The 115343-nt window shown below is 69.4% G+C and carries 106 protein-coding genes (2 of these 106 running past the window's edge); 73 read left to right on the top strand and 33 right to left on the bottom strand.

The genetic code is table 11. From position 1 onward, the window contains the following. The 6 genes from ACYVOK_RS13180 to ACYVOK_RS13205 all read left to right on the top strand — a co-directional run. Positions 1–128, top strand: the end of a protein-coding gene (locus ACYVOK_RS13180) for a shikimate kinase (RefSeq protein WP_460662645.1). It extends 373 nt beyond the left edge of the window; 128 of the gene's 501 nt are visible here — the last part of the coding sequence; its start codon lies beyond the left edge, outside the window; it ends in the stop codon at positions 126–128. Beyond that, positions 125–1240 carry a 3-dehydroquinate synthase gene (aroB, locus tag ACYVOK_RS13185; protein WP_460662646.1) on the top strand — a complete coding sequence of 372 codons (1116 nt, stop codon included), beginning with the start codon at positions 125–127 and terminating at the stop codon, positions 1238–1240. The genes ACYVOK_RS13180 and aroB overlap by 4 nt, the downstream gene beginning before the upstream one ends. A gap of 161 nt (positions 1241–1401) precedes the next feature. Next, entirely contained in the window at positions 1402–2487 is a 1086-nt protein-coding gene (locus ACYVOK_RS13190) for a Gfo/Idh/MocA family protein (protein WP_460662647.1), read from the top strand. 41 nt (positions 2488–2528) lie between these two features. Next, positions 2529–2675 carry a hypothetical protein gene (locus tag ACYVOK_RS13195; RefSeq protein WP_460662648.1) on the top strand — a complete coding sequence of 49 codons (147 nt, stop codon included), beginning with the start codon at positions 2529–2531 and terminating at the stop codon, positions 2673–2675. 18 nt (positions 2676–2693) lie between these two features. Then, a complete protein-coding gene (gene aroQ, locus ACYVOK_RS13200; RefSeq protein ID WP_460663070.1) occupies positions 2694–3134 on the top strand; it encodes a type II 3-dehydroquinate dehydratase in 441 nt (146 codons plus the stop codon). A 208-nt stretch (positions 3135–3342) separates the two neighbouring features. Further along, entirely contained in the window at positions 3343–4011 is a 669-nt protein-coding gene (locus ACYVOK_RS13205; protein ID WP_460662649.1) for a helix-turn-helix transcriptional regulator, read from the top strand. 21 nt (positions 4012–4032) lie between these two features. Here ACYVOK_RS13205 and ACYVOK_RS13210 read toward each other — a convergent pair whose 3' ends face one another. Next, the gene (locus ACYVOK_RS13210; protein ID WP_460662650.1) at positions 4033–4851 is read right to left on the bottom strand and encodes an EamA family transporter; all 819 of its coding nucleotides are present in this window, start codon (positions 4849–4851) and stop codon (positions 4033–4035) included. Positions 4852–5008: 157 nt separating this feature from the next. Here ACYVOK_RS13210 and ACYVOK_RS13215 point away from each other — a divergent pair, with 157 nt between their 5' ends. Further along, the gene (locus tag ACYVOK_RS13215) at positions 5009–5506 is read left to right on the top strand and encodes a MarR family winged helix-turn-helix transcriptional regulator (protein ID WP_460662651.1); all 498 of its coding nucleotides are present in this window, start codon (positions 5009–5011) and stop codon (positions 5504–5506) included. A 44-nt stretch (positions 5507–5550) separates the two neighbouring features. On the opposite strand, the gene ACYVOK_RS13220 is transcribed toward ACYVOK_RS13215, so the two are convergent. Further along, entirely contained in the window at positions 5551–6171 is a 621-nt protein-coding gene (locus tag ACYVOK_RS13220; protein WP_460662652.1) for a hypothetical protein, read from the bottom strand. Between the two features lie 155 nt (positions 6172–6326). On the opposite strand from ACYVOK_RS13220, the gene efp reads away from it, so the two are divergent. Together efp and nusB are read left to right on the top strand one after the other, a co-directional pair. Beyond that, positions 6327–6890, top strand: a complete 564-nt coding sequence (gene efp, locus ACYVOK_RS13225; protein WP_460662653.1) for an elongation factor P — start codon at positions 6327–6329, stop codon at positions 6888–6890. Positions 6891–6923: 33 nt separating this feature from the next. Further along, positions 6924–7334: a transcription antitermination factor NusB gene (gene nusB / locus ACYVOK_RS13230; RefSeq protein WP_460662654.1), complete on the top strand. Its 411-nt coding sequence runs from the start codon at positions 6924–6926 to the stop codon at positions 7332–7334. 307 nt (positions 7335–7641) lie between these two features. On the opposite strand, the gene bldD is transcribed toward nusB, so the two are convergent. Beyond that, positions 7642–8157 carry a transcriptional regulator BldD gene (gene bldD / locus ACYVOK_RS13235; RefSeq protein WP_130388461.1) on the bottom strand — a complete coding sequence of 172 codons (516 nt, stop codon included), beginning with the start codon at positions 8155–8157 and terminating at the stop codon, positions 7642–7644. Between the two features lie 203 nt (positions 8158–8360). On the opposite strand from bldD, the gene pyrR reads away from it, so the two are divergent. The 9 genes from pyrR to ACYVOK_RS13280 all read left to right on the top strand — a co-directional run bounded on the left by pyrR (position 8361) and on the right by ACYVOK_RS13280 (position 19107). Beyond that, on the top strand, positions 8361–8993 hold the full coding sequence (gene pyrR, locus ACYVOK_RS13240; RefSeq protein WP_460662655.1) for a bifunctional pyr operon transcriptional regulator/uracil phosphoribosyltransferase PyrR: 633 nt from the start codon (positions 8361–8363) through the stop codon (positions 8991–8993). After that, a complete protein-coding gene (locus tag ACYVOK_RS13245) occupies positions 8993–9928 on the top strand; it encodes an aspartate carbamoyltransferase catalytic subunit (RefSeq protein ID WP_460662656.1) in 936 nt (311 codons plus the stop codon). Before pyrR ends, ACYVOK_RS13245 begins: the two co-directional genes overlap by 1 nt. Next, a complete protein-coding gene (locus ACYVOK_RS13250) occupies positions 9925–11223 on the top strand; it encodes a dihydroorotase (RefSeq protein WP_460662657.1) in 1299 nt (432 codons plus the stop codon). The genes ACYVOK_RS13245 and ACYVOK_RS13250 overlap by 4 nt, the downstream gene beginning before the upstream one ends. Next, entirely contained in the window at positions 11220–11717 is a 498-nt protein-coding gene (locus tag ACYVOK_RS13255; protein ID WP_460662658.1) for a PH-like domain-containing protein, read from the top strand. Before ACYVOK_RS13250 ends, ACYVOK_RS13255 begins: the two co-directional genes overlap by 4 nt. After that, a complete protein-coding gene (gene carA, locus ACYVOK_RS13260; protein WP_460662659.1) occupies positions 11714–12847 on the top strand; it encodes a glutamine-hydrolyzing carbamoyl-phosphate synthase small subunit in 1134 nt (377 codons plus the stop codon). The genes ACYVOK_RS13255 and carA overlap by 4 nt, the downstream gene beginning before the upstream one ends. Continuing rightward, positions 12847–16152 carry a carbamoyl-phosphate synthase large subunit gene (gene carB / locus ACYVOK_RS13265; RefSeq protein WP_460662660.1) on the top strand — a complete coding sequence of 1102 codons (3306 nt, stop codon included), beginning with the start codon at positions 12847–12849 and terminating at the stop codon, positions 16150–16152. Before carA ends, carB begins: the two co-directional genes overlap by 1 nt. Next, positions 16152–17174, top strand: a complete 1023-nt coding sequence (locus ACYVOK_RS13270; RefSeq protein ID WP_460662661.1) for a quinone-dependent dihydroorotate dehydrogenase — start codon at positions 16152–16154, stop codon at positions 17172–17174. The genes carB and ACYVOK_RS13270 overlap by 1 nt, the downstream gene beginning before the upstream one ends. Beyond that, positions 17171–18028, top strand: coding sequence for an orotidine-5'-phosphate decarboxylase (gene pyrF, locus ACYVOK_RS13275; RefSeq protein WP_460662662.1), 858 nt, complete (start codon positions 17171–17173; stop codon positions 18026–18028). The genes ACYVOK_RS13270 and pyrF overlap by 4 nt, the downstream gene beginning before the upstream one ends. 110 nt (positions 18029–18138) lie before the next feature. After that, on the top strand, positions 18139–19107 hold the full coding sequence (locus ACYVOK_RS13280; RefSeq protein ID WP_460662663.1) for a DUF4037 domain-containing protein: 969 nt from the start codon (positions 18139–18141) through the stop codon (positions 19105–19107). On the opposite strand, the gene ACYVOK_RS13285 is transcribed toward ACYVOK_RS13280, so the two are convergent. After that, a complete protein-coding gene (locus tag ACYVOK_RS13285) occupies positions 19040–19939 on the bottom strand; it encodes a LysR family transcriptional regulator (protein ID WP_460662664.1) in 900 nt (299 codons plus the stop codon). The two genes, ACYVOK_RS13280 and ACYVOK_RS13285, sit on opposite strands and share 68 nt — an antisense overlap. Positions 19940–20007: 68 nt before the next feature. Here ACYVOK_RS13285 and ACYVOK_RS13290 point away from each other — a divergent pair, with 68 nt between their 5' ends. The 9 genes from ACYVOK_RS13290 (at position 20008) to ACYVOK_RS13330 (ending at position 29085) form a co-directional block, all read left to right on the top strand. Beyond that, on the top strand, positions 20008–20901 hold the full coding sequence (locus tag ACYVOK_RS13290; RefSeq protein WP_460662665.1) for an EamA family transporter: 894 nt from the start codon (positions 20008–20010) through the stop codon (positions 20899–20901). 111 nt (positions 20902–21012) lie between these two features. Then, positions 21013–21387, top strand: coding sequence for a hypothetical protein (locus ACYVOK_RS13295; RefSeq protein WP_460662666.1), 375 nt, complete (start codon positions 21013–21015; stop codon positions 21385–21387). A 137-nt stretch (positions 21388–21524) separates the two neighbouring features. Further along, positions 21525–21839 (top strand): integration host factor, actinobacterial type, encoded by a 315-nt coding sequence (gene mihF, locus ACYVOK_RS13300; RefSeq protein WP_131353645.1) that lies wholly within the window; start codon positions 21525–21527, stop codon positions 21837–21839. Positions 21840–21933: 94 nt separating this feature from the next. Further along, complete coding sequence (gene gmk / locus ACYVOK_RS13305; protein ID WP_460663071.1) at positions 21934–22545, top strand: guanylate kinase; 612 nt, start codon at positions 21934–21936, stop codon at positions 22543–22545. 2 nt (positions 22546–22547) lie between these two features. Further along, a complete protein-coding gene (gene rpoZ / locus ACYVOK_RS13310) occupies positions 22548–22850 on the top strand; it encodes a DNA-directed RNA polymerase subunit omega (RefSeq protein ID WP_460662667.1) in 303 nt (100 codons plus the stop codon). Positions 22851–23087: 237 nt separating this feature from the next. After that, entirely contained in the window at positions 23088–24305 is a 1218-nt protein-coding gene (gene coaBC, locus ACYVOK_RS13315) for a bifunctional phosphopantothenoylcysteine decarboxylase/phosphopantothenate--cysteine ligase CoaBC (RefSeq protein ID WP_460663072.1), read from the top strand. A 154-nt stretch (positions 24306–24459) separates the two neighbouring features. Further along, the gene (locus tag ACYVOK_RS13320) at positions 24460–25575 is read left to right on the top strand and encodes a winged helix DNA-binding domain-containing protein (RefSeq protein ID WP_460662668.1); all 1116 of its coding nucleotides are present in this window, start codon (positions 24460–24462) and stop codon (positions 25573–25575) included. A gap of 196 nt (positions 25576–25771) precedes the next feature. Continuing rightward, entirely contained in the window at positions 25772–26965 is a 1194-nt protein-coding gene (gene metK / locus ACYVOK_RS13325; protein ID WP_460662669.1) for a methionine adenosyltransferase, read from the top strand. 95 nt (positions 26966–27060) lie between these two features. Then, entirely contained in the window at positions 27061–29085 is a 2025-nt protein-coding gene (locus tag ACYVOK_RS13330; protein WP_460662670.1) for a primosomal protein N', read from the top strand. Here the strand turns inward: ACYVOK_RS13330 and ACYVOK_RS13335 are convergent. After that, complete coding sequence (locus ACYVOK_RS13335; protein WP_460662671.1) at positions 29082–30071, bottom strand: ArsR/SmtB family transcription factor; 990 nt, start codon at positions 30069–30071, stop codon at positions 29082–29084. The genes ACYVOK_RS13330 and ACYVOK_RS13335 overlap by 4 nt on opposite strands. A gap of 73 nt (positions 30072–30144) precedes the next feature. On the opposite strand from ACYVOK_RS13335, the gene ACYVOK_RS13340 reads away from it, so the two are divergent. Both ACYVOK_RS13340 and ACYVOK_RS13345 read left to right on the top strand, forming a co-directional pair. Then, a complete protein-coding gene (locus tag ACYVOK_RS13340) occupies positions 30145–31356 on the top strand; it encodes an MDR family MFS transporter (RefSeq protein ID WP_460662672.1) in 1212 nt (403 codons plus the stop codon). A 10-nt stretch (positions 31357–31366) separates the two neighbouring features. Next, entirely contained in the window at positions 31367–31987 is a 621-nt protein-coding gene (locus ACYVOK_RS13345; RefSeq protein WP_460662673.1) for an HAD family hydrolase, read from the top strand. A gap of 10 nt (positions 31988–31997) precedes the next feature. On the opposite strand, the gene ACYVOK_RS13350 is transcribed toward ACYVOK_RS13345, so the two are convergent. Continuing rightward, on the bottom strand, positions 31998–33158 hold the full coding sequence (locus ACYVOK_RS13350; protein ID WP_460662674.1) for a hypothetical protein: 1161 nt from the start codon (positions 33156–33158) through the stop codon (positions 31998–32000). 4 nt (positions 33159–33162) lie between these two features. Further along, positions 33163–34503, bottom strand: coding sequence for a C39 family peptidase (locus tag ACYVOK_RS13355; RefSeq protein WP_460662675.1), 1341 nt, complete (start codon positions 34501–34503; stop codon positions 33163–33165). Between the two features lie 150 nt (positions 34504–34653). Here ACYVOK_RS13355 and def point away from each other — a divergent pair, with 150 nt between their 5' ends. From def to ACYVOK_RS13375, 4 genes are read left to right on the top strand one after another with little or no spacing between them, the layout of a single operon-like run. Next, positions 34654–35214 carry a peptide deformylase gene (def, locus tag ACYVOK_RS13360; RefSeq protein ID WP_460662676.1) on the top strand — a complete coding sequence of 187 codons (561 nt, stop codon included), beginning with the start codon at positions 34654–34656 and terminating at the stop codon, positions 35212–35214. After that, complete coding sequence (fmt, locus tag ACYVOK_RS13365; protein ID WP_460662677.1) at positions 35211–36140, top strand: methionyl-tRNA formyltransferase; 930 nt, start codon at positions 35211–35213, stop codon at positions 36138–36140. The genes def and fmt overlap by 4 nt, the downstream gene beginning before the upstream one ends. Beyond that, on the top strand, positions 36137–37513 hold the full coding sequence (locus ACYVOK_RS13370; RefSeq protein WP_460662678.1) for an RsmB/NOP family class I SAM-dependent RNA methyltransferase: 1377 nt from the start codon (positions 36137–36139) through the stop codon (positions 37511–37513). The genes fmt and ACYVOK_RS13370 overlap by 4 nt, the downstream gene beginning before the upstream one ends. 48 nt (positions 37514–37561) lie before the next feature. Next, a complete protein-coding gene (locus ACYVOK_RS13375) occupies positions 37562–38551 on the top strand; it encodes a DMT family transporter (RefSeq protein WP_460662679.1) in 990 nt (329 codons plus the stop codon). Positions 38552–38562: 11 nt separating this feature from the next. Here ACYVOK_RS13375 and ACYVOK_RS13380 read toward each other — a convergent pair whose 3' ends face one another. After that, positions 38563–39513: a DMT family transporter gene (locus tag ACYVOK_RS13380; protein ID WP_460662680.1), complete on the bottom strand. Its 951-nt coding sequence runs from the start codon at positions 39511–39513 to the stop codon at positions 38563–38565. Positions 39514–39642: 129 nt separating this feature from the next. Between ACYVOK_RS13380 and ACYVOK_RS13385 the strand changes: the two genes are divergently transcribed. From ACYVOK_RS13385 to ACYVOK_RS13400, 4 genes are read left to right on the top strand one after another with little or no spacing between them, the layout of a single operon-like run. Continuing rightward, on the top strand, positions 39643–40845 hold the full coding sequence (locus ACYVOK_RS13385; protein WP_460662681.1) for a cysteine desulfurase-like protein: 1203 nt from the start codon (positions 39643–39645) through the stop codon (positions 40843–40845). A 39-nt stretch (positions 40846–40884) separates the two neighbouring features. Then, entirely contained in the window at positions 40885–42450 is a 1566-nt protein-coding gene (locus ACYVOK_RS13390) for an alpha-amylase family protein (protein WP_460662682.1), read from the top strand. Between the two features lie 13 nt (positions 42451–42463). Further along, on the top strand, positions 42464–43717 hold the full coding sequence (locus ACYVOK_RS13395; protein WP_460662683.1) for an ROK family transcriptional regulator: 1254 nt from the start codon (positions 42464–42466) through the stop codon (positions 43715–43717). An 8-nt stretch (positions 43718–43725) separates the two neighbouring features. Continuing rightward, entirely contained in the window at positions 43726–45006 is a 1281-nt protein-coding gene (locus ACYVOK_RS13400) for a glycoside hydrolase family 125 protein (RefSeq protein ID WP_460662684.1), read from the top strand. Here the strand turns inward: ACYVOK_RS13400 and ACYVOK_RS13405 are convergent. The 5 genes from ACYVOK_RS13405 to ACYVOK_RS13425 all read right to left on the bottom strand — a co-directional run bounded on the left by ACYVOK_RS13405 (position 44999) and on the right by ACYVOK_RS13425 (position 48477). Then, positions 44999–45844 (bottom strand): ABC transporter permease subunit, encoded by an 846-nt coding sequence (locus ACYVOK_RS13405; protein ID WP_460662685.1) that lies wholly within the window; start codon positions 45842–45844, stop codon positions 44999–45001. The genes ACYVOK_RS13400 and ACYVOK_RS13405 overlap by 8 nt on opposite strands. Beyond that, the gene (locus ACYVOK_RS13410) at positions 45834–46739 is read right to left on the bottom strand and encodes an ABC transporter ATP-binding protein (RefSeq protein ID WP_460662686.1); all 906 of its coding nucleotides are present in this window, start codon (positions 46737–46739) and stop codon (positions 45834–45836) included. The genes ACYVOK_RS13405 and ACYVOK_RS13410 overlap by 11 nt, the downstream gene beginning before the upstream one ends. Before the next feature lie 76 nt (positions 46740–46815). After that, positions 46816–47004, bottom strand: a complete 189-nt coding sequence (locus ACYVOK_RS13415; RefSeq protein ID WP_460662687.1) for a hypothetical protein — start codon at positions 47002–47004, stop codon at positions 46816–46818. 22 nt (positions 47005–47026) lie between these two features. Further along, a complete protein-coding gene (locus tag ACYVOK_RS13420; protein ID WP_460662688.1) occupies positions 47027–47692 on the bottom strand; it encodes a response regulator in 666 nt (221 codons plus the stop codon). Positions 47693–47778: 86 nt separating this feature from the next. Then, complete coding sequence (locus tag ACYVOK_RS13425; RefSeq protein ID WP_460662689.1) at positions 47779–48477, bottom strand: FadR/GntR family transcriptional regulator; 699 nt, start codon at positions 48475–48477, stop codon at positions 47779–47781. 113 nt (positions 48478–48590) lie between these two features. Here ACYVOK_RS13425 and ACYVOK_RS13430 point away from each other — a divergent pair, with 113 nt between their 5' ends. After that, a complete protein-coding gene (locus tag ACYVOK_RS13430; RefSeq protein ID WP_460662690.1) occupies positions 48591–49802 on the top strand; it encodes an alpha-hydroxy acid oxidase in 1212 nt (403 codons plus the stop codon). Positions 49803–49815: 13 nt separating this feature from the next. Here the strand turns inward: ACYVOK_RS13430 and ACYVOK_RS13435 are convergent, their stop codons facing one another. From ACYVOK_RS13435 to ACYVOK_RS13445, 3 genes are all read right to left on the bottom strand, one after another. Continuing rightward, positions 49816–50955 carry a sensor histidine kinase gene (locus ACYVOK_RS13435; RefSeq protein WP_460662691.1) on the bottom strand — a complete coding sequence of 380 codons (1140 nt, stop codon included), beginning with the start codon at positions 50953–50955 and terminating at the stop codon, positions 49816–49818. Positions 50956–51034: 79 nt separating this feature from the next. Next, positions 51035–51673 carry a pyridoxamine 5'-phosphate oxidase family protein gene (locus tag ACYVOK_RS13440; protein ID WP_460662692.1) on the bottom strand — a complete coding sequence of 213 codons (639 nt, stop codon included), beginning with the start codon at positions 51671–51673 and terminating at the stop codon, positions 51035–51037. After that, positions 51673–52968, bottom strand: a complete 1296-nt coding sequence (locus tag ACYVOK_RS13445; protein ID WP_460662693.1) for an MFS transporter — start codon at positions 52966–52968, stop codon at positions 51673–51675. The genes ACYVOK_RS13440 and ACYVOK_RS13445 overlap by 1 nt, the downstream gene beginning before the upstream one ends. A gap of 145 nt (positions 52969–53113) precedes the next feature. Here ACYVOK_RS13445 and ACYVOK_RS13450 point away from each other — a divergent pair, with 145 nt between their 5' ends. Further along, a complete protein-coding gene (locus ACYVOK_RS13450; protein ID WP_460662694.1) occupies positions 53114–53851 on the top strand; it encodes a hypothetical protein in 738 nt (245 codons plus the stop codon). A gap of 43 nt (positions 53852–53894) precedes the next feature. On the opposite strand, the gene ACYVOK_RS13455 is transcribed toward ACYVOK_RS13450, so the two are convergent. Beyond that, positions 53895–54539 carry an alpha-ketoglutarate-dependent dioxygenase AlkB gene (locus ACYVOK_RS13455; protein WP_460662695.1) on the bottom strand — a complete coding sequence of 215 codons (645 nt, stop codon included), beginning with the start codon at positions 54537–54539 and terminating at the stop codon, positions 53895–53897. Positions 54540–54683: 144 nt separating this feature from the next. Here ACYVOK_RS13455 and ACYVOK_RS13460 point away from each other — a divergent pair, with 144 nt between their 5' ends. Beyond that, the gene (locus ACYVOK_RS13460) at positions 54684–56282 is read left to right on the top strand and encodes an amidohydrolase (RefSeq protein ID WP_460662696.1); all 1599 of its coding nucleotides are present in this window, start codon (positions 54684–54686) and stop codon (positions 56280–56282) included. A gap of 45 nt (positions 56283–56327) precedes the next feature. Here ACYVOK_RS13460 and ACYVOK_RS13465 read toward each other — a convergent pair whose 3' ends face one another. The 3 genes from ACYVOK_RS13465 to ACYVOK_RS13475 form a co-directional block, all read right to left on the bottom strand. Further along, the gene (locus ACYVOK_RS13465; RefSeq protein WP_460662697.1) at positions 56328–59180 is read right to left on the bottom strand and encodes a S8 family serine peptidase; all 2853 of its coding nucleotides are present in this window, start codon (positions 59178–59180) and stop codon (positions 56328–56330) included. A 126-nt stretch (positions 59181–59306) separates the two neighbouring features. Continuing rightward, on the bottom strand, positions 59307–60023 hold the full coding sequence (locus ACYVOK_RS13470) for an SGNH/GDSL hydrolase family protein (protein WP_460662698.1): 717 nt from the start codon (positions 60021–60023) through the stop codon (positions 59307–59309). Positions 60024–60087: 64 nt separating this feature from the next. Next, entirely contained in the window at positions 60088–62955 is a 2868-nt protein-coding gene (locus ACYVOK_RS13475; RefSeq protein WP_460662699.1) for a S8 family serine peptidase, read from the bottom strand. Between the two features lie 502 nt (positions 62956–63457). Here ACYVOK_RS13475 and ACYVOK_RS13480 point away from each other — a divergent pair. From ACYVOK_RS13480 to ACYVOK_RS13525, 10 genes are all read left to right on the top strand, one after another. Continuing rightward, on the top strand, positions 63458–64090 hold the full coding sequence (locus ACYVOK_RS13480) for a hypothetical protein (protein ID WP_460662700.1): 633 nt from the start codon (positions 63458–63460) through the stop codon (positions 64088–64090). Positions 64091–64303: 213 nt separating this feature from the next. Beyond that, complete coding sequence (locus tag ACYVOK_RS13485; RefSeq protein ID WP_460662701.1) at positions 64304–65575, top strand: ROK family protein; 1272 nt, start codon at positions 64304–64306, stop codon at positions 65573–65575. After that, a complete protein-coding gene (locus ACYVOK_RS13490) occupies positions 65572–67074 on the top strand; it encodes a sugar ABC transporter ATP-binding protein (RefSeq protein WP_460662702.1) in 1503 nt (500 codons plus the stop codon). Before ACYVOK_RS13485 ends, ACYVOK_RS13490 begins: the two co-directional genes overlap by 4 nt. After that, the gene (locus tag ACYVOK_RS13495; protein ID WP_460662703.1) at positions 67071–68132 is read left to right on the top strand and encodes an ABC transporter permease; all 1062 of its coding nucleotides are present in this window, start codon (positions 67071–67073) and stop codon (positions 68130–68132) included. Before ACYVOK_RS13490 ends, ACYVOK_RS13495 begins: the two co-directional genes overlap by 4 nt. A 19-nt stretch (positions 68133–68151) precedes the next feature. Beyond that, positions 68152–69198: a substrate-binding domain-containing protein gene (locus ACYVOK_RS13500; protein ID WP_460662704.1), complete on the top strand. Its 1047-nt coding sequence runs from the start codon at positions 68152–68154 to the stop codon at positions 69196–69198. A gap of 10 nt (positions 69199–69208) precedes the next feature. After that, on the top strand, positions 69209–70372 hold the full coding sequence (locus tag ACYVOK_RS13505) for a Gfo/Idh/MocA family protein (protein WP_460662705.1): 1164 nt from the start codon (positions 69209–69211) through the stop codon (positions 70370–70372). Continuing rightward, positions 70369–71529, top strand: coding sequence for a xylose isomerase (gene xylA / locus ACYVOK_RS13510; protein WP_460662706.1), 1161 nt, complete (start codon positions 70369–70371; stop codon positions 71527–71529). The genes ACYVOK_RS13505 and xylA overlap by 4 nt, the downstream gene beginning before the upstream one ends. A 186-nt stretch (positions 71530–71715) precedes the next feature. Next, positions 71716–72717 carry a sugar phosphate isomerase/epimerase family protein gene (locus tag ACYVOK_RS13515; RefSeq protein ID WP_460662707.1) on the top strand — a complete coding sequence of 334 codons (1002 nt, stop codon included), beginning with the start codon at positions 71716–71718 and terminating at the stop codon, positions 72715–72717. A gap of 94 nt (positions 72718–72811) precedes the next feature. Continuing rightward, on the top strand, positions 72812–73135 hold the full coding sequence (locus ACYVOK_RS13520) for a hypothetical protein (protein WP_460662708.1): 324 nt from the start codon (positions 72812–72814) through the stop codon (positions 73133–73135). A gap of 4 nt (positions 73136–73139) precedes the next feature. Further along, the gene (locus ACYVOK_RS13525; protein ID WP_460662709.1) at positions 73140–73862 is read left to right on the top strand and encodes a YqjF family protein; all 723 of its coding nucleotides are present in this window, start codon (positions 73140–73142) and stop codon (positions 73860–73862) included. 20 nt (positions 73863–73882) lie between these two features. Here ACYVOK_RS13525 and ACYVOK_RS13530 read toward each other — a convergent pair whose 3' ends face one another. Continuing rightward, positions 73883–74764: a hypothetical protein gene (locus tag ACYVOK_RS13530; RefSeq protein ID WP_460662710.1), complete on the bottom strand. Its 882-nt coding sequence runs from the start codon at positions 74762–74764 to the stop codon at positions 73883–73885. A 96-nt stretch (positions 74765–74860) separates the two neighbouring features. On the opposite strand from ACYVOK_RS13530, the gene ACYVOK_RS13535 reads away from it, so the two are divergent. Beyond that, positions 74861–75358, top strand: coding sequence for a MarR family winged helix-turn-helix transcriptional regulator (locus ACYVOK_RS13535; RefSeq protein ID WP_460662711.1), 498 nt, complete (start codon positions 74861–74863; stop codon positions 75356–75358). Between the two features lie 351 nt (positions 75359–75709). Here ACYVOK_RS13535 and ACYVOK_RS13540 read toward each other — a convergent pair whose 3' ends face one another. Both ACYVOK_RS13540 and ACYVOK_RS13545 read right to left on the bottom strand, forming a co-directional pair. After that, positions 75710–76288, bottom strand: a complete 579-nt coding sequence (locus ACYVOK_RS13540; protein ID WP_460662712.1) for a GNAT family N-acetyltransferase — start codon at positions 76286–76288, stop codon at positions 75710–75712. Positions 76289–76297: 9 nt separating this feature from the next. Beyond that, a complete protein-coding gene (locus ACYVOK_RS13545; RefSeq protein ID WP_460662713.1) occupies positions 76298–77092 on the bottom strand; it encodes an SGNH/GDSL hydrolase family protein in 795 nt (264 codons plus the stop codon). A 168-nt stretch (positions 77093–77260) separates the two neighbouring features. On the opposite strand from ACYVOK_RS13545, the gene ACYVOK_RS13550 reads away from it, so the two are divergent. Together ACYVOK_RS13550 and ACYVOK_RS13555 are read left to right on the top strand one after the other, a co-directional pair. Further along, on the top strand, positions 77261–77722 hold the full coding sequence (locus ACYVOK_RS13550) for a DUF4383 domain-containing protein (RefSeq protein WP_460662714.1): 462 nt from the start codon (positions 77261–77263) through the stop codon (positions 77720–77722). A 46-nt stretch (positions 77723–77768) separates the two neighbouring features. Continuing rightward, positions 77769–80729: a sacsin N-terminal ATP-binding-like domain-containing protein gene (locus tag ACYVOK_RS13555; RefSeq protein WP_460662715.1), complete on the top strand. Its 2961-nt coding sequence runs from the start codon at positions 77769–77771 to the stop codon at positions 80727–80729. Here the strand turns inward: ACYVOK_RS13555 and ACYVOK_RS13560 are convergent. After that, complete coding sequence (locus ACYVOK_RS13560; RefSeq protein ID WP_460662716.1) at positions 80720–82510, bottom strand: AfsR/SARP family transcriptional regulator; 1791 nt, start codon at positions 82508–82510, stop codon at positions 80720–80722. The two genes, ACYVOK_RS13555 and ACYVOK_RS13560, sit on opposite strands and share 10 nt — an antisense overlap. A gap of 41 nt (positions 82511–82551) precedes the next feature. After that, positions 82552–83367: a class I SAM-dependent methyltransferase gene (locus ACYVOK_RS13565; RefSeq protein ID WP_460662717.1), complete on the bottom strand. Its 816-nt coding sequence runs from the start codon at positions 83365–83367 to the stop codon at positions 82552–82554. Between the two features lie 294 nt (positions 83368–83661). Here ACYVOK_RS13565 and ACYVOK_RS13570 point away from each other — a divergent pair, with 294 nt between their 5' ends. The 13 genes from ACYVOK_RS13570 to ACYVOK_RS13630 all read left to right on the top strand — a co-directional run bounded on the left by ACYVOK_RS13570 (position 83662) and on the right by ACYVOK_RS13630 (position 98858). After that, positions 83662–85500 (top strand): ABC transporter substrate-binding protein, encoded by a 1839-nt coding sequence (locus tag ACYVOK_RS13570; RefSeq protein WP_460662718.1) that lies wholly within the window; start codon positions 83662–83664, stop codon positions 85498–85500. Continuing rightward, entirely contained in the window at positions 85497–86591 is a 1095-nt protein-coding gene (locus ACYVOK_RS13575; protein ID WP_460662719.1) for an ABC transporter permease, read from the top strand. The genes ACYVOK_RS13570 and ACYVOK_RS13575 overlap by 4 nt, the downstream gene beginning before the upstream one ends. Positions 86592–86596: 5 nt before the next feature. Continuing rightward, entirely contained in the window at positions 86597–87472 is an 876-nt protein-coding gene (locus tag ACYVOK_RS13580; RefSeq protein WP_460662720.1) for an ABC transporter permease, read from the top strand. Then, positions 87465–88277, top strand: a complete 813-nt coding sequence (locus tag ACYVOK_RS13585) for an ABC transporter ATP-binding protein (protein WP_460662721.1) — start codon at positions 87465–87467, stop codon at positions 88275–88277. The genes ACYVOK_RS13580 and ACYVOK_RS13585 overlap by 8 nt, the downstream gene beginning before the upstream one ends. Next, positions 88274–89161 (top strand): ABC transporter ATP-binding protein, encoded by an 888-nt coding sequence (locus ACYVOK_RS13590; protein ID WP_460662722.1) that lies wholly within the window; start codon positions 88274–88276, stop codon positions 89159–89161. The genes ACYVOK_RS13585 and ACYVOK_RS13590 overlap by 4 nt, the downstream gene beginning before the upstream one ends. A 157-nt stretch (positions 89162–89318) precedes the next feature. Further along, positions 89319–91520 (top strand): hybrid sensor histidine kinase/response regulator, encoded by a 2202-nt coding sequence (locus ACYVOK_RS13595; RefSeq protein ID WP_460662723.1) that lies wholly within the window; start codon positions 89319–89321, stop codon positions 91518–91520. Further along, a complete protein-coding gene (locus ACYVOK_RS13600; RefSeq protein ID WP_460662724.1) occupies positions 91517–91900 on the top strand; it encodes a response regulator in 384 nt (127 codons plus the stop codon). The genes ACYVOK_RS13595 and ACYVOK_RS13600 overlap by 4 nt, the downstream gene beginning before the upstream one ends. 97 nt (positions 91901–91997) lie before the next feature. Further along, the gene (locus tag ACYVOK_RS13605) at positions 91998–93116 is read left to right on the top strand and encodes an adenylate/guanylate cyclase domain-containing protein (RefSeq protein ID WP_460662725.1); all 1119 of its coding nucleotides are present in this window, start codon (positions 91998–92000) and stop codon (positions 93114–93116) included. After that, complete coding sequence (locus ACYVOK_RS13610) at positions 93113–94705, top strand: peptide ligase PGM1-related protein (protein WP_460662726.1); 1593 nt, start codon at positions 93113–93115, stop codon at positions 94703–94705. Before ACYVOK_RS13605 ends, ACYVOK_RS13610 begins: the two co-directional genes overlap by 4 nt. 8 nt (positions 94706–94713) lie before the next feature. Next, on the top strand, positions 94714–95334 hold the full coding sequence (locus tag ACYVOK_RS13615) for a histone deacetylase (protein ID WP_460662727.1): 621 nt from the start codon (positions 94714–94716) through the stop codon (positions 95332–95334). A gap of 81 nt (positions 95335–95415) precedes the next feature. Then, the gene (locus ACYVOK_RS13620) at positions 95416–96774 is read left to right on the top strand and encodes an NAD-dependent succinate-semialdehyde dehydrogenase (protein ID WP_460662728.1); all 1359 of its coding nucleotides are present in this window, start codon (positions 95416–95418) and stop codon (positions 96772–96774) included. Positions 96775–96912: 138 nt separating this feature from the next. Continuing rightward, a complete protein-coding gene (locus ACYVOK_RS13625; RefSeq protein ID WP_460662729.1) occupies positions 96913–97866 on the top strand; it encodes a trypsin-like serine peptidase in 954 nt (317 codons plus the stop codon). 89 nt (positions 97867–97955) lie between these two features. After that, entirely contained in the window at positions 97956–98858 is a 903-nt protein-coding gene (locus tag ACYVOK_RS13630) for a hypothetical protein (protein WP_460662730.1), read from the top strand. Here the strand turns inward: ACYVOK_RS13630 and ACYVOK_RS13635 are convergent. Next, positions 98798–99460, bottom strand: a complete 663-nt coding sequence (locus ACYVOK_RS13635; protein WP_460662731.1) for an excalibur calcium-binding domain-containing protein — start codon at positions 99458–99460, stop codon at positions 98798–98800. The genes ACYVOK_RS13630 and ACYVOK_RS13635 overlap by 61 nt on opposite strands. Positions 99461–99553: 93 nt before the next feature. Beyond that, the gene (locus ACYVOK_RS13640) at positions 99554–100066 is read right to left on the bottom strand and encodes a winged helix-turn-helix transcriptional regulator (RefSeq protein ID WP_460662732.1); all 513 of its coding nucleotides are present in this window, start codon (positions 100064–100066) and stop codon (positions 99554–99556) included. A gap of 66 nt (positions 100067–100132) precedes the next feature. Here ACYVOK_RS13640 and ACYVOK_RS13645 point away from each other — a divergent pair, with 66 nt between their 5' ends. Next, positions 100133–100645: a PaaI family thioesterase gene (locus ACYVOK_RS13645; RefSeq protein WP_460662733.1), complete on the top strand. Its 513-nt coding sequence runs from the start codon at positions 100133–100135 to the stop codon at positions 100643–100645. A 76-nt stretch (positions 100646–100721) separates the two neighbouring features. Here ACYVOK_RS13645 and ACYVOK_RS13650 read toward each other — a convergent pair whose 3' ends face one another. The 3 genes from ACYVOK_RS13650 to ACYVOK_RS13660 form a co-directional block, all read right to left on the bottom strand. Next, entirely contained in the window at positions 100722–101972 is a 1251-nt protein-coding gene (locus ACYVOK_RS13650) for an aminotransferase class I/II-fold pyridoxal phosphate-dependent enzyme (RefSeq protein ID WP_460662734.1), read from the bottom strand. Between the two features lie 82 nt (positions 101973–102054). After that, complete coding sequence (locus tag ACYVOK_RS13655) at positions 102055–104451, bottom strand: penicillin-binding protein (protein WP_460662735.1); 2397 nt, start codon at positions 104449–104451, stop codon at positions 102055–102057. Positions 104452–104548: 97 nt separating this feature from the next. After that, positions 104549–104980, bottom strand: a complete 432-nt coding sequence (locus ACYVOK_RS13660; protein ID WP_460662736.1) for an Lrp/AsnC family transcriptional regulator — start codon at positions 104978–104980, stop codon at positions 104549–104551. Positions 104981–105060: 80 nt separating this feature from the next. On the opposite strand from ACYVOK_RS13660, the gene ACYVOK_RS13665 reads away from it, so the two are divergent. Further along, positions 105061–105771, top strand: coding sequence for an AzlC family ABC transporter permease (locus tag ACYVOK_RS13665; RefSeq protein ID WP_460662737.1), 711 nt, complete (start codon positions 105061–105063; stop codon positions 105769–105771). Beyond that, complete coding sequence (locus ACYVOK_RS13670; RefSeq protein ID WP_460662738.1) at positions 105764–106090, top strand: branched-chain amino acid transporter permease; 327 nt, start codon at positions 105764–105766, stop codon at positions 106088–106090. Before ACYVOK_RS13665 ends, ACYVOK_RS13670 begins: the two co-directional genes overlap by 8 nt. Before the next feature lie 11 nt (positions 106091–106101). Here ACYVOK_RS13670 and ACYVOK_RS13675 read toward each other — a convergent pair whose 3' ends face one another. Together ACYVOK_RS13675 and ACYVOK_RS13680 are read right to left on the bottom strand one after the other, a co-directional pair. Beyond that, complete coding sequence (locus ACYVOK_RS13675; protein WP_460662739.1) at positions 106102–107160, bottom strand: LacI family DNA-binding transcriptional regulator; 1059 nt, start codon at positions 107158–107160, stop codon at positions 106102–106104. A gap of 4 nt (positions 107161–107164) precedes the next feature. Further along, positions 107165–109555 carry a glycoside hydrolase family 3 N-terminal domain-containing protein gene (locus ACYVOK_RS13680; protein ID WP_460662740.1) on the bottom strand — a complete coding sequence of 797 codons (2391 nt, stop codon included), beginning with the start codon at positions 109553–109555 and terminating at the stop codon, positions 107165–107167. Between the two features lie 298 nt (positions 109556–109853). Between ACYVOK_RS13680 and ACYVOK_RS13685 the strand changes: the two genes are divergently transcribed. The 3 genes from ACYVOK_RS13685 to ACYVOK_RS13695 all read left to right on the top strand — a co-directional run bounded on the left by ACYVOK_RS13685 (position 109854) and on the right by ACYVOK_RS13695 (position 113131). Then, entirely contained in the window at positions 109854–111209 is a 1356-nt protein-coding gene (locus tag ACYVOK_RS13685) for an extracellular solute-binding protein (RefSeq protein WP_460662741.1), read from the top strand. 187 nt (positions 111210–111396) lie between these two features. Then, entirely contained in the window at positions 111397–112239 is an 843-nt protein-coding gene (locus ACYVOK_RS13690) for a carbohydrate ABC transporter permease (protein WP_460662742.1), read from the top strand. Between the two features lies 1 nt (position 112240). Next, positions 112241–113131 carry a carbohydrate ABC transporter permease gene (locus tag ACYVOK_RS13695; protein ID WP_460662743.1) on the top strand — a complete coding sequence of 297 codons (891 nt, stop codon included), beginning with the start codon at positions 112241–112243 and terminating at the stop codon, positions 113129–113131. On the opposite strand, the gene ACYVOK_RS13700 is transcribed toward ACYVOK_RS13695, so the two are convergent. Next, positions 113121–114347 carry an MFS transporter gene (locus tag ACYVOK_RS13700; RefSeq protein WP_460662744.1) on the bottom strand — a complete coding sequence of 409 codons (1227 nt, stop codon included), beginning with the start codon at positions 114345–114347 and terminating at the stop codon, positions 113121–113123. The two genes, ACYVOK_RS13695 and ACYVOK_RS13700, sit on opposite strands and share 11 nt — an antisense overlap. 59 nt (positions 114348–114406) lie before the next feature. Here ACYVOK_RS13700 and ACYVOK_RS13705 point away from each other — a divergent pair, with 59 nt between their 5' ends. Next, on the top strand, positions 114407–115343 hold the 5' portion of the coding sequence (locus ACYVOK_RS13705; protein ID WP_460662745.1) for an ArsR/SmtB family transcription factor. The gene runs 32 nt beyond the window's last position; 937 of the gene's 969 nt are visible here — the first part of the coding sequence; it begins with the start codon at positions 114407–114409; its stop codon lies beyond the right edge, outside the window.

A 115343-nucleotide genomic window follows, 5' to 3' on the forward strand; every position in this document is an offset into this window, starting at 1 on the left:
GCACCCAGCTGCGCAACCTGATGGAGGCCCGCCGTCCGTTGTACGCCGAGGTCGCCAAACTGACCGTGCAGACCGACAACCGCACCCCCGACGAGATCGCCGCCGAGATCCTGGAGCACCTCGGATGAGCGTTGGATCTGTGGGCGACGGGCCCACCCGGATCAGGGTGGCCGCGGCGGCGCCGTACGACGTTGTCATTGGCAACAACCTGCTCGGTGAACTGCCGGGACTGCTCGGCGACGGGGTGCAGCGGGTCGCCGTGATCCATCCGCGGGCGCTGCGGACCAGCGGTGACGCGATCCGCGACGACCTCACCGCCGGCGGTTACACCGCGCACGCGATCGAGATCCCGGACGCCGAGGACGCCAAGACCGCGGAGGTGCTCGCGTACTGCTGGTCGGTGCTCGGGCAGGCCGGATTCACCCGCTCCGACGCGATCGTGAGTGTCGGCGGCGGTACGACGACCGACCTGGCCGGCTTCGTCGCCGCGACCTGGCTGCGCGGGGTGAAGGTCGTTCACATCCCGACCACGCTGCTCGGCATGGTCGACGCGGCCGTCGGCGGCAAGACCGGCATCAACACGGCCGAGGGGAAGAACCTGGTCGGCGCGTTCTGGGAGCCGGCCGGGGTGCTGTGTGACCTGGCCGCGCTGGAGACGCTGCCGCGCAATGACTACGTGAGCGGTCTCGCGGAGGTCGTGAAGTGCGGTTTCATCGCCGACCCGGTGATCCTCGACCTGATCGAGAAGGACCCGGCCGGTGCGTCCAGCTCGGCGTACGACGCCACCCGGGAGCTGATCGCGCGGGCGATCCAGGTGAAGGCGGACACCGTCGGCGCCGACCTGCGGGAACGGACCACCACGGTCGGCGGAAAGATCGGCCGTGAGGCGCTGAACTACGGCCACACGCTCGGGCACGCGATCGAGCGGGTCGAGCGGTACAAGTGGCGGCACGGTGCCGCGATCAGCATCGGCATGGTGTTCGTCGCCGAACTGGCCCGTGCGGCCGGCCGGCTCGATGACGCCACGGCCGACCGGCATCGCGCCGTACTGGAATCTCTCGGGCTGCCGGTGAAGTACCGGGCGGACGCCTGGCCGCACCTGCTGGACGCGATGAAGCTGGACAAGAAGACCCGGGCCGACCGGCTGCGGTTCGTCGTCCTCGACGGCCTCGCCAAGCCGGCCATCTTCGAAGCACCGGACCCGAGCCTCCTGATCGCGGCGTACGCCGAAGTCTCCTGACCCCGCCGTACGTCGAGGTCTCCTGACCGCCGGCGTACCGCGAGGCTCCTGACCGGATCCGGTCAGCTGGCGGACGCGCACTTGTCATTCCGCGGCGGCCCGTTCAGGATGCTGTTCGGGAAAAGGCTTTCCGACGCTGCCCGCGTCCTGAGAGGGGCTGTATGTCCGACAGCAAGTACCGGATCGCGATCGTCGGCACCGGTGGTATCGCCAACGCCCACGCCGGGGCGGTGACCGCCCTGGCGGACCGGGCCGAACTGGTCGCCGCGGTCGACGTCGATCGCGACCGGGCCGAGGCGTTCGCGACCAAGTGGGAGATCCCCTCGGTGTACGCGAGCCTGACCGAGCTGCTCGCGGCCGGCGGCGTCGATCTCGTCCACCTGTGCACGCCGCCCGGTTCGCATGTGCCGCTGGCCGCCGAGTGCCTGGCGGCGGGTGTCAACGTGTTCGTGGAGAAACCCCCGACGTTGTCGCTGGACGAACTCGACTCGCTGCTGGAGGCGGAGAGCGCGTCGTCCGCCCAGGTCGTATGCGTCTTCCAGCACCGGTTCGGCTCCGGGGCGGTGCGGTTGCGGGAGCTGACCGCCGGTGGTGTCCTCGGCCGGCCGTTGGTTGCCCTGTGCAACACCACCTGGTACCGGGACGACGACTACTTCGCGGTGCCGTGGCGCGGCACCTTCGAGGTCGAGGGCGGCGGGCCGACGATGGGTCACGGGATCCACCAGTTCGACCTGCTGCTGTCGATCCTCGGCCCGTGGGGGAAGGTAACCGCCGTCGCCGCCCGGCAGGCCCGGCCGACGAAGACCGAGGACGTCTCGATGGCGTTGGTGACCTTCGAGAACGGCGCGGTCGCGTCGATCGTCAACTCGCTGGTGTCGCCCCGGGAGACGTCTCAGCTCCGCTTCGACTACGAGAACGCGACCGTCGAGCTGGAACACCTCTACGGCTACCAGAACGAGAACTGGACGATCACACCCGGACCGTCGCAGGAGGCGGTGACGGAGGCCTGGTCTGCCGATCTGCCCGACGTGCCGAGTGGTCACACCGCTCAGCTCACCGCCGTACTCGATGCGCTGACAGCCGGGGAGCCGGCACCCGTCCCGCTCGCCGAGGCCCGGAACACCTTGGAACTCGCGGCGGCCATCTACGCCTCGGCCTTCACCGACAAACCGGTCCGCCGCGGAGACCTGACCCGCGGCTCCGAGTACGCCGCCCGCATGGGCGGCCCCGGAGCCCCCTGGTCCTGACTCTGCCGTCAAGCGGCGAGTTCGGGTGGGAGGTCTTCGGAGTGCAGCACATCGAGGCGAGAGACCGCTCGGGTGAGGGCGACGTGCTGGCCCGTCGCAACTGGGTCGCGATCGACGCCGGTCGGTCCGCCGCCGAGCGTTACCCGGAGGCCGTGGCGGAGGCCGGGTTCGCCTTCGGAAGGCTCTAGGGTTGTGATGTGACGGATGTGAGCGCACGACGGGTGCTGGTGCTGAACGGGCCGAACCTCGGGCGGCTGGGGTCGCGGGAGCCGGAGAAGTACGGGACGACGACGTTCGCCGATCTGGTCGCGGAGTGCGAGAAGGTGGGCGCCGAGCTCGGGCTGCAGGTCGAGGTGCGGCAGACAGACGACGAGGCCGAACTGGTCGGCTGGCTGCACGAGGCGGCCGACGGGAAGCTGCCGGTGGTGCTGAACCCGGCGGCCTTCACCCACTACTCGTACTCGCTGCGCGACGCCTGCGCCCAGCGGACCGCGCCCCTGATCGAGATCCACCTCACCAACCCGGCGACCCGCGAGGAGTTCCGGCACACCAGCGTCGTGGCCGGCGTGGCCACCGGCACCATCGCCGGGTTCGGCGTCGACTCCTATCGCCTCGCCCTGCGCGCGATCAGCACCCTCACCGCCTGAGGCCGGGCCTGAGTCGCAACCAACCTGCCCTTTCGGGCATCAAGCCAGTGAGGGCCGTTCCGGGAGCCAGGTTCGGGCGGGCTGTTCCGGCGGCCCTTAAGGCTGGCTGAAGGTTCCGGAGCACGATCGGAAGCGACGATCTTTGGGGGTTCGTGTGACCACGGGTGCAGTCCGTTCCGTTGATCAACGCTCTGGGGGAGTGACAGGTATGACGACGCAGCAACGTATCGCCGTCTGGGTGAAGGCTCTCGACCCGCTGTCCCAGTTCGGGTTGGTGCACGCGCTGAGGCCGCGGCCGGAGGTCGCGCTGATCTCCGATGCCGACCTGGCGGCGCGGCAGGCCCAGGCGACCGACCAGCGCACCGCCCTGCCGGTGGTCGCGTTGATCGCCGTCGACTCGCTGGACCACACCGCCGTCCAGGTGCTCCGGTCCGCGACGGAACGCGGATGCCGCCGGACAGTGCTCATCGGCAGCGCGATCAACGACGACGCGCTGATGACCGCGGTCGAGCTGGGGGTGTCCGGCGTACTGCGGCGCACCGAGGCGACCGCCGATCGCATCGTCCATCTGGTGCTGGCCGCCGCAGCGGGTGACGGCAGCCTGCCTCCGGACCTTTTGGGTCGGTTGCTCGGCCGGGTGTCCCGGATGCAGCGGCACGTGCTGGCACCGCGGGGTCTGTCCCACACCGGGCTGTCCGACCGGGAGACGCAGGTCCTGCGGTTGGTGGCCGACGGCAAGGACACCCAGGAGATCGCGCGCGAGCTGTCCTACTCGGAGCGCACGGTGAAGAACGTCCTCCACGACGTGACCAGCCGGCTTCAGCTGAAGAACCGTTCGCACGCCGTCGCCTACGCCCTGCGTGAGGGCCTCATCTGATCCGTGCGACCGCGGTCGCCTTCAGCACCTTTCCACTGCGGGGACGAGCACCGGCGGCGGAGTACTGATCGTCTTCCGTCGCCGTACCTGCGCGGTGACGAGCGCGGCCAGGACGATCAGGCCGCCGATCACCTGGGCGGAGGTCAGGCGCTGGTCGAGGACGAGCCAGCCGAGGAGGGTCGCCATCACCGGGCTGAGCAGCCCGAGGAACGTGACGTCCGTGGGGGAGAGGGAGCGCAGTCCGCGGAACCACAGCGCGTAGGCCAGCGCCGAGCCGATGATCGTCAGGTAGGCGTACCCGGCCAGGTTCGCGGCCGTCAGCGTGGCAGGTGGTGCGCCCTCGACGAGGTACGCGACAGGTAGCAGGACCAGTCCACCGGCCACCAGTTGCCAGCCCGTTGTGGCGAGCAGGGGAGCGGGCGACGTCCACCGCTTGCTCAGTACGACGCCGAAGGCCATCACCACCGCCCCGCCCAACGCGGCAGCGACGCCCAACATGTCGAGCCGCGCGTCGGCCCGCAGTACCAGCAGGCTGACCCCGAACACACCGGCCACCGCGGCCAGAACAGTCCGGGTCTTCAGCCGCTCACGCAGCAGCCCGGTCGACAGTACGGCGACCAGCAGCGGCTGGATCGCGCCGACGGTCGCGGCGACGCCGCCCGGCAGCCGGTACGCGCCGACGAACAGCAGGGCGAAGAACGCCCCGATGTTGAGTGTCCCGAGGACCAGCGACCGCCACCACCAACTGCCGCGCGGCAGCGTCCGGGTGATCGCCACGAGCAACAGGCCGGCCGGAAGCGCCCGGATGACCGCGGCGAGCAGCGGACGGCCCGGCGGCAATAGTTCAGTGGTGACCAGATAGGTGGTGCCCCACAGCAGCGGCGTGATCGCCGTGACGAGGAGCAGGAGACCGATTACTTAGCACTAAGATAAAGTATCTCAGTGCTAAGTAATTAACAATCCCTCACCGCTAAGCAATCTGAACTAGGCTGGCTGCATGGCTGATCACGTCGATCTGGTGCTCGAGCAGTGGCGGGAGCAGCGTCCCGACCTGGATGCGTCGCCGATGGGCCTGGTGGGCCGGGTGGCCCGGCTCAACCAGTTGTTCGACGCCGAGTTGCGGCGCAACTTCGCGCGGTACGACCTCGACCGGGCCTCGTTCGACGTACTCGCGACGCTGCGGCGCAGCAACGCGGAGCACAGCCTGACCCCGGCCGGCCTGATGCGGTCCTCGATGGTGACGTCCGGAGCGATCAGCCAGCGACTGGATCGGCTCGAGGCGCGCGGTCTGGTCACCCGGACGCCGAGCGAGACGGACGGGCGTGGTGTCCGGGTCACCCTGACCGACGAGGGCCTGCGACTGGTCGACCGCGTTCTGCCGGCCCACATCGAAACCGAGAACCGGCTGCTGACCGGCCTCTCGCAGGCCGAACGCGAGCAGTTCGTGGACCTGCTCCGGACACTGCTCGAGTCCCTCGGCGACAAGAAGGACTGATGACCCCGCCGACCCGTCCATCTGTCGGTGCGGGTGGGTTGTCGTTAGTTGGGTGGCGTAGTGCCGGGGCGGGGTGGGTTGCGGACCGTTTGCCAGAGTTCGTCGATGTCGGAGCGGTCGTCCGGCTCAGGGGTGTCGACCCAGCCGCTGGCCCAGGTGTCCTGCTCGCGGTCCAGGTCGAAGATCGACTCGGCGAACGCGGCCGAGCCGACGTACCGGGTCTCGTCCTCGGCCGGCTCCGGTGATGCCGGCTGAGCCGCACGGGCCTGCGACCGAGTGGGACTCTGGTCGGCCGGTGCGACCAGGCCGCGGGCGTACTGCTGCGCCTCGAGGATGCCCATGTCCTGCTCGTCGCACAGCAACCGGATCGCAGCCACCTCGTTGCCGGTCTTCATCAACTCGCGCACCCGGTTGTCGGTGTCCTGCCGGGGCGTCGGGAGGTGGTGCTGCGGCGGGCGGTGGGCCTGCGGCGGCGGTCCGTACGACGGGAGCCACTGCGACGACAGCTGTCCCTGCTGATACTGCGCGGGCGGCGGGTTGATGCGCTCGATCAGCTGCTGCACCCGGGGATTCGGCCGTCTGCCGGACTTCGACGCCTGCTGTTTCGCCTTGCCGATCACGCTCAGCACGATCATGACGATGACGAAGATCGCGAACTCCAGCATCGGCCACCTCCGTCGTCACGCTCGCCCCCGGGGACTGCCAGCCTAAGGCCCGCCAGGTCCGCGGTCCTGGTCCTGTGGCCACGGAATCGGAGGAAAGGGCAGGTGGCCGCTACAATCCGGTGTTACCGCTGATCGATTTCGAAGGGCATATCCGCGTGGCAACCACGAACGACCTCAAGAACGGCATGGTGCTCGACCTGGACGGGCAGCTGTGGTCCGTCGTCTGGTTCCAGCACCACAAGCCCGGCAAGGGCGGCGCCGTCGTCCGGACCAAGCTGAAGAACGTGCTGTCCGGCAAGGTGGTCGACAAGACCTTCAACGCGGACGTCAAGGTCGAGGTCGCGACCGTGGACAAGCGTGACATGACGTACCTGTACAACGACGGGTCGGCGTACGTGTTCATGGACAAGACCACCTACGACCAGCTCCAGATCCAGCCCGACGTGGTCGGCGACGCCGCGCACTTCCTGCTGGAGAACCAGGACGCCATCGTCGCGGTGCACGACGACCTGCCGCTGTACGTCGAGCTCCCGGCCTCGGTCGAGCTCGTGGTCGAGTACACCGAGCCGGGTCTGCAGGGCGACCGGTCCACCGGCGGCACCAAGCCGGCCAAGCTGGAGACCGGCTACACCATCCAGGTCCCGCTGTTCCTGACCACGGGCGAGAAGGTCAAGGTCGACACCCGCACGGGTGACTACCTCGGTCGCGTCACCTCCTGACCGCTGCTTCTGATCCTGGAGCGACAACCGCACATGTCTGCCCGTAGCAAGGCCCGCAAGCGCGCCCTCGACGTGCTGTACGAGTCGGAGGTCAGGGGACTGCCGGTCGGCGGCACCCTGGCCGACCGGGTGGCCGACAACGACCCGCCGGTGAACGAGTTCACGGTGGCGCTGGTCGAGGGTGTCGCGAAGCACATCGACGTGATCGACGAGTTGCTGGAGACGCACTCTGTCGGCTGGACGCTGGACCGGATGCCGGCCGTGGACCGCAACATCCTGCGGATCGGAAGTTACGAGCTGCTGTTCGACGACCAGGTGCCGGACGTGGTCGCGGTCAGCGAGGCGGTCGCGCTCGCGCGGGACCTGTCCACCGACGAGTCGCCGGCGTTCGTGAACGGGCTGCTGGCGAGACTGCTGCAGCTCAAGCCCACGCTGGGCGTCTGAGCTCCGGGTCCGAGCTCCGGGGCCCTTCGTGGGCTGGACGGGGGACGAGGGGGGCGAGCCCTCTCGGGGTTCTCAGCAGGGAGAATCTGGGCACTCGAGGCCCGGCACCGTCTCGGTACGGTCCCGGGCCAAACTCGGCATCCCCGTGGTCGGCGGCGCGGAGGGAACGGCTCCGGCCTGGTGCAGCGGGTGAGGTGGAGCCCGCCGCCGCCGTACTGCGTTGTCGTGCTACTGCTCTGCCTGGATGACGAAGGCAGGCGGCCGTGGGCCAGCTGCTACGAGCCCCGACCGTCTCTCTCGCCTTCCGTCAGGCGCCGGCCGCTTCGGACGACTCCTCGACGTCGCCCTTGGCCTCCGGGTTCAGCACGCCCCAGGAGATGAAGCGCTCGGTCAGAGTCGTCGGCGACTCGTCGTAGATCACGGCCAGGGTGCGCATGTCGTCCTGCCGGATCGACAGCACCTTGCCGTTGTAGTCCCCGCGCTGAGCCTGGATCGTGGCCGCGTACCGCGTCAGCGGACCGGCCTCGCTCGCGTCGAGGTGCTGCAGGGCCTCCAGGTCGAGGATCAACCGGGGAGGAGCGGCAGCCGCGGCGGCCGCACTGGCGGAACCGGGCAGCAGTTCACGGATCGGCACGCCGTAGAAATCGGCGAGTTCCGCGAGCTTCTGGACCGTGACGGCTCGATCGCCACGCTCGTACGAGCCGACGACGACCGCCTTCCAGCGACCCTTGGACTTCTCTTCCACACCATGCAGCGACAGCCCTTGCTGCTGGCGGATGGCGCGCAACTTGCCACCCAGTGTCTTCGCGTATTCGCTAGGCACGCTGGTTCTTCCCTCCGACTAGTTCGTCATGTCCGGCCCGCCGGAACGGGCCGTTAGGTGAACCCCCCTCGGTTACACAGAGTAACAATATTCCGGGTCAGAGGCCAGCGTCAAGACGGCGTGTCACTTCCGATACCATGTCAAGCGGTCCGAACGTCCTTTAAAGACCCGTCCAGAGAGGCGGGAAAGGAGGAACGGTAGCGATGAACCCTGCCCACGCACGTACGCCGAACGCGGCGCCGCGCACGGTGTTGGACGCTTCCGACATATCCCGGGCACTGACCCGGATCGCCCACGAGATTCTCGAGCGCAACCGCGGTGCCGACCCGGTGGTGCTGCTCGGCATCCCCACCCGCGGCGTCGGCCTGGCCGCCCGCATCTCGGCCCGGATCGCGGCCGTCGAGGGGCAGAGTGTGCCGACAGGGTCACTCGACGTGACGATGTACCGCGACGACATCGGCCTCAAACCACCCCGCGGACTCGAGCACACCGACATCCCGGCCGGCGGGATCGACGGCAAGGTCGTCGTCCTGGTCGACGACGTGCTGTTCTCCGGCCGCACCATCCGGGCCGCGCTGGACGCGCTCGGCGACATCGGCCGGCCCCGGGCGGTCCAGCTGGCGGTCCTGGTCGACCGCGGCCACCGCGAACTGCCGATCCGGGCCGACTACGTGGGCAAGAACCTGCCGACCTCCCTGGTCGAGCGCGTCACCGTCCACCTGACCGAGTACGACGGCGAGGACGCGGTGCACATCGCCGACCACCCCACCCCTGCCGCCGGCGGGGGCACGGTGAGCAGCGCACAGCGGGCTGGTGTGAGCGAAGGAGGCGCGTGATGCGGCACCTGCTGAGTGCGGGGGACCTGTCCCGCGACGAGGCCAACCTGATTCTCGACACGGCCGAGGAGATGCGGTCGCTGGCGGACCGGCCGATCAAGAAGCTGCCCGCGCTGCGCGGACGGACCGTGGTGAACCTGTTCTTCGAGGACTCCACCCGGACCCGGATCTCGTTCGAGGCGGCGGCCAAGCGGCTGTCCGCGGACGTGATCAACTTCTCCGCCAAGGGCTCCAGCGTCAGCAAGGGCGAGAGCCTGAAGGACACCGCGCTCACGCTGCAGGCGATGGGCGCCGACGGCGTGGTCTGCCGGCACAGCTCGTCCGGCGCGCCGCACCTGCTCGCCACCTCGGGCTGGATGACCGGCTCGGTGGTCAACGCCGGTGACGGCACGCACGAGCACCCGACCCAGGCGCTGCTGGACGCGTTCACGATGCGCCGCCACCTCGGCTCGCTCGAAGGCCGCCGGATCACCATCGTCGGCGACGTCCTGCACTCGCGCGTCGCCCGGTCGAACGTGCTGCTGCTGTCCACGCTCGGTGCCGAGGTGACCGTGGTCGCCCCGCCGACGCTGCTGCCGGTCGACATGACCAACTGGCCGTGCGTCACGTCGTACGACTTCGACACGGTGCTGGCGAAGAGCGACGCGGTGATGATGCTGCGGGTCCAGCGCGAGCGGATGAACGACGCGTTCTTCCCGAGCGCCCGGGAGTACACCCGGCGGTACGGCCTCGACGTGCACCGGATGGCGCAGCTGCCGGACGAGGCCATCGTGCTGCACCCCGGCCCGATGAACCGCGGGATGGAGATCAGCGCCGAGGTCGCCGACTCCACCCGCTCGGTGATCGTCGAGCAGGTCACCAACGGCGTGGCCATCCGCATGGCCGTCCTGTACCTACTGCTGTCCGGAAGCAACGAAGAGGAGCCGACCGCATGACCGCGTACCTGATCACCGGAGCCAAGATCCTGGGCGGTGAGGTCGCGGATCTGCTCATCGACAACGGCGAGATCGTTGCTGTCGGCACCAACCTCGGGACACCCGACGGCGTCGAGACCATCGACGCGAAGGGCTTGATCGCGCTGCCGGGTCTGGTCGACCTGCACACGCACCTGCGGGAGCCCGGCCGCGAGGATGCCGAGACCGTCCTCACCGGCACCCGGGCCGCGGCGCTGGGCGGATTCACCGCGGTGTTCGCGATGGCCAACACCGACCCGGTCGCCGACACCGCCGGCGTCGTCGAGCAGGTCTGGCGTCTCGGCCGCGAGAGCGGGTACGCCGATGTCTACCCGATCGGCGCGGTCACGGTCGGCCGGAAGGGGACCCAGCTCGCGGAGCTGGGCGCGATGGCGGACTCGGCGGCACACGTGCGGGTGTTCTCCGACGACGGCGACTGCGTCTGGGACGCCGCGCTGATGCGCCGGGCGCTGGAGTACGTCAAGGCGTTCGGCGGGGTGATCGCCCAGCATGCGCAGGAGCCGCGGCTCACGCAGGGCGCGCAGATGAACGAGGGCGCGCTGTCCGGCGTGCTCGGGCTGACCGGCTGGCCGAGTGTCGCGGAGGAGGCGATCATCGCCCGCGACATCCTGCTGAACGCGCACGTCGGCTCCAAGCTGCACATCTGCCACCTGTCCACCAAGGGCTCGGTGGAGATCGTCCGCGCGGCCAAGAAGCGTGGTTACCAGGTGACCGCCGAGGTCACCCCCCACCACCTGCTCCTGACCGAGGACCTCGCCGCCTCCTACAACCCGGTCTACAAGGTGAACCCGCCGCTGCGGACCAAGGAGGACGTCGAGGCGGTCCGCGAGGGCCTGGCCGACGGGACCATCGACATCGTCGCCACCGACCACGCCCCGCACCCGGTCGAGGACAAGGATTGCGAGTGGAGCGCGGCCGCGTTCGGCATGACCGGCCTGGAGACCGCGCTGAGCGTGGTCCAGCACGCGATGATCGACACCAAGCTGATGACGTGGGCGGACCTGGCCGACCGGATGAGCCACCGGCCGGCCGAGATCGGCCAGGTCGGCGACGGTGGCCATGGCCGGCCGCTCGAGGCGGGTGCACCGGCCAACGTCGTCCTGGTCGACCCCGCGGTCGAGCGGACCGTCGTACCGGGGGAGTCGGCCTCGCTGTCGCGGAACACGCCGTTCGGAGGGATGACGCTGCCCGGCAAGGTGGTGGCGACCTTCCTGCGCGGTACGCCGACCGTCCTGGACGGGAAGCTCGCACGGTGAAGGCGTTCCTCGGCATTCTCGGCACGCTGCTGGTGATCGCGGCGGGCTACTACGCCATGTTCCGGGGCTGGCGGAACCGTCAGTCCCGGCAGGCGGACCTGGCGCCTCTCCCGGAGGTGCCCGAAGAGCTGTTGCCCCAACGGGGCGTGGAGGGCGTGTACGTCGCCACGACGACAGCCGGCGACTGGATGGACCGGATCGCCGTGCACGAACTGGGCGTCCGCAGTACCGCGGACCTGGCCGTCACCGACGCCGGCCTGATCTTCCACCGGCAGGGCGCGGCGGATGTGTTCATCCCCGCCGGCCACCTGACCGGCGTCCGGACCGACCGCGGGATCGCCGGCAAGGTGACCGCGGAGAAGTCCGGCCTGGTGGTGGTCAGCTGGACCCACGACGGCCGCGAACTCGACACCGGGTTCCGTCCCCGCCGGAAGGCGGACACCGCCCCCTTGACCGAATCCATCTCGACCCTGATCGGAGCCGAGCAAAGATGAGCCAGCCCGCCCATAATCCAGCACTGCTGGTCCTGGAGGACGGCCGGTCGTTCGCCGGTACGTCGTACGGGGCGACCGGCGAGACGTTCGGGGAGGCGGTGTTCACCACCGGGATGACCGGTTACCAGGAGACGCTGACCGATCCGTCGTACCACCGGCAGATCGTCACCCAGACCGCACCGCACATCGGCAACACCGGCGTCAACGACGAGGACGACGAGTCACAGCGGATCTGGGTCGCCGGGTACGTCGTCCGCGACCCGGCCCGGGTGCCGTCGAACTGGCGGGCCAAGCGCTCGCTGGACGACCAGTTGAAGTCCCAGGGCATCGTCGGGATCTCCGGGATCGACACCCGGGCGCTGACCCGGCACCTGCGCGAGCGCGGCGCGATGCGGGCCGGGATCTCCACCGAGATCCTCGACCCGGCCGCGCTGCTGGACAAGGTGCTGCAGCAGCCGCCGATGGTCGGCGCGGACCTCGCCTCGGAGGTGACCACGTTCGAGCCGTACGTCGTCCCGGCGGAAGGCGAGAAGCGGTTCACCGTGGTCGCGCTGGACCTCGGCATCAAGTCGATGACGCCGAAGCGGATGGCCGAGCGCGGTATCGAGGTACACGTGCTGCCGGCCACCGCCACGCTGGACGAGGTCCTCGCGGTGAACCCGGACGGCATCTTCATGAGCAACGGACCGGGTGACCCGGAGACCACCGAGCACCCGACCACCCTGCTCAAGCAGTTGCTGGAGCAGAACAAGCCGTACTTCGGCATCTGCTTCGGCAACCAGGTGTTCGGCCGGGCCCTCGGACTGGGCACGTTCAAGCTGAAGTACGGGCACCGCGGCATCAACCAGCCGGTGCTCGACCGGGCCACCGGCAAGGTGGAGATCACCGCGCAGAACCACGGGTTCGCGGTGGACGCCCCGATCGAGGAGACGGTTGAGACGCCGTACGGGACCGCCGAGGTCAGTCATGTCTCGCTGAACGACAACGTGGTCGAGGGACTCCGCCTCACCGGCCGGGACGGTCGCGTGCTGGCCTTCTCGGTGCAGTACCACCCCGAGGCGGCGGCCGGTCCGCACGACTCGGCATACCTCTTCGACCGGTTTGTGGAACTCATGGAAGGTCGCAGCTGATGCCCCGTCGTACAGACATCGAGTCGGTGCTGGTGATCGGCTCCGGTCCGATCGTGATCGGCCAGGCCTGCGAGTTCGACTACTCGGGCACCCAGGCCTGCCGGGTGCTCAAGGAGGAGGGCTTCCGGGTCGTCCTGGTGAACTCGAACCCGGCCACGATCATGACCGATCCGGAGTTCGCCGACGCCACCTACGTCGAGCCGATCACCCCGGAGTACGTCGAGAAAGTGATCGAGAAGGAGCGGCCGAACGCGCTGCTCGCCACCCTCGGCGGCCAGACCGCGCTGAACGCGGCGATCGCGCTGCACGAGAACGGCGTCCTGGAGAAGTACGGCGTCGAGCTGATCGGCGCGTCGGTCGACGCGATCCAGCGCGGTGAGAACCGGGAGTCGTTCAAGCGGATCGTCGAGAAGCTCGGCGCCGAGGTGGCCCGGTCGCGGATCTGCCACTCGCTCGAGGACGTCCTCGGCGCGGCGGACGAGCTCGGCTACCCGCTGGTGGTGCGGCCGTCGTTCACCATGGGCGGCGTCGGTTCCGGGATGGCGTACGACGAGGCCGACCTGCGCCGGATCGCCGGCGCCGGCCTGGTCGCGAGCCCGACCACCGAGGTGCTGATCGAGGAGTCGATCCTCGGCTGGAAGGAGTACGAGCTGGAGGTGATGCGCGACAAGGCCGACAACGTCGTCATCATCTGCTCGATCGAGAACGTCGACCCGATGGGCGTGCACACCGGCGACTCGGTCACGGTCGCCCCGGCGATGACGCTGACCGACCGCGAGTACCAGGTGATGCGCGACCTGGCCATCGGCATCATCCGCGAGGTCGGCGTCGACACCGGCGGCTGCAACATCCAGTTCGCGGTCAACCCGGCCGACGGCCGGCTGATCGTGATCGAGATGAACCCGCGGGTGTCGCGGTCGTCCGCACTGGCCTCGAAGGCGACCGGCTTCCCGATCGCGAAGATCGCCGCCAAGGTCGCGATCGGGTACACCCTCGACGAGATCCCCAACGACATCACCAGGCAGACCCCGGCCAGCTTCGAGCCGACGCTGGACTACGTGGTGGTGAAGGTGCCGCGGTTCGCGTTCGAGAAGTTCCCGGCCGCGGACGCGACACTGACCACGCACATGAAGAGCGTCGGCGAGGCGATGGCGATCGGCCGGAACTTCACCGAGGCGCTGCAGAAGGCGCTCCGGTCGCTGGAGAAGCCGGAGGCCCGGTTCTCCTGGGCCGGCTCCCCGGCGACCGAACTGGAGCCGTTGCTGGAGGCCGTCGAGACGCCGCACGACGGCCGGTTGCGGACGATCATGGACGCGATCCGGGCCGGTGCGACGCCGGAGCAGATCTTCGAGAGCACCCGGATCGACCCGTGGTTCGTGGACCAGCTGTACCTGATCCACGAGACCGCGCTGCAGGTCGCGGCCGCGCCGCGGCTGACCCCGGAGGTGTTCCGGCTGGCCAAGCGGCACGGGTTCTCCGACCTGCAGCTGGCGGAGATCCGCGACCTGACCGAGGACGTCGTCCGCGGGGTCCGGCAGGCACTCGGGATCCGGCCGGTCTACAAGACGGTCGACACGTGTGCGGCCGAGTTCGCGGCCGAGACGCCGTACCACTACTCGTCGTACGACGAGGAGACCGAGGTGGCACCGCGGGACACCCCGGCGGTGCTGATCCTGGGCTCGGGACCGAACCGGATCGGCCAGGGGATCGAGTTCGACTACTCCTGCGTGCACGCGTCGATGGCGCTGCGGGAGGCCGGCTACTGCACGGTGATGGTGAACTGCAACCCGGAGACCGTCTCGACCGACTACGACACCTCGGACCGGCTGTACTTCGAGCCGCTCACCTGTGAGGACGTGCTCGAGATCGTGTACGCCGAGATGCAGGCCGGCCCGGTCGCCGGGGTGATCGTGCAGCTGGGCGGTCAGACGCCGCTGGGGCTGGCGCAGCGGCTCGCGGACGCCGGCGTACCGATCGTCGGAACGTCGCCCGAGGCCATCCATCTGGCCGAGGAGCGCGGCGCGTTCGGGAAGGTGCTCGCGGACGCGGCGCTGCCGGCGCCGAAGCACGGTACGGCGCTGTCGGCCGACGAGGCTCAGCGGATCGCCGAGGAGATCGGCTTCCCGGTGCTGGTGCGGCCGTCGTACGTGCTGGGCGGTCGCGGGATGGAGATCGTCTACAGCTCGGCCGAGCTCGACGCGGCGCTGGAGCGGCTGGGTGGTGGAGAGGCGTTCGAGCACCCGGTGCTGATCGACCGGTTCCTCGACGACGCGGTCGAGATCGACGTGGACGGGCTGTTCGACGGCGAGGAACTGTTCCTCGGCGGCGTGATGGAGCACATCGAGGAAGCCGGGGTGCACTCGGGTGACTCGTCGTGCGCGCTGCCGCCGATCACGCTCGGGAACGCCGACATCGAGAAGATCCGCCAGTCGACCGAGGCGATCGCCCGCGGTGTCGGCGTCCGCGGCCTGCTGAACGTGCAGTACGCCCTCGCCGGTGACGTGCTGTACGTGCTGGAGGCGAACCCGCGGGCGTCCCGGACGGTGCCGTTCGTGTCCAAGGCGACCGCGACACCGCTGGCCAAGGCGGCGGCCCGGGTGATGCTCGGGGCAACGATCGCCGAACTGCGGGCCGAGGGCCTGCTGCCGGCCGAGGGCGACGGCGGCACGCTGCCGCCGTCGACGCCGATCGCGGTGAAGGAAGCCGTGATGCCGTTCAACCGGTTCCGGACCGTCGACGGCCGGTCGGTGGACACCGTGCTCGGGCCGGAGATGCGCTCGACCGGTGAGGTGATGGGTGTCGACGACACCTTCGGTACGGCGTTCGCCAAGTCGCAGGCCGGCGCGTCGCAGCCGCTGCCCGGCTCCGGCAAGGTCTTCGTGTCGGTGGCGAACCGGGACAAGCGGCACATGATCTTCCCGGTGAAGCGGCTGGCCGACCTGGGCTTCCAGATCTACGCGACCGAAGGTACGGCGGACGTGCTCCGGCGCAACGGGGTCGAGGCGGTCACGGTCCGCAAGAGCAGCCAGGGCCCCGGCCCGAACGGCGAACCGACGATCGTCCAGATGGTCCAGGACGGTGAGCTGAACCTGATCGTCAACACCCCGATCGGGATCACCCAGGGCGGGTCGCCGCGAATCGACGGGTACGAGATCCGCAGTGCGGCGGTGGCGCGCAACATCCCGTGCATCACCACGGTGCAGGGGCTGGCGGCCGCCGTCCAGGGCATCGAGGCGCAGCGGGCCGGGGACATCGGAGTCCGGTCGCTGCAGGACTGGGTGCCGAGGATCCGCGGTGTGCAGTGATGCCGGTGTATAGCCGTTTCGTCCGGCCGCTGCTGTTCCGCCTGGGCAAGGGGGACGCGGAGGTCGCGCACGAGCGGACGCTGCAGGGCTTGCGGCTGCTGAGCCGGGTGCCCGGGGTGCGCCGCTTGCCGGTGGGTCCGGAGCGGACGGTCTTCGGCGTCCGCTTCCCGGGCCCGGTCGGGCTGGCCGCGGGGATGGACAAGAACGGCATCGCGTTGCCGGCCTGGCGGGCGCTCGGGTTCGGGTTCGTCGAGGTCGGCACGGTCACCGCGCATCCCCAGCCGGGCAATCCGCGGCCGCGGTTGTTCCGGCTGGTCGAGCACGAGGCCATCATCAACCGGATGGGCTTCAACAACCTCGGCTCCGAGGCGCTGGCCGCCCGGCTGGCGTCGTACGGACCGCTCGGGTACCCGCTGGGCATCTCGATCGGGAAGTCGAAGGTGACCCCGCTGGAAGGCGCCGTCGAGGACTACGTGACCTCGCTGCGGCGGCTGTACCGGTACGGCGACTACTTCGCGGTCAACGTGAGTTCGCCGAACACGCCTGGGCTGCGGTCGCTGCAGGACGCCGGACAGTTGCGTGAACTGCTGACGGCTCTGCATGCGGAAGCGGCCGCGCTGAGCGTCGGCGGCCGGGCGGGTAAGCCGATCCTGGTGAAGATCGCGCCGGACCTGACCGAGCAGGCGATCGACGAACTGCTCGGCGTCTGCACCGACGTCGGCGTCGCCGGGATCATCGCCACCAACACCACCATCGGCCGGCCGGGTGTCGAGTCCCATCCGCTGGCGTCCGAGGCCGGTGGGCTGTCCGGGCGGCCGCTGACCGAGACGGCCGCCAAGACGGTCGCCCACATCCACGCGGAGACCGGGGGAGCTCTGCCGATCATCGGGGTCGGCGGAATCCTCGAGCCGGCCGACGCCACACGGCTCTTCGACGCCGGGGCCAGCCTGGTCCAGCTCTACACCGGACTCATCTACCGCGGGCCCGGCCTTGTCCGCCGCATCAACCGAGGAGTGACATGAGCAACGCACCTTTCGGCGCCCGGCTCCGGGCGGCGATGGACACCCGCGGGCCGCTCTGCGTCGGGATCGACCCGCACGCGCACCTGCTGGACGCGTGGGGTCTGCCGGACACGGCCGAGGGCTTGGCCTCCTTCACGTACGGCGTGGTGGACGCACTGGCCGACCGGGTCGCGGTGTTCAAGCCGCAGTCGGCGTTCTTCGAGCGGTTCGGGTCGGCCGGGATCACCGTCCTGGAGCAGGCGACGGTCCGGCTCCGGGAGGCCGGTGCGCTGGTGATCATCGACGCGAAGCGCGGTGACATCGGGTCGACCATGGCCGGCTACGCGTCGGCGTACCTGTCGGAGAAGGGGCCGCTGGCGTGTGACGCGCTGACGGTCAGCCCGTACCTCGGGTTCGGCTCGCTGCAGCCGGCCATCGACGAAGCCCGGGCGGCGGGCGCGGGCCTGTTCGTCCTGGCCCTGACATCGAACCCCGAAGGCCCGCAGTTCCAATCCGCCCGGACGGCGGCCGGCTCGACGGTCGCGGGCGCGGTACTGGACGGTCTGCGCTCCCTCAACGCCGACGAACTCGGCCCCGACGCCGCTCCCGACGCGCTGGGTTCCTTCGGGGCGGTCGTCGGTGCGACCATCGCCTCGACCGACGAAGACCTCGGCATCCGCGGCCCGCTGCTCGCTCCCGGGCTCGGCGCCCAAGGCGGCACCGCCGAGGGCCTGACCAAGGTCTTCGGCTCGGCCGTGCGCACCGTCGTCCCGTCGAGCTCACGCGAGATCCTCGGCGCCGGCCCCTCCGCGACCGCCCTCCAGGCCGCGGCCGACCGAGCGAACGACGCCTTCCGGGCGGTTCTGGGTTACTGACACGAGGCCGTATTTCCGGTAAGATATGACCTACGAAATGGCGCGATGAATGTCGCGCCATTTCGGTTTTTTGTTGAATTTCCGGGTCGGCGCGTGCCATCTTCGTCGGCATGTACATTCCGGGGTCGGAGTTGTGCCGGCGGTTCTATTTCGAGGTGGTGCGGCCTGGTCTGACGGTGCCGCACAGCGCTGCGCTGATCGGGCGGGGGTCCGAGGTGCTCGGGTTCGACGACGAGATGTCGGCCGACCACAACTGCGAAGCGCGGGTGCTGCTGTTCGTGCGAGACGATGAGGTCCTGGCGCCGGAGGTGCCGGAGCGGTTCGAGGAACGGCCCGCGCTGGTGGAGGTGCACAACATCGGTGCGTATTTCCAGGATCAGCTCGGGTGGAATCCGGATGACGAGTTGACGGTGCGGGACTGGTTGACGTTTCCGGAGTCGAATGTGCGGATGCTGACGGCGGGCGAGGTCTTTCACGACGAGGTCGGATTACAAGAAGTTCGCGATCGATTGGCCTACTACCCACGGGACGTGTGGCTGTATCTGCAGATGGCTGCATGGTGGCGGGTGCATCCGGAGATGAACCTGTCCGGCCGAGCCGGTTTCGTGGGGGACGAGCTCGGATCGGCGTTGATCGGGTCGCAGCTCGTGCACGACCTGATCCGGTTGTGCTTCCTGATGGAGCGGCAGTACGCGCCGTACTCGAAATGGTTCGGTACGGCCTTCTCCCGGCTGTCCTGTGCTGCCGAGTTGTCGCCGTTGTTCTCCAACGTGCTTGCCGCTCGGTCGTGGCAGGAGCGCGAGGAGGCCTTGATGGCGGCGTACTCGGGTGTGGCCGGGGTACACAGCGCGTCGGGGATCACGGCTCCGGTGCCGACCGAGGTGGAGCAGATGTGGGGCCGGCCGTTCAAGGTGGTCTGGGGCGACTTCCCGGGAGCACTGCTGGCCGAGATCAAGGATCCGGAGGTACGGCGGATCGCAGACCGCTGGCCAGTCGGCGGAATCGACCGGGTCAGGGACGTCCTCTGGTCCGCCCACGACCGCCGGCAGCTGCTCGCGGTCCTCGATACAGCTCGGTGAGCAGGGTGACGGCCGCCTGGGTGGCGGGGTGTGGGTCCTGGCGGTGCCAGATGAGGCGGACGTCGACCGGGGGAGCGTCGCGAACCGGGCGGTAGACGACGCCGTCGCGCCGGTACTGCGTGACGGTCGCGTGCGGCGTCAGGCCGACGCAACGCCCGGCCGCGATGGCGGCCAGCCAGTCGTCGACGTCCTGCGTGTACTCGATCTTCGGCCGCCCATCCTCGGGCCAGAGATCGACGGTCGTGCTTCCGGTACGGCGGTCGATCGCGAGAGTGCGGTCGCGAAGCTGATCGAGGGTGAGCGTGCGCCTCTTCGCCAACGGGTCGTCCGCGGCCAAAGCGCAGTACCGGCGTTCCTGGGCGACCGTGGCATGGGCGAACCGCTTGAGGTCGACCTGAGTCCGGACGATGGCCAGATCGCACAACCCTTCGGCCAGCCCGCCGGTGGTCGTGTTGGTTCGCACCAGTTGCAACTCGACGTCCGGGTGCTCGGCCGCCCACCGCTTCTGGAACTCGGTCGTGTGCCGGCCCATCGCCGACCATGCATGTCCCATCCGCAATCGCGTGTGCCCGGTCGTTGCCTCCCGCACCAGTTCGTCCACCTCGGCAAGCACCTGCCGGGCTCGTGCCAGCACCTGGACCCCCGCGGTGGTCGGTGTGACCGATCGGCTGGTCCGGTGCAGCAGCCGCACGCCGAGGATCTGTTCGAGGGCCATCAGATTCCGCGACACCGCCGCCTGCGAGATGCCCAGCTCGATCGCCGCGTCGGTGAACGTGCCGGCGTCCGCGATCGCCACCAGGCAGCGCAACTGCCGGAGCTCGAGCTGATCCATCACCAGAGCGTATAGATGCCGCCGTTGCTGCATTTTGCCTGAGTCGTCAGTCACCGCACGCTCGACCTATGACGACGTCGCTCGAGCAGCTCACGCCCCCGGCTGGCGTCCCCTCACGAAGCGGCCGGCTGACCGGCGTGGTGATGATGCTGGGCAGTGGGCTGTCCACCCAGGTCGGCGCATCGGTCGGGGCGCTGGCGTTCCCGGTGATCGGGCCCGTCGGAGTGGTGGCGGTCCGGCAGTGGGTGGCGGGCCTCGTGCTCGTTGCCGTGGGGCGGCCGAACCTCCGTGCGATGACTGCTCGGCAGTGGCGGCTCGTGCTCGGGCTCGCCGCGGTGTTCGCCGTGATGAACCTGTCGCTGTACACGGCGATCGCCCGGATCGGGCTGGGGCTCGGGGTGACCCTGGAGTTTCTGGGACCGCTGGCGGTGGCGTTGCTCGGGTCCCGGCGGTTGGTCGACCTGGTGTGCGCGCTGGCCGTCGTACCCGCGGTTCTGGTGCTCACGCGGCCGGAGGCGACGACGGACTACCTCGGCGTCGGCCTTGGTCTGCTGGCGGCTCTCTGCTGGGCCTGCTACATCCTGCTCAACCGGCGCATCGGCCTGGAACTCCCCGGCGTACAGGGCGTGGGGGCCGCGGCTGCCGTGTCGGGGCTGGCCTACGTGCCGATCGGCATCGCGGTGCTGTGGCAGCACCCGCCGACACCTGCGGCCATCCTGTACGCCGTCGCCGCCGGCGTGCTGTCGTCCGCCGTACCGTTCCTCGTCGACCTGCTCACGCTGCGGCGGGTGCCGGCGCAGTTCTTCGGCGTCTTCATGAGCGTCAATCCGGTACTGGCCGCGCTGGTCGGAATCGTGGTCCTGGACCAGCGCCTCGGGCCGCTGGACTGGTCCGCGATCGGGGTGATCGTCACCGCGAACGCTGTGGCGCTGTCGGCCGGCCGACGCGGCACATCGCACTGAGTGGGCGCGGGAGCGGAAAGTATCGGTTTCGGATGGGTTGGTGACGGGCTGTAGCGTCGGGTGACAGCACCCCCGAGGACCGACCCCTCCCGACCCCCGAGGATGACAGTTGTGAAGCGCACACTCGCCGTCGCCGCGACACTGATCGCCGGCACCGCCACCCTGACCGCCTGCACCGAGGAGCAGGCCTACTGCGTCGACCTGGCCGGGTACGCCGCCAACGCGACCAATGTGGACCCGCAGAACCCGGCCGACTACACCAAGATCCTCGACGACGCGAAGAAGTTGCAGGGTTCCGCGCCGGCCGAGGTGAAGGACGACTGGGGTGTCGTGGTCGCGTTCGCCGAGAAGGCCAAGGCGGCGGGCACGGACCGTGTCGAACTGGCTCGGCTGAGCAAGGAGACCGGCGGTGTGATGACGGCGTACAAGACCATCACCACGCACGCGAAGGACGCCTGCAAGGTCGACGTACCACAGCTGAGCTGAGGGTCGAACGATCGAATCACCCGCCCGGCGGCGGATCGGCGCGACGGAGGACGGAGACATCGCGGCTCCTGCGCCGTGACCCGCCCGAAGCCGTGTTAGGTTCCCTTGCGAAGCCACACAACGGGACAGGTGAAACGGTGCCACTTCCTTCTTTGACCCCGGAGCAGCGAGCGGCGGCTCTCGACAAGGCCGCGGCGGCGCGGCGTGAACGAGCCGAGATCAAGAACCGGATCCGGCACTCGGGAGCGTCTCCGACGGAGGTGCTCCACGAGGGGCAGACCAACGACGTGATCGGCAAGATGCGGGTCAGCGCGCTGCTGCAGTGCATCCCCGGTGTCGGCAAGGTCCGCGCCCAGCAGATCATGCAGCGCGCGGGGATCTCGGAGACGCGGCGGGTGCGCGGCCTCGGCTCCAACCAGATCGCCGCCCTCGAGCGCGAATTCGCCGAGTGAGCCCTGAGAGGGCTCCCAGACACCCTCTACCGAAACCCCGGCCGGCTCGTTGGACACTGGTGTGAACATGACCACGCACAGGACGGACGAGACGATGGCTCCGCGGCACGACCCGCTACGCACGAGCGGCGGCGGGAACGCCCGGCTGACCGTGCTGGCGGGCCCGACCGCGGTCGGCAAGGGCACCGTGGCCGCCGACATCCGGGAGCGGTTCCCCGACATCTGGATCTCGGTGTCGGCCACGACCCGCAAGCCCCGGCCGACCGAGGTGCACGGCGTGCACTACCTGTTCGTGTCGGACGACGAGTTCGACCGGATGATCGCCGCCGGCGAGTTGCTCGAGTGGGCCGTCGTCCACAAGGCCGCCCGGTACGGCACGCCGAAGCAGCCGGTGCTGGACAAGCTCGCCGAGGGCCGGCCGGCGCTGCTCGAGATCGACCTGCAGGGCGCCCGCCAGGTCCGCGAGACGATGCCGGACGCGCAGTTCGTCTTCCTCGCCCCGCCGAGCTGGGACGAACTGGTACGGCGCCTGGTCGGCCGCGGCACCGAGACGGCCGAGGAGCGGGAACGCCGGCTGGAGACCGCGACCCTGGAACTGGCCGCCGAGAAGGAGTTCGACGTGACGATCGTCAACGCCTCGGTTCGGGAGGCGGCTGATCAGTTGGTAAAGTTGATTCGATCACCCTCCATTCCTGGAAAGAGCTGAACTTGCCTGCCAACCAGCCCGTCGCCATCGGCATCACCTCCCCGCCGATCGACGACCTGCTCACCCACACCGACTCCAAGTACAAGCTGGTGCTGTACTCGGCCAAGCGGGCCCGGCAGATCAACGCCTACTACTCGCAGCTCGGCGAGGGCCTGCTCGAGTACGTCGGTCCGCTGGTCGAGACCCACGTCCAGGAGAAGCCGCTGTCGATCGCGATGCGCGAGATCAACGAGGGCGTGCTGACCTGCACCGACGTCGACCCCGAGGCCGAGGCGGAAGCCGCCGCCGCGGAGAAGTCCGCGTAAGTCACGGCACGAGACCCGGGAACGGAGTCCCAGCAGATGTCCGCAACCGGTGACGATTCACGTCCAACCCCCGGCGCCGCACCCGGCCCGGGGGCTTCGGTCGTCCCCCCACCCAGCGCGCTGCCGGCGGGCGGCTCGCCGGGTTCGACCCATGCGGAGGAGGCCGGCGGTGCGGCGGTTCCGGCGGTCGGCGGTGGGACCGGAGGTGGGTCTGCGACGGTGAAGCACCGGCCCAACGTGGTCCTCGGGGTCGGTGGCGGGATCGCGGCGTACAAGGTGTGTGATCTGCTCCGGCGGCTGACCGAGTCCGGGCACGACGTGCGGGTCGTGCCGACCGCGGCCGCGCTGGAGTTCGTCGGCGCGGCGACCTGGGCGGCGCTGTCCGGCCGGCCGGTGACGGCCGACCCGTTCGACGACGTCCAGGAAGTCCCGCACGTGCGGATCGGCAAGGCGGCCGAACTCGTCGTCGTCGCGCCCGCCACGGCCAACCTGATCGCCAAGGCCGCGCACGGCCTGGCCGACGACCTGCTCACGAACACTCTGCTGACGGCCCGCTGCCCGATCCTGTTCGCGGCCGCGATGCACACCGAGATGTGGGAGCACCCGGCCACCCAGGCCAACGTGGCCACCCTCCGATCCCGCGGCATCACCGTGCTCGACCCCGCCGTCGGCCGGCTCACCGGCGCCGACACCGGTCGCGGGCGGCTGCCCGAGCCGTCCGAGATCTTCGCGATCAGCCAGTTGATGCTCGCCGACGAGGCCGCCCGGGCCGCCGGGCAGGCGGTCGCCGACCTGACCGGCAAGCACGTCCTGATCAGCGCCGGCGGCACCCGCGAGCACCTCGACCCGGTCCGGTACCTGGGCAACTCCTCGTCCGGCAAGCAGGGTTACGCGCTCGCCCGGATCGCCGCCGCTCGTGGCGCCAAGGTGACCTTGGTGGCGGCCAACTCCGAGCTGGCCGACCCGGCCGGGGTGCAGGTCGTCCCGGTGACGAGCACGCGGGACCTGTACGACGAGATCACCGGCCGCGCGGGTGACGCGGACGCGATCGTGATGGCGGCGGCCCCGGCGGACTTCCGGCCGGCCGACGTCGCCGAGCACAAGATCAAGAAAACCTCCGACGGTTCCGTTCCGGCGGTCAACCTGGTGCAGAACCCTGACATCCTGCAGACGATCTCGCACGACCGCCGCCGTCCCGACCAGGTGATCGTGGGGTTCGCGGCCGAGACCGGGGACGCGGAGCACAGCGTGCTCGAGCTCGGCCGGGCGAAGCTGGAACGCAAGGGGTGCGACCTGCTGGTCGTGAACGACGTCTCCGGCGGCAAGGTCTTCGGCAGCGACACCAACGAGGCCGTCATCCTCGACCGCGAAGGCAACGCCCTCCCGGTCCCTTCCGGCTCCAAGGACGCCCTGGCCGGCGTCATCTGGAACCTGGTAGCCACCCGCTGGCACTGAAACCGGGTGGTGGTGGGGAGGAGCAGTGGGGGTGCAGGTCGAGGCTGACGTGCCGGTGATTCTGGCACTGGCCGCCGAGGTGGAGCACCGTTTGACCGGCTTGGCCTGAACGAGAGGACACAGCCTGTCCGCTTCTCGCACTAGCGTCGGGGCTATGGAGATCTCATGGCGGTCCGTGGTCGCCCGGCGGATGCGGCGGCACCACCTGGCCGGTGATCCGGCGGACACCGCGGTGGACGCCGTACGGGCTATGTGTGGGGCGCATGCGCAGGTGCTGTCGGCAGGCGAGACGTCTGTGGCGCTCCGGCTCAACGGGGCGACCAGGGAGACCGTGCAAAAGGCTGATGGGCTCGTGAAGACGATTGGGCCGCGCGGGACCGTGCATCTGCTGCCGCTCGACGATCTGCCGCTGTGGACGGGAGCGCTGTCGACGCTGCCGTCGGGCCCGCGCCACCCGGGGCCGATCCGGATGACCGCGGACGAGACCGCCCAGGTGATCGCCGCGATCGGCGAGGCCCTCGCTGATGACGATCTGACCGTGGACGAACTGACCGAAGCAGTGGTGTCGCGTACCGGAGCCTGGGCTCGGGAGCCGACCGTCCCCGCCTTCCAGGGCGCCTGGGCGCGGTGGCGGCAGGCGATCCCGGCGGCGGCCAACGCCGGTGTCCTCTGCTACGGACCCAGCCGCGGCCGCAAGACGACGTACTCGAATCCCCACCGCTTCAAGCCCTTCGAGCCGCTCCCCGGCGACAAGGCGTTCACCGAACTGCTCCACCGCTACCTGTACTCCTACGGCCCAGCCACCCCGCAGCAGTTCGCCCGCTGGCTCAACACCACCCCTGCGTTCGTGAAGCCGTACTTCGCCGACTTGCCTCGAGTGGAGCTGAACGGCGAACCGGTCTGGCACGCGCCAAGCGACGACGAGCTCCCGGACGACCCGGTCCGCGGGGTCAGACTGCTGCCGTACTTCGATGCCTACGGTGTCGGCAGCTACCCGCGCGAGCTGCTCTTCCCCGGTACGGCGTTCAGCAGAGCGCTGGCTCGTGGTCAGGCCGGCAACTACCCGCTGCTTCTCGTCGACGGAATCGTCGCCGGCGTCTGGCACCAGAAGAAGTCCGGCCGCCGTCTGCACGTCACCGTGGAGGCACTCGAGCCGCTCAGCCGGACCCGGCAGCGGCTGCTGGAGGCCGAGGTGGACCGCTTGGCTGCGATCCTTGGCTGTGCACCATCACTCACGCTGGGCGACGTCACGGTCGGTCCGCACGCCTGAACCAACTCGGAATGCCCAGCATGTGATCGCGAATCTCGAATAACGGACCGATCCGGAGCGTCACCGGGACGAGAGGGAAAACTGCTGGCATACTTCCCAAGATGCATCGCCATCCGCCGGTGCATGGGGGGATCGCGCGGCTGTGGCAGTGTCGGGGCACCAGTTGCGCGGCACAAGAGGAATCCGAGGGAGAACTGTGGCGAGGCGCCTTTTCACGTCCGAGTCGGTGACCGAGGGTCATCCGGACAAGATCGCTGACCAGATCAGCGACTCCATCCTCGATGCTCTGCTGGCCGAGGACCCGAAGAGCCGCGTGGCGGTCGAGACCCTGATCACCACCGGTCTGGTCGTGGTCGCGGGCGAGGTCACCACGACGGCGTACGTCGACATCCCGGGGATCGTGCGGTCGCGCATCCTCGAGATCGGCTACGACTCGTCGCTGAAGGGTTTCGACGGCGCGTCCTGTGGGGTCCAGGTCGCCATCGGCAGCCAGTCTCCGGACATCGCGCAGGGCGTCGACACGGCGTACGAGACGCGCTCGGCCGAGTCCCAGGACGCGCTGGACCTGCAGGGGGCGGGCGACCAGGGCCTGATGTTCGGTTACGCGTCGAACGAGACGCCCGAACTGATGCCGCTGCCGATCACGATCGCGCACCGGCTGTCCGCGCGGCTGTCCGAGGTCCGCAAGGACGGCACGATGGCCTACCTGCGGCCGGACGGCAAGACCCAGGTCACGGTCGAGTACGACGGTGACCGGGCGGTCCGGATCGACACCGTGGTGGTGTCCAGCCAGCACGCGGCCGACATCAGCCTGGATTCGATGCTGACCCCGGACATCAAGAAGCACGTGGTCGACCCGGTGCTCGAGCGGTTCGACATCGACTCGGCCGGCTACAAGCTGCTGGTGAACCCGACCGGGCGGTTCGAGATCGGCGGCCCGATGGGCGACGCCGGGTTGACCGGGCGGAAGATCATCATCGACACCTACGGCGGGATGGCGCGGCACGGTGGTGGCGCGTTCTCCGGCAAGGACCCGTCCAAGGTCGACCGGTCCGCGGCGTACGCGATGCGCTGGGTGGCGAAGAACATCGTGGCCGCCGGGCTGGCGGACCGGGTCGAGTGCCAGGTCGCGTACGCGATCGGCAAGGCCGCGCCGGTCGGTTTCTACGTCGACACGTTCGGCACCGAGAAGGTGCCGGTGGACGCGATCAGCGACGCTGTCCGCCAGGTGTTCGACCTGCGGCCCGCCGCGATCATCCGGGACCTGGACCTGCTCCGGCCGATCTACGCCCAGACCGCGCGCAACGGCCACTTCGGCCGCACCGGCGAGGACTTCACCTGGGAGCGCACCGACCGGGTCGAGGCGCTGAAGGCCGCGATCAGCACGTAGTGGTCCGTACGTCGTCCGGCCCGGCGGTGGCAGTCGTCCACGGCCGGGCCGACGCGTTCGCCCGGACTGTCGCCCGGTCGGACTAGAGTTTCCCGGTGACATCGAACGGGGACTCGCCTGAGCAGCTGACCCTGCTCCGGGACACCGTTCGCAAGTCCCGGACCAAGGAGCCGGCCGGGATCACCTCGACGTTGCCGGTGGCCCGGATCGCGGTCGACGTCTCGTTGCCGCACCTGGACCGGCCGTTCGACTATCTGGTTCCGGACGACGTCGCCGAGGCCGCGCAGCCCGGGGTGCGGGTGAAGGTCCGGTTCGCCGGCAAGGACCTGGACGGGTTCGTGCTCGAGCGGCTCGAGTCGTCCGACCACGACGGCAAGCTGACCCGGATCCGCAAGGTCGTCTCGCCGGAGCAGGTGCTGACACCGGAGATCGCGGACCTCTGCCGAGCCGTCGCCGATCGGTACGCCGGGGTGTTCGCGGACGTGACCCGCCTGGCCGTCCCGCCTCGGCACGCGAAGGTCGAGGGTGAGCCGCTGCGCTGCGACCAGCCCGCGCCTCCGCCGCTGTCCACGTCCCGGTCCGAATGGTCGCCGTACCCGCCCGGGTTCCTCGACGCGGTCGCGCGGTCGGAGTCACCACGCGCGATCTGGACCGCCGTCCCGGGTGCCGACTGGGCGCTGGCCTTCGCGCAGGCGGCGGCGGTGTGTGCGGCGAGCGGGCGTGGTGCGTTGCTGCTCGCCCCGGACGCTCGCGACCTGGAGCGACTGGCAGCGGCCTGTGCGGCGGTGCTGGGTGAGAACGGGTTCGTCACGCTGTCGGCGGATCTCGGTCCGACCGCTCGGTATCGGGCGTTCCTCGCCGCTGTGCGCGGGTGCGCGCGGGTCGTGATCGGGACGCGCGCGGCGGCGTTCGCGCCGGTGGCGAACCTCGGGCTGGTCGCGATCTGGGACGACGGCGACGACTCGTACGCCGAGCCGCGCGCGCCGTACCCCCATGCGCGGGAAGTTCTTCTGTTGCGGGCGTATCGGCAGCAGTCTGCCGCGCTGCTCGGTGGGTATGCGCGCTCCGTGGAGGCGGCGGCGTTGCTGGAGTCCGGTTTCGCGGCCGAGTTGATCGCGGACCGCACGGTGATCCGCGCGGCCGCGCCCGCGGTGCACATCACCGGGGAGTCGGACACCGATCTCGCGCGTGATCCGGTCGCCCGGGCGGCACGGTTGCCGCACCGGGCGTTCGAGATCGCCCGCGAGGGGTTGCGGGCCGGGCCGGTGCTGGTGCAGGTGCCCCGGGCGGGGTACCTGCCGAGCCTGGTCTGTCAGACCTGCCGTGCGACCTCGCGATGCTCGACGTGTGGCGGGACATTGCGTCGTACCGGGGGATCCGGGCCCGCGAGTTGCAGCGTGTGCGGCCGGCCGGCGGCGGATCACCGGTGCCCGGAGTGTGGGGACACGCGGATGCGCGCGGCGGTCGTCGGTGCTCGCCGTACGGCGGAGGAGTTGGGGCGCGGGTTTCCCGGTGTGGTGGTTCGTACGTCGGGTGGCGACAACGTGCTGGACGTCGTACCGGACACACCGGCGTTGATCGTCAGCACACCCGGGGCCGAGCCGGTTGCCGAAGGCGGCTACGGCGCTGCCCTGCTGCTCGACACCTGGCTGATGCTCGCCCGCCCGGATCTGCGTGCGCCGGAGGAGGCGGTACGGCGCTGGTTCAACGCGGCCGCCCTGGTCCGATCGACCGGCGCCGTCATCCTGGTCGGTGAGCCATCCGCGTTGCCGTTGCAGGCGATCGTCCGATGGAGTCCCGAAGGCTTCGCCGCCCGGGAGGTCGAGGAACGCCGGGCGGCACGGCTGGCGCCCGCCGCCAAGTTGGCCGAGCTCACCGGGCCGTCGGAGGCCGTCACCGACCTGATCGCGCGGCTCCGGCAGTTGCTACCGGCAACTGCCGGCCTGGAGGTCCTCGGCCCGGTCGACCTCGATGACGAGACGGTGCGAGCGGTCGTGCGGACGCCTCGGGCGGCCGGTTCGACGCTGGCTCGCGGGCTGAAGGAGGCTCAGGCCGCCCGCAGCACCAAGAAGAACCCGGGTTCGGTCCGAGTCCAGGTGGACCCGCCGACCTTCGGCTAGGCCGTGGAGGCCAGGGGAGTGGCGGCCGCGAGCAGGTGGTTGCCGAGCGCGGTGCGGTAGTAGAGCACGGCGCGTCCGTCGCGGCGTGAGTCGACGACGCCAGCGTTGCGCAGGATGCCGAGGTGCACACTGAGCGTCGGCGCCGACACCCCGAGTTGGTTGGCAAGATGGGTGGTCGACATCGGCAGGTCCAGGTGGCTCACGATCGCCGCGCGGGTCCGCCCGACCAGGTCCGCCAGCGGTGAGTCCGTCGTGTCCTGCCGGTCCTCCCACAACCGCCCGAGGCCTCGCGGCGGGTACGTGATGGTCGGAACGTGCGGAGCCGCGGTCACCGGCAGCGCGGCCGGCCAGGTGAACACGCAAGGCACCAGCAGCACACCTTGCCCGGCCATCGGCTCGCCGTCACACGCGAACGGGCGGTCGATCTCGATCCGGCTGCCACTGAACCGCACCGACGGATGCAGGTTGCGGAACAGCCGCTCGATCCCGCCGCTGGCCAGTTCGTCCAGCCGGAACGCGAGGTCCTCCTGCAGCAGCGAACGCATCCGCCGCCAGTCCGGCTCGATCGCCCGCCGCCAGTAGGTCTCGAGCGCCGACGTGATCAGGTCCAGCGCCTTGGCCGGACGGGCGATCAGGTCCGGTAGCAGCGGATGCGGGTTCTCCTCGTGCAGCTTGCCGATCTCGCCGACCACCAGGTGATGTGGCGTGGCGGCGATCGCGGCCAGGCCCGATTCGAGGCTGGTGGTCCGGCGTGGCGGGGCGGGCGTGATGAAGTCCGGGATGTACCCGAACGGCGGAACGAGTGCCCTCAGCAACGTCAGGTCCGGACCGTCGATGATCGGCCGGACCTTCTGCAGCCACGGCCCGTGCACGCTGCGGGCGGTGTTGTTGCTCAGTGCCCGCACGCTGGTGACGGCCTCCCACACCGGCGAAAGGGCGAACCGGATCCGGCTCACGTCCCCGGCGTTCAACCTGATCGTGATCACGCCCGTCAGCGTAGCCGATTAGTCCTCTGCCTAATCGTCGACAGTTCGCCGGGCACTGCCGAGAGTTGTCCCCATGAGTGCTACCGCCACCGTCGACACGCCGGCTCCCGCGCTGCCGCGGGCGTTCTGGGCGCTCTGGGTGTGCCAGCTGGTCAACCGGCTCGGCAGTTTCGTCCAGCCGTTCCTCGTCCTCTACCTGACCCAGGACCGCCACCTGTCCGCCGGTACGGCGGGTGCCGTGGCGGCCGCTGTCGGTGCCGGCTCGGTGGCGTCGCAGCTCGTCGGCGGCTGGCTGGCCGACCGTGTCGGGCGCCGCCTGACCATGCTGACCTGCTTCTTCGGCACCGGCGCCGCGCTCGTCCTGCTCGGCTCGGCCCGGTCGATGGTGATGATCTGGGTGGCTGCGTTCGTGGTCGGCCTGCTCAGCGACCTGTTCCGCCCCGCGGTCCAGGCGACGGTGGCCGACCTGCTGCAGCCGAGTGAGCGGGTCCGCGCGTACGGTCTGCTGTTCTGGGCGATCAACCTCGGCTTCTCAATCTCGACCGTCAGCGCGGGTGTGCTGGCCTCGATCGGCTACGGCCTGCTCTTCTGGCTGAACGCCGCGACGTCGGTGATCGCCGGTGTGGTGATCTGGGCGATGGTGCCGGAAAGCCGACCGACCCTGGACGACGGCACTCCGCGCCGGCCGCTCCTGCCGGTGGCACTCCGGGACACCGTGTTCCTGCTGATGATCCTGCTCCAGATCGGCTACGCCACCATCTACTTCCAGGGCTACTCGACGCTGCCGCTGGCGATGGCGGCCGACGACCTGCCGTCCTCGACGTACGGACTCGTCATCGCTCTCAACGGGGTCGTGATCGTGCTGCTGCAGCCGTTCCTCGGCAAGCGGCTGGCGAAGTACGACCGGCCGAAGTTGCTGGCCGTGTCGATGCTGGTCGTCGGCCTCGGGTTCGGCCTCGGCGCGGCCGTGGACGACTGGTGGGGCTACGGACTGTCGGTGGTGGTCTGGACGATCGGGGAGATCGGGTTCGCGGCCGTGATCGGTGCGGTGTTCGCCGACCTCGCCCCGGTCGACCTCCGCGGCCGCTACCTGGGGATGTCCGGGATGGCGTTCGGCATCGGCACCGTGGTCGGGCCGCTCGCCGGGACCAACTCCCTGGAGTCCTTCGGCCCGACTGTCACCTGGCTCGGCTGCGCACTGCTCGGCGTGGTGATCTTCATCGGCCAGTTCGCGCTGGCCCCGGCGCTGCACGCGCGAGCCGCCGCCAACGCGGCGACCGCATAGGGTTGCCGGTATGACGGAGCGGACGATCGACGTGGTGGTGTTCGACATCGGCGGGGTGCTGCTGGACTGGAGCCCCGACTATCTGTACGCCGAGCTGATTCCGGACGAGGAGCAGCGGACCAGGTTCCTGGCCGAGGTGACGACGCCGGACTGGAACCACCAGCAGGACGCGGGCCGGCCGTGGGCCGAGGCGATCGCGGAGCTGACCGCGCTGCACCCCGAGCATGCCGAGTGGATCGAGGCCTACGACACCGGCTGGCTGAAGATGGTCAAGGGTGTCTTCGAGGACACCGCCGCGCTCGTCACCGAGGTGCGCGAGCTGGGCGTCCCGACGTACGCGCTGACCAACTTCTCGGCCGACAAGTGGGAGATCGCGAAGCAGTCGTTCCCGATCCTGACCGGGTTCGACGGTGAGGTGGTGTCCGGTGTAGAGGCGGCGGTGAAGCCGGACGAGAAGATCTACCGGATCCTGCTCGAGCGGTACGACCTGGACCCGGCCCGCACGTTCTACACCGACGACATGCAGTACAACGTCGACGGCGCCCGCGCGGTCGGCATCGACGCCGAACTATTCACCGACGCCGCCACACTCCGCGGCCACCTGCGGGCCCGCGGTCTGCCGCTCGAGTAGTCGGCGCCCGTCAGGCGGCCGGGGCGGAGAAGGTTTCGGTGTATGACGGGGTGGTCGCGAGCTGGGCCGCCTCGACGTACACGGTGTCGTCCTGGCACGTCAATGGCGTCAACACCGTGCCGGGCTTGCCGGTGTAGATGCGCTGCGGCTTCGGCAGGCCTGGTCGCCAGCGGTTGATCTGGTACGCCTCGTTGCCGTCGTCGACGGTTCTGGTCTCCCAGAAGATCCAGTGGCCGCAGGCGATGATCGTGTCGGTGACGATCACGCCGAGCGGGCGGGCGGGGGAGTCGGCCGACTCCCGGAGGTACGCCTTGCTCTGGTACTGGTCCGGGTCGGCGGCGGCGACCTCGGACCACACCGTTGCCCCGCGCAAGGAGGCACCGCTCCACTGGATGCACTTCGTTGCCGCCGGCACCGGCCTGGCCGGACCGCCGGAGAGCGAGGCGGTCAGGATGCGTTTGCAGCGGCGCGTGGTCTCCGGTGCGGTGATCTCGCTGAACGTCACCGTGTCAGCCGACAGCACCGGGTCGGCGACGTACCCGGGGTTCGCCACGCAGGCCACGGTGCGCGACTGGAGCGTGGCCAGTTCGGCGACGATCAGGCAGGACCGGTTGCGGGCGTCGGTGGAGCTGTAGGCGAACGTGCCGTCGTACGCGCCGATCTCCGGCTCGGAGACCGGCGGTAGCTGCTTGCCAAGGTTGGTCGGCCGGCCGGTCGTCAGGTCGTACCGGTACGCCCTGATCTCGGGATTCGGCCCCTCGGACCGGATGTCCTCGATCAGGGCCCAGCGGTCGTCGATCACCACCGGTGACTGCGCGACGAAGCCGGTCTGCGGAACGTGCCGGACGACCACCTTCTTGGTCGCCCGGTCGGCGATGATCGTCGTTCCCGCCTCGTCGCTGCCGCGGGTGACGAGGTACTTCCGCTGCTGTGTGACCAGGTGCAGCCCGTCGACCGGTTGCCGCATCATCTTCGTCCACACCGGCAACGCCGTACCGGCGTCCGAGGGCGCTGACGGCGTCGGGCCGGTGGTCGGGCTCGTCGTACTGGGACTGGTCGGTGGAGCGGACGGGTTGCTCGTGCCGGAGTCCTGAGGTGCGGAGGAGCAGCCGGCGACGAGCAGCAGGACGGCTGCGGCCGCCAGCGGTGTACGGCGGCGTGGTCGGGGCATGGAGTCAGAGACCGATGTTCTTGAAGGAGTTGGCCAGGGTCGCGTTGAACAGGGCGGTCGCCGGGATGTTCTTCGGGCCGTCGGTGACGTTGCCGCGGCTGTTGAACCGGCGCTCGTTGAACACCTCGAAGATCGCGATCGTGCCCTTCGCCCGGTCGTACCCGCGGCCGACCTGGTAGTGGCCGGAGTGGTTGAACGCGAGGTACGGGAAGTACCGCTTCAGCAGCTGGGTGTGCTCGATGATCGGCGCCGGCTGCCCGTCGCCGAGGTGGTTCTGGTGCACGGTGAAGAACTTCTGCGCGTTCCAGTGGGCGACGCTCTGGACGATGTAGGTGCCGGCCGCGAGGTCCCAGTTGGTCTTCAGGTTGGTCTGCTTGACCATCGCGGTGATCGCCGTACCGGACGTCGTGGTGCCGAGGTCCTTGGCCCAGGACGCCTGGGTGTCCCGCTGGTTGTCGTCGGCCCAGTCGATCGACTGGAACGCCGCCGGCCCACACCAGTACCCCTTCTCCTGCGAGGTCTGGAACCCCTTCATGATGTACGCCGACCCCGGCAACGTCACCGGCCCCACCGGCGTAGGCGTCCCCCAAGTAGGCACACTCCGCGTCGGCGTAGGTGTAGACCTCGGGGGGGTGGTCGGGCTCATCGTGGGGTTCGGCGGGACAGCTTCACCCTGCCCTCCTGCCTGTTCCTCAACTCCCCCGTCCTCGGCAGTCCTCTGGCTCCCGCTGTCCAGCAGGCGGAGGGTGCGGGCCTTGTCGCGGCCGTCCCAGGCGGACTGCATCTCGTCCAGCTCGGCGTTGACTCGGGCGCTCTTCGGCATCGACGCACGCTCGGCGACGAAGGCCTGGGGTGTGAGAGCTCCCGTCGGGATGTCCTGCTCGACGCCGACCTCACCGTCGGACCGCTCGCTCGGCGGCGCGAGCAGCTCCTGCAGCTGAGCCCCGGACGGAACCTGATCCACGAAGCCCAACCCGAGGCAGTAGTTCTCCTCCTCGAGCCGGAAGCACCGCATCACCGACGACGCCTTGGCCGAGGTGTCGGCAGATCGCAGTTCCAGATCGTCGGGTGAGGTCTCGGCGACCTGTTTCGCCAGCTCACTCCAACTGCGGGCGGCAGGCGCGGCGGTCGGCTCGCTGGACGGCACCGCGGTGGTCGGCGCTGCGGACGGGACGACGGCAGAAGGACCTGCGGTGGAGGGGACCGCAGGGGAGGGGACCGCGGCGGTGGGTGCGGCGGCGGTCGCCGTGCGGTCGCGCGGTTCGTAGGCCGAAGCGGTCAGGGGTGCCTGCGCGAGTAAGGCACCGAGGAGGATCAGAGTTGCCCCCCGTGCTGCTGTGGGCATTGGGTCTCCCGTTGGGCGTGTGACGGTTGTGACTGTAGGTACGCCTGAGACCACAGTACGTGCTTGTGGCAACAAAGGGGAGGCCCCCTCCCGCCCGGAGCGCACCGCCCGACCCAACTAGACTTGCCAGGTCCAGGTCCGTGGAGCGCTGTGGAGAGTCTGTTGTCGGTCACACCCATCCGCCTGTTCGGCGACCCCGTCCTGACCACGAAGGCCGCGCCGGTCGTCGACTTCGACGCCGAGTTGCGCCGCCTGGTCCAGGACCTCACCGACACCATGCTGGCCGCTCCCGGCGCCGGCCTGGCCGCGCCCCAGATCGGTGTCGGCCTGCGCGTCTTCACCTACAACGTCGAGGGCGAGGTCGGGCACCTGATCAACCCGGAGCTGACGCTGTCCGACGACGAGCAGTTCGGCCCAGAGGGTTGTCTGTCCATCCCCGGCCTCACCTTCGACTGCCGGCGGGCCCAGTCGGTGATCGCCAAGGGGTTCAACATGTACGGCGACGCGGTGGTGATCGAGGGCTCGGACCTGCTGGCCCGGTGCATCCAGCACGAGACCGACCACCTGGACGGCGTACTGTTCATCGACCGGCTCGACACCGAGACCCGCAAGCAGGCGATGAAAGCGATCCGCGAGGCGGACTGGTCCGGTCTCGGCGGCATGCCGAAGGTCAAGGTCTCCCCCCACGGAGCGAACGGATTCGGCTTGTGAGAGTCGTCTTCGCCGGTACGCCGGAGCCGGCCGTCACCGCCCTTCGGGCGATTGTTGCCAGCCGCCACGAAGTGGTTGCCGTCGTCACCCGCCCGGACGCCCCCGCCGGTCGTGGTCGCAAGCTGGTCGCGTCCCCGGTCGCGCAGCTCGCCGAGGAACTCGGGATCGAGACGCTGAAACCGGTGAAGCCGAGCGACCCGGAGTTCCTGGCCCGGCTGCGGGAGATCGCGCCGGACTGCTGCCCGGTCGTCGCGTACGGCGGTTTGTTGCCGCAGGCAGCGTTGGACATTCCGGAGCACGGCTGGATCAACCTGCACTTCTCGGTGCTACCGGCCTGGCGGGGTGCGGCGCCGGTGCAGCACGCGATCATCGCCGGTGACGACGTGACCGGGGCGAGCACGTTCCGGATCGTGAAGGCGCTCGACGCCGGCCCGGTGTACGGCGTGCTGACCGAGCCGATCGGTCCCGGGGACACCGCGGGCGATCTGCTCACCCGGCTGGCCGAGTCCGGCGCCAAGCTGCTGGTCGACACGCTGGACGGGATCGAGGCCGGCGTACTCGAGGCGCGGGAGCAGCCGGCCGACGGTGTCACGCTGGCGCCGAAGATCACGGTCGAGGACGCCGAGCTGGATCTGAGTGCGCCGGCGCAGCGGGTCGACCGGCTGGTGCGTGGCTGCAACCCGGCGCCGGGGGCGTGGACGACGTTCCGCGGCGAGCGGCTGAAGGTGCTCGCCGTACGGCTGACCGACGAGGATCTGAAGCCCGGTGAGCTGCAGGCGACCAAGTCGAGTGTGAAGGTCGGCACCGGCAGCAAGGCGGTCGAGCTGGTGACCGTTCAGCCGCAGGGGAAGAAGCCGATGTCCGCGGCCGATTGGGCCCGAGGTGTCCGCCTCACCGAAGAGGACAGGCTGGGGTCGTCCCTGTGACGGATCGCACGCCGCGTAACCGGGCTCCGCAGCGGCGGCCGGACCGGGTTCGCCGGGTGGCGTACCAGGTCGTCCGGCAGGTGACCGCCGAGGGTGGGTACGCGAACCTTGCGCTCAACAAGGCGCTGCGTGAGCAACGTCTCGGCGGCCGGGACGCCGCGTTCTGCACCGAGCTCGTGCATGGGACATTGCGGTGGCAGGGCACGTACGACGCCTTTCTCGCGCGCAGCGTGTCGCGTCCGCTCGCCGATCTCGACCCGGAGTTGCTCGACATCCTTCGCCTCGGCACGCATCAGTTGCTGCGGATGCGCGTCGACTCGTACGCCGCGGTCAGCGAGATGGTCACCTTGACCCGCGCCGAGATCGGCCAGAAGCGCAGCGGTCTGGTCAACGCCGTCCTCCGCAAGATCAGTCAGCGCACCTTCGACCAGTGGATCGCGACTGTAGCTCCGCCACCCGACGAGGACTACCTCGGCTACCTGGCGATCGCCAAGGCCCACCCCCGCTGGATCCTCGAAGCCTTCGCCCGGACCCTCGAAGACGGGCTGGAGCAGTTGCTGGAGGCGGACAACGAGCCGGCTCGGGTGACGTTGGTGGCTCGGCCTGGGGTGGCGGAGGTGGACGAGTTGGTCGAGGCGGGTGCGTCGCGGGCGAAGTGGTCGCCGTACGCGGCCGTCTTGCAGGGCGGGGGTGATCCGGGGCGGATCCAGGCGGTGGCGACCGGTCGGGCCGGCGTGCAGGACGAGGGGTCGCAGTTGGTGGCGGTCGCGTTGGCGACGGCTCCGATCGACGGGCCGGACACGAAGTGGCTGGATCTCTGCGCCGGCCCGGGCGGAAAGTCCGCCCTGCTCGCGGCGCTCGTTCACCAGCGTGACGGTCAACTGACGGCCGTCGAGCCGCTCAAGCACCGGGCCGAACTCGTTCGCGCCAACCTCCGCGCGATGCCCGGCGATCACAAGGTCCTGGTCGGCGACGGGACCAAGCCGACCTGGCCGGCCGGGTCGTTCGACCGCGTGCTCGCCGACGTCCCCTGCAGCGGCCTCGGAGCGCTACGCCGCCGCCCGGAAGCTCGCTGGCGCCGTACGCCGGAAGACGTGGTCGAACTGCGGCCATTGCAAGAAGACCTGCTCGACTCGGCGATCACCTCGGCGCGGCCGGGCGGCGTGGTGGCGTACGTCACCTGCTCACCGCATCCCGACGAGACCCGCGCCGTGGTCGACGCCGTACTCGGCAAGCGTGACGATGCTCACCTCGAGGACGCGCGGGCCCTGTTCCCCGGCGTACCCGACCTCGGCGACGGCCCCGACGTCCAGCTCTGGCCGCACCTGCACGGCACCGACGCGATGTATCTGGCCCTGATCCGGCGGTCATAGTGTGGACCTGCTGTCAGGAGCAAGAGCCGCGACGGTCATGATGGAGGGGTGACAACGACCGCCACCCGTCCTCCTCACTCGGCCCAGCGGTACCAGTTGGTCGGTCTGAGTGCAGCCTTCGGCATCGGGATGCTGGTCGCGATCCAGTCCCGGCTCAACGGCGAACTCGGCCATGTCCTGGCCGACGGGGTCGCGGCCGCGCTGATCTCGTTCGGGTCCGGCCTGCTGATCCTGCTCATCGGTACGGCGCTCGTGCCGCAGATCCGCCGTTCCCTCGGCAACGTGTGGCAGGCGATCCGTACGCCGATGCGCGGTCACGGCGGTCTGCGGTGGTGGCAGTGCCTCGGGGGAGTGGCCGGTGCGTTCCTGGTGGCGACCCAGTCGATCACCGTGTCCGTGATCGGCGTGGCCGTCTTCACGGTCGCGGTGGTGGCCGGCCAGGCGGTCAGCAGTCTGGTCGTCGACCGCCTCGGCTTCGGTCCGGCAGGTCCCCAGCCGTACACCACGCTCCGCGTCGTCGGAGCCGTCCTCGCGCTGGCGGCCGTCGTACTCGCGGTGTCCTCGCAGCTGAGCCACCCGGACGGCCTCCTGCTCGCCGTACTGCCCGCACTGGGCGGTATCGGTACGGCGGTCCAGCAGGCCATCAACGGTCGTGTCGCGCGGACCGCCTCCCGGGACGCGTACGGCGCGGTTGCGGCCGGCGTGGTGAACTTCCTCGTCGGGTTCGTCGCCCTGCTCGCGGTCTTCCTCGCCGACCTGGCGATGCGCGGCGTGCCGCATCACCTGCCGAGTGAGCCCTGGCTGTACTTCGGCGGCGCCTGCGGTGTGATCTTCATCAGTGCGGCCGCGGCTGTGGTCCGCGTGGTCGGCGTGTTCGTGCTCGGCCTCGGGACGATCGCCGGTCAGCTGATCGCCAGCCTGTTCATCGACCTGTTCGTCCCGGCCGCCGACAAGGCCGTCACGCTCCCGGTCGTCGCCGGGACCGTGCTGGCACTGGTCGCCGTGGTGGTCGCCGCGGTGCCGAACCTACGCCGCTGACGCCTCCGCACCTACGCCGCTGACGCCTCCGCGGCGAGCGCCGGTTTGCGCCGCAGGTTCCGCAGTACGCCTTGGGAGACCGCGACACCGAGCAGGACGACCAACGCGCCGACCGGCTGGTACCACGTGATGTGCTCGTGGAGCACGATCACGCCGACCAGGATCGAGAACAGCGGCATCAGGTACGTCACCATCGAGGACCGGCTCGCACCGATCAGCCGGATGTTGCGCATGCTCAGTACGAACGCGAGCCCGCTGCCGAGGGCACCCAGCGCGAGGACGCTGCCGATCACCTCGATCGACAGCGACCACGGCACCGGCGGCGCCTCCCGGGTCGCGAGTGGGGCGACGATCGCGAGCTGGACCGCCGCGCAGATCAGCAGGCTGGCGGACAGCGCCGTACCGGACAACGTCGAGCCGGCCAGGAACCGCTTCTGGTATGGCACCGCGAAGCCGTAGCAGACCGCCGCCAGCATGCACAGGAGCTGACCGGTCAGGTCAGCACCGCCGTCGACATTCCACGCGCCGAGGACGACGAGCATGCCGCCGAACCCGACGATCAACCCGAGCACCCGCTGCAGCGAGAACGTCTCGGTCCGGAAGATCAGTACGGCGATCGGCAGCACGACGAGCGGGGTGATGCCGTTCCAGATCCCCGCCAGGAGGGACGGAATGCGCTGCTCGCCGTACCCGAACAACGTCCACGGGATCGCCGAGCCGACCGCGCCGACCACGAACGAGTGCACCCAGAGCCGCGGCTCGCGGGGAAGCGACTCCCGCTTCACGGCCAGGATGATCAGCAGCACCAGCGACCCGGCGACGACCCGCCCGAGCGCCAGGTAGAGCGGATGCAGTTCCCGTACGCCGACGGAGATGAACAGGAAGCTGCAACCCCAGATGGCCGCCAGGGCCAGCATCGTCGGAAGCCAGGCCTGCAGCGGGACCCGGTCAGTAGTCGTCACGGTGCTCACTCCTGACATCCTGCACCACCTCTCCGACATTTCGTGCAAATTTGCCCAGCATCGGGCAGCGCATGGTGGGAAATGGACACCGGATGGCCGCCGCCGCGGCCGAGGCGAGAGGATGACGGCATGGCTGCCTTCGACGTCGTCTCGGTCCGCAAGCAGTTCCCCGCCCTCGACGAAGGGGCCGCGCACTTCGACGGTCCCGGCGGTTCGCAGACCCCGCAGGTGGTCGCCGACGCGGTCGCGACCACGATGACGTCGGCGCTGGCCAACCGCGGCACGCTCACCGTGGCCGAACGCCGGGCCGACGAGATCGTCGTGGGCGCCCGGGAGGCGGTCGGCGACCTGCTCGGCACGGACCCGCGCGGCATCGTGTTCGGCCGCAGCATGACGCAGCTGACGTACGACTTCTCCCGGACGCTGGCGAAGACCTGGAAGCCGGGTGACGAAGTCGTCGTCTCCCGGCTGGACCACGACGCGAACGTCCGCCCGTGGGTGCAGGCCGCGGAGGCGGTCGGTGCCACGGTCCGCTGGGTCGGCTTCGACACCGAGACGTCCGAGCTGGACGACATCTCACCGCTGCTCAACGAGCGCACCCGGCTGGTCGCGGTCACCGGCGCGTCCAACCTGATCGGGACCCGCCCCGACACGGTCCGCATCGCCGAGCTCGTTCACCAGGCCGGTGCGCTCCTGTACGTCGACGGCGTCCATCTGACCGCGCACGCCCCGATCGATGCGTCGTACGCCGACTTCTACGTCTGCTCGCCGTACAAGTTCTTCGGCCCGCATCTCGGTGCGCTCACCGCTTCGCCGGAGCTGCTGGAGACGCTGCGGCCGGACAAGCTCGCGCCCGCGACGGACGTCGTACCGGAGCGCTTCGAGCTGGGCACGCTGCCGTACGAGTTGCTCGCCGGCACCACCGCGGCCGTCGACTTCCTGGCTGGGCTCGGCGGCACCGGGTCGACTCGACGCGAGCGGTTGCAGAGCTCGCTGGCGCTCGTCGAGGAGTACGAGGACAACCTGCGGGACGAGCTGGAGGCGCGGCTGGCCGCGATCCCCGGTGTGAAGCTCTACGGCCACGCGTCACGCCGTACGCCGACACTGCTCTTCACTGTGGACGGCTGGACGCCGTCAGCGGTCGCGGAGCGTCTCGCGGCCGTGAACGTGAACGCGCCGGCCGGTTCGTTCTACGCCTACGAGCCGGCCCGCCACCTCGGTCTGGGCGCCGCGGGAGCCGTCCGAGCCGGCCTCGCGCCGTACACCGACCACTCCGATGTCGACCGTCTGGTCGCGGCTGTGGAGAGCCTTGACGCTGTCTCCGACGACTAACTAAAGTCCGTGGGGAAATTCCGTCCGCAAGGGAGTCAGGTGAACGAACCGAGCGCGGTCTTCGTCCAGGTCGGCCCCTCGGACACCCTGACCACAGCCGTCCGCACCGGCGCCGTCTGGTCGGCGGCCGGTGTGCAAGTGCGCTGGTCCGACGGCTCCGTCGAGGTCGGCGCGCACACCGTCTCCCGCGTCGCGATCCGCTGGTCCGAACCGCTGCCCGCCGAGGCCATGATCCTCGGCGACGCCTGGGAACGCTCGTACGGCGACCTGCAGTGGCGGCACCAGCAACCCGAGCGACTGCTGCCGTGGTACTTCCTGGCGCACGACCCGCGCACCGGCCGCACCACCGGCGCCGGCGTCGACGTCCAGCCGAACGCGTTCTGCTCGTGGACGGTCGACGCCGGCGGCTTCACGCTCTGGCTCGACCTCCGCAACGGCGGCGGCCCGACCCAGCTCGGCGGCCGGACTCTCACCGCCGCGACCGTACGGCGGTTCGACGACGCCGGCACCCCGTGGCTGACCCTGCACGCTGCGGTCGCCGCCATGAGTTCCCGGCTACCGGCGCGACCTGAGCCCGCGCCGGTGGTCGGGGCGAACAACTGGTACTACGCGTACGGCGAGAACTTCGACGAGAAGGCCGTCCTCCAGGACGCGACCACCATCGTCGAGCTCGCCGACGGTCACCCGGTCAAACCGTTCAGCGTGGTCGACGACGGCTGGTACCCGGGCGGGATCGCGTCGGGCGGGCCGTGGGACGTCGGCACTCCAGGAGTCTTCGACGACATGGCCGGCACCGCCGCCGCGATCAAGGCGATCGGTGCGCGTCCCGGTCTGTGGTTCCGCCCGCTCCAGGTCCGCGAGCCCGGTCGGTGGGGGCGTGCCGGCGTCGGGGACGGCCGGGCGCTCGACCCTTCGTACCCGGAGGTCCTGGACCTCGTCCGCACGGATCTGCAGCGGTTCAAGGACTGGGGCTTCGAGCTGGTCAAGCACGACTTCAGCACGTATGACGTGTTCGGATGCTTCGGACCCGCGATGGGGTCGGAGCTGACCAGCAGCGGCTGGCGGTTCCACGACCCGACGCGGACGACGGCCGAGATCGTGCTGGCGTTCTACCGCGAGGTCCGGTCGGCCGCGCGCGACGTCGTACTGATCGGCTGCAATACCGTCGGCCACCTCGCGGCCGGGCTGGTCGACGTCCAGCGGACCGGTGACGACACCTCCGGACGCGACTGGGAGCGGACCCGGAAGATGGGCGTGAACACGCTCGCGTTCCGGTTGCCGCAGCACAACCGGTTCTTCACCGTCGACGCCGATTGTGTGCCGTGTACGCCGGAGACGCCCTGGGAGCTGAACCGGCGCTTCCTCGACCTGGTCGCCCGATCGGGTACGGCGCTGTTCGTCTCGGTCGATCCGGCCGCGCGGACGGAGCAGTCGGACCGCGCGCTGAGCGAAGGTATACGGTTGGCGCTCAGTGGTGGCGACGCGTCCGGGATCGAGCCGGTCGACTGGCTGGTGAACACCACGCCGACCACGTGGCGATCCGGCGCCGAGACGATCCACTATGACTGGTCACGTCCGTGGGTCGCTGATCCGGTTTCACCGTGAGTCTGGGGGATTTGTGGCCGTACGCCGGGGGACGAACCTGGATCGGGTCGGCGGGTTCAACGACGCCGTCGTGCTCGACGCGATCCGCCGTACCGACGAGAAACTGAGCCGGGTGGAACTCGCCGAGGCGACCGGGCTCTCCGGGCAGGCGATCTCGAACATCACCCGCCGGCTGCTCGAGGCCGGTCTCGTCCGTGAGGCCGGCCGGCAGAAGAGCAACGGGCTCGGGAAGCCACGGACGTTGCTCGAACTCGAACCCACCGGCCAGTACGCCGTCGGCGTCCATCTCGACCCCGCGGTGGTCACGGTCGTGGTGCTCGACCTGACCGGTGATGTCGTGGCCCGGCGACGGATGGAGACGCCGTACGGCGACAACCCCGAGGTACTGATCGACGGAATCGCCGCGACGGTCGAGCACGTCATCGCCGAAGCCGGTGCCCCACGGGAGCGTGTGGTCGGCGCCGGGATCGCCGCGCCGGGACCGATCGACGTCGAGCGTGGTGTCGTCGTCGATCCGCCGAACCTGGCCGCCTGGCATCTCGTGCCGTTGCGGGACGCACTGCGTGAGCGGACCGGTCTGCCGGTCCTGCTGGACAAGGACGTGACCGCCGCGGCGTCGGCGGAGAAGTGGGCCGGTGGTCCGAACGGACGCGGCAGCTTCGTGTTCTTCTACCTCGGCACCGGGATCGGGGCCGGACTCGTGATCGGCGACGAGGTCGTCCGCGGCTCGTCCAGCAACGTCGGCGAGATCGGTCACGTGATCGTCGACCCGGACGGCCCGGTCTGCTACTGCGGCCGGCGCGGCTGTGCCGGCGAGACGAGTCAGCCGCGGTACCTGGTGCAGCAGGCGGTCCAGGCCGGAGTACTTGCCCAGGGCATCGATCTGGACGACCGGCAGGCGGTCGACGCGGCGTTCGCCCGGCTGTGCTCGGTGGCGGGGCAGGGCCCGGGCGTCGCGCGGGAGATCGTTGCCGCCCTGGCCGAGCGGATCGCCAAGGTGGTCGAGGACATCGCGAACCTGCTCGACCTCGAGCGGGTCGTGTTCGGCGGTCCGCACTGGGAGCAGCTGGCCCCGTTCTTCGGCGACGCCGTGCAGGCCGCGCTGGAAGAACGCTTCCTGGTCCGCGCCGTCCACCCCTTCACGGTCGCAGGTACGGCGCTCGGCGCCGACGTCGGCGCGATCGGCGCCGCCAGCCTGGTCCTGGACCGAACTTTCTCGCCGAACCCGTCGGTGCTGCCGGAACGCGAACTCGTTGGTGAAAGGTGACGTTGTTGATGATCGATGCCGAGGTGCTGGGCCGGGCCGCCGAGGAGGTTCGCCGGGCGACCGGGGACGCGGTGATCGCGGAAATGGTCCGGCGGTCGATGGCGGAGAACCTGCCCGCGGTCGCCGAGCGGCTCCCGGACGGGACGACGTTCGTGCTCACCGGCGACATCCCGGCGATGTGGTTGCGCGACTCGGCGGCCCAGCTCCGGCCGTACCTGCTGCTGTGCCCGCTGGACCCAGCGCTGCAGGTCGTGCTGATCGGCGTCCTGCACCGGCAACTCGAGTACGTCGTCCTGGACCCGTACGCGAACGCGTTCAACCGGGAGGCCAACGGCGCCGGTCACGTCACCGACGAGACCGAGATGTCGCCGTGGGTGTGGGAACGCAAGTACGAGATCGACTCCCTCTGCTTTCCGCTCGAGCTGGCCTACCGGTTGTGGCGGATCACCGGCCGCGCCGACGTGATCGACGAGCGGTTCAGGGCCGCGGCCGAGGCGATCATCGAGGTGTGGACGATCGAGCAGGATCACGAGAACAGGTCGGCGTACCGGTTCCAGCGGCACGACGACGTACCGACCGACACCCTGGTCCGGGACGGACGCGGCCGGCTGACCCGGCCGACCGGGATGTCGTGGAGTGCGTTCCGCCCGAGTGACGACGCGACCGAGCTCGGGTTCAACGTGCCGGGCAACATGTTCGCGTCGGTGGTGCTGGGCTACCTGGAGGAGATCGCGACCGAGGTGCTGCGGGACGAGCCGCTGGCGGATCGGGCCAAGGCGTTGAAGGCCGACATCGACGACGGCATCGCCCGGCACGGGATCGTCGAGCACCCGGTCCACGGCCGGGTCTACGCCTACGAGGTCGACGGCATGGGCGGGTCGCTGCTGATGGACGACGCCAACATGCCCAGCCTGCTGTCGATCCCGCTGACCGGGTACGCCGCCGCGGACGACCCGACGTACCTCGCCACCCGAAAGCTGCTACTGAGCGCCGAGAATCCGTACTACTACCGCGGCGAGCACGCGGTCGGGATCGGCAGCCCGCACACCCCGCCGCACCATGTGTGGCCGATCGCCCTTGCCGTGCAGGGATTGACGAGCACGTCGGCGGAGGAGCGCCAGCAGTTGCTGGAGCTCCTCCGCGACACCACCGGCGGTACGGGTCAGATGCACGAGTCCTTCCACGTCGACGATCCGGCCGTCTTCACCCGGGAGTGGTTCTCCTGGGCGAACGCGATGTTCTGCGAGCTCGCCCTGGTCCACGCGGGGTTCCACGCAGGGATCAGGTGACGTCGCGACGCCGGGTCGTCCAGGCCGCGAGTACGGCGAAGATCGTGCAGTAGGCCAGCAAGGTCAGCAGGGCTCGCCCGCCGCCGACCGCATCGCGAACACCAGGCGGTGCGTCGGCGGCCGCCATACCCGTCACGCTGAACACCAGTGAGCCCGCGTTCGTGCCCGGCAGCGCGTCGGACAGCACGTCCAGATCGGGCAGCAGGCTGCTCACCACGCCGGCCAGCAACGTCTCGATCCCGAGAATCCAGACCACGCCGAGCCCGATCGGCAGCGCGACGTTGCGGAAGGCAACGGCCAGGACCGCGCCGGCCAGGCACCACATCATCAGCACCAGCCAGCCGCCGCCGAGTCCCTCCAGGATCGCCGTCACGCCGGGCCAGTCCGTCGAGCCGTTCTCCGCGGCAGCGATCCCGATGCTGCAGAGCGCGCAGGCGGCGAAGATGCCCAGCACCCAGACGGCGACCATGGTCGCCAGGGCGAGGAACTGCGAGAGCAGTACGGCGCTCCGGCCGGGTCGCTGGGTGAGGATCGTCTTCAGCGTGCCCCAGGTGTACTCGCCGCCGACCACGATCGCACCCAGCACCAACGCCAGCGCGCCGGCGAACACCGGATAGCCGCCGATCGTGTTGTCCATCACCCGCTCCGGCAGCATGCCGCGCAACACCTCGCCGCGCGGTACGCCGTCGGTCTGCGGGTTCTCGTCACCCGTGACGTAACCCAGGTACGGCAGCAGGTAGCCGAACACGAGGCTGAGGACCAGCCCGGCGCCGAACAGCACCCAGACCGCCGAGCGCTTGCGGAGCTTCAGCACCTCCGCGCGGTAACTACCGAACATCGGCCTTCTCCTCGCTCGTGAGCTCGAAGAACACGTCCTCGAGTGCCCGTTCCGTGCTGTGCAACTCCGACACCGCGACCCCGGCCTCGACCAGGATCCGGTTCACCTCGGCCGCCTTGTCCGGCGTCACCTTCACCCGCAGCGTCTCGTCGTACTGGTGCACGGCCCCGGCACCGAGAAGGCCGGTGAGGATCGACTGGGCCCGGTCCCGCGGCGCGGCCCGGACGACCAGTTCCTGTTCGCCGCGCAGGTCCTCGACGTTGTGCTCGGCAACCATCCGGCCGGCGTTGATGATCCCGACCCGGTCGCAGATCTGCTGCACCTCGCCGAGCAGGTGGCTGGACAGCAGGACGGTCCGGCCGCCGGAGCCGAGCTCGCGGATCAGCCGGCGCATGTCCCGCATCCCGGCCGGGTCGAGCCCGTTGGTCGGTTCGTCCAGGATCACCAGTTCGGGATCCTTGAGCAGGGCCGCGGCGACACCGAGCCGTTGCTTCATCCCCAGGGAGTACGTCGAGAACCGGTCCCGGGCCCGGTCGGTCAGGTCGACCAGCTCCAGCACCTCGTCGATCCGCCGGCGCGGCACCTCGGCGTACTCGGCCAGCAGCCGCAGGTTGTCCAGGCCGGACAGGTACGGGTAGAACGCGGGCGACTCGATCATCGACCCGGTCCTTCCGAGTACGTCGGCCTGCCCGGGTGCGCCGCCGAGCACGCGGACCTCGCCGCTGGTCGGCGCGATCAGCCCGGTGAGAATGCGGAGCGTCGTCGTCTTCCCGGCCCCGTTCGGCCCGAGGAACCCGTACACCTCCCCGGGAAGAACCGTCAGATCGACACCGTCAACCGCCAGGGTGTCGCCGTACCTCTTCGTCAGCCCGCTGACCTCAACCAGTGCATCCATACCCCGAGACTGCCGGTCCACGCCGGTTGGCCGCGTCGCCCAGCGGGAGTGACCGCGCCTACCGCCGCCAGAGTACTCAGGTGCTGGGGTTGGACTCCAAGCGGCGTGTGCTTCCAGCCGCAAGCGCTGCCGTCACATGCTCGACGGCTTTTCGGACGAGATCGCCGTACGCATCGTCCCCCAGCACGTCCAGGCGCGCCCGCGCAGCACTCAAGTGCTCCTCGGCCTTGGCCGTCTCGCCGAGCCGACGGTAGTCGTCGGCCAAGTTGATGCGAGCGGGTCGAAGGTCAACCCAGCCAGCCGGGTCGGACCAGGCCGGTTTGGTAGGCGACGACGACGAGTTGGGCGCGGTCGCGGACGCCGAGTTTGATCATCGCGCGACTGACGTGGGTCTTGGCCGTCGCCGGGCTCAGCACGAGCCGCTCGGCGATCTCGTCGTTCGACAGCCCTTCGCCGACCAGGGCGACGATCTCCTTCTCCCGGTCGGTGAGCACGTCGAGTTCCTTGCTGGCGTGCGGCTGCCGGCTCCGGGTCGCGAACTCCGCCACCAGCCGCCGGGTGACGCCGGGGGAGAGGAGGGCGTCACCGCGCGCCACCACCCGGACCGCCTGGAGCAGTTCGACCGGCTCGGTGTCCTTGACCAGGAACCCGCTGGCCCCGACCCGCAGCGCCTCGAACACGTACTCGTCCAGGTCGAACGTCGTCAGGATCACCACGTGCACGTCGGCCAGGTCCGGGTCGGCGCCGATCTCGCGGGTCGCCTCCAGCCCGTCGGTGCCCGGCATCCGGATGTCCATCAGGACGACGTCCGGCTTCTCCGCCCGCGCCACCGCGACCGCCTCGGCGCCGTCCGAGACCTCGCCGATCACCGTGATGTCGTCCTCGGCGTTCAGCAGCGACCGGAACCCGGCCCGCACCAACGCCTGATCATCCGCCAGCAGCACCCGAATCATGCGCCAACGCTAAGCCATCCTCAGGCCAGGCCGGCCACGGTCTTCCTCGGCCTGCGCCGGCCCGCTCTGTCTGCCGCCGAACGCTGTCAAGGCGTGTTGAGGCGGGCTGCCTGGTAGAAGCCGCGGATGTGGGCGGTGACCAGGTCGGCGGCGGCGTCCGGCGCACCGGTCCGGATCGCCTTCAGGATCGCGCGGTGCTCGGCCCGCAGCCCGACCGTGGTCGCCTCCCAGTCCGGCAGGTTCGGTACGGCGGCCAGGACGTACCCGTGGATCGCCGACCGCAACGACGCCATCACCGCCGCGATCAGCACGTTGCCCGCCAGGCCGGACAACGCCACGTGGAACTCGGCGTCGAGCAGATGGAACTCCTCGGGTGACAACCCGTCGGCGTCCATCTGGTCCAGCAGGTCCTCGGCGAGCTTGAGCTCACCGGCCTCCACCTGCCGCCCGGCGGCTTGCCGGGCGGCCCAGGACTCCAGCAGGATCCGGGTCTCGACGACGTCACCCATCGGCAGGTGGTTGGTTGCCAGGTGCAACCGCAGTACGGCGGTCAGCGGCGACACCGGCTCCGCCACGATGACCGCACCGGCCTCGGGGCCCGACCCGGTGGCCGTCCGGACCACACCCATCGCCTCCAGCACCCGGACCGCCTCGCGCACCGACGGCCGGCTGATCCCCAGCTGCTCGGCCAGCACCCGCTCGCCGGGCAGCCGCTCGCCGATCCGCAGTCGCCCCGCCGCCAGCTCCGCCTCCACCCGATGCAGGACCAGCTCGTAGTTCTTCACCCGCGGTTCCCCATGCGGACGACTCTACCTGTGTGGTCGGACCACAGGATATGCTGTGGTCCGACCACACGACCAGGGACGATCAGGTCCGCCCGCCGGCCCTTGGAGTACTGATGACCGACCGACAGCTACCCAAATGGTCCGAGCTCAAGCCGCTGCTGCGGCCGAAGCCGATCACGGTGAACCCGACCGACCGCCGGCTGGAGAAGGCGCTCACCATCCCCGACCTGCGGGCGATCGCCAAGCGCCGCACGCCGCGGTCGGTGTTCGACTACACCGACGGCGCGGCCGAGGCGGAGATCAGTCTGCGCCGGGCCCGGCAACTGTTCGCTGAGCTCGAGCTTCAGCCGTCGATCCTGCGCGACGTGTCCGACCTCGACCTGGGCACGTCGATCCTGGGCGGCCGCTCGGAGCTGCCGTTCGCGTTCGCGCCGACCGGGTTCACCCGGATGATGAACCACGAGGGCGAGAACGCGGTCGTCAAGGTCGCCGAGCAGATCGGCATCCCGTACGCGCTGTCCACGATGGGTACGACGTCGATCGAGGACGTCGCCGCGGCCGCGCCGGACGCGCGCAAGTGGTTCCAGCTGTACGTGTGGAAGGACCGCGACGCGGGCGAGGACCTGGTGAAGCGGTCGGCCGCTGCCGGGTACGAGGCGCTGATGCTGACGGTCGACGTACCGGTCGCGGGTGCCCGGCTGCGCGACGTACGCAACGGCTTCACCATCCCGCCGACGCTGACCGCCAAGACCGTGCTGGACGCGTCGCTGCACCCCGCGTGGTGGGCCAACCTGCTGACCACGCGGCCGTTGACCTTCGCGTCGCTGTCCAGCTGGGACGGTACGGTCGCCGATCTGCTGGACACACTGTTCGACCCGACGATGACGATCGACGACTTGAACTGGCTGCGGTCGATCTGGTCCGGCCCGCTGATCGTCAAGGGCATCCAGACCGTCGAGGACGCCCGCCGGGTGGTCGACGCCGGCGCCGACGCGATCGTGCTCTCCAACCACGGCGGCCGGCAGCTCGACCGCGCGCCGACACCGCTGCGCATCCTCCCCGACGTCCGCAAGGCGGTGGGAAGCGACGCCGAGATCTACCTCGACACCGGCATCCTGTCCGGCGCCGACATCGTTGCCGCCATCGCCCTCGGCGCCGACGCCTGCCTGGTCGGCCGTGCCTACCTGTACGGCCTGATGGCCGGCGGACAGCGCGGGGTCGCCCGGGCCGCCGAGATCCTGACCAAGGAGATCCGCCGCACGATGGCTCTGCTGGGCGTCTCCCGTGTGGCCGACCTCAACCCGTCCCACGTCCGCATGCCCTGACCCGTGCCGCCGCCTACAGCGGTAGCTGTGCGGTGATGCGCAGGCCGCCGGTAGGGGTGCGGGTGGCGGTGAGGGTGCCGCCGAGGGCGGTGGCTCGTTCGCGCATGCCGATGATGCCGTTGCCCTCCTTCGGCGGACCGGTGAGGGACCGGCCGTTGTCGTCGACCTGGAGTACGAGCGCCTGTTCGCCGTACTGGATGCGAACGGTCGCGGCGGTCGCCTTCGCGTGCCGGACGACGTTGGTGAGCGACTCCTGGATGATCCGGAACGCCGCCCGGTCCAGGCCGGTCGGCAACGGTCGCGGTTCGCCGTGGACGACGGTGTGGACCTCCAGGCCCGCGCGTGAGGTCCGGCTGACCAGGTGGTCGAGCCGGTCGAGCCCGGTGACCGGCTGCCGGGGTGCCGACTCGTCCGACTGCCGGAGGATCCCGACGATCGAGCGCAGTTCGACCAGTGCCTCCTTGCTTGCGTCCTTGATCGCGGCCAGCGCGGGACCGGCCTGCTCGGGCTGCCGGTCGACCAGGTGGAGCGCGGTCGACGCCTGCACGTTGATCAGCGAGATGTGGTGTGCCACGACGTCGTGCAGTTCCTGCGCGATCCGCAGTCGCTCCTCGCCGGCCTTCCGCAACTCGGCCTCGCGGCGCGTCCGGGCCGCCGCCACGGCCCGCTCGCGCTGCGCGCGGAACAGTTCCGCGATGAATCCGAGGACGACGAAACACGTGCCGACGAGGAGGATCTGGTAGACGCCGTCATCGTTGATGCCGAGGATCAGCCGGCCGCCGACGTGACCGACGTACAGCGCCGTGATGCCGACCCAGCCCGCCAGCCGGTGGCCGAGGCGGATCACCGTGAAGGCCGCGATCACGAACGCGAAGACGACCGGGCCGTACGGATACTGCATCAGCATGTAGACCAGCGTCGAACCGACCGTTGCCCACAGCACCGGGATCGGGTGGCTCCGCAGCCAGTACAGCGACACCGTGGCGGTCAGCAGCAGCACCACCATGAACCAGTCGCTCTCACGGCGGTCCGTCTGGCCGTTGGCGGCGCCGAACGAACCGACCACCGCGATCACGCTGAGCACCGCGGGCAGCGCAATCCGCCGTACCCGGGACCCCAGGGTCGGCGTGGTGGTCGGCTCAGTCGTGCTCACACTACGAAACCGTAGAGGCCGACCCGGTCAGGTGTCATCGTCGCCACGGAGTATCCGGGCCTGCTCCGTCCGCGGTAGGTCAGTACTTGACCTCGTAGATCTTCTTCTCGTACGCCGGACCGTAGTACTCCTCGAGCTCGGCCAGATCGTCGTCCTTGCGCTCCAGCGCCTTGGCGATCCGGGCCCGGGCCGGCATCGCCTCCGGGTTCCAGGTCTCCGGCTTCCACAGTTGCGACCGCAGGAACGACTTCGAGCAGTGGTGGAAGACCTCCTCGATCTCCACCAGCAGGGCCAGTTGCGGGCGGTTGCCGCGGACGATCATGTCGTCGAAGAACGGGGCTTCCCTGACGATCCGGGCCCGCCCGTTGATCCGCAGCGTGTCGCCGCGGCCGGGGATGAAGTAGATCAGCCCGACGTGCGGGTTGGTGAGGATGTTGGCGAACCCGTCGACCCGGCGGTTGCCCGCGCGCTCCGGGATGGCGATCGTGCTGTCGTCGAGGATCCTGGTGAACCCGGCCGGGTCGCCCTTGGGGGAGACGTCACAGGTGCCGTCCGCCGCCGAGGTGGCGACCAGGCAGAACGGCGACGCGGCCAGCCACTGCCGGTCCAGCTCGTGCAGCTCCTTGCGGGTCTTGCCGGCCGCGGCGGCCAGTGGCGCCGGCACGATGGCGCGCAGTTCGTCGTACGTCGTGACCTCGACCAGTCCGGGAATCTCCATCAGGCGGCGTTCTCCTCTACCAGCGGCGGCGGGGCGTCCACGGTGACAGCCCTTGTCCGCTCGGCCCATCGTACGGCGGGACCAGTTGCGCAACTGGTCCCCAGGAACAGTGCACCGACGGCGATCCAGCCGATCGGACCCCACCCGAGCACGACGGTTGTGAGCAGCGCCGGACCGAGCATGCGGGCGATCGCCGGGCCGGTGCCGAAGAAACCCTGGTACTGCCCCTGCTTGTCGGCGGGCGCCAGTCCGAAGCTGATCTCCCACGCGCCGGACGCCAGTTTCATCTCGCCGAGCGTCAGGAGTGCCGCACCGGCGATCAGTACGACGGCGGCTGTCGTGGCGCTCAGGTTTACGCCGGACACGGCGAACACCGCACACGCAGCCAGCATGGCGATTCCGGCGTACCGGATCGACCGAGTGGCTGTGCGGAGGTCTCGCACGCCTCGCGCGGCCCGGACCTGGAACAGCGTGACTCCAATGGTGTTGACGATGAGGAGCGAGGCCACGACCCAGTCCGGCGCGTCGGTGTGGGAGACGATCCACAGCGGTGCGACCAGGCTGAGGAGCGGCATGAAGAGCAGCATGATCGCGTTCAGCAGTGCGAGTACGGCGTACGGGCGGTCACGCAGTACGGCGAGGCGCGGCTCGCCCTGGACCCTTGTGACGGCCGGGACCGGCGGGACTCGGTGGAGGAGCCGGGCCGCGATCAGAAAGCTCAGAGCATCGAGAGCGAAGACGGTCAGGTACGCCGCAGCGGAGTCGAAGTGGAGCGCGATGCCGCCGAGCGCTGCGCCGACTGCCAGTCCGGCGTTGATCGTGGACTGCAGGAACGCGCGGATGCGGGTCCGCTCGGCGGGCTGCACGAGCCCTGCCAGCAGTGCCTGACGCGCTGCGGTCAGTCCGGTCTGACTGCTGGCGTACGTGATCGCAGCGACGAGGAACAGCGGAAAGCTCCGGACGATTAGGAACGACGCCACCGACGCCGCCGTGGTCAATGCCAGCACGATGGCGACGCCGCGCGCGCCCTTCCGGTCGGCGAGGTTGCCCAGCGGAACGCCGGTGAGAAACCCGATGAGCCAGGCGACCGTCAGTCCCAGGCCGACCTGGGCCGTCGACAACCCGACCACCCGGGTGAAGAACAACGCCGACGTGACGATGAATGCCCCGTCCCCGACGGAGTTCACCAACTGTGCCATCGCCAGGTCGCGCGCAACGCCGGCCGGCGGGAGCACCCGCCCAACCTTCGCGGCGCGGCCCCACCCGTTGCGGCTGCCCTCGGTCGTGATGCTCATATCCCGGTCTCCCTCGGCTCGACTCCACCTTGAGCCTAGGAACACAGCGGCCCAGCAGGGAGATCCACTTCAGCGCTCAAATCTTGGGCCACTTTGGCCTGTGGACAACCCGGAATCAGGGGCGGAACGACGGCACCTTCTAGGTATGAGCTTCCGAGACCTCCCACAGACCTGGACCGACCAACCACTCTCCGATCCGACGGTCGCCGCCGACGTCGTCGACCTCCTGGTGAGCCTCGGCGACCGCCGCCGCGGCACCTTCACCGTCGTCCTCTGCGACGCCAACACCCACTACCGAGCCGCAATCGCCATCGACCTCCCCTCCCAGCCCGACCACCCGACATACTCCCCGGCCGCCGACCTGCCGTCCGAGTCGGAGTCCGAGCACCGCACCCGCTCCCTGGCCACCGCCGGCCTGCCGTCCGAGTCCGGGCACCGCCCGCACTCCCTGGCCACCGCCGGCCTGCCGTCCGAGTCCGAGCACACGCGCTCACTGGCCGCGTCCGACCTGCCGTCAGGGTTCGAGCGCATTCCCTCCCCGGCTTCCGGCGACCCGACGTCCGGGTTCGGGCCGTCCACGCGCTCCCCGGCTTCCGGCGACCTGCCGTCCGAATTCGGGCACTCCATGCGCTCCCTGGCCGCAGGCGACGTGTGCACGTCGACCCTGACCCCGTTCATGCCGGCCGTCCGCACGGCCCCCGGCACGACTCTGCTCCTGGCGCTGGGCCGCCCAGGCCCGCCCACCTGGCCGTCCCTGGACAACGAGTGGGCCTCAGCCGCGACCCACACCTGCCGAGCCGCCGGCGTCCCGCTCCTCGGCTTCTACATAGCCACCGCCCACCACATCTACCAACCTCTCCAAACCACCCAAGCGGTCGCATGACGCGGCCGTCGGCCCGGCAGTCCGGTCGGCAACCGGACGGGGCTCAGCGGACGCCGCGAGGGCGGAACTGGATGCTGATCCGGGGGCCGACGTGGCCGGAGGCTTTGGGGATGGCGTGTTCCCAGGTGCGCTGGCAGGAGCCGCCCATGACGATGAGATCGCCGTGGCCGAGGGGATACCGGACCGTGGAGCCGACCGGTCCGCTCGAGCCGCCGGGGCGCGGACGGAGTGCCAGCACGCGGGGTTCGCCGACCGAGAGGATCGCGACCATGGTGTCCTCGTGGTTCCCGCGGCCGATCCGGTCGCCGTGCCAGGCGACGCTGTCACGGCCGTCGCGGTAGAAGCACAGGCCCGCCGTGCGGAACGGCTCACCCAGCTCCTCCGCGTAGTGCCGGCTGAGCAGCTCACGCGCCTCGTCGAGGATCGGCAACGGCAGGTTCTCGTTCTCCCCGTAGAAGCAGAGCAGGCGCGGCACGTCGACCACCCGGTCGTACATCTGCCGCCGCTCGGCCTGCCACGGCACGTCCCGCGCAAGCCGCTCGTACACCTGATCCGCCCCGGTGAGCCACCGCGGCAGTACGTCGATCCACGCGCCGCGACCGAGGTCCGTCCGCCGGACCGCGTCCAGCGAACCCAGCGCGGGATCCTCGAAAGCATCCAGCAACGAGCCCTGAAGATCACCGGCCATATCTCCACCATACCCCCAGATTCGAACAGGTGTTCCCCTGAGTTCCCTCACGCCTTGTTCGACGCCGTGCCAGAGGCGGGGGCCGCCCGGATGGCCCGGCGCATGGACGAGACTGCGTACGACGACCGACCGGCTGGAGGACGGATGCCACACCTGCTGATCCGCAACGTCGCGGTCCTGATCGTCCCCAAGTCCGGCGACTGCCGCGTCGACGAGGCCCAAGACATCCACATCCACAACGACCGCATCACCGCCATCACCCCCACCGGCCACAGCCCGGCTGCTCAGGCCGTCATCGGTCAACCCTTGTCTGCGGAGGCAGAGGGTGCCGAGGGAGAGCCGGCTCGGGGTGGAGCGGAGTCCGGGGTGCAGGGTGGCGCGGGAGACGCGGCTTGGGGTGGAGCGCAGTCCGAGGTGCGGGGTGGTGGGGGTGAGGCGGCTCGGGGTGGAGCTGAGCCGGAGGTGGAGCGTGGCGGGGGAGAGGCGGCTCGGGGTGGAGCTGAGCCGGAAGTTTGGGGTGATGGGGGTGAAGCGGCTTGGGCAGGAGTGGGGGTGGAGGTGGTTGATGGGACTGGGTTGGTGGCGGTGCCGGGGTTGGTTAACTCGCATACGCACAGTCCGATGGTGATGATGCGGGGTGCGGCTGAGGACGTGTCGATCGACGACTGGTTCAACCGGCGGATCTGGCCGATGGAGGTGAACCTGACGCCCGAGCGCGTCCGGGTCGGCGCGCGACTCGCCTGCGCCGAGATGCTGCTCTCCGGCGTGACCACGTTCGTCGACCACTACTTCCACGCCGACCAGATCGCCGAGGCGGCCCTCGAATCCGGCATCCGCGCCGACCTGGCGCCCACGTTCTTCTCGTCGGTCGGTCCCGAAGCCATCGACGCCGCCATCGAGACCACCCGCGGCCTCCGAAGCCGAAGCCCGCGCATCACCTCCAGCCTCGGACCCCACGCGACGTACACGGTCAGCGACGACGACCTACGCCGTACGGCGGATATCGCACGAGCGGAGGGATTCCGTATCCATCTTCACGCCGCCGAGACCGACGACCAGACGCAGTCGTCCGTCGACCGCCTCGGCGTCACACCCGTGCAGGTCCTGGAGAGGACCGGCGTACTCGACGCAGGTGCCCTGATCGCCCACGGCTGTGGGATCCGGGAGCCCGACCTGCCCATCCTCGAGCGGTACGCCGACCGCGTTACCGTTGCCAGTTGCCCGAAGGTCTACCTCAAGCTCGCGATGGGCACGGTCACGCCGATCAAGGCGCTGCAATCCGTCGGTGTGAAGGTCGGCGTCGGCACCGACGGCGCCGCCGTGCACAACACCCTCGACGTCTGGGAATCGCTGCGGATGGTCGCGTTGACGCAGAAGCAACGTGAGCAGGACGCCGAGTGGATGAACGTCTCCGACACCCTGCGCCTCGCGACCCGAGGCGGCGCCGCGGCGGCCGGCCTCGGCGACCGGATCGGTGCCCTGGAGCCAGGCCGGCAGGCCGACATCGCCCTGATCGACCTCTCCGGCCCGCACTGCCAGCCGGTCCACGACCCCAGGGCGGCCCTGGTGTACTCCGTCCGCTCGTCCGACGTCGTCACGGTCCTGGTCGCCGGCGAGGTCGTCGTCCGCGATCGTCAACTGACCAAACTCAACCTCAACGAGATCCTCGCCGACGCCAGGTCCCTCGCCCACACACTGGTCGACCTGTCCACAGGAGACGCCATCCAGCACTACGCCCCGTAGAACGCAGCACGCCCCGGTGGACCGGGGCGTGCTGATTCTTGGTGGTTAGCTGACGGTGAGGATTTTGTTTGCGGTGTATGCCTGGGTGTGGTCGGTGTCGCCCGGGAACCAGACGCGGTAGGCGATCTGGCCGCGGATGCTGGGCTTGATGCCGAACGCGTACGCGCCCGACGAGCTCAGCTTGACCCACGCGATCGACTTCCAGACCTTGTTCGAGTACTGCTGCAGGTAGACGTACTTGCCGTAGTGCGCCGGCGCGACGTACCCGCTGAACTTCGTCACCTGACCCAACCGGATCGACGCCGGCGACAACGCCGCGGAGATCGTCGGCGACACCTGCACGGTGACGTCAGGCGTCCGGGTACCCATCAGATCGGCGTTCCCGGGGAACGTCAGCATGTACACCGACGACACCGTCGGCTTGTGGGTGACAGACAGGGTGCCGGTCGACGACGTCTTCAACGCCGCCAGCAACTTGAACGTGGACACGTTCTTCGGCCGCACGTAGACGTTGACCGGCAGCCCGGCGTACGCCTTGTTGTCGATCCGCAGCGTGCTGCCCTTGATCGTGATCGTCCCGCCGTACTTCAGCAACGTCGTCGTCACCGCGATCCCGGACTTCATCCCGAGCAGCTGGGTGACCGCGGCCGGGCTGACCTTGCCGCTGCGGTCCTTCACCCACGCCGCGAAGGTGTACGTCGTACCCTGCGCGAGCCCGGTGTTCTTCACCGCGGACGCCGTACCCGCGTAGACCAACGTGCCAGTGGTCAGCGTCGGCGCCTTGCTGCCCACGTTGCGTCGCACGATCACCTGGTCGAGGTCCGACATCGGCGAGATCTTCCACGCCAGGTTCGCGGCCGCATACAGCCCGGCTCCGTCGAACACCGGCTTGTTCGGAACCAGGTCAGCCGTGGTGAAGACACTGCTGAACGGCGCGAGCGGAGTGCCGCCCGCCTCCTGGACGCCGGCAACGACGATCCGGTACGTCGTGTTGTCCAGCAGATTGCCCGGGATCAGCGTGACCCGCTTACTGGCCGCGTCGTAGTCGACCGCGGCCGGGATGGAGCCGCCGGACTTGCCGTTGACCAGTTTGACCGTGTTCGCGGTCACCGTGGCGGGGTCGACGGCCCGTGCGAACGTCACGGCCGGCTGCGTCCCGGTCGCCGCTCCGCTCGCGCGGTCGGCCGGCAGGACGTCACGCACCGGGTAGGCGATGGCAGGTTCCGTCCCACCGGCGCCTTCCTCGCTGATTCTCAGCGTGTAGCTGCGGGTGTCCCGCGAGCCGTTGTCGTTGCGCACGGCAACGTACGTGGCGCCGGCGGCCACACTGACGTTCGCGGTCGCGGTGAGCGGTGCCGGGACGGTCGGGTTGGCCGGGAACGGGTTCACGGCCTGCGCGAGCGACTGCAGGTCGGCGTCGTAGACGTCGACCCGTGGGCCCATGTTCACCGGCAGGTCGAGGTTGTACTCCGGTCCGGTCACCGACACCTTGAGGTTGCGGGCCGCAGCCGAGTTCACCACATACCAGTCGACATCGCCCTCGGTGCTGATGGTGGAGCTGATCGAGCTGGAGACCGGCAGCGCCCGGGACGGCTGATCGTTGCCATCGGCCCCGCCGCCGGGGAAGTCGGTGGTCCACTTGCCGCCGAGCGCGTAGTACGCGTCCAGCATGCCCGCGCCGAAGTACGGGTCGGTGCCGCGCGGCCCGGCGTCACGGGCGGTCGCCTTCAGCCGGGACATGACCTGCGCCGGCGTGAACGACGGCCACTTGTTCCGCACCAGCGCCGCGACGCCGGCGACGATCGGGGAGGAGAACGAGGTGCCCGAGAGCCCGATGTAGTAGGGGTCGTAGCCCGCCGGGGTCTGGGCGCGCGGCGCCGTGCTGGTGATGTTGAAACCCGGTGCCGCGATGTCGACCGTGTCACCGTACGTGCTGAACTCGGTCAGCGCGCCGTACCAGTTGGTGGCGCCGACCGACAGGACCTCCGGGTACGCGGCCGGGTAGTTCGGGGCCGAGACTCCGCTGTTGCCGGCTGCCGCAACCAGTACGACGCCCTTCGCGACCGCGTTCTTGATCGCGGTGTGCAGGACCGGGTTGTCGCCTTCGCCGCCGAGCGACATGTTGATCACCCGGGCGCCGTTCTTGACCGCCCAGTTGATGCCGTTGATGACGTTGGCGTCGCTTCCGTTGCCCCCGTCGTCGAGCACCTTCACCGGCCGGACCTTGGCGTTCCAGGCCACGCCGGCGATGCCGATGGAGTTGCCGGTCCCGGCCGCGATGATGCCGGTGACCGCCGTACCGTGACCGTCGCCGTCGTTGGGCGGCAACGCGGTGTTGAACGTGTTGTAACCCGGCAGCAGGTGGCCGGCCAGGTCCGGGTGACCGGCGTCGACGCCGGTGTCCAGTACGGCGACCGTCTGCGTTCCGGCCGATTTGCTCAGGTCCCAGGCCTGGTTGACCCGGACGGTCGGCAGGTACTTCTGGTAGTTGGTGTACAGCCAGTCGTTCGGCGTGGCCGACTTCTTCCGGATGTAGTTGAGCGAGGCAAGCTCGACCGCGGGGTCTGCCTTGACCTTCTTCAGCAGGTCGGGAGCCGGCCCGTCACTGGTCACGGTAACGATGTCCGAGGTGACGGACACATCCGGCCGGCCCTTCACCCTTGCCAGCGCGGCTTTCCGGGCCGAGGTGGTGGCCTTCGGCTTGAACTTCACGATCACGGACTTCGCGTCGTACGCGGGTCCACTTGCCCCTCTGTCGGGGCGGAACTTCGCCGGGAACGGACGTGGTTCGGCGGACACGTCGGCGGTGCCGGACGACCCGGTCACCGCCACCAGCGTCGCCGCGACCATGGCCGCGGGCAGCCCCAGGCGCAGCAGTTGAGCAGGACGGAAAGACAAGGGGACCCCCCCAAGGGTCTCAGAGCGGTGGTCGCCCGGAGTATGCCAGAGGTCTGGTCCACTTTCCCCGACCCGCTCGATGTCAATAGCTGCAACCGGGTCGCTTCAGGGTGCGGGCAGCCGCCGTCAGCCCGCTTGAATGGCCTGCACGATGAGTTCGTTGCGGGCGTTCTGGCCGGCGGGAACGGTGGTGTGCACGCCCTCCCGCAGGAACGTGGTGAGGCGGGACGGCTGGGCCGCGAGGTACTCGGCCCACCGGATGATGCGCAGGTTCGGATACTTCTTCTGGGCGTCGGACAGTTGCGAGTTGACCCAGGCGCTGTTGCGCTGATCCGCGAGCTGGACGGACGCGGGTTTGGCGGTCCGGGCGATCTGGGTGTTGACCCAGTAGACGATGCGCTGCGAGCCGACGATGCGCATGGTGCGATCCACCTGCGCGGCGAACACCGGTGGGTTGAAGACGTCGTTGGTGCCGGTGGCCATCAGGATCCGGCGGGGCATGCCGTACTTGGTGGCCCAGTTCAGAAGGGCGTCGACGGCGGGCGCCGTCGGCCGTCCCGACCAGTTGTGCACCGCGAGACTGGCGCCGGTGCGGCTCTTCAGCAGGGTGGCCAGGGCCTTGCCGTCCTGGACCGCGATGCTGTCGCCGAACATGTACAAGCCGTCGTTGTCGCGGACGTAGGTGATCGTGGCCGTGGTCGAGATCGCCCGGCCGAGGATGGTCCAGTCGCCGAGCTGGCCGGAGCCGTAGAGATCGGCGGCGGACGAGCTCTCCGCCGACGCGACGGTCGCCACCGCCGCCGCTGCCCCCGCTATCAGGATCTGCCGTCGTTTTGGTCTCACGCTGTTCGAACCCCCACAGAATTCACAGTGAACGATAGAACGCCTGCCGTAGCACAGCCCGGCTTCAGCTGACGGTCAGGACCCGGTACGGGCTGAAGGCCTGCGCGTGGTCGGCATCGGCCGGGAACCAGACCCGGTAGGCGATCTGGCCGCGGATGGCCGGCTTGATCCCGAACGCGTACGCGCCCGAGCTACTCAGCTTCACCGAGGCGATCGACTTCCACACCTTGTTCGAGTACTGCTGCAGGTACACCGGCGTGCCGTAGTGCGCGGGAGCGACGTACCCGCTGAACTTGGTGACCTGCCCGAGCCGGATCGTTGCCGGTGACAACGCCGAGGAGATCGTCGGCGCGACCTGGACGGTGAGGTCCGGTGAGCGGGTCCCCATCAGGTCGCCGTTGCCCGGGAATGTCATCATGAACACCGACGACACGGCCGGCTTGTACGCGTAGCTGACGGCTCCGGTCGACGTCGTCTTCAGTGCCGCGAGCAGCTTGAACGCCGACGAGTTCTTCGGCCGCACGTACAGGTTGACCGGCAGCCCGGCGTACGCCTTGTTGTCGATCCGCGCCGTGGTCCCGCGCAACGTGATCGTGCCGCCGTAGCTGATCAGCGCCGACGTGGTGCTGATCGCGGTCTTCATGCCCAGCAGTTGCGTGGTCGCCACCGGGCTGACCTTGCCACTGCGATCCCTGAGCCAGGCGGCGTACGTGTAGGTCACGCCCTGTGCGAGCCCGGTGTTCCGCACGCTGGAGGCGGTGCCCGAGTAGACCAGCGTCCCGGTCGTCAGCGTCGGCGCCGTGCTGCCGGAGTTCCGTCGTACGATCACCTGGTCGAGGTCGGACATCGCCGGGATCTTCCAGGAGAGCGTCGCGGCGAGATACGCGCCGCTGCCGTCGAACACCAGCTTCTGCGGAGCCAGGTCGGTCGTCGAGAAGGTACTGCTGACCGGAATGAGCGGCGCGTTGCCGTTGGCTTCCTGCACGCCGTTGACGACGATCTTGTACGGCGTGTTGTCCATCAACGGCACCGACGGCTTGACGACGGCCTGTCGCGTCGTCGCGTCGTAGGTCACCGTCGCTCCGACCGTGGCGCCGCTCTTGGCGTTGACCAACCGGACCGAGCTCGGGGTGACTGTCGTCGCGACCACATCGCGCGCGAACGTCACCGTCGGCTCAGTGGCCAGATCCGCGACCGTCGAGAGGTCGCCCGGCAGCAGATCGCGGAGCGGGTAGTCGACGGTGGGAGTGGACGGACCCCTGCCGTCCTCGGTGATGGTCAGCGTGTACGGCCGGGTGTCGCGCGATCCGTTGTCGTTGCTGACGGCAATGTATGTGCTGCCGGCCGGCGCGCTGACGTCGAGGGACGCGGTCAGCGGACCCCATTTCGGCTTCTGTGTCGCCGGGTCGATGTCCGGGAACGCCTTGACCGTGCCGCCCAGCGAGTGCAGGTTGCCGTCGTACACCTCCACGCGCGGACCCATGTTCACCGCGTAGACGCTGTCGAAGTCCGGGCCGGTCACCGACACCTTGAGGTTGCGGGCCTCGGCCGCGGTCACCTCGAACCAGTCGACGTCTCCCTCGACACCGATCGTCGTGCTGATCTCGGTGGACACCGGGATGGCCCGCTCCGGCTGGTCGTTGCCGTCCGCCGGGACGGCCGGAAAGTCCGTCGTCCACGGGCCGCCGAGCGCGGCGTACGCGTCCAGGATCCCGGCGCCGTAGTACGGGTCGTAGCCTCGCGGGCCGGCGTCGCGCGCCAGGGCCTTCAGCCGGGTCTCGACCTGGATCGGGGTGAACGCCGGCCACTTGTTCTTCACCAGCGCGGCGACACCCGCGACGATCGGCGCCGAGCACGAGGTGCCGGTGCAGTACCAGTACGGCGGGGACCCCGCCGGGGTCAGCGCGCGGACGCCCGTACTGAGAATGTCCCAGCCTGGGGCGGCGACGTCCACCCAGTCGCCGTACGAGCTGAAGTCCGTCTTCACGCCTCCGGCATTGGTCGCGCCGACCGCGATCACTCCGTAGAACGCCGCCGGGTACTGCGCAACGCCGGTGCCGTCATTGCCGGCCGCCGCCACCACGACGACTCCCCGCGCGATCGCGTTCGCCACCGAGGTGCTCAGAACCGAGCTGTAGCCAGGACCGCCGAGCGACAGGTTGATGACTTTGGCGCCGTGGGCAACGGCCCAGTCGATGCCCTCGGCGATGTCCGCGTCGTGGCCGGAGCCGTCCGCGCCGAGGACCTTGACCGGCATCGCCTTCACGGACCAGCCGACGCCGGCCACGCCCGCGCCGTTGTTCGCGCCGGCGGCGATGATGCCGAGCGTCATGGTGCCGTGGCCGTTGTCGTCGACCGGGTTGGGCCTGGTGCTGGACACCGCGTTGTAGCCGGCGACCAGGTGGCCGGCCAGGTCAGGGTGTCCGGCGTCCACGCCGGTGTCGAGTACGGCGACGATCTGGGTGCCGGCCGACTTCGACAGGTCCCAGGCCTGCGGGACCCGAACGGTGTTGAGATAGGTCCGCTGGTGGGAGGCGTAGTACGTGTCGTTCGGGGTGGCGGCGATCCGGCGCTTGTAGTTCAGCGCGGCCACTTCGACCGTGGGATCGGCCTGGACCTTCTTCAGCAGATCCTGGGCCGGGACGTCACCCTTCAGCTTGACGACGCTGCTCGACAGGGAGTCCTGGGTGGTGGCGCGGACCTTGGAGACAGCGGCCTTGCGGGCGGTGGTCGTGGCCTTCTTCTTGAACTTCACCACGACCGCGTTCGGCTCGAACTCGGCCTTCGCACTCTGATGGGTCGAGGGGAAGGGTGGGCGGTACGGACCCGGCTGGGCCGCGGAACCGGAAGAGCTTGTCAGTGTGACCAGTGCGCCTGCGACCAAGGCGGCGGGAACAGCCAGGCGGAGCAGGTGAGCAGGACGAAAGGACACGGACCCCCCCAAGGGTCTCAGAGTGATAGTCGCCCGGAGTATGTCAGAAGTTGGATGTCCCCTGCCTGCTCGGTCTCATGTCAAAAGCGGCAACCAGGCGTGGTCTGGACTCGTCCCGTGCTCACCATAGAGTTACCTGAGGACTCGCCGACCTCGGCCGTGAAGGCCCACGCTCCGATAGGCGAGTTCCTCGAGCGGCACCTGACTGCTACCTCGCCGTGACGGTGAGTGCCGAAATGTTAAAGGCACGTTGAGGAATGCTCAGCGTGTGACTATGCCGACGCTGAGTGGGGAATCTGGCCGAAGTCCGGGGCGGATCGTTGCATTGCGCAAGGGAGGGGGAGCAGTGGGTGACGCTGGGTGATTTCCTCTGGTCGGGAGCGCCGGAACCATGGCACGATCGGCCACCGGAGGCACTTCAGGGGGCGCGCATGGCGATGGCCAGGCATTGGACGGGTGAGGCTGTATGAACGGGCGGACAGCGCAGGAGAGTCGGCTCCCGGTGAACGAGACCGCGGCGGCGAACGGGACCAATGGTCACGATCCGCAACCAGAGCCTCAGCTGAACCACATCGAGCACCCAGAGCCCGCACCGGATGCCGCCCCTGAGCAGCCGGTCGCGCGGACGAACGGCCGGACCAACGGCGCAAGGCTCGGCGAGTTCAGCACTCCGGTCCGGGTCGACGAGATCGCCGTCGCCGCGATGGCGCTGTCGGAGAATCTGCAGGCAGCCACTCGCGGGATGCCGGAATCACCTGAACTGCGGCGCTTCCGCCGCGATCTCGACCACGCCGCCAGCACGTTCAGGTCGATCGCCACTGAGTTGGAAGCGACGGCCGGCAACCTGATCCGCCTGGCCGCGAACGAAGGCCAGCGGTGCGGCGTCGGCTGGGGTGTCTGCCCCGAGCACGGCCTCACCCTGATGAACGTCGGCGAGACCGTCACCTGTCACGTGCTCGGCTGTCACCATGAGAACGAGGGCGCCGTCGAACGCTGCGAGCACCCGGTCGCCTACCGCGTGGTCGACGCGGCCGGCCCGGCTCTGCTCACCTGCGCCGGTCACGCGATCGCCTGCCGCCTCTACCTCGAGAACCCGGTCATCACCCTCGCCTCGGACAGCCTCGAACTGTTCTGAAGACCCGGCCGGACATCAGCCGGTCGTTCAGTCGTCCCGCAACCCGCCGCCTGGAGATGTGCCCGCCTGTAGTTGGCTTGAGCGGTTGCACAGTACGGTCGGCGAAAACTTGACCCCAGCATCTTGACGCCGTTTCCACGCAGTACTTAGTTTGTTGGTTCAACAGACGAAGTCTGTGATCGGGCTCACAGCGGTGGATGGGTGGGGACTCGCATGACGTTGACCGGTGGCAGCCGTCCGGGCAGCCGCGTCGTCGCCGCCGACCATGTCGCGCTCCGGCGCAACAACCTGTCCGTCGTCCTGCGCCACGTCCGCGATCTCGGCCCGCGGTCACGAGCCCGGATCGCCGCCGACACCGGCCTCAACAAGGCGACCGTCAGCAGTCTGGTCGCCGAACTCGTCGAGCGCGGTCTGCTCCGCGAAGGTCCGGCCGACTCCACCCGGGCCCTCGGCCGGCCCGGCCAACTCGTCGAACTCGACGGCACCGGTGTGTGCGGCGTCGGCGCCGAGATCAACGTCGACTACCTCGCCGTCACCGCACTCGACCTGTCCGGCGACACCGTCAGCGACCGCCGCGTCCCCCTCGACGTCGCCCATCTCGACCCGGGTACGACGCTCGACCGCCTGGCCGGCCTGATTCGTGAGGCGGTGGCGACCGTGGACGCCCGGGGTGGCCAGGTGGCCGGCGTGACACTCGCCGTACCAGGCCTCGTCCAAGGTCACACCGGCGAACTGAAGCTGGCGCCGAACCTGGGTTGGGGCGAGATCCCGGTGGTCCGGGAGATGCGTGAACGGCTGGGCGAACCGGCGTACCCGCTGCGCGTGGACAACGAGGCGAACCTTGCCGCGCTGGCGGCGTACTCGGAGCTGCGGAAGGTCGAGCCGGTCCAGGACATCGTGCTGCTGACGGGTGCGGTCGGGGTCGGCGGCGGGGTGGTGTCGAACGGGCATCTGCTGCGCGGGGGGCACGGGTACAGCGGCGAGGTCGGGCACATGCCGGTCGCGCCGCCCGGCCGGATCTGCGGGTGCGGCCGGACCGGTTGCTGGGAGACGGTCGTCGGCCTGACCGCACTGTTGCACAAGGCAACGGACGAGGACGATCCGGTGCGTGACCCGTCGCTGGACGTCGAACAGCGGCTGGCCGAGATCACCGCGCGGGCCGAGGTGGGGGAGCCGCGGACGCTGACCGCGCTGGCGGACGTCGGAACCTGGCTGGGGATTGGGGGAGCGATCCTGGTGAACATCCTGAACCCGGACGTGCTCGTGCTCGGCGGCTACTTCGCCGTCCTCGGGCCGTGGCTGGAAGAACCACTGGAGACGGCGATCCGCGACCACGTGATCGCCCCGGACGGCGGCGGCTGCCGGGTGGTGCGCTCGGAGCTCGGCTTCACCGCGGCAGTGCGCGGCGGGGCTCAGATCTCGCTGGACCAGGTCTTCGTCGACCCGACCACAATCGGCCGCGCCGAGGCAGGAGTCGCACAATGACCGACTTACTGACCATGACGGGCATCGTCAAGGAGTTTCCGGGCGTGCGGGCGCTCGACGGCGTCGACCTCGACGTTCGGGCCGGCGAGGTGCACTGCCTGCTCGGCCAGAACGGTGCCGGCAAGTCGACCCTGATCCGGGTGCTGACCGGCGCCCATCAGCCCGATGCGGGCGCGATCCACCTCAACGGCGAGCAGGTGCAGCTGAACAGCCCGACCGACGCGATCCAGCGCGGTATCGCCGCGATCTACCAGGAACTCGACCTGGTTCCGGAGTTGAGCGTCGCCGAGAACATCTTCCTCGGCCACGAGCCGGCCCGGTTCGGGTTCAGCCGCCGGCACGAGGCGACCACCCGGGCGCGCGAGATCCTCCAGGGTCTCGGCCACAGTGAGATCCCGACACACCGGACAGTCGGTTCGCTGCCGGCCGCGGGCCAGCAGGTGGTCAGCATGGCGCGCGCGTTGTCGCGGGATGCCCGGCTGATCGTGATGGACGAGCCGTCCGCCGTCCTCGACCCCGAAGAGGTGTCCAACCTGTTCCGGGTCATCCGCGACCTCACCGCACGCGGTGTCGCGGTCGTCTACATCTCGCACCGGCTCGAGGAGATCCGCCAGATCGGCGACCGGGTGACCGTGCTGAAGGACGGCCGCACCGTCGCGACCGGCCTGGACGCCCGCGAGACGCCGACCCGGGAACTCATCCGGCTGATGACCGGCCGCTCCATCGAGTACGTCTTCCCGCCCCGCCGGGAGGTCCCCGGTACGGCGCCCGTCGTGCTCCAGGTGGACGACCTGACCCGGCCGGGCGAGTTCGCCGGGATCGGGTTCACCGTCCGCGCCGGCGAGGTCCTCGGCCTGGCCGGACTGGTCGGCTCGGGGCGTTCCGAAGTACTGGAGACGGTGTACGGCGCTCGCCGGGCGGCGACCGGATCGGTCCGGGTGGACGGAATGACGCTGCGCCCGGGCAACGTGCAGTCCGCGGTGAAGGCGGGCGTCGGGCTGGCACCGGAGGAGCGGAAGAGCCAGGCCCTGCTGCTGGACGAGGCGGTGTACAAGAACATCACGGTGTCGACCATGCAGCGGTTCGCCAGCGGCGGTTTCCTGAACGGCCGCGCCGAACGGGAAGCGGCCGCCGAACTGACCAGGGCACTGGATGTCCGCCCGGCCGGCGTGGACCATCCGGTCCGCAACCTGTCCGGTGGCAACCAGCAGAAGGTCGTGCTGGCCCGCTGGCTCTTGCGGGACTGCCGCGTACTGCTGCTCGACGAGCCCACCCGGGGCGTCGACGTGGGGGCGCGGTCCGAGATCTACGCCCTGATCCACAAGCTGGCCGCCAACGGGGTGGCGATCGTGCTGGTCTCCAGCGAGGTCGAGGAAGTCCTCGGGCTCGCCGACCGGGTCGTCGTACTGCGGGAGGGACGGGCCGTGTACAGCGGACCCGCGCAAGCCATCGACGAACACCGGGTCCTCGACCTGGTGATGGAAGGAAGTGCAGTGTGAGCAAGGACATCGCACGTCCCCCGGAACAGACCGCGTCGACACAGGCAACTGTCACCCCGCCTGCGGCGCCGCGGTCGGGCAACCTGTTCATGTCGAGTATGGGGCGCAACCTCGGCCTGGTGGTGGCGTTGGTCCTACTGTGTCTGGTCGGCGTCGTCACCGCCGGCGACACGTTCGCGACCGGTGCCAACCTGCTGACCATCCTGCGTCTCGCCGCGGTCATCGGCGTGGTGAGCATCGGGATGACGTTCGTCATCACCGGCGGTGGGATCGACCTGTCCGTCGGTGCGCTCGTCGCGCTCGCCTCGGTCTGGGCGACCACCCTGGCCACGCAGCAGCTGGCCGAGGACTACCACTGGATCCTGATGGTCAGCACCGCGCTCCTGGTCGGCGCGGCCTGCGGTCTGGTCAACGGCCTGCTCGTTGCCTACGGCAAGGTCGTACCGTTCATCGCGACCCTGGCCATGCTGGCCGCGGCCCGGGGCCTGGCCGAAATCATCTCCGACCGCAAGACCCAGATCATCGCGGTGAACGGGTTCGTGGACTTCTTCGGCGGTTCGCTGATCGGCGTCCCGGTGCTGGTCTGGATCTTCGTGCTGGTCGCCGCGGCCGGCTGGGTGGTGCTGAACCGGACGACCTTCGGCCGCCGGACCTTCGCCGTCGGCGGCAACGCCGAGGCCGCCCGCCTGGCCGGCCTCAAGGTGCAGCGGCACACCGTCGCCCTCTACGTGCTGGCCGGACTGTGCTGCGGGATCGCCGCGGTGATGCTGATGGCCCGTACGACGACCGGCAGTTCGACCCACGGTCAGTTGTACGAACTGGACGCGATCGCGGCGGTGGTGATCGGCGGCACGCTGCTGTCGGGCGGCCGCGGCACGATCGTCGGCACGGTGTTCGGCGTACTCATCTTCACCACCCTGAACAACGTCTTCACCCTGAACAACCTGAGCATCTCCGCCCAGTCGGTGGCGAAGGGCGTGATCATCGTGATCGCGGTCCTTCTCCAGCAGCGGCTGGCCGGAGGCGGCCGCCTCACCGCGACCCGCACCACCAGCTGATAGCCCAAGGAGGACAAGGATGTCCCGACGTTCCGCCCGAACACTGGTCCTGGCCGGTCTGACCGCGCTGGCGCTGGCGGCCTGCACCAGCAACACCCCGGAGGCCGAGGAGAACGACAACAACGCGCAGGCGCCGCAGGCGGTCGCCGGCGGCAAGAACGACGAACCGGGGAAGAAGGTCCGGATCGGGTTCTCCGCGCCGGCCGCCGACCACGGCTGGATGGGTGCGATCACCAAGGCCACCCAGGCGGAGGCGAAGAAGTACTCCGACATCGAGCTGATCGTTGCCGAGGGCACCAACGATGTGAACCTGCAGATCAGCCAGGTGGAGACGTTCATCAACCAGAAGGTGGACGCGATCGTGCTGCTGCCGTTCGACGGCGCGGCACTGACCCCGGTGGCGATCAAGGCGATGGAGGCCGGGATCACCGTGGTGAACGTGGACCGCGAGTTCGACAGCACGTTCGCCGCCCGGACCACCATCCTCGGGGACAACAAGGGGATGGGCATCTCCGCCGGCACCTACATCTGCCAGGAGATGAAGGGCAAGAAGGACGCGGTGATCGCCGAGATCGCCGGGATCGACTCGCTGCCGCTGACCCAGGCCCGCAGCCAGGGCTTCAAGGAGGCGCTGGCCGACTGCGGCCTGAAGGTGAGCAACCGGGTCGCCGCCGAGTTCACCGTCGAGTCCGGTGAGAAGGCGGCCGCGAACCTGTTGCAGGCGGCCCCGAAGATCGACGCGATCTGGAACCACGACGACGACCAGGGGGTCGGCGTGATGGCGGCGATCAAGAACTCCGGTCGCAAGGAGTTCTTCGTCGTCGGCGGCGCCGGCTCGGCGAACGTGATGCGCGACATCAAGTCCGGCAACAGTCTGCTGCGGGCGACCGTCATCTACCCGTCCACGCAGGGCGCGGACGGCGTCCGGCTGGCCCGGCTGCTGGTGCAGAAGAAGGCTCTCGGCGACCTGGTGGAGGTCGAGGTGCCGCGCACCATCCAGCTGTACGCGCCGGTGGTGACCAAGGACAACGTGGACCAGTACCTGCCCACAGCATTCGAGAGCTAGAAGGAGAGCTATGACAGACCTGGGCATCGGCCTGATCGGCTACGCGTTCATGGGTGCGGCCCATTCGCAGGCCTGGCGGAGCGCGCCGCGCTTCTTCGACCTGCCGCTGAACCCCGCCATGAACGTGCTCTGCGGCCGCAACCCGGACGCGGTCGCGGCCGCGGCGACCAAGCTCGGCTGGAAGGAGACCGAGACCGACTGGCGCAAGCTGCTCGGCCGCGACGACATCCAGCTGATCGACGTCTGCACACCGGGCGACAGCCACGCCGAGATCGCCATCGCCGCGCTGGAGGCCGGCAAGCACGTGCTGTGCGAGAAGCCGCTGGCCAACACGGTCGAGGAGGCCGAGGCGATGACCGCCGCGGCCGAGACGGCGGCGGCCAAGGGGATCAGGTCGATGGTCGGGTTCACCTACCGCCGGGTGCCGGCGATCGCGCTGGCCCGGCAACTCGTTGCCGAGGGCAAACTCGGGACGATCCGGCACGTCCGGGCGCAGTACCTGCAGGACTGGATCGCCGATCCGGAGGCGCCGCTGTCGTGGCGGCTGGACAAGGAGAAGGCCGGTTCCGGTGCGCTCGGCGACATCGGCGCGCACATCATCGACCTGACCCAGTACATCACCGGCGACAGCATCACCGAGGTGAGCGGTCAGCTGGAGACGTTCGTGAAGGAGCGCCCGGTCGCGGCCGAGCACTCCGGCCTGGCCGGTACGGCGGGCAGCGAGCGCGGACCCGTCACGGTCGACGACGCCGCGGTGTTCCTGGCCCGGTTCGGTTCCGGCGCGCTCGGCGTCTTCGAGGCCACCCGGTTCGCCACCGGCCGCAAGAACGCGATCCGGATCGAGATCAACGGCAGCCTGGGCAGTCTCGCGTTCGACTTCGAGGACATGAACCTCCTGCACTTCTACGACGCGACCGAGGACGCGCGCACCGCCGGCTTCCGGCGGATCCTCGCCACCGAGTCCGCCCACCCGTACGTCGGAGCGTGGTGGCCACCCGGCCACCTGCTCGGGTACGAGCACGGGTTCACCCATCAAGTCGTCGACCTGGTCACCGCGATCGCCGAAGGAGCCGATCCCGCACCGTCGTTCGCCGACGGGCTGCGGGTCCAGCGGGTGCTGGCCGCGGTCGAGGCCAGCTCGACCTCCCGACAATGGCAGGAGATTCCCGCATGAACAGCTACACCCCGACGAAGGACGACAAGTTCTCGTTCGGTCTCTGGACGATCGGCTGGCAGGGCGTCGACGTCTTCGGTACGGCGGTCCGCCCGGCGATGGATCCGGTCCACGCGGTCGAGAAGCTCGCGGAGCTCGGGGCCGCGGCGATCTCGTTCCACGACGACGACGTGGTGCCCGACGACAGCACCCGGCAGCAGGTGCTCGAGCGGTTCACCAAGGCGCTGGCCGACACCGGCATCGTGGTCGAGATGGCCACCACCAACCTGTTCGCCCACCCGGTCTTCAAGGACGGCGGCCTGACCGCGAACGACCGGTCGGTTCGGCGGTACGCACTGTCGAAGGTGCTGCGCAACGTCGACCTGGCCGCCGAGCTGGGTGCGTCGACGTACGTGCTCTGGGGCGGTCGTGAAGGGGCCGAGTCCGGTGGCTCGAAGGACGTCCGCGCCGCGCTCGACCGGTACAAGGAGTCGATGGACCTGCTCACGACGTACGTCCGCGAGAAGGGATATGACATCCGGTTCGCCCTCGAGCCGAAGCCGAACGAGCCGCGGGGTGACATCCTGCTGCCGTCGATCGGCCACGCCATCGCCTTCATCAACGAGCTCGAGCATCCCGAGCTGGTCGGGCTCAACCCGGAGGTCGGGCACGAGGAGATGGCCGGACTGAACTACGCGCACGGCATCGCGCAGGCGCTGTGGCACGGGAAGCTGTACCACATCGACCTGAACGGGCAGCACGGTCCGCGGTTCGACCAGGACCTGCGCTTCGGGGCCGGGAACCTGCGCGGGGCGTTCTGGACCGTCGACGTGCTGCAGGGATCCGAGGGCCGGCCGGGCTACGACGGTTACGTCCACTTCGACTACAAGCCGCCGCGGACCGAGGACGAGGACGGAGTGTGGGAGACCGCGCGGGCGTCGATGCGGAACTACCTGATCCTGCGGGAGAAGGTGCGGGCGTTCCGGGCCGATCCGGAGGTCCAGGAGGCGCTGGCCGCCGCCCGGGTCGCCGAGCTGTCCGAGCCGACGCTGGGCGAGGGCGAGACGCTCGACGACCTCCGGAACGAGAAGTACGACCGGGACTCGCTGGCCGAGCGCGGTCTCGGGTTCGAGAAGCTGGACCAGTTGGCGATGGAGCACCTGCTCGGCGTCCGCTGATCCCCTGGTAAACCCGCGCAAGCAGGGCACCTCCGGCCGAGGGCACGGTGCCGGCGGCAACCGTCACCGTGCCCGTCGCCGCCCCGCGCTGCAGGCGCCGCCGGGGACACTCCTGCCCTCCCGAACCCGGTCCGCCCCCGGCCGGCGTCGTACCAGAAGAAGCTGTTCGAGTAAGGAGTAGAGGACATGGCTCGACCGATCACCCTGTTCACCGGCCAGTGGGCCGACCTGCCGTTCGAGGAGGTGGCCCGGCTCGCCTCCGAGTGGGGGTACGACGGGCTGGAGATCGCCTGCTGGGGTGACCACCTGGACGTCCGGAAGGCCGCCGAGGACGAGGCGTACGTGCGCGGCCGCCGCGACATCCTGGAGAAGTACAACCTGAAGGTGTGGACGATCTCCAACCACCTGCTCGGCCAGGCGGTCTGCGACGACCCGATCGACCAGCGGCACCAGGCGATCCTGCCCGCGCACATCTGGGGCGACGGCGACCCCGAGGGCGTCCGGCAGCGGGCCGCCGAGGAGATGAAGACGACCGCCCGGGCGGCCCGGGCGCTCGGCGTCGACGTGGTCGTCGGCTTCACCGGCTCGTCGATCTGGAAGACGGTCGCGATGTTCCCGCCGGTTCCGCCGGCCATGATCGAGGCCGGGTACCGGGACTTCGCCGACCGGTGGAACCCGATCCTGGACGTGTTCGACGAGGTCGGCGTCCGGTTCGCGCACGAGGTGCACCCGTCCGAGATCGCCTACGACTACTGGTCGACCACCGCGACGCTGGAGGCGATCGGGCACCGGCCGGCGTTCGGGCTCAACTGGGACCCGTCGCACTTCGTCTGGCAGGACCTCGACCCGGTCGGCTTCCTGTGGGACTTCAAGGACCGGATCTACCACGTCGACTGCAAGGACGCGAAGCGCCAGGTCGGCAACGGACGCAACGGCCGGATGGGGTCGCACCTGGCCTGGGGCGACCCGCGCCGCGGCTGGGACTTCGTGTCCACCGGCCACGGTGACGTCCCGTGGGAGGCGTGCTTCCGGATGCTCAACACGATCGGGTACGACGGCCCGATCTCGGTCGAGTGGGAGGACGCCGGGATGGACCGCCTGGTCGGTGCCGCCGAAGCCGTCCAGTTCGTCCGCTCGCTGGCGTTCGACCCGCCGACCGCCTCCTTCGACGCCGCCTTCTCATCCTGACCAGGGCCGGACGAGCCACCGGCGGTCCTCGATCGGGGACCGCCGGCGCGGTGAGGTGCCGGACCGGACAGCCTCTGGGGCTACGCTCGGAGTCATGACAGCCGGCAGGTACGTCGCGCGGATCGTCGAGGTCCCCGATCACGGGATCAGGCTCGAGCCCGCCGACGATTCGGTGGCTCCGGATCAGCCCACCGAGGTGAACCTGCTCGGCATGGCGATCGCGCTGGCACTCGGAGCGGCCGGGTACCGCCATCACCCCGAGCAGCGCGATCCGGAACTGCAGACCCTCGACGCCCTGCTGAGCGGCGATGCGGTCATGCCCTGGCGTGCGACGCAGGAGTCGGGCGGAACGTCGTACGTCGTCTGCCGGCTGGACGACGGCCGCCCGACCTGCGAAGTCCGGCCGAGCGCCGACTGAGCCCGTGGACGCCATCTGGCCGGATGCACCCGCCTTGCGGGGCCCGCGGATCCTGCGGCAGGAGTGGCGTGAGCTGACCTTCCTGCACTGGGCCGTGGAGCCGGAGGATGTCGCGCACTTCTTCCCGCCTGGTGTCCGGCCGGACGTCATCGAGGGACGGACGTACGTCGGTCTGGTGCCGTTCCGGATGGTCGACACCGGGTTTCCCCATGGGCCGGCGGTCCCGCACTGGGGGACGTTCCTCGAGACCAACATTCGCCTGTACTCCGTGGACACCTCAGGCCGGCGAGGCGTGGTCTTCCTCAGCCTCGACGCCGATCGCTGGGCCGTCGTCGCGGCGGCCCGAACCGTCTTCGGCCTGCCGTACCGGTTGGCGCGGATGACCTTCACGGCCGATGGCGAGCACCGCCGGTACACCTCGATCCTGCGGTGGGCGGGTGTCCGGGCCGGCAGCACGGTCGGCATCAGCGTGGGCGAGCCGCTCGACCCAGGTCCCCTCGAACACTTCCTCACCGCGCGCTGGGGTCTCCACGTCGCCCGCGCCGGCCGGATCTGGTACCTGCCCAACCACCACCCGCCCTGGCCGCTGAACGCAGCTGAGCTGGTGACCTTCGAAGACGACGGCCTGCTGGCGTCCGTAGGTCTCACCGGTTTGGACCGCCCGCCCGACCATGTCACCTACAGCCCCGGCGTCCCCGCCAAATTCGGCCTCCCCTTCCGCACCTGAGCCCTGCGGGGGGGGGTCACTCATCCGCGCCGGGCCGGCCGCTGGCGTTCTGCATCCGACGCCATCAGCTCGGCCGTCTGCCGGTTGAGGAACGACAGGCCGAGCTGACTCGACCAACGATGGATCTCGGTAGCCAGCGCACGCGAGCCGGCCGTGTCGCCTTCGTCGCGCAACAACACCGCCATCAACGTCTGCTGAGCCAGCGCGCCCAGCAGGTGTCCCACCTTCTGCCTGAGCTCGGTCGACCGCTCCCACTGCTCGCGAGCGAGCTTCAGGTCTCCGGCCGTGTGCGCGTGATCCCCGAGATGCCGCAACGCAAGGGAAGTGAGCAGATCGTCCGACGCTCGCTCGCCGAGCCCGAGAGCGGCGGTGTAGTGAGCGAAGGCCGCCTCGGGATCGCGGAGGAGGTTGTCTGCGATCACGCCCGCATAGAAGGCGGCCAGTCCACGGCGGCCGTCGTCCGGCGCGTCGTCCCGCAGCCGGGCGGCGCGCTGAGACAACTCCGCTGCGATCGAACCACCCCGAACGATCGTGGTCTCGGTGGCCGGCTTGCCTGACGTGGTTTGGTCGCGTTCCTCCGGGCCGAGGGAAGTGTCCGAACCGAACAGTGCGGAGGTGTAGTCCATGCGCAGGTGCACCATGCCCAGGTCCCAGCCGGCCGTTGCGTCGGGCAACCTTCCGAGCGCTTGCGAGGCGGCAACGAGCGCCGGGGGCGCGTGGTGCGTCTGCTGGGCGAAGTCCTGGTCGACGGCAACCTCGGCGAGGGCCAGCGCCAGGGTGCGCTGGTCGGCCGGGTCGGCTGTCGCGGCCGCGCGGAGGAGGTCGGTGGCCGCGTTCCACTGGGCGGCGCGCATGAGGTGAATCGCGGCTTCGATGATGACGGATGCGGCGAGCTGAACCATGGCTGTCCTCACAGGTAGGCGCTTGACTGTCCTCGCAGAATATTTCGACATCGAAATATTTGACAACTAACCTTCAGTCGGTGAAAGGTTAGACGCGTGAAGGACTGGGTGGATGCGCATGTGGACCTGTGGGCTGACGAGGTGCCGGAACTGGACCGCCTGGTGGAGGGGATCACCGTCCGGCTGCAGGTGCTGACGAAGTATCTGGACCGGCACCGGGACGCGGTGCTGGCCGAGTTCGGGCTGCAGTGGTGGGAGTTCAAGACGCTCCACATGCTGCGCCGCGGAGGTGCGCCGTACCGCGCGACACCGGGGGAGCTGGCCAAGCAGCTCGGCATGTCCGCGGCGGCGCTCACCAACCGCCTGGACGCGCTCGAGAAGCGCGGCTTCGTGGAGCGTACGCACGACCGCGACGACCGTCGTAAGGTCGTCGCCACCCTGACCCCGGCGGGCCACAAGGTCTGGGAACAAGGCATCGAGCAGATCCAGCGCGTCGAGCAGACCCTGATCCACGAGCTCTCCTCCAGCGATCGGATCCGCCTTGAGGCCCTCCTCCGCCGCCTCGTCCTGGCGACGGAGAGAGAAATCCGCTGATTCGCCGCGACGGTGTCAAGATCCGGTGAGCTGCTCCGACGTCCAGGTAAAGGCACCCGCACGGGGCGCCCACCCGGAGGACGGAATCATGGAACCGCTGAACCTGATGGTCTCGCTCAGCCACTTCGCCAACTCTGAGCCGATCATCCCGCCGAAGCAGCCTCGCCGCGCGAGGAAGTCACGTAGCGTAGCTGAAGCCCACCCGACGCAACCGGCGACCCCGGCCCGCCGAGCTCTCCACTGGCTCCGCACAGCGGTAGCCCGCTAACCCACGGCCCAGCGCGAAAGTGCCAGGGCGCGTTGAGCCGGCGCCCACTCGGCACCGTGCCGCATCGGCGTGCGATGTAAGCGTCAGCGGGGTGGGCGGTACATGGCGTAGTGGATCGGGCCGCGGTGGGGGAGTTCCAGTTCGGCGACGACGGTGAAGCCCAGGGACTCGTAGAAGTTCAGGTTCGCCGGCTCCTGGGTTTCGAGGAACGCGGCGGAGTTCTCGGCATCGGCGGCGGCCAGGCCCGCCGAGATGACGGCTCGCCCCAGGCCCTGGCGCTGGCGGTCCGGGTCGACGCCGACCACGGCGAGGAACCACATCGGCTCCCGTGGCCGGAAGATGCCCATCGCCTGCTCGTACTCGGCAGCCAGGGCCGCCCGTGAACCGGCGATCCGCTGGAAGGCGTCGGCGTGCGGTGTGAAGGCGTCCGGGGGAGTGGCCGGTGTCGTCCAGGCGGCCACCGCACTGCTGTCCGACGTGATCCAGACCCGTCCGTGTGGCAGGCCGATCCCGGTGAGGAAGAGCCGCTGGTACTGCGTGAGCCGGTCGAGGTAGCCGTCCGGATCGAGGCAGGCCCGGGTCATCGGGTAGTCCTCGAAGGCACGGGCCAGCGTGCGGACCGCCGCGTCGACGTCGGCCTCGGTCGCCCGCCGTACGTCCATGTGCTGAGCCTACGTTTTCAGTGTGCGCACGATCAGGTCGGCGACGGCTCGCATCCCGGCCGCATTCGGGTGGTACGGCACGAACCCGCCGAGGCCGGGTGGGCGAAGGCTGAATCCGGTCGTCCAGGGCTCGGCCGACCCGATCCCGTGGTCCCGGCTCGCTGCCGAGGCCGCGATCAGGTCGACGCCGGTCGCGGCGGCCGCCTTGGCGAAGGCGGCGGCCAGACCGTCCGCCATCATGGCGATGCTGGGGAGTTGTTCCTCGTTCAGCGGTACGTCGAGACGCGGACGCGTACCCGGACCGACCAGGGTCAGGTAGTCGACCAGCAGGATGCGGGCGGACGGGGCCTGCTCCCGGGCCCGTTCGACGACCCGCACCAGTGAGTCCGTGACGGCCTGGTAGGCGGTGTCGTCCTTGAGGTAGCTGACCCGGGCGCGGATCCGGTTCGCGACGCGGCGGCCGAGCAGGGTCGCCGGTTTCGCGAGGGTGTTGAGCATGCTGCCGCGGTGGAACGTCCCGACGTACTCGAGATCGTTGCCTCCGGCAGTGATGGTGACCAGGGCGGTGCCGGGTCCGACGGCCTCGAGCTGTGGCGGGGCGGCGTCCTGCGGGGTGTCGAGGAGGTTCGCTGTGGTGGCGCCGGAGTACGTGACGTCGACCAGGTCGAGCCCGAGTTCGGCGGCGACCAGGTGCGGATAGTTGCCGCCCGACCTACCGGCCGGCCTGTCCACGATCGGTTCGATTCCTGGACCCGCGGCGAACGAACTGCCGAGGGCGACGTACCGGCTGCCGGGTGGGATCACCGGACCACGATAGCCGGGACCTGCCGGAGCCGGCCCCGGCCCGGCCGTGTCGAAATCGTTGCCTGATCCGCCGGGCCGGGCAGGTTTGCCCGGTTCCGCGGGGGTACCTGGCGGGCAGAGTTCACCGGGTTGGCCGGTGGACTGCAACGGCCGAAGGAGTTGGGCGAGATGGCCGACGTACACGCCGGGCGCATGACGGCGACCACGATCCAGAAGGCCGCGACGGCGGTGGCCGTCGTGTTCCTGCTGGTCGGTGTTCTCGGGTTCATCCCCGGTGTCACCACAGACTACGACACGATGACGTTCGGTGGTCATCAATCCGATGCCATGCTGCTGGGCATCTTCCAGGTTTCGATTCTGCACAACATCGTGCACCTGCTGTTCGGCCTCGCCGGGCTGGCGATGGCCCGGACGTTCTCGGCCGCGAGGGCCTTCCTGATCGGTGGCGGCGTCGTCTACGCCGTGCTCTGGCTCTACGGCCTGCTGATCGACCACGAGAGCTCGGCGAACTTCGTGCCGGTGAACAACGCCGACAACTGGCTGCACCTCGTGCTGGCCGTCGGCATGATCGCCCTGGGCCTGCTGCTGGGCCGGTCGGGGACGAAGGGGGCCACGGTCAGGACCGACTGAGGTATCGGCAAGCGTGCCGGGCCGCCGACCCGGCATACTTCGGGCCGTGACTGACGACGTGTTCGGGACGGCCGGGATTCGGGAACGGGTGCTGGCCGGGTGGGCCGCGGCGCCGGTGCGGTTCCGGGAGGACGCCAACGCCGAGGAGGATCTGGCGCTGGGCGGGTACGTCGACCGGGTCGTCGTCGAACTCGCCCAGAACGCGGCGGATGCGGCCGCCCGGGCCGGCGTACCCGGCCGGGTGCTGTTCTCGTACCGCGGAAACACGCTTGTGGTCGCCAACACCGGGACGCCGTTGTCCGCCGAGGGCGTCGAGTCGCTCGCGACACTGCGTGCGTCGGCCAAGCGGGACGAGGCAACCGTCGGCCGGTTCGGCGTCGGATTCTCCGCCGTCCTCGCGGTGACCGACGAGCCGGTGATCCTGTCCCGGACCGGTGGCGTGCGGTTCTCCAAGGCGGACACGGCGGCCGCGATCGCCGGGCTCGGGTCGGCCGGGCTCGACACCGAGGTACGCCGACGTGACGGCCAGGTTCCGGTGTTGCGACTGCCGTTCGAGGCCGAGGGGGAGCCGCCGGAAGGCTACGACACCGCCGTCATCCTGCCGCTGCGCGACGAGGCCGCGGCCGCTCTGGTACGGCGTCTGCTCGACCAGGCCGGGGACGCACTCCTGCTGGCGCTGCCCGGTCTCGAACGGATCGAGATCGAGACCCCCGATCGTCACCGCGTCCTGGACGACGTCCAATCGCGATGGCACGTCCACCGCGTGGCCGGCGTCTTCGACGAACCCGAACGAGAGCAGTTGCTGGCCGACCGGCCGACGGAGGAACGCGCCCGTCCGCACTGGTCCGTCCTCTGGGCCTTGCCCCGCGACGAGTCCGTCGAACTCCCCGGCGTCGTCCAGGCACCGACGCCGACCGACGAACCGCTCAGCCTCCCAGCGTTGCTGCTGGCAACATTCCCGCTGGATCCGAGCCGGCGGCACGTCGCGCAGGGGCCGCTGACCGATCGACTCGTCCGAGAAGCGGCAACGGCGTACGCCGACCTGCTGCGGCAGCGGGCCGAGGACGGGGACGACGTGCTGCACCTGGTGCCGACCGGCCTTGCCGCCGGCGCGCTGGACCGGGCCGTCCGGGACGAGATCGGGGCACTGCTGCCGAAGACGCCGATCCTTCGGACCGTCGACGACGGGACACTGATCAGGCCTCGGGACGCCGTCGTGGTCGAGGGCGCGGACGAGGCGTTCACCGCCGTACTCGCGCCGATCGTCTCCGGCCTGATCCGGTCGAGCCTGCAGTTCCGCACGGCTCTCGACACCCTCGAGGTCCGGCGACTCGAGCTCGCGGAGGTGGTCGACCAACTCGGTCCGGAGGAATCCCCGGGGTGGTGGCGGACTCTCTACGCCTCGCTCGCCGGGATGGTCACGGACGCGCTGCTGCGCGAATCGCTCGGCACCCTCCCCGTCCCGCTCGCCGACGGCCGGCTCGTCCGTGGCGTCCGCGGCGTCCTCCTGCCGGGGCCCGAGTTGCCCGTCGACGTGCTCAAGGAGTTCAGCGAGTACGGCGTGCGCGTCGTCCACCCCGACGCCGTCGACCCGGCCCTCGAACGTCTCGGTGCACTCCCGGCGACCCCACGGACGCTGCTCGAGGACAGCGCCGTACGAACCGCCGTCGAGCACTCGCTCGAGGCCGACGACCCGGACCGGATCGCCCACGCCGTCCTGAGCCTGGTGGCGGCCGACCCGGCGCAGGCCGAAGGCCTGTGGTGGCTCGCCGATCTCTCACTCCGCGACGACGAAGGCGACCTGGTCCCGGCCAACGCGCTCGTCGTCCCCGGATCCGTCGCCGAGTCGATCCTCGACGCGGACGAGGTCGCGCCGGTCGACCGCGCACTGCTCGATCGGTACGGTCTGCCGGCGCTGGAGGCGGTGGGCGTTCTCGCGACGCTCGGCGTCGTCACGGTGTCGGACGTCGCCCTCGACGAGTTGCCGGAGGCCCTCAGCGACCTCGACGGCATCGAGGACTGGGCGTACGACGTGGCGCCGGACGGATCCCGGTACGGCGCGACGGCCGGTGAACTGACCGCGATCCGGGACCTGGACTGGATCACCGACGACGCCTGGCCGCGGGTGCTCGAACTCTTCGGCTCGTCACCCGAACTGCGCCGCGCTCTGGTCACCCAGGTACGTGTGGTCGGGCCCGACGACCGCGCGCTCGGCGTTCCGTCGTACTCGGCCTGGTGGATCCGGGAACGTGTCGTGCTCGAGGACGGCGAACCACTCGCGGGCCGGGCCGATCCGGACGCCGACCCGGTGCTCGCGAGCTTCCTCGACGAGGCGCCGGCGTGGACGTCCCGGCTCGATCCGGAGGTGCGGACCGCGGTCGGCCTGGTCCGGGAGGTCGGCGATCTCGATGCCGACGGCATCGGTGTGCTGCTCGACCGGCTCGCCGAACCGGAACGCGAGGTCGACGAGGCTTCGATGCTGCGGTTGTGGCGGCAGCTCGGCACGTTGCCGCTCTTCCCGGGCGACGCGCCGGAGCAGGTCCGGGTGCTCGGCGGCGACGGCCTGACCCGGGTCGTCGATGCCCGCCGGGCGGTCGTGGTCGACGGCCCGATGTGGCTGCAGCGTACGGATCTGGGTGGTTTCGTCGTCGCGGCGGGGGCGGCCGCGGACGGGTTGAGCGACCTGTTCGACGTGCCGATGGCCCAGGAAGTTGCCGAGGGCAAAGTCGACGGCGACGGTACGGCGGCCGACGTACCGCCGATCGTGCGCGAACTGGTCCCGGAAGTGCCGGCGGTGTGGTGGGAGCACGAGGAGCTCACCGTGGATGGCGTCGAGGTGTCGTGGTGGGTGGACGACGAGGGCGCTCCGCACGCGGCGACGTTCGACGGCCTGGCCAAGGCGCTGGCGTGGGCGAGTGGCCGGTGGGACAAGCGGCACGTGATCCGCGCCGTACTGAACGAGCCGGATCGCAGCTCCGAACTCCTGGTCGACGCCGCCTACGACTGAGTCAGCTCGCGCAGTGCCGGGTTGTCGATGCCGGAACCGAGCGATCGCGCCGCCGCGGCGGCCCGCCGGTCGCCGAGCCGGCCGAGGTGAAGCTGGGCGTGCACCTGCAACTCCCGCAGTTCGCAGCGAGCCGCGACCGAGGAAAGGCTGGTCGCCAGCCGTTGGGCCCGTACGCCGTCGGACTGCTCGAGAGCCGTGCCGGCGGCGGTGTCGAGAACCTGCGCGTGCACCCACTGATACCGATCCGGTTCGCGACTCGCACGGGTCAGCGCCAGATCGAGCCACTCGGTCGCGCCCGGGTAGTCGCCTCGCCCCGCGTGCAGTAACGCCAGCCCACGGCCTGCCATCCCTTCCCAGCACGGGTCGTTCAGTTGGCAGCCCAACGCCCACGCCTGTTCGAAGCCTTCGGCCGAGTCGTCGAGCTTCCCGGCATACAGGTCGAGCTCCGCAGCGAGCGCCTGCGGCCATGGCAGGAAGGCGATCCAGCGTTCCTGCCGGACCAGATCGAGCGACTGGGCAAGGACCGTCGCGGCCTGGCTGTACTCCGATCGCAGCAGATGCGCCCTGCCGACCAGGGACAGCGACCAGGCCTGTTGCCGATGATCGCCACAGCGCGCGGCGAGGTCGGCCGATTCACCCAGTTGCTCGAACGCCGCCGGGTAGTCGGCCCGGTCCGAGGAGTTCATCCCGCGTACGCCGAGGATCGCAGCACACTCCTCGTCGGTCTCGGCGAGCGACTGGGCCTTGGTCAGCCACTCGTCCCCGGTCCGGCGCCGGCCGGCCTGCACCTCGATGAATCCGAGTTCGCGCATCGCCAGCACCGAGGTCGCCCGCTCACCGGCTTCCTCGGCGACCGTCAAGGCCTTGTGCAGAACGATCGCGCCTTCCTCGTCGTGGCCGCGGATGGCGTGCACGAGCGCACCACCGAGAGCCGCGAGCGCCCTTGCCTCGAGAGTCTTGTCGTGACACTGCACCGCCAGTGCCACGGCCTGGCGCAGACACTGCAGACCGGCGTCGGCGGCACCTGCCACGATCGCCGCGCGGCCGGCCTGAAGCTGACTGACCGCCGCGGCCCTGCCGCGCAACGGCGGACCCGTCTGCGCGCCGACCTCGGCGGCTTCGCGCAGCGAGGCCGAAACGCCGATGCCGAGCTCGCGCCGGAACAGGTCCTCGCAGCTCGCGATCTGCGCAAGCGCGCCGACCCGGTCACCCGACGTGGCCAGGCTACGGATCAGCAGCTCGTGGTTGCCCTGCTCGAACGGATTGACCTCGACAGCCTTTGCGGCAAAGGGAATCGCCGCACGTGCCTGCGCGGCCGCGAGGAGCGCGATGGCGTTCTGCCGGAGCCGCGCCTCGATCGCGCCGGCGACCCGCCGCCGTTCCACCAGCAACCACGAGTCGAACTCCGGACAGGACTCGAGCTCCACACCTTCCAGCAGCTCCCCGCCGTACGTGAGCAGCAACTCCGGCGCCGTCGACGGTTCGCTCAGCGTCAGGACGTCCACAGTCGTGGAGCTGCCGAGCGCGGTCACCACCGGATCACCGGTCAGCAGCTCCGGTACGCCGATCGCACGCCGGAGCTCGGCCAACGTCCAGCGCAACGCACCGAGCGGATCCTCGGCGTCGGCGAAGAACATCTCGGCGAGACGGCGCCGGCTGGGCGGCCGCTCGGCCAGCAACAGATAGCCGAGCAGCGCCCACGCCTTGCGTCCACGCGGCTGGCGACCCGGCTTCCCGCCGTACTCGATCACCGGCCGCCCCAGTAGCCGAATCTCCGCCATCGTTCCCCCTCCACTGGAGCCCCCGGCACCAGTGTGGACCCTCAGCGGCGGATTCCCACCGCTTCCAGGTATTCCGCGCGAGCGGCGACCGTGCCGTCGTCGGCGGAGTCGAAGGGACGCGGTACGTCGGCCAACTCGCGGGCGAACTGGTTGAGGTCCTCGCCGTCCAGCGTCCCGGCCAGGCGGGTGATCGGCCCGTAGAAGTCCCGGAACCACTCCGAGAAGTGCTCCGGCGAGTGGTAGCGGAACACGTACTCGCGCCGGTTGAGCGCGACCCACTCGACCCGGTCCCCGAACAGCTCGAACAGGTGATCCTCGGTGCCCCACAGCGTCGGCGGTCGCACTCCGGCCGGCGGCGGTGCCCACTTCGACACCGTCTTGAACAGCTGGCCGACCATGCCGGCCGGTGTCCACGACGCGAGCGCGATCTTTCCGCCCGGTGCGGTCACCCGGACCAGTTCGTCCGCGGCCTGCTGGTGGTTCGGCGCGAACATCACCCCGACGGTGCTGCACACCAGGTCGAACGCGGTGTCCGGAACCGGCAACTTCTCCGCGTCCCCCTCGATGAACGTCACCGGCAGGTGTTCCGCGGCGGCGCGCTCGCGGCCCTGCTCCAGCAGGTTGGCGGCGTAGTCGACGCCGGTCGCCTCGGCGAACCGCCGGGCCGCCGCCAGCGCGGCGTTGCCCTGACCGCACGCGACGTCGAGCACCCGTTGCCCGGCCCGTACGTCGGCGGCCTCGACCAGGAGTTCGGCGATGATCTGCAGCGTGTTCCCCACCCGCGGGTAGTCACCGGTCTCCCATCCGGCCCGCTGCTTGTCCTTGATCGCCTCGTAGTCCACGGCCGTGTTCGTCATGTGTCTCCCCCTATTTCCGCGACCGCCTCGGTGCGGCCGTCGTACCTCGATGGAAGACGACCGCCGTGTGACGCGGCGTGTGACGAGGCGCGGTGCGCCCCGCCTGAGTCTTGTTACGCAGAGCGAGCCAACGTTGTCAGAGGTTGGTATATCGACTGACCTGCACGTTCGGCGTGATTGTTCCAACGTGGCAATGAACTCTTGCCAACGTTGTCAACGCTACTTATAGTCCGTGGCACCTCTCGGTCGGTGATCGCCCTGTCCGCGCAACGTAAAACGGAGGTGACTTTCGTCATGAACGAAGCGCCGCGCCCCCAGTACGAAGACGTCGCTGATGTGGTCCGCTACCAGCTGAGCCGGCGGAGCCTGGTCGGGGGAGGCGCGGCTGCCGCGCTGACCGGCCTGCTCGCCGCCTGCTCCGGCTCCGGCGGCTCGTATTCCGACAAACCCGCCAACAACAAGCCCGCCGCGACCAAGTCGGTCCAGATCGGCAAGGCCAACATCCCGGTGCCCCGGGACCAGACCGTCATCGTCGGCCAGGTCGAGTACACGGTGTTCGACAGCTTCAACGGGATGATCCCGAACGGTTCGCCGGGCGGCGCCGGGGTGGAGCTGGCCACCGAGCCGCTGTTCTTCCTCAGCTTCGCGACCGGCGAGCTGACGCCGTGGCTGGCGACGGAGTACAAGTACAACGACAGCCACACCGAGCTGACCCTGAAGTTCGATCCGAAGGCGCACTGGAACGACGGCCACCCGCTGACCGCGAACGATTTCAGGTTCACCGTCATGCGGCTGAAGGACCGGCCCGACCTGTTCGGCGGCGGCGGCGAGCTGAAGGAGTTCGTCAAGGATGTCGAGGTTCCGGACCCGCAGACCGCGGTGGTCAAGCTGCTCAAGCCGACGCCGCGACTGCACTACAACTTCATCGCCGCGATCTCCGGCGCGCCGATCAACGTCCAGCCCGAGCACATCTGGAAGTCGCAGGACCCGACGAAGTACAAGGACAACCCGCCGGTCCGGTCCGGCCCGTACAAGCTGAAGCAGGCGATCCGGAACCAGAAGATGTTCGTCTGGGAGAAGGACCCGAACTACTGGAACAAGGACAAGCTCGACGTCAAGCCGCAGTACGTCGTCTTCCAGAGCACGTCCAAGCAGGCCGACCAGGCCTCGCTGTCGTTCGAGCGAGCCGAGTTCGACGTCGGGTCGATCGACGAGCAGCACGCCAAGCAGCTGCGCAACAACGGCTATCCGGCCCTGCAGACCACCCAGTTCCACGACCCGAACCCGCGGGTGCTGTGGCTGAACTGCGACCCGAGCCGCGGGGTGATCGCCGAGCCGAAGATGCGCTGGGCGATCAACTACTGCCTGGACCGGGAGAAGGTCGGCAAGTCGGTGTGGCAGGTCGAGGTACCGCCGGCGATGTATCCGTGGGCCGACTACCCGACCAACGACAAGTGGAAGAACGACGACCTGGCGAACAAGTACAAGTTCGAGTACAACCTGGACAAGGCGACCCAGTTGCTCGACGAGATCGCCCCGAAGAACGCGGCCGGCAAGCGCACCTACAAGGGCAAGGAGATCGTCCTCGAGATCATCACGCCGGCTCAGGTCGACAAGGACGAGTACGCGATCGCCAACGTGCTGAAGACCGACCTTGCCAAGGTCGGGGTGCCGGCCACGCTGCGCAGCCTGTCCGGCAGCGTGCACGACGAGAAGTTCCAGCGCGGTGAGTACGACATCGACTCCAGCTGGGCCGGGTTCGCCATCGACCCGGCGCAGCTGTACACCGACTGGGAGAGCAGCAAGGCGCAACCGGTCGGCAAGAACGCCGCCGGCAAGAACAAGATGCGGTTCCGGGACCCGCAGTTCGACGAGATCTCCCGGAAGCTGGCCGGGATGGACCCGAACAGCGAGGAGGCGAAACCGCTGCTCGACCAGGCGCTGGAGATCTACCTCCAGAAGCTGCCGCTGCTGCCGGTGATCCAGACCGGGTACCCGCAGTTCTTCAACACCACGTTCTGGACCGACTGGCCGACCGACGACAACCTCTACGAGGTGCCGCTGAACTGGTGGCCGCATTTCATCTTCGTGCTCGCCAAGATCAAGGCCACCGGGCAGAAAGGGCCGGCGTGACGGCGGAGGCCCCGCCGGTGGTAGCTGTCGACAAGAGGCAGGACTCCGCACCCAGCTCCGGGCTGCGGGCCTGGCTGTCACGGCATCCGCTGGCGGCGTACGCGATCCGCCGCTTCGGGTTGTACCTGGTCGAGCTGTGGGGCGCGCTCACCATCGCGTTCTTCTTCTTCCGGCTGATTCCGGGTGACCCGATCCAGACGCTGATCCAGACCCTGCAGCAGAACTACCTCTACAACCAGCAGGCGAGTGCCGAGATCATCGCGCGGTACCAGCACGAGTTCGGGCTCAACGGCAACCTGTTCTCCCAGTACGTCAAGTACATGGAGAAGCTGGTCCTGCACGGTGACATGGGGCCGTCGCTGATCAACTACCCGACGCCGGCGCAGACCGTCATCCTCAGGTCGTTGCCCTGGACAATCGGTCTGCTCGGCATCTCCGCGGTGCTGTCCTGGATCCTCGGCGTGGTGATCGGGGCGATCGCGGGCTGGCGGCGTGGCAAGCTGGGATCGCGGATCGCGACGAACCTGTCGATCGCGCTGTCGCACGTGCCGTACTTCTTCGTCGCGCTGATCCTGGTGTACATCTTCGCGTACTCACTCGGGATGCTGCCGGCCAGATCGGCGTACGACTCCAACCTCAGTCCGGGGCTCACGCCGCAGTTCATCGGCAGCGTACTCAAGTACGGCTTGCTGCCAGGGCTGTCGATCGTCCTGATCGGGACGTTCAGCTGGATCCTGTCCACCCGGATGCTGATGATTCCGGTGCTCGGCGAGGACTACCTGGTGTACGCCGAGGCCAAGGGACTGAAGGGCTCGCGGATCCTGACCCGGTACGCGCTGCGGAACTGCTACCTGCCGCAGGTCACCGCGTTCGGCATCTCGCTCGGGTTCATCTTCAACGGCAACGTGCTGGTCGAGCAGTTGTTCAACTACCCGGGTCTCGGGACGACGCTGGTCACCGCGATCCAGCAGCTCGACTTCAACACGATCCTTGGAGTGACCAACATAGCGATCTTCTCGGTGCTGACCGCCGTCCTGCTGCTCGACCTCCTGCTCCCGTTGCTTGACCCGCGGGTCAAGTACTGGAAGTGATCGCGATGAGACTCATGAAGGCGGTCATGCGGACGATCCGGCACAGCCGCCGGCTCGCGACCGGACTGATCATCCTCGGACTGCTGGTGCTGCTCGCACTGTGCAGCCCACTGATCGCGAAGGCGGTCGGTGGCGGCAAGGATCCGATGGAGGTCGCGGCGTACGAGAGGTGGCTCGTGCCGGGACCAGGGCATCTGCTGGGGACCGACCAGTTCGGCCGCGACGTGTTCGCGATGGTGGTCAAGGCCCTGTCGGTGTCACTCCAGATCGGCGCGATCGCGGGCGTCATCTCGACCGTCGTCGGGGTGGTCGTCGCGTTCGTCGCCGGGTACAAGGGCGGCTGGATCGACGGGGTCCTGAACACGTTCACCGGGATCCTGCTGGTGATCCCGACGTTCCCGCTGCTGATCGCGCTGTCGGCGTACGCGAAGAACGTCAGCCTGTTCCAGGTCGGCGTGATGGTGTCGATCTTCTCCTGGCCGTTCGCGGCCAAGACGATCCGGTCCCAGGTGCTCAGCCTGCGGTCCCGCCCGTACGTCGATCTGGCCCGGGTGACGAAGGCCCGTGACCTGGAGATCATCGGCACCGAGTTGCTGCCGAACCTGCTGCCGTTCATCGGCGTCGGATTCGCGTCGTCGGCGCTCGGTGCGATCTTCGGACTGGTCGGCCTCGAGGTGATCGGGCTCGGGCCGGGCGGGGTGATCGACCTCGGTCACATCATCTTCAACGCGATCAACACCGGTGCGCTGACGCTGGGCGCCTGGCCGATGTTCGTCGTACCGATCGTGTTGCTGACGTTGCTGTTCGCGGCGCTGAACATGATCAACATCGGGTTGGAAGAGGTCTACAACCCGCGGCTGAGAGGAGTGGCCGGTGAATGAATCGGTGCTGGAGGTCAAGGGCCTCGAGGTCACGTACTCCACGAGCCGCGGCGACGTGAAGGCCGTCCGCGACCTGAACCTCGCCGTCCGCCGGGGCGAGATCCTCGGTATCGCGGGGGAGTCCGGCAGCGGGAAGAGTACGCTCGCGGTCGCCCTGCTGCGGCTGCTGAAACCGCCGGGCAAGGTGACGGCCGGGTCGGTGATGTTCCACCCGGCCAAGCGTTCGCCGGTGGATCTGCTGAAGGTCGACGGGGAGGAGTTGCGCGTACTGCGCTGGAGCACGCTGTCGTATCTGCCGCAGGGCTCCATGAACTCGCTCAACCCGGTGATGCGGGTGCAGGACCAGTTCAAGGACGTGATCCTGGAGCACGCGCCGGCGCGGAAGGACTCGTTGCCCGAGCTGATCCCCAGGTTGCTGGGGCAGGTCGGGCTGGAGCCGCGGGTGGCGCGGATGTACCCGCACGAGCTGTCCGGCGGGATGAAACAGCGGGTGCTGATGGCGATCGCGGTCGCCCTCGAACCCGACCTGGTGATCGCCGACGAGCCGACCACCGCGCTGGACGTGACCATCCAGCGGGTGATCCTGCAGTCGCTGGCCGATCTGCGCACCGACTTCGGCGTGACGCTGGTGGTGATCTCCCACGACATGGGGGTGCACGCGCAACTGGCCGACCGGGTCGCGGTGATGTACGAAGGCCGGCTGGTCGAGGTCGGCGACGTACGGCAGGTGTTCAAGGATCCGCGGGATCCCTACACCCGCCAACTGATCGAGTCGATCCCACGGCTGGGACGGAGGGCCTCGTGAAGTCCGAACTCGAACTTCGTGGCGTACAGCAACGGTTCCACGCCCGTGGGGTGGCCGGCGGCTACATCACCGCCGTCGACGACGTGAGTTTCACGCTCGCGGCCGAACCGCCGCAGGTGGTCAGCCTGGTCGGCCAGAGCGGCAGCGGCAAGAGCACGATCGCCCGCCAGGTGCTCGGCCTGCAGAAGCCGACCGCGGGGTCGGTGCTGTACGGCGGCAAGGACATCTTCAAGCTGAGCAGAGCCGAGTACGACCAGTACCGGCGTGACGTGCAGCCGGTGTTCCAGGACCCGTACGCGATCTTCAACCCGTTCTACCGGGTCGATCGGGTGCTCTGGAAGGCGGTGAAGAAGTTCGGCCTGACGACCAGCCGGTCGAAGGGGCTGGAGCTGATCGAGGAGTCGCTGCGAGCGGTCCGGCTCGAGCCGGAGAACGTGCTCGGCCGGTACCCGCACCAACTGTCCGGTGGCCAGCGGCAACGCATCATGCTGGCCCGGGTGCACATGCTCAGGCCGTCGTTCATCATCGCCGACGAACCGGTGTCGATGCTGGACGCCCAGGTGCGCAAGCACTTCCTTGACATCCTGCTCGACTTCCAGCGCGAGCACGGCATGACCACGCTCTTCATCACCCACGACCTGTCCACGGTCTACTACCTGGGCGGCGAGGTCATGGTGATCACCAAGGGCCAGATCGTCGAACGCGGCCCGGTCTCCACGGTGATGCACAACCCGTCCCACCCGTACACCCAGCTGCTGCTCGACTCCATCCCCCAACCGGATCCCGATGCCCGCTGGACCACCCGCATCCGCGTCGACGAACTCGACGAGGAGGAGAAGGCCGACGTGCCGGCGGCCACCGCGCCGGAGACGCCGATCATCTGATCCGGTCACCCAGCGCGGATGACGTGGTCGCTGTGGGCAGTCACCCCAGGGGTGATTGCCCACAGCGGCGAACGGCGGGAGACTGGACTGGCGCGGCCTGGGGGTGGGGGAGGCTGCGATGGGCGGGCGGGCGCTCGCTGGGGGCGCCGGATCAGAGGTGGAGCACCAACGGCTCCAGGGACAGCTCGCGGCGTTGTCCGACCAGTTCGCCGCGGCCAACGAGGTCCTCTCCGCGGTCGGCCGCTCGGCCGGTGACCCGGACAAGGTGCTCACGACGATCGTCGAGAGCGCGCGCCGGCTCTGCCGGTCGCAGGCCGCACACATCTATCTCCTCGAGGGCTCGCACTTCCACCTGAGCAAGGCAGTGGGGTTGTCCGAGGAGACCCTTCGCTACGCGATCGATCACCCGGCACCGCTCGATCGCGACACCTTGATCGGCAGGGTCGGGCTGGACCACACCACCCAGCAGATTCCCGACGTACTCGCCGATCCGGACTACGGACGCCGGGAACTGCAGCGGGTCGCGGGATTCCGGACCACCATGGGCGCACCGATGCTGATCGACGATGCGGTGGTCGGGGCGCTCGTGGTGTGGCGCAACGAGGTCGATCCGTTCGGGCAGTTGGAGCAGAACCTCGTCACCGCGTTCGCGGGTCAGGCGGCGATGGCGGTCAACAGCGTGAAGCTGGTCCAGCAGCTGGAGGCGCGCGGCGCCGAGCTGACCCGGCGGGTCAGTGAACTGGAGGCGCTGCGCGAGGTCGGCGAGGCGGTCAACTCCAGCCTCGACGTCACCCAGGTGCTGGCGACGATCGCCAAGCACGCGGTCCGGCTCTCGGCGACCGACGGCGGCTCGATCATGGAGTACGACGACGAGACGCAGTGCTTCCTGGTCCGTAGCGTCTACCAGACCGCCCCGACCGTGATCGAGCGGCTGCGGGAGACCCGCATCCACTTGGACGAGACGCTCGTCGGCCGGGCGGCCAAGCTCGGCCGGCCGCTGGCGGTGCCCGATCTCGACGCGGTCGAGCGCGATCCGCATCTGTCCGTGCTGCACGACGGGGGCTGGCGGTCGCTGGTCGCCGTACCGCTGCTGCGGGAAGGACAGATCCTCGGCTCGCTGGTCGTCCGCCGCAAGCGGCCGGGCGAGTTCTCGGCCGAGACGCTGGCGTTGCTGGAGATGTTCGCCGACCAGTCCGCGCTTGCGCTGCTGAACGCCCAGCTGTTCCGGGAGCTGAAGCAGCGCAGTGCCGAACTCGAGGTAGCGAGCCGGCACAAGTCCGAGTTCCTGGCCAGCATGTCGCACGAGCTGCGCACGCCGCTGAACGCCGTACTCGGGTTCTCCGAAGTCCTGCTGGAGCGGATGTTCGGGGACCTGAACGAGCGGCAGGAGGAGTACCTGCGCGACATCCACGGCTCGGGCCGGCACCTGCTCGAACTGCTCAACGAGATCCTTGATCTGTCCAAGGTCGAGGCCGGCCGGATGGAGCTGGAGTACTCCACCTTCCCGCTGCGCCGGCCGCTGGAGAACACCGTCGCGATGCTGCGCGAACGGGCCACCGCGCACAACATCGACCTGCGGGTCGAGATCGACCCGGCGGTGGACCAGGTGTACGCCGACGAGCTGCGGCTGAAGCAGGTCGTGCTGAACCTGATGACGAACGCGGTCAAGTTCACCGGCGACGGCGGATCGGTGGTGGTCCGGGCGACCCGGGCCGGTGCCGAGGTGCACATCGCGGTCACCGACACCGGCCGCGGTGTTCCGGCGGAGGACCGCGAGCGGATCTTCGAGTCGTTCCAGCAGGGCGGCCGGGGGCCGTCCCAGGAGGAGGGCACCGGGCTCGGGCTGACGTTGTCGCGCCGGATCGTGGAGTTGCTCGGCGGCCGGATGTGGCTGGAGAGCGAGGTCGGCGTCGGCAGCACGTTCGGATTCTCCTTGCGGAGCAGGGAGGACGACGAGCGGCCGGACGCGGCCCGGCCGGTCGGTGACGTGGTCGTCATCGAGGACGACCGGCTGTCGCTCGACCTGATCACGGCGTACCTGTCCGGGGCGGCGCTGCGGGTCACGGTGGCCGGTGACGGTCAGTCCGGGCTGGACGCCGTACGCCGGGTCCGGCCGGTCGCCGTGGTCCTGGACATCAGGCTGCCGGGAATCGACGGATGGGCGGTCCTGCAGGCGCTCAAGGCCGAACCCAGCACCCGGGACATCCCGGTCGTCATCGTGTCGATCGTCGACGAACAGGCCCGCGGCGCCGCGCTCGGTGCCGCCGCCTACCTGGTCAAACCGGTCAGCCGGGACGCCTTGCTCCGCGCCCTGCGAGCGGTCGGAGCCGTAGGGGACGACAAGGGGGAGAATCGATGAACCCAGGGCGGATCCTGGTGGTGGAGGACAATCCGAAGAACCTCAAGCTGGTGCGGGACGTGCTCCGGTTCTCCGGTTACGAGGTGATCGAGGCGACCTCGGGTGAGGACGGCGTCCGGCTGGCGGCCTCGGAGGAACCCGACCTGATCCTGATGGACCTGCAACTGCCCGGGATCGACGGTGCCGAGGCGTTGCGCCGGATCCGGGCGAGTGAGCGGACCCGCGACGTACCGGTGGTGGCGGTGACGGCATTCGCGATGGACGACGACCGTGAGCGTGCCTTCGAGTCCGGTTTCACCGGGTACGTCGAGAAGCCGATCAGCGTCCGCCGCCTACCGCAACAGGTAGGAGACTTCCTCCGACTCGGAGGCACCTCATGACTGTGTTGATGCCACGCCTCCGGCGCGGCGGGTCATGGGGCTGTGGCTCCCGGCCTTCCCTCGTCGCTCCGCTCCTCAGTCCAGGCCGGGAGGCCCCATGACCAGGTTGCTTGTGGTCGACGACCAGGCGCCGAACGTGCGGTTGCTGGAGGCGATTCTGTCTCCGCGTGGGTACGACGTACTGACAGCGTTCTCGGGTCAGCAGGCGCTGGAATTGATCGGTGCCGAGGACGTCGATCTCGTTCTGCTCGACATCCTGATGCCCGGTATCGACGGCTACGAGGTGTGCCGGCGGATCCGCGACCAGGTGGACACGGCGTACCTGCCGGTCGTGATGATCACCGCCAGTGGCGACGAGCAGAAGGTGAAGGCACTCGAGGCCGGGGCGGACGACTTCCTGACGAAGCCGGTCAACCAGAGCGAACTGCTTGCCCGGGTGGCGTCGCTGGCACGCATCAAGCGCTACCAGGACACGATCAAGCGCCAGGCCGACGAGCTGACCGCCTGGAACCGGGAGTTGGAGTCGCGGGTCGAGAGCCAGGTGTCGCAACTGCAGCGGATGAGCCGGCTGCGCCGGTTCCTCAGCCCGCAACTGGCCGAGCTGATCGTCGATTCCGGCGACGAGTCGTTCCTGGCCAGTCACCGGCGCGAGATCGTCGTCGTGTTCTGCGACCTGCGCGGTTTCACCACGTTCGCGGAGGCGAGCGAACCGGAGGAGGTGATGGGCGTGCTGGAGGAGTACCACCACGCGCTCGGCGACCTGATCTTCCGGTTCGAGGGGACGCTCGAGCGGTTCGCGGGCGACGGCCTGATGGTGTTCTTCAACGACCCGGTGCGGTGCGAGGACGGCCCGCTGCGAGCGTTGCGGATGAGTGTGGCGATGCGGACCCGGGTCCGTGGGCTGGCCGAGAGCTGGAGCCGGCGCGGTCACGATCTCGCGCTCGGCATCGGCGTCGCGCAGGGGTACGCGACCCTGGGCACGATCGGCTTCGACGGCCGGATCGACTACGCGGCGATCGGCAGCGTGACCAACCTCGCGGCCCGGTTGTGCGCCGACGCCGAACCGTGGCAGATCCTCGCGACCGAACGCGTCTACAGCGCCGCCGGGGACGTGGTCGTCGCCGAGGACGCGGGATTCCGCGAGGTCCGCGGCTTCAGCCGGACCGTGCACGCGTTCAGCATCCGTGGCCTGGACAACTCGAGGATCGCGTCATGACCGGCGGGTTGTGGACCGGGACCGGCGAGGCGGCGCCCGGGTTGTCCGCGCTCACCGAGGAGGAGCGCTACCGGCATTTCGACCGGCTGCAGGCACGGATGGCCGGCGTGTGGGACGCGATGCGGTTGAACTACGACGACGAGTCGGTCGTCGTCGTACCGTCGATCACGCTGGACCGGACCGCGGCGGCCGGGACCGGGACCATGATGCAGGCCTACGAGGAGCGGTTCCTGTTCCTGCTGATCCTGCTGCGGGAACCGCGGCTGCGGATGGTCTACGTGACGTCGATGCCGGTCGCGCCCGAGATCGTCGAGTACTACCTGGCCCTGCTCCCCGGCGTGATTCCGAGTCACGCGCGCGCCCGGCTGTCACTGGTCGCGGTCAACGACGCCACGCCGATCTCGCTCAGCGAGAAGCTGCTGGCCCGGCCGCGGTTGCTGCGCCGGATCGCCGCGCTGATCCCGAACCCGATGCGCTCGCACCTGGTGCCCTACAACACGACCGAGCTCGAACGCGATGTCGCGATCAGCCTCGGCATCCCGATGTACGGCGCCGATCCGCGGCTGGCGCCACTGGGTTCGAAGTCCGGATGCCGGCGGCTGTTCGCGGAGGTCGGCGTACCGCACCCGCTGGGCGTGGAGAACCTGCACGGCCTCGACGACCTCGCGGACGCGCTGCTCACGATGCGCGCCGAGCGGCCGGCCATGGACAGCGCGATCGTGAAGCTCAACGAGGGCGTCTCCGGCGCGGGCAACGCCGTCGTCCGGTTGAAGGGGCTGCCCGCGCCCGGTACGGCGGGGGAGCGGGACGAGGTGCTGCGGCGGCTGCACGAGATGGAACTGGAGTCCGCGACGACACCCTTCGACGTGTACCTCGCCAAGTTCGCCGAGAACGGCGGGATCGTGGAGGAGCGGATCGTCGGCGACGACCTGCGCAGCCCGAGCGTCCAGCTCCGCGTCCTGCCCGGCGGCCAGGTCGAACTGCTGTCCACCCACGATCAACTGCTCGGCGGCGCGAGTGGGCAGAGCTATCTCGGGTGTGTGTTCCCGGCGGCGCCGGAGTACGCGCGACTGATCACCGAGCACGCCGCCACGATCGGGCGGGAACTCGCGAGCCGCGGCGCGCTCGGGCGATTCGCGGTCGACTTCGTCGTCGTACGGCGGCCCGACGGCGGCTGGACGCCGTACGCGATCGAACTGAACCTGCGCAAGGGCGGGACGACGCATCCGTTCCTGACGTTGCAGTTCCTGACCGACGGGCGCTACGACCCGGTGACCGCGCTCTTCCTGACCCCCGGTGGTCATGAGAAGCACCTGGTCGCGACCGACCACCTCGAGTCCGAACTGCTCAAGGGCCTGCTGCCGACCGACCTGTTCGACATCGTGGCGCGGCACCGGCTGCATTTCGACCAGTCCCGGCAGGTCGGGGTGGTGTTCCACATGATCAGCTGCCTGACCGAGGTCGGCCGGATCGGGCTGACGGCGGTGGGTGACACGGCGGCCGAGGCGGATCGCCGGTACCGTGATGCTTCCCGCATCGTGCTGGCGGAGGCCGAGCAGGCCTTCGCGGAGCATCCACTGCCGGCCTGAGAGGAACGATGCAGCGAGTCTGGTACGTCGCCTATGGCTCCAACCTCGCGCTCGATCGCTTCCGGTGTTATCTGGCCGGCGGCCGGCCGGAAGGCGGTGCTCGGGTCTATCCGGGATGCCGGGACCGGCGGGACCCGGAGCGGATGGTGGGCGTCGAGGTGCCGGGTGGGTTGGTGTTCGCGGGGGAGTCGCGGGTGTGGGGCGGCGGGTCCGCGTTCTACGACCCGGCGGCAGCCGGGTCGGTGGCCGCGCGGGCCTATCTGCTGACGCCGGACCAGTTGGGGGACGTGGCCGCCCAAGAGATGCGGCGGGAGCCGGGCGGTGAGTTCGCCCGGCGGTTGGCCGGGCTCCTGCCGGATGTCGACACGGTCCACACCATGGGGCCGGGTCGCTACGAGACCGTGGCCCGGCTGGGCGAACAGGACGGCGTACCGATGTTCACCGTGACCCACGGCACCATCGCCGACCTCGAGCCGAAGGCACCGACCCTCCCGTACCTCCGCTGGATCGCCACCGGCCTGGTCGAAGCCCATGCCTGGCCAGTCGGCCGGGTCGCGGAGTACCTCCACTCCGCACCGGGCGTCAGCGACGTCTGGACGCTGGAGGACCTCCTCGCGCTCACCGCTTGACTGGACGGCGGCGGTATCTGATGGCGCGACTACTGTATACAGTATGTGTCGAAGCGCACAGGTGAGCGGACGGAGGGCAGCATGTACAGGGTGACGAATCCGGCGAACGGTGAGCTGGTCGAAGAGGTGGCCAACTCGACCGATCAGGAGGTGCAGGAGGCGATCGGGCGGGTGCACTCGGGGTATCCGGCGTGGCGGAGCCGGACGGTGGAGGAACGGGCCGGGATCGTCGCGCGGGCGGCGGACCTGTTCGAGCAGCGGACCGGCGAACTGGCCGCGATCATGACGCTGGAGATGGGCAAGCGGATCAACGAGGGCCGCGGCGAGATCGGGATCGTGGTCGACATCTTCCGGTACTACGCCGAGAACGGGCCGGCGTTGCTGGCCGACGAACCGCTGGACGTCAAAGGTGGCAGGGCCGTCATCACCAAGGGCCCGATCGGTCCGCTGCTCGGGATCATGCCGTGGAACTTCCCGTGCTACCAGGTGGCCCGGTTCGTCGCACCGAACCTGGTGCTCGGCAACACCATCCTGCTCAAGCACGCGTCGATCTGCCCGCGCTCGGCCCGTGCGATCGAGGAGGTACTGCGCGACGCCGGCGTCCCGGACGACGTGTACGTCAACACGTTCGCGTCGAGCCGGCAGATCCCGGCGATCCTGGCCGACCCGCGGATCCAGGGTGTGTCGCTGACCGGCAGCGAGCAGGCCGGCGTGGCGGTCGCCGCCGAGGCCGGCCGGCACCTGAAGAAGGCCGTGCTCGAACTCGGCGGATCGGACCCGCTGATCGTGCTCGACACCGACGACATGGACGAGACCGTCAACGCCACCGCGACCGCGCGGATGCGCAACTGCGGCCAGTCGTGCAACGCGCCGAAGCGGATCATCGTCCTCGCCGGCATCTACGACGAGTACGTCGACCGTCTGACCAAGCGGGTCGCGGAGTACTTCGTCCCGGGCGACCCCGCCGATCCGGAGACGAAGCTCCCGCCGCTCGCCTCGATCGCGGCCGCGGACGAGGTCGCCGCCCAGGTGGCGAAGGCGTTCGAACAGGGCGCGACCCTGCGGACCGGCGGACGCCGGATCGGGCCGGGCGCGTACCTCGAGGCGACCGTGCTCACCGACGTCGCGCCCGGGACGGACGCGTACTACGAGGAGATCTTCGGGCCGGTCGTGATCGTGTTCCGGGCCGAGGACGAGGACGACGCGGTCCGGCTCGCCAACGACACGCCGTTCGGCCTCGGCGCCAGTGTGTGGGGGACCGACCCCGAGCGGCTGCGCCGGGTCGCCGACCGGATCGACGCCGGCATGGTCTACCTCAACCGCGCCGGAGGTTCGCAGGCCGACCTCCCGTTCGGCGGCATCAAGCGCTCCGGCATCGGCCGCGAACTCGGCCCGGCCGGTATCGAGGAGTTCATGAACAAGAAGTCGATCAGGCTGTGAAGGCTTTTGAAGCAGGGGTTTTCCGCCTATCGTGACGCACCAGATGTAACGGGCCGGTGACGCAGTGAGACCGGTCCGGCCAGATCGTTCCCGTGAGGACGGCCGGAACGCCCACCGGCCGGGAAAGAGTGGCTGCAGATGAAGCGTCTACGTCTTCGTTCCGCCCTGCTGGCGACCGCCTGCGCCGTCGCCCTCGTCGTACCGCTGTCCGGTACGGCGACCGCGGCGCCCACCGCGAAACCGGTGCCTGTTCACGAGCAGGCGCTGACATCGGCCGAGCAGGCCGCGGTCGCCGGCTTCTGGACACCGGAGCGGATGCGGTCCGCCGTACCGATCGACCGGCTGCTGAAGCCCAAGCAGCGGCTGGCCGGTGTGGTCGCGGCCGGCCGGCCGGCCACGGTCGCGCCGACCGCCTTCCCCAGCGGCGGCGGCCAATGGACCGGCGGCGGCAAGATCGTCAGCACCGAGGGCCGGGTGTTCTTCACCTATCAGGGTCGTTCGGCGTCGTGCTCCGGTACGGCGGTGACCTCGGCGAACGAGAGCACCGTCATCACTGCCGGGCACTGCGTGAAGCTGGACGGCGCGTTCCACACCAACTGGGTGTTCGTCCCGGCGTACAACAACGGCAGCACGCCGTACGGGACCTGGACGGCGAAGAAGACCTACGCGACGCCGCAGTGGGTGGCCAGCGAGGACATCAACTACGACGTCGGCGCCGCTGTGGTGAACCCGCTCAACGGCCAGAACCTGACCGACGTGGTGGGCGGCCAGGGCATCGCGTTCAACCAGGCACGCGGGCAGAACATGTACGCCTTCGGCTACCCGGCCGCGGCGCCGTACGACGGCTCGAAGCTGATCTACTGCAGTGGCAGGACGTTCAACGCGTTCATCTCGAACGGGATCGGCATGACGTGTGACATGACCGGCGGCTCGAGCGGCGGTGGCTGGTTCCTGCAGTTCAGCGAGTCGACCGGCGCCGGCATCGTCAACTCGGTGAACAGCTACAAGATCAACTTCGTCCCGACCTGGATGTTCGGTCCGTACTTCGGCACCGACGCGCAGAACGTCTACACCACGGCGCAGGCCGGCTGACCGCGACATGGGTGGGCCGCACGCGCTGCCGTGCGGCCCACCCGGGCGCATACTGCGAGATGTAGGGGAGCTTGCTCGAGGGGGCCGACATGGCTGAGCCCGCCGGATACTCGGTCAAGACCTACCGCTACCTGCGGATGGCCATGGTGGCCATGGTCGTCCTGCTCGGCGCGGCGCTGGTGATCGAGTGGTCGAAGACGAATCCGCGCTGCCTGCAGACCTCGATCAGCGCCTACTACTACACCCCGGTCCAGGCGATCTTCGTCGGCGCGCTGATCACCATCGGCGTCTGCATGGTGGTGCTGAAGGGCAACACCGAGCGGGAGGACATTCTGCTCAACGTGGCCGGCATCCTCGCCCCCGCGGTCGCACTGGTACCGACACCCGGCCAGGGATCGTGCCGATCGGTGCCGATGGTCCTGGGTGACACGGCGGCGAACGTCGCCAACAACATGCTCGCACTGTTCGTGGTCGGCGTACCGTGCCTGGTCGTCACCGCGGTGTTCGTGCTGCGGGCCCGGCGGTCGCGAGCGGACTGGAATCCCATGTACCTGCTCGGGTTCGTCGTCGCACTGGCGATCTTCGGCGGCGGCCTCGCCTGGTTCTTCCTGGACCGGGAAGGTTTCACCCGCAACGCGCACTATGCGGCGGCCGTGGTGATGTTCGTCTGCATCATCGCGGTGGTGCTGGTGAATGCCGAGCAGTTCCGGCGCAAGGAGCATCCCGCGCACAGTCGTTCCGCACCGGCCAACCGCTACTCCGCGCTGGCCGTCGCGATGGTCGTCGTACCGCTGGTGCTGCTGGCGTGGAAGGCACTGTTCGGCTGGGACCACGCGGTGCTGTGGATCGAGGGTGCGTTGATCACGCTCTTCGCGATCTTCTGGATCGTCCAGACCCAGGAGCTGTGGAACGAGGGACTCCGGTCGGGAGGTCAGGAGTTGCCGCGGTCGCAGGCGGTGCCGTCGCCGTTGCGGTCGAGGTCGGGGGAGTAGCCCGGGTCGCCGCGGTGCAGCGGCGCCTTGCCGGCGGCGCGGACCTCGGCGCAGTTCCGGTACACGATCGCCGCGGTCGTGGTGGTCGGGGCCGTCGTCGGATCGATCGGCTTCGGCGTGGACGACTGCTTCGGGGTGGACGGTTCCGGTGACGGCGGTTCGGTCGAGGTTGCGCTGGTCGGGGTTCGCGACGGCTCGTGCGTGCGTTGCGGCGTTGGCGCCGTGGTCGGGCTGGTCGTGCCGGTCGTCGTCGGAGGGGCGGTTTCGGGTGCTTCCGGCGTACCTTCCGATGCCGGTGGTGTCTCGACCTCGGTCGACGGAGCGGGGGTGATCGCCGTGTTGTCGTCACCTCCGGCGAGCGGGTTGAACAGCACCAGGCCGAGCAGTGTGAGAACGACGGCCGCGACCGCACCGAGCTTGAAGACGCTCGGACCGCCGTACCGGCCGATCGGGCCGCGGACCGGGCGACCGTTCTCGTCGACCCAGAACCTCCAGCCGGCGGGCGCGGGCGGCCAGGTCTCTGACGGACCCCAGTGTTTGGGCGGACGCCACCTGGCGTTGGGCGGGTCGGGCCAGCCGGGCGGCGCGTTGAACTGCCTCACGCAACTCCTCCTCCCCCCGAGGTTGTCCATCGCGCGAAGCAGCCTACCGAGGTCGGCCCGGGAACTGTGGGAAGGGCCCGAAAGTCCTTTGTTTCATACGTTTGACCGGTCGTCCGCCCGTCGCCGGCGGGCACCCGGACCCGGTCGCGGTACGGCGTCGCGCGGGGACGCCACCGTGTGGCCGGCCTCGCAGTGCACCTCGGTGTGGACGACGGCGCCGCAGTCGCGATGGGTGATGGTCAGCGGCGAGCCCTCCTCGCCGACGAGGTACTTGTCACCCCAGTCGCGGATCGCGATCAGCAGCGGGTAGAGGTCGAAGCCTTTCTCGGTCAGCCGGTACTCGTCGCGCTGCCGGGCGCCGGGTTCGCGGTACGGCACCTTGCGAAGGATGCCGTGGTCGACGAGTTTGGTGAGCCGGTTGGACAGCACCTGGCGGGGGATCGCGGTCCGGACCCGCATGTCGTCGAACCGGCGGACGCCGTTGAACACCTCGCGCAGCACGACCACGGTCCATCGCTCGCCGAGGATCTCCATCGCCCGGCCGATCGGGCAGTTGTCCACCGACCATTCCAGAGCGTCGTGCGTCGCGACATTCGATCCGGCCATGGGGCCCATCGTAGTGAGGGCTAGGTCTCGTTGACAGACCCAGACGGGTGGTGTGAGGCTCGGTCCATGACTGAGACCCAGCAGGTGACTCGCAGCCGTACCTTCTCCTGGTCCGACCCGGCGCTGACCGCGGCGTCACTCGGCGCGATCTCCGGGGTGGAGATGCTGCGGGCGATGCGGGACGGGAAGATCCCGGCACCGCCGATCCTGCAACTGGTCGGCGGGACCGGGATCGAGGTCGAGGAGGGCAAGGTCACCGTGTTCATGCCGGCGGCCGAGTTCCACTACAACCCGCTCGGCACGGTGCACGGCGGCATCATCGCGACGCTGCTCGACACCGCGGCCGGCTGCACCGTCCACTCGACCCTGCCGGCCGGCGTCGGCTACACCTCCCTCGACCTGATGACCCGCTTCCTCAAACCGGTCACCGTCGCCTCAGGCGTACTCCGCTGCGAAGGCACCCTCATCACCCGAGGCCGCCGCGCCGCGACCGCCCAGTCCCACCTGTACGACGAGCGCGGCACCCTCCTGGCCCACGCCACCTCCACCTGCCTCCTCTTCGACCTCGCCACCCCCTGACGCCTCGAGGACGGTCCAGGTGAGGACCGCCGGCCGCCGTCCGCTCGGAGGCGGCCTCGCGCGGGCGGTGCCGGGGTCAGGTGGGTTGGTTGACCTGGTGTTCGGCGGCGACGAGCCGGATGCAGGTGGCCAGGGCGGAGATGGCGGCTTCGACTTCGGGGAGCTCGGGGTAGGTGGGGGCGATGCGGATCGTGCGGTCCTCGGGGTCGTTGCCGTAGGGGTGACTGGCGCCGGCCGGGGTGAGCGCGATCCCGGCGGCCTTGGCCTTGGCGACGACCGCGCGGGCGCAGCCCTCGGGGACCTGGAGGCTGATGAAGTAGCCGCCGGCCGGGGTGGTCCAGGAGGCCAGGCCGGTGCCGCCGAGCTCGGCGGTGAGGATCTTGTCGACCGCCTCGAACTTCGGCCGGATCAGCTCCGCGAGATTCCGCATGTGCTCCCGCAGCCCGTCCGCGTCGCGCAGGAACCGCACGTGCCGCAACTGGTTGATCTTGTCCGGCCCGATGCTGCGCTTCGAGGTGTGGCTCAACCACCAGGCGACATTCGCGGGGGAGGACCCGAAGAACGCCACCCCGCTCCCGGCGAAGGTGATCTTCGAGCTGGACCCGAACACGAACGCCCGATCCGGGTGACCGTGCTCGGCGCACAACGCCAGCAGGTCCGCGATCTCCGTCTCGACGTCGGTCAGGTGATGGACGGCGTACGCGTTGTCCCAGAAGATCCGGAACTCCGGCGCCGCGGTCTCCATCGCGGCCAGCCGACGTACCGTCTCGTCGGAGTACACGGTCCCGTCCGGGTTGCTGTGCTTCGGCACGCACCAGATGCCCTTCACCTGCGGGTCCGATGCGACGAGCCGCTCGACGACGTCCATGTCCGGACCGTCCGGCGTCATCGGCACCGGCACCATCGTGATGCCGAACCGCTCGCACACCGCGAAGTGCCGGTCGTATCCGGGCACCGGGCAGAGGAACGTGATCCCCGGCTCGTCGACCCAGCGCCGCTCGGCACCTGGTACGACGCCCAGCAGCGCGAACACGATCGCGTCGTGCATCAGCTCCAGGCTGGAGTTGCCGGCCGCCAGCAGCTGATCGACCGGCACCTGCAGCGCGTCGGCGAAGATCGCCCGCAGCTCGCGCAGCCCTTCCAGACCACCGTAGTTCCGCAGGTCCGCACCGTCGGCGGACACCGCCTCGGCCGGTTGCTCGAGCATCGCGTTCGCCAGGTCGAGTTGTCGCGGCGACGGCTTCCCCCGGGTCAGATCGAGCTTCAACCCCCGCGCGACAAGGGCGTCGTACTCCTGGCGGGCGCGGGCAAGCTCATCGACTGTCACTGGATTCCCTCTCAGGCTCGGATCGGCAGACCACAGCGTAGTAACCAACGACCCATCCGCGCCGAGGTTTTCCACAGACTGATCAGCGGCCGCGGCGGCAGTTGGGGAATTTCGGGTCCCAGGGCGGGCAGGTGGGGAAGCCCGGGGGCGGCTTCATGGTGGGGGGAGTGGCCGGCGGTGTGGCGGGCGGTGTCGGGGGCGGGCTCGGCGCCTTGCTGCCGTTGGAGAGGAACAGGGTGACGGTCGCGCCTTCGGGAGCGCCGTCCTCCTGTCGCGGGCTGGTGTACGCGACGGTGCCCGCGGCCGCGTCGGAGTCGACCGGCTCCGGGGCGACCTGAGCCTTGAAGCCGAGCTGCGCGAGCTTGGCGATGGCCTCGGCCGGCGGCATCCCCTTCAGGTACGGCAGATCCTTCACGTTGCCGCGGATGATCTTGTCGTCCGGTTTCACGAACCGGCTCGTCGGCAGACCCTGCAAGGCCGCCTGCATCGCCGACTCCCAGATCGGGCCGGCGGTACCGGAACCGGACGCGTCCCGCAGCCGCTTGCCGTTCAGCGTCTGCCCGATCAGATCCTCGTACGGCGGGCTGGCGTCCGCGACCACCGAAGCGGCGGCGAGCCGGGAGGAGTACCCGGCGAACCAGACCGCCTTGTTGCTGTCGATCGTTCCGGTCTTCCCGGCCAGGTCGCTCTTGCCGAACTTCAGCTTGGCGCCGGTACCGCCTTCCTCCATCACCTTCTGCAGCACGTAGTTGACGCCGTCGGCGACGGCCGGCGACAGCGCCCGCTTGCAGCTGGGGGCCGGCGTCGGGATCGCCTTGCCCTTGCTGCTGGCGATCGAGGTGATCACCTGCGGCTTGCAGTACATCCCGCGGGCCGCGAACGTCGCGTACGCGTTGGACAGCATCAGCGGCGTGATCAGACCGGCGGAGCCGAGGGTGTACGAGACCACCTGCTCCAGCGGCTTCATCGTCTGGGCGTCGTACATGCCGAGCTTCGACGCGACCGTCGCGATCGGGCAGATACCGATCTGCTGGGACAGTTGCAGGAAGTAGGTGTTGGTCGACGCCCGGGCCGCGTCGATCATCGACGGGTCCGCGACCGTCCTGGTCGAGTTCTTCGGGTTGTAGTCGTCGTCGGACGTCGTCCCCGAACAGGTGCTGAACTTCTTGCCGCTCAGGTTGATCGTCTGCGGCGAGTTGATCCGGTACGTCATCGGGACGCCCTTCTGGATCGCCGCCGCGATCGTGAACGCCTTCATCGTCGAGCCGTTCTGGAAGCCGCCGTACCCACCGGGATAGGACTTCTCGACGTTGTAGTTGTAGGTCGTCCGGCCCTTCTTGATGCCGTACGGCCGGCTCTGCGCCATCGCCTTCACCAGGCCCGTGCCGGGCTCCACGATCGTGACCGCGGCGACCGCCTGGTCGGTCGGCTTCGCGTGCTTCCTGACCGAGGCCTCGGCCGCCTTCTGGATCCTCGGGTCGAGCGACGTCCGCACGACCAGTCCGGCGGTCTCGATGTAGTTCTCCCGGTCCTCCTTGGTCTTGCCGAAGACGGGGTTCTCCTTCAGCTTGGCGACGATGTAGTCGCAGTAGAACGGGTACGCCGAGTTCGCGCAGCCGTTCGGCACGTTGCGGACCTTGGCCGGGTCGATCACCGGCGTCCGGATCGCGTCCTCGGCCTGCTTCGCGGTGATGATGCCGAGTTCCTGCATCCGGCGGATCACCACGTCGCGCCGGTCCTTGGCCCGCTTCGGGTTGTTGGTCGGGTTGTAGCCGGTCGGGTTCTTCACCAGGCCCGCCAGCAGTGCGGCCTGCGGCAGGTTCAACTTCGACGCGTGGACGCCGAAGTAGTGCATGGCGGCCGCCTCGACGCCGTACGAGCGGTCGCCGAAGAAGGCCAGGTTCAGGTAGCTGTTGAGGATCTCGTCCTTGGAGTACTGCTTCTCGATCGCGATGGCGTAGCGGAGTTCGGCGATCTTGCGCTCGTACGTCTCCGCGGTCGCGGCCTGGATCTCCTCCGGCGTCCGCGCCTTGGCGACCAGACTGAGCTTCACGTACTGCTGGGTGATGCTCGACCCGCCCTGCTGGACCGACCCCTGCGACTGGTTGCGCAGCAGTGCGCGGAGCGTGCCCTTGGCGTCCAGCGCGCCGTGCTCGTAGAACCGGTCGTCCTCGATCGCGACGATCGCCTGCAGCATGATCGGGCTGATCTGCTTCAGCGTGACCGGGGTCCGGTTCTCCTGGTAGAGGGTGGCGATGAGCGAGCCGTCGGCGGCCAGGATCTGGCTCTTCTGCGCCAGCGGAGCGGTCTTCAGGTCCTGCGGAAGGTACTGCACGGTCTCGTGCGCCTTCTCGGTGGTGACGCCGGCCAGGCCGGCGAACGGCAACGCCAGCCCGGCGACGAGGGCGCCGCAGAGGCCACTGACCAGCAGGAACAGGATCACCGACTGAACGACCTTGGCCCGCTCGCGTCTGTGCATGGTCCGGGAGAGTACGCCAGGGGTAGGGCTTTCCGGGACCTTTTCGTTACAGCCTTAACGAATCTGCCCAGAGATCTCACGCACAGTGACACAGCACTTACTTGATGACCTTCATCGTGAAGGCGGAGGTGACGCGCTGGACGCGGGGAATGGGGAGGACGTGCTGACTGAGGAAGGCTTCGTACGCCGTGAGGTCCGCGACGGCGACGCGGACGAAGTAGTCCGGCGTGCCGAACAAGCGGCGAAGCTCGGTGACCTCGTCCAGGGCGACCAGGGTCTGCTCGAAGCGGTCCACCGCTTCGGCGTCGTTGGCTTCGAGCGTGATGTTGAGGAGGACCTCGAACGACCGGCCCATCGCGACCGGGTCGACCACCGCGCGGTAGCCGCGGATCACGCCGTCGGCCTCGAGACGCTGGACCCGGCGCAGACAGGGACCGGTGGTCAGGCCGACGCGGTTGGCCAGTTCGACGTTGGTCAACCGGCCGTCTCGGGTCAACTCCGCGATGATTGCGCGATCGATGGCGTCCATGGCTCGATGATTGCATGCTGGGCTCTCGGGTGAGCAATCTTTGCAACCACCTGTCACACGATTTCCGGGACCATGAAGTGGTGACCCAAGACCTCCTCGACCTCGACGCGACCTCACATCGGCCGGGTGTCCGCGCCGGGATCCGTGACTCGTTCTCCGCCGGACTGGGGATCTTTCCGCTCGGCATCGCGCTGGGTCTGCTCGTCGTCCAGGCCGGGCTTCCGTGGTGGACCGCGCCGGCGCTCTCGCTCGCTGCGTTCGCGGGCTCGCTCGAACTGCTGCTCGTCGGCATGATCGCCACGTCCGCGCCGCTGGCCGCGGTCGCGGTGACCACGTTCGTCGTCAATTTCCGGCACTTCTTCTACGCCTTCTCCTTTCCGCTTCACCTGGTGCGGAACCGCCTCGCCAAGGCCTACGCCGTCTACGCCATGATCGACGAGGCGTACGCCGTACAGGCCTCACTGCCGGAGCGCGAACGCTCGGCCGCACGGTTGATCGCCCTGCAACTGGCCTGCCAGACCTACTGGGTCGGCGGTGGCCTCGTCGGTGTCGCGCTCGGCGCTGCTCTGCCTGCGCCGATCGAGGGCCTGGAGTTCGCGCTGTGCGCCCTGTTCACCGTCCTGACCCTCGACGCCTTCCGCTCACGTCGCGAACTCCCCTCCCTGCTGCTGGCCCTGGGCAGTGTCGCTGTCGCCCTCGTTGTCACGCCGGGCGCCGCCATGCTCACCGCGCTGCTGCTCTTCGTCGTCCTCCTGCTGGCCCGCCACACCCTGAAGGTCGCCCATGCCTAGTACGACGTACGTCGTCGCCGTCCTGGCCATCGTTTTCACGATCACTCTCGCGCTGCGCGCCGTACCGTTCGCTGTCCTCCGCACCCTCCGTACGTCGGTGATCGTGCAGGAACTCGCGACGTGGATGCCGGTAGGAATTCTGGCGATCCTCGCGGCCTCGGCTCTTCACTCCACCGTCACGGAAGCCCCCGACGCAACGCCGTTCGCCTTCCTCGCAGTAGCCGTCACCGCGGCCGCCCACCTCGCCTCCGGCCGTCGGACCATCCTCAGCGTCGGTATAGGCACTGCCACCTACGTCCTTCTCGTCAACACCTTCTGAAGGTCGGGAAGCTAGGCCGGACGGTCGGCGGCTCGGGGCCGCGGGTAGGTGTTCGGGGCGGTGGATGCCCTGACGATGAGGGATGTCGCGAGCTCCACGTGGTGGGAGTCGACCTTCTCGCCCGCCGCGAGTTGCAGCGCGGTGCGCAGGGCCACGGCGCCCATCTCGCGGAGCGGCTGCTTCACCGTGGTGAGCGGCGGCGACGCCAGCCGCGCCACCTCGGTGTCGTCGAAGCCGACCACGCTGACGTCCTCGGGGACCCGCAGGCCGCGGGCGCGGGCCGCCTCCATGATGCCCAGGGCAACTTCGTCGCTGCCGGCGAAGATCGCGGTCGGCGGGTCCGGCAGGTCGAGCACGGCGGCCCCGCCGGCCAGCCCGTCGTCGTACAGGAAGTCCCGCAGCCAGATGTACTCCGGCGGTACCGGTGCGCCGACTGCTTCCATCGCGCTCCGGTACCCGCTCATCCGGGCCTGGTTGCACCCTGACGTCGGCTGTCCGCCGACGTACGCGATCCGCCGGTGACCGAGCGACAACAGGTGCTGGGTGGCCTCCATACCGCCGGCGAAGTTGGTGGAGCCGACGCTGGTCACGTCCGGCTGCGGGATGTTGGCCGGGTCGACGACGACGAGCGGCAGCCGGGCGCGGGCCAGCGCGGCCAGGTCGGGGTCGGCCAGTTCGCTGGTGAGTCCGATCGCCGCGCGCCGGCCGCTGGCGATGAGTTCGCGGATCCAGCGCGCTGCCCGCCCGCTGCTCGAGTTCGGCGGGTGCGGTGGGTGCGCGTTCAGTACGACGTCCACGCCGGCCACCTGACCGGCTTCGACGACGCCTTGGATCACCTCGACCGAGTAGGCGTTCAGCAAGCCCTGGTAGAAGAGCTCGACGGTGTCCCGCTCGACGGGTTCGGGCCGCCGGCCGACGTACCCGTGCTTCTGCAGGATGTCCTGGACCCGCGCACGGGTGGCCGGCGAGACGTCACTGCGCCCGTTGAGCACCTTGGAGACCGTGGCGACCGACACTCCGGCCGTGCCGGCCACAGTGGCCAGGGTGACGCGACCCTTCAACCGCGACATCTCATCACCCTCCTCCTGCTCCTTCGTCGACCGGCGTGACCTCGACCGGGGTCGTCAGTCGGCGTTCGTGCCCCACCACCCTCACATCCCCGGTGACCCGGACAAAAGCACGACACGGCAGGTCCAGCGACGACGTGCCGATCATCACTTCGACATCACCCGGCTCCACGATCCGCAGCAGGTCCGGACCGGTGTACGCGGTGCGATCCGCGTGTACGCGGAAGGTCACGTCGGTGGCCGCACCGGGCTCCAACGACACCCTCGCGAACCCGGTGAGCAGCTTCAGCGGGCGGGCGATCCGTGCCACGACGTCACGCAGGTAGAGCTGGACGACCTCGTCTCCCGCGCGGTCACCGGTGTTGCGGACCCGCACCGTCGCAGTGAACTCGCCGTCGTTCCCGATCTCCGTCGTACTCAGCCGCAGGTCGGCGACCTCGAAACTGGTGTACGACGCGCCGTACCCGAAGCCGAACAACGGCCGGGCCTCCAGGCCGCTGATCCCGGCGCTCTCCACACTGCCCAGCGCCGGCTGCAAGTACGTCCCTGGCTGTCCGCCGACATGCCGGGGGATCTGCACCGGCAGCTTGCCGCTCGGCACGACCCGTCCACTCAGTACGCCGGCGATCGCGGCCGCACCCTCCTGACCCGGGATGAACGCCTGTACGAGACCGGCAACCCTGTCCGCGAAGTCGCCGAGCGCGTACGGCCGGCCGGAGACGACCACCACGACGACCGGCGTACCGGTGTCCAGCAGCCGATCGAGGAGTTCACCCTGGACGCCGGGCAGCCGCAGGTCCTCCGCGTCGCAGCCTTCGCCGGACGTGCCGTGGCCGAACAGTCCGGAGAGGTCGCCGACGTACGCGATGACCAGCTCGGCGTCACGAGCCGCCGCGACGGCTGCGTCGAACCCGGACCGGTCGTCGCCGGTGACCGCGCAACCCTTCTCGTGCACGATTCCGACGTCCGGAAGTTCGTTGCGCAAGGCATCGATCGGGCTGAGCACCTCGACACCGAGACCGCGGTCGGGATAGCGGGGGAGCACGTGGTTGGGGAACGCGTAGCAACCCATCAGCGTGCGCGGATCGGCCGCGCACGGGCCGACGACCGCGATCGTGCGCAGGTCGCTGCGCAGCGGCAATGCGGAGCCCGCGTCGAGCAGGATGACGGAGCGCTCGGCGAGTTGCCGGGCGATCTCCCGGTTCCCGGCCGAGTCGAGATCGACGCCGCCGTCCCGGACCGAGCCCTCCGGCGTCCAGTCCGGGTCGAGCAGGCCGAGTTCAACCTTCTGCAGCAGCAGTCGCCGGGCCGCGCGATCGATCAGTTCCTCGGAGATCTCGCCCGACCTGACCTTGTCGACCAGGCCCGCGAAGCCGATCGTGTCCGGTAGTTCGACATCGGTGCCCGCGGTCAGCGCGATCGCACCGGCGTCCGCGTCACCGTCGGCCACGCGATGCATCGACGACAGGAACGGCACGGCCCAGTAGTCCGAGACGACTGTGCCGCCGAAACCCCAGTCGTCCCGCAGTACGTCGGTGAACAGCCAGCGATCCGCACTCGCCGGCAGGCCGTCGATGTCGGAGTACGAACTCATCACCGAGCCCGCGCCGGCGGTCGCGATCGCGGTCTCGAACGTCGGCAGGATGACGTCGAGCAACTCACGCCGGCCCATTGACACCGGACCGTGATTGCGCCCGGCCCGCGACGCCGAGTACCCGGCGAAATGCTTCAGGGTCGCGATCACGCCGGCGCTCTGCAGACCCCGCACGTACGCCGACCCCAGTATCGCGACCAGATACGGATCCTCGCCGATCGTCTCCTCGACCCGGCCCCAGCGGTAGTCGCGGACGACGTCCAGCACCGGTGACAGCCCTTGGTGCACCCCGACCGCGGCCATGTCCCGCCCGATCGCCGCGGCCATCCGCTCGACCAGGCCGGGATCGAAGGTCGCTCCCCAGGCGATCGAGGCCGGGTAGACGGTCGCGCCGTACGTCGTGAAGCCGGTCAGGCACTCCTCGTGCACCAGCGCGGGGACACCGAGCCGGGTGCCCTCGATCACCACCTGGTGCTGGCGGATCAGCTCAGCGACACCCTGGTCGACGGACTGCGGGACACTGCCCCAGACCCGGGTGAGATGACCGAGGCCGTGCCGGCTCGCCTCTTCCAGGGACAGCGATCCGCCGGTGGCGAACACGTCCTCCATCGGCGCGACGTTGATGGTCTCCTCCGCGGGGAGGTCGTGGTCGGCCATGTCGTTGCCGGCCCAGCGGCTGCCGAGCTGCGCGACCTTCTCCTCCAGGGTCATCGCCTGCAGCAGGAGCTCGGCCCGCTTCTCGGCCGGCAGCCCGGGATCGCGCCAGGGCTGGTCGGACGGCCGCTGCGAGGTGCTGCTGGACAAGAAATTCTCCCTTAACCTGAGCCGTTTGCCGTGACAAAGTATCGAAAAAGTTTCGAGCTTTCGACCGCTGCTCGCCGCACCTGTCACGTCTGCCGGGGACGTCGTGGATCCCTTGTGTGACCAGGGGATTCGTGACCTCACTGTGACCGCAAACTGACGCCAGTTCAAGTCTTGACAGTGATACCTGCGAAATCTACGTTACGAAACATAGTCTTAATCGGGATGCCCGCGATCCGCTGCGGCACCCCGCCACCCCCGCGCCGTGGAGCGGTCCGCGGCCTGGAGTACGGAGATCACTGTGGATCCCATCACGACATCTCGGCGTTCCTTTCTCGGCCTGGTCGGCGGCGGTGCGCTCGCGGCCGGGCTGGCTGCCTGCGGTACCTCAGGCCCACAGAGCTCCGGCGGCTCCACGGGTGGTGCGGCGGCCGGTAGCGGTGCGACGTACTGGTTCCTGACCGGCCAGCCGCAGCAGGCCATCCGGGAGGCGCAGGTCAAGCGGTTCAACGAGGCGAACCAGGGCAGCCAGATCAAGTTCACCACCTTCCAGAACGACGCCTACAAGCAGAAGATCAAGACCGCGATCGGGGCCGGCCAGGGGCCGACGCTGATCTGGGGCTGGGGCGGCGGCGGCCTGAAGAGCTACGTCGACGCCGGCCAGGTCGAGGACCTGACCCCGTGGTTCGAGGAGAACGCGGAGTTGAAGGGCTCGATCTTCCCGTCCGCCTTCGGCGCCGCGACGGTCGGCGGCAAGATCTACGCGATGCCGGTCGAGACCACCACGCCGATCGTGCTGTTCTACGACAAGCGCGCCTTCGACAAGGTCGGCGCCCAGCCGCCGCAGTCGTGGGGCGACATCATGGACCTGGTGCCGAAGTTCAACGACGCCGGGATCGCGCCGTTCTCGCTCGGCGGTCAGTCGCGCTGGACCAACATGATGTGGCTGGAGTTCCTGTTCGACCGGATCGGCGGTGCCGAGGTCTTCCAGAACATCTTCGACGGCAAGCCGAACAGCTGGTCCGACCCGTCCGCGCTGAAGGCGCTCGACGAGATGCAGAAGCTGATCAAGGCGAACGGCTTCATCAAGGGCTTCTCCTCGATCACCGCCGACTCCAACGCCGACCAGGCGCTGCTGTTCACCGGCAAGGCCGCGATGATGCTGCACGGTGCCTGGACCTACGGCAACATGAAGGCCTCCGGCGGCGACTTCGTCACCGGCGGCCACCTCGGCTACATGAACTTCCCGCCGGTCGACGGCGGCAAGGGCGACCCGAGCGACACGGTCGGCAACCCGGGCCAGTACCTGTCCATCTCCTCCAAGGCCAGCCAGGGCGAGAAGGACACCGCGAAGAAGTTCCTCGCCAACAACACCCTCGACGACGCCTCGGTCGAGGCCTGGGTCAAGTCCGGCAACATCCCGGTCGTCAAGAGTGCCAAGGACAAGCTGTCCTCGGTGACGGACAAGAACGACTCCGTGTGGCTGAACTTCGTCTACGACACCTCGGCCAACGCGAAGAACTTCGCCCAGTCCTGGGACCAGGCCCTCAGCCCGACCCAGGCCGAGACGCTCCTCGACAACATCGCCAAGCTGTTCCAGCTGTCCATCTCGCCCCAGCAGTTCGCCGACAGCATGAACGCGGTGATCGGCAAGTGACGGTGCTCTTGGCCGGGCCTCCGGCGCCGGCGTGGTCGTGGGACTTCGGCTGCCGGCCTTCCCTCGTCGCTCCGCTCCTCAGTCCAGGCCGGGAGGCTTCATGACCGTGACCGCTCCGCCCGTCGCGCCGGCGGGTTCCGGTAGAGCCCCGTCCAGCGCTGCCGGGCGGAGCGGTCCGGTTGCCTGGATGGCGATCCCGGCGCTGGCGATCTTTCTCGTGTTCGGGGTCGTCCCGCTGTTCGGTGTGCTGTTCCTCAGCTTCACCCAGTGGGACGGCCTCGGCGCCATCAACCCGGCCGGTCTCTCCAACTGGCGCTCGGTGCTCAGCGACCCCGGGCTGCCGCACGCGATCTGGGTGACGTTCGAGATCATGATCCTGTCCTGGGCGGTGCAGACACCGCTCAGCCTGTTGCTCGGCACCTTCCTGGCCGGCCGGCAGCGGTACCGCGGCTTCCTCGCCGTGCTGTTCTTCGTCCCGTTGCTGCTCAGCTCGGCCGCGATCGCGATCACCTACAAGGCGCTGCTCGACCCGAACTTCGGGCTCGGCGCCGGGCTGAAGATCGGGTTGCTCACCCAGGACTGGCTCGGCCGGGAGAACCTCGCGCTCGGCGTGGTCATCTTCGTGGTGTCGTGGCAGTTCATCCCGTTCCACTCGCTCATCTACCAAGGCGGCGTCCGGCAGATCCCCACCTCGATGTACGAGGCCGCGTCGATCGACGGCGCCGGGCGGGTCCGGCAGTTCTTCAGCATCACCGTGCCGCAGTTGAAGTACACGATCATCACGTCGTCGACGCTGATGGTGGTCGGGTCGCTGACCTTCTTCGACCTCATCTTCGTGCTCACCGCCGGCGGTCCCGGCGACGCGACCCGGGTGCTCGCACTCGACATGTACAAGCGTGGTTTCCAGGCGAACCTGATGGGTCCGGCGAGTGTGATCGCCGTCCTGCTGGTCCTGATCGGCCTCGCCCTCGCGCTGCTGCTGCGCAGACTCGGCGGCAGTACGACGTCCAGCCAGATGGAGGGTGCGTGACATGGCAGTGGCGACCAGCGGAGCCGGTACGGCGGCTCGCCGTACCTCTCGTGGACAGGTCACCGTCCGCAAACTGCTGCACCTGAACTGGTTCGGCGGCGCGGCGGCCTGGGTGTGGCTGGTGATCGTGATGGTGCCGCTGTACTGGATCGTCGTGACCAGCTTCAAGGACCAGACGGCGTACTTCAGCCAGAACCCGTTCGCCCTGCCGACCGCGCCGACGCTGGCGAACTACAAGCTGGTGATCGAGTCCGACTTCCCGCAGTACTTCCTGAACAGCGTGATCGTCACGGCCGGGACCATCGTTCCGGCGGTCGCGATCGCGTTCATGGCGGCGTACGCGATCGTCCGCGGCGCCGGTGGCAGATTCCTTGCCGGAGTCAACGGGTTGTTCCTGATGGGGCTGGCGATCCCGCTGCAGGCCACCATCATCCCGGTCTACCTGCTGATCATCCGGATGCACCTGTACGACAGTCTGCTGGCGATCATCCTGCCGTCGATCGCGTTCGCGATCCCGCTGTCGGTGCTGGTGCTGTCGAACTTCATCCGGGACGTCCCGAGGGAACTGTTCGAGTCGATGCGTGTCGACGGCGCCAGCGAGTGGGACATGCTCCGCGGTCTCGCCCTGCCGCTGACCCGGCCCGCGCTGGTCACTGTCAGCATCTACAACGGCCTGGGCGTCTGGAACGGCTTCCTGCTTCCGCTGATCCTGACGCAGAGCCCCGACAAGCGGACCCTCCCGCTCGCCCTGTGGACCTTCCAGGGTCAGTACAGCGTCAACATCCCCGCCGTCCTGGCCTCCGTCATGCTCACCACTCTTCCGATCGTCCTCCTCTACGCCATCGGCCGGCGCCAACTCCTCAGCGGCCTCACCGCCGGCTTCAGCCGCTGATCACTCCTTCCGCAGCCCCACGACCTCCATGCCGCGAGCCTAGTCCGGGGTCGGGGTCCGTTACGCGTGACAGCGGCCGGGTGAGGGCGATGGAGGCGAGCAGGGACGCGCCGGCGAAGGCGGTGATCGTGGGGGCGGGGGAGGTCAGGTCGGCCAGGGCGCCGGCCAGGATGGCGACGACGCCGAACGTCGTCATCCGCAGAGCGCTCTCGAGACCGAGAACCTGACCGCGGAGATCGGCCGGAGTCAGATCGACCAGAACCTCCTGCTGGGACAGGGACGCCGCGTAGCCAGTGCTGCCGAGCGCGACCAGCACGGACAGTACGGCGATCGGCAGCTCGAAGGCGAAGCCCAGGAACGGCACGGCCAACAGAATCCGCAACCATCGCCCGGCCACGCGCCGACCCGAACGACTCAGGAACCGCCCGACGACCAGGTCACCGGTCATCATCCCGGCGGCACCGGCGGCCAGTAACCAACCGGCCTCCGGGCCGGTGTACGGGACGAACAGGGCCTCGCAGCCGACGATCAGACCGTTCGGCAGGGTGAGTGCCAGCAGCAACGGACGCGTGCTGGCCTGGCTGAGGAGCCGGCGGTTGCCGCGCCAGGTCTCGGACAGGCTGGTCCGGGCCACACGTCTGGCCTGCCGATCCGTGAGGCCGAATCGGATGACCGGAACGGCCAGCGCCGAGCAGCCCGTCGCCAGCCACAGCACCTGGGACGGACTGAGGGCCTGCAGCAACAACCCGGCCGTCCCGAACCCGGCGATCTGCATCGCGCCGACGGACAGGTTCATCGCCGAGCGACCGAGCACGAACTGGTCCTGGTCGACCACCTCGTTCAGCAACCCCCAGCGGACCCCGGAGCCGATCGACAACCCGTAGGCCACCATCAGCGCGAGCAGCAGCCGCATCCAGGCGCTGAGATCCAGCGCTGCCTGAGCACCGACCGCGACCGTCGACAGGCAGGCGAGCATGGTCAGCACCCGGCGCGGTCGCGCGGTGTCCGCCGCCGACATCAGCGTCGAGGCGCCCAGGACCTGCGCCAGCGACGGCCCGAACATCACCAGCGCCGCCAGCAGGGCCGACCCGGTCGCGGCGTCGACCATGAGCGCGAGGGTCAGGCTCGTCATGGTCGAGGACGCGTTGCCGAGCGCGCTGCCGATCCACAGGCTGCGGAACTCCCGATTCGCGAAGATCTCCCGGTAGGTGCTCATACCAGGCAGCATCGACGCCGGCCCGCCGGCCGCCTACAGTTTCGGGTGGAGGCGAAACGTTGTCCGAATTCCTCGTCGACGCCGACACCCTGGCGAACGCCCGGTTCGGTACGTCGCAGCTCACCGAGACGGTGTCCGCGCTGAAGCTTCTCCGCGCGCCCACCGAGCCCTGGTACCGCGCCTGGAAGGACGCCCACGTGGCTGCCTTCGAGGACCAGTTGCGCAGGAACCCGGTCTGGGCGGCGATCGTCGGCAACGCGTTCGGCCGGAGTTGGGTCGCCGACTTCTTCACCGTCCCGCCGCTCGAACCGGACCAGGAGTTGTCCGACGAACTCGAGCTGCTGACCGCGCTGGACGACGGCCAGATCCGCGCTGACCTCACCGTCGTACGGACACCGCTACCGGACATCCTGCTCGAGTCGACCGGGCTCGCCGAGGAGGCGGCCGAGCTGCTTCGGTGGGTCTGGAAGACCACGGTCGAGCCCGAGTGGCCGCGGCGGTTGCGGCTGCTCCAGGCCGACATCGTCTCGCGAACCTCCCGGCTCAGCGAGCAGGGCTGGTCCGGCGTACTGCGGGGACTCGGACCGGACGTCCGCTGGCTCGGCGACGGGCGGATCCAGGTGAACCGCTGGGACTACCCCGTCACGGATGTCCGCGGTCAGGACCTGATGTTCATCGCTGCCCACACCAGAGGTGTCAACGTTTCCTGGCGCAAGCCGGACCGCTACGCCCTGACCTATCCGGTCACCGGCATCTTCGCCGGCACCGAGACTCCGGCCGAGCCGCTCGTCCAGCTGCTCGGCCGCAACCGCGCGCGGATCCTGGTCGAGGCAGCCGAGCCGGTCAGCACGACCGTCCTGGTCGCCACCACCGGTCTGTCCTTGGCCACTGTCTCGGACCACCTCCGTGTGCTGACCGATGCCGGCCTGCTCGAACGGCGCAGGTCCGGCCGCTCGGTCCTCTACTGGCAGTCCGACACCGGCCGCCGCGTCGTAC

The sequence above is a fragment of the Kribbella swartbergensis genome (genome assembly GCF_054784135.1).

Coding starts and splice junctions, on each gene's coding strand:
- aroB (WP_460662646.1), top strand. CDS start 125: ATGAGCGTTGGATCTGTGGGCGACGGGCCCACCCGGATCAGGGTGGCC.
- ACYVOK_RS13190 (WP_460662647.1), top strand. CDS start 1,402: ATGTCCGACAGCAAGTACCGGATCGCGATCGTCGGCACCGGTGGTATC.
- ACYVOK_RS13205 (WP_460662649.1), top strand. CDS start 3,343: ATGACGACGCAGCAACGTATCGCCGTCTGGGTGAAGGCTCTCGACCCG.
- ACYVOK_RS13215 (WP_460662651.1), top strand. CDS start 5,009: ATGGCTGATCACGTCGATCTGGTGCTCGAGCAGTGGCGGGAGCAGCGT.
- ACYVOK_RS13220 (WP_460662652.1), bottom strand. CDS start 6,171: ATGCTGGAGTTCGCGATCTTCGTCATCGTCATGATCGTGCTGAGCGTG.
- nusB (WP_460662654.1), top strand. CDS start 6,924: ATGTCTGCCCGTAGCAAGGCCCGCAAGCGCGCCCTCGACGTGCTGTAC.
- pyrR (WP_460662655.1), top strand. CDS start 8,361: ATGAACCCTGCCCACGCACGTACGCCGAACGCGGCGCCGCGCACGGTG.
- ACYVOK_RS13245 (WP_460662656.1), top strand. CDS start 8,993: ATGCGGCACCTGCTGAGTGCGGGGGACCTGTCCCGCGACGAGGCCAAC.
- ACYVOK_RS13250 (WP_460662657.1), top strand. CDS start 9,925: ATGACCGCGTACCTGATCACCGGAGCCAAGATCCTGGGCGGTGAGGTC.
- carA (WP_460662659.1), top strand. CDS start 11,714: ATGAGCCAGCCCGCCCATAATCCAGCACTGCTGGTCCTGGAGGACGGC.
- carB (WP_460662660.1), top strand. CDS start 12,847: ATGCCCCGTCGTACAGACATCGAGTCGGTGCTGGTGATCGGCTCCGGT.
- ACYVOK_RS13270 (WP_460662661.1), top strand. CDS start 16,152: ATGCCGGTGTATAGCCGTTTCGTCCGGCCGCTGCTGTTCCGCCTGGGC.
- pyrF (WP_460662662.1), top strand. CDS start 17,171: ATGAGCAACGCACCTTTCGGCGCCCGGCTCCGGGCGGCGATGGACACC.
- ACYVOK_RS13280 (WP_460662663.1), top strand. CDS start 18,139: ATGTACATTCCGGGGTCGGAGTTGTGCCGGCGGTTCTATTTCGAGGTG.
- ACYVOK_RS13285 (WP_460662664.1), bottom strand. CDS start 19,939: ATGGATCAGCTCGAGCTCCGGCAGTTGCGCTGCCTGGTGGCGATCGCG.
- ACYVOK_RS13290 (WP_460662665.1), top strand. CDS start 20,008: ATGACGACGTCGCTCGAGCAGCTCACGCCCCCGGCTGGCGTCCCCTCA.
- gmk (WP_460663071.1), top strand. CDS start 21,934: ATGGCTCCGCGGCACGACCCGCTACGCACGAGCGGCGGCGGGAACGCC.
- ACYVOK_RS13320 (WP_460662668.1), top strand. CDS start 24,460: ATGGAGATCTCATGGCGGTCCGTGGTCGCCCGGCGGATGCGGCGGCAC.
- ACYVOK_RS13340 (WP_460662672.1), top strand. CDS start 30,145: ATGAGTGCTACCGCCACCGTCGACACGCCGGCTCCCGCGCTGCCGCGG.
- ACYVOK_RS13345 (WP_460662673.1), top strand. CDS start 31,367: ATGACGGAGCGGACGATCGACGTGGTGGTGTTCGACATCGGCGGGGTG.
- ACYVOK_RS13350 (WP_460662674.1), bottom strand. CDS start 33,158: ATGCCCCGACCACGCCGCCGTACACCGCTGGCGGCCGCAGCCGTCCTG.
- ACYVOK_RS13355 (WP_460662675.1), bottom strand. CDS start 34,503: ATGCCCACAGCAGCACGGGGGGCAACTCTGATCCTCCTCGGTGCCTTA.
- ACYVOK_RS13385 (WP_460662681.1), top strand. CDS start 39,643: ATGGCTGCCTTCGACGTCGTCTCGGTCCGCAAGCAGTTCCCCGCCCTC.
- ACYVOK_RS13400 (WP_460662684.1), top strand. CDS start 43,726: ATGATCGATGCCGAGGTGCTGGGCCGGGCCGCCGAGGAGGTTCGCCGG.
- ACYVOK_RS13405 (WP_460662685.1), bottom strand. CDS start 45,844: ATGTTCGGTAGTTACCGCGCGGAGGTGCTGAAGCTCCGCAAGCGCTCG.
- ACYVOK_RS13410 (WP_460662686.1), bottom strand. CDS start 46,739: ATGGATGCACTGGTTGAGGTCAGCGGGCTGACGAAGAGGTACGGCGAC.
- ACYVOK_RS13420 (WP_460662688.1), bottom strand. CDS start 47,692: ATGATTCGGGTGCTGCTGGCGGATGATCAGGCGTTGGTGCGGGCCGGG.
- ACYVOK_RS13430 (WP_460662690.1), top strand. CDS start 48,591: ATGACCGACCGACAGCTACCCAAATGGTCCGAGCTCAAGCCGCTGCTG.
- ACYVOK_RS13440 (WP_460662692.1), bottom strand. CDS start 51,673: ATGGAGATTCCCGGACTGGTCGAGGTCACGACGTACGACGAACTGCGC.
- ACYVOK_RS13445 (WP_460662693.1), bottom strand. CDS start 52,968: ATGAGCATCACGACCGAGGGCAGCCGCAACGGGTGGGGCCGCGCCGCG.
- ACYVOK_RS13450 (WP_460662694.1), top strand. CDS start 53,114: ATGAGCTTCCGAGACCTCCCACAGACCTGGACCGACCAACCACTCTCC.
- ACYVOK_RS13455 (WP_460662695.1), bottom strand. CDS start 54,539: ATGGCCGGTGATCTTCAGGGCTCGTTGCTGGATGCTTTCGAGGATCCC.
- ACYVOK_RS13460 (WP_460662696.1), top strand. CDS start 54,684: ATGCCACACCTGCTGATCCGCAACGTCGCGGTCCTGATCGTCCCCAAG.
- ACYVOK_RS13485 (WP_460662701.1), top strand. CDS start 64,304: ATGACGTTGACCGGTGGCAGCCGTCCGGGCAGCCGCGTCGTCGCCGCC.
- ACYVOK_RS13490 (WP_460662702.1), top strand. CDS start 65,572: ATGACCGACTTACTGACCATGACGGGCATCGTCAAGGAGTTTCCGGGC.
- ACYVOK_RS13500 (WP_460662704.1), top strand. CDS start 68,152: ATGTCCCGACGTTCCGCCCGAACACTGGTCCTGGCCGGTCTGACCGCG.
- ACYVOK_RS13505 (WP_460662705.1), top strand. CDS start 69,209: ATGACAGACCTGGGCATCGGCCTGATCGGCTACGCGTTCATGGGTGCG.
- xylA (WP_460662706.1), top strand. CDS start 70,369: ATGAACAGCTACACCCCGACGAAGGACGACAAGTTCTCGTTCGGTCTC.
- ACYVOK_RS13515 (WP_460662707.1), top strand. CDS start 71,716: ATGGCTCGACCGATCACCCTGTTCACCGGCCAGTGGGCCGACCTGCCG.
- ACYVOK_RS13520 (WP_460662708.1), top strand. CDS start 72,812: ATGACAGCCGGCAGGTACGTCGCGCGGATCGTCGAGGTCCCCGATCAC.
- ACYVOK_RS13530 (WP_460662710.1), bottom strand. CDS start 74,764: ATGGTTCAGCTCGCCGCATCCGTCATCATCGAAGCCGCGATTCACCTC.
- ACYVOK_RS13540 (WP_460662712.1), bottom strand. CDS start 76,288: ATGGACGTACGGCGGGCGACCGAGGCCGACGTCGACGCGGCGGTCCGC.
- ACYVOK_RS13550 (WP_460662714.1), top strand. CDS start 77,261: ATGGCCGACGTACACGCCGGGCGCATGACGGCGACCACGATCCAGAAG.
- ACYVOK_RS13560 (WP_460662716.1), bottom strand. CDS start 82,510: ATGGCGGAGATTCGGCTACTGGGGCGGCCGGTGATCGAGTACGGCGGG.
- ACYVOK_RS13565 (WP_460662717.1), bottom strand. CDS start 83,367: ATGACGAACACGGCCGTGGACTACGAGGCGATCAAGGACAAGCAGCGG.
- ACYVOK_RS13570 (WP_460662718.1), top strand. CDS start 83,662: ATGAACGAAGCGCCGCGCCCCCAGTACGAAGACGTCGCTGATGTGGTC.
- ACYVOK_RS13580 (WP_460662720.1), top strand. CDS start 86,597: ATGAGACTCATGAAGGCGGTCATGCGGACGATCCGGCACAGCCGCCGG.
- ACYVOK_RS13600 (WP_460662724.1), top strand. CDS start 91,517: ATGAACCCAGGGCGGATCCTGGTGGTGGAGGACAATCCGAAGAACCTC.
- ACYVOK_RS13605 (WP_460662725.1), top strand. CDS start 91,998: ATGACCAGGTTGCTTGTGGTCGACGACCAGGCGCCGAACGTGCGGTTG.
- ACYVOK_RS13610 (WP_460662726.1), top strand. CDS start 93,113: ATGACCGGCGGGTTGTGGACCGGGACCGGCGAGGCGGCGCCCGGGTTG.
- ACYVOK_RS13615 (WP_460662727.1), top strand. CDS start 94,714: ATGCAGCGAGTCTGGTACGTCGCCTATGGCTCCAACCTCGCGCTCGAT.
- ACYVOK_RS13620 (WP_460662728.1), top strand. CDS start 95,416: ATGTACAGGGTGACGAATCCGGCGAACGGTGAGCTGGTCGAAGAGGTG.
- ACYVOK_RS13625 (WP_460662729.1), top strand. CDS start 96,913: ATGAAGCGTCTACGTCTTCGTTCCGCCCTGCTGGCGACCGCCTGCGCC.
- ACYVOK_RS13630 (WP_460662730.1), top strand. CDS start 97,956: ATGGCTGAGCCCGCCGGATACTCGGTCAAGACCTACCGCTACCTGCGG.
- ACYVOK_RS13640 (WP_460662732.1), bottom strand. CDS start 100,066: ATGGCCGGATCGAATGTCGCGACGCACGACGCTCTGGAATGGTCGGTG.
- ACYVOK_RS13645 (WP_460662733.1), top strand. CDS start 100,133: ATGACTGAGACCCAGCAGGTGACTCGCAGCCGTACCTTCTCCTGGTCC.
- ACYVOK_RS13655 (WP_460662735.1), bottom strand. CDS start 104,451: ATGCACAGACGCGAGCGGGCCAAGGTCGTTCAGTCGGTGATCCTGTTC.
- ACYVOK_RS13660 (WP_460662736.1), bottom strand. CDS start 104,980: ATGGACGCCATCGATCGCGCAATCATCGCGGAGTTGACCCGAGACGGC.
- ACYVOK_RS13670 (WP_460662738.1), top strand. CDS start 105,764: ATGCCTAGTACGACGTACGTCGTCGCCGTCCTGGCCATCGTTTTCACG.
- ACYVOK_RS13675 (WP_460662739.1), bottom strand. CDS start 107,160: ATGTCGCGGTTGAAGGGTCGCGTCACCCTGGCCACTGTGGCCGGCACG.
- ACYVOK_RS13690 (WP_460662742.1), top strand. CDS start 111,397: ATGGCGATCCCGGCGCTGGCGATCTTTCTCGTGTTCGGGGTCGTCCCG.
- ACYVOK_RS13695 (WP_460662743.1), top strand. CDS start 112,241: ATGGCAGTGGCGACCAGCGGAGCCGGTACGGCGGCTCGCCGTACCTCT.
- ACYVOK_RS13700 (WP_460662744.1), bottom strand. CDS start 114,347: ATGAGCACCTACCGGGAGATCTTCGCGAATCGGGAGTTCCGCAGCCTG.